106 protein-coding genes (2 of these 106 running past the window's edge) are annotated in these 114,195 nt (G+C 60.3%); 61 read left to right on the top strand and 45 right to left on the bottom strand.

What is annotated here, in order from left to right:
• A protein-coding gene (locus ACFQJC_RS06875; protein ID WP_390222573.1) for a PhlB family protein crosses the window boundary here: on the top strand, positions 1-188 show its 3' portion. It extends 181 nt beyond the left edge of the window; only the last 188 of its 369 coding nucleotides appear in the window; the start codon falls outside the window, past its left edge; the stop codon is at positions 186-188.
• Positions 189-286: 98 nt separating this feature from the next.
• Here the strand turns inward: ACFQJC_RS06875 and ACFQJC_RS06870 are convergent, their stop codons facing one another.
• Positions 287-901, bottom strand: coding sequence for a TetR/AcrR family transcriptional regulator (locus ACFQJC_RS06870; RefSeq protein WP_390222572.1), 615 nt, complete (start codon positions 899-901; stop codon positions 287-289).
• 105 nt (positions 902-1,006) lie between these two features.
• On the opposite strand from ACFQJC_RS06870, the gene ACFQJC_RS06865 reads away from it, so the two are divergent.
• Both ACFQJC_RS06865 and ACFQJC_RS06860 read left to right on the top strand, forming a co-directional pair.
• On the top strand, positions 1,007-2,362 hold the full coding sequence (locus tag ACFQJC_RS06865) for an amidohydrolase family protein (RefSeq protein ID WP_390222571.1): 1,356 nt from the start codon (positions 1,007-1,009) through the stop codon (positions 2,360-2,362).
• Positions 2,363-2,410: 48 nt separating this feature from the next.
• Complete coding sequence (locus ACFQJC_RS06860; protein WP_390222570.1) at positions 2,411-3,298, top strand: fumarylacetoacetate hydrolase family protein; 888 nt, start codon at positions 2,411-2,413, stop codon at positions 3,296-3,298.
• A gap of 80 nt (positions 3,299-3,378) precedes the next feature.
• Here ACFQJC_RS06860 and ACFQJC_RS06855 read toward each other — a convergent pair whose 3' ends face one another.
• On the bottom strand, positions 3,379-4,386 hold the full coding sequence (locus tag ACFQJC_RS06855; protein ID WP_390222569.1) for a TatD family hydrolase: 1,008 nt from the start codon (positions 4,384-4,386) through the stop codon (positions 3,379-3,381).
• Positions 4,387-4,873: 487 nt separating this feature from the next.
• Between ACFQJC_RS06855 and ACFQJC_RS06850 the strand changes: the two genes are divergently transcribed.
• From ACFQJC_RS06850 to ACFQJC_RS06840, 3 genes are all read left to right on the top strand, one after another.
• Positions 4,874-5,755, top strand: a complete 882-nt coding sequence (locus ACFQJC_RS06850; protein ID WP_390222568.1) for a rhomboid family intramembrane serine protease — start codon at positions 4,874-4,876, stop codon at positions 5,753-5,755.
• Between the two features lie 162 nt (positions 5,756-5,917).
• Positions 5,918-7,084, top strand: a complete 1,167-nt coding sequence (locus ACFQJC_RS06845) for a UbiA family prenyltransferase (RefSeq protein ID WP_390222567.1) — start codon at positions 5,918-5,920, stop codon at positions 7,082-7,084.
• 316 nt (positions 7,085-7,400) lie between these two features.
• Positions 7,401-8,660, top strand: coding sequence for a tyrosine-type recombinase/integrase (locus ACFQJC_RS06840; protein ID WP_390222566.1), 1,260 nt, complete (start codon positions 7,401-7,403; stop codon positions 8,658-8,660).
• An 11-nt stretch (positions 8,661-8,671) separates the two neighbouring features.
• On the opposite strand, the gene ACFQJC_RS06835 is transcribed toward ACFQJC_RS06840, so the two are convergent.
• The 3 genes from ACFQJC_RS06835 to ACFQJC_RS06825 form a co-directional block, all read right to left on the bottom strand.
• Entirely contained in the window at positions 8,672-10,471 is a 1,800-nt protein-coding gene (locus ACFQJC_RS06835; protein ID WP_390222565.1) for a PAS domain S-box protein, read from the bottom strand.
• Between the two features lie 240 nt (positions 10,472-10,711).
• Positions 10,712-11,035 (bottom strand): ASCH domain-containing protein, encoded by a 324-nt coding sequence (locus ACFQJC_RS06830; protein WP_390222564.1) that lies wholly within the window; start codon positions 11,033-11,035, stop codon positions 10,712-10,714.
• 153 nt (positions 11,036-11,188) lie between these two features.
• The gene (locus ACFQJC_RS06825; RefSeq protein ID WP_390222563.1) at positions 11,189-11,845 is read right to left on the bottom strand and encodes a lactate utilization protein; all 657 of its coding nucleotides are present in this window, start codon (positions 11,843-11,845) and stop codon (positions 11,189-11,191) included.
• 305 nt (positions 11,846-12,150) lie between these two features.
• On the opposite strand from ACFQJC_RS06825, the gene ACFQJC_RS06820 reads away from it, so the two are divergent.
• A complete protein-coding gene (locus ACFQJC_RS06820; protein WP_390222562.1) occupies positions 12,151-12,609 on the top strand; it encodes a hypothetical protein in 459 nt (152 codons plus the stop codon).
• A gap of 120 nt (positions 12,610-12,729) precedes the next feature.
• On the opposite strand, the gene ACFQJC_RS06815 is transcribed toward ACFQJC_RS06820, so the two are convergent.
• Complete coding sequence (locus tag ACFQJC_RS06815) at positions 12,730-13,158, bottom strand: DoxX family protein (RefSeq protein WP_390222561.1); 429 nt, start codon at positions 13,156-13,158, stop codon at positions 12,730-12,732.
• Between the two features lie 84 nt (positions 13,159-13,242).
• Here ACFQJC_RS06815 and ACFQJC_RS06810 point away from each other — a divergent pair, with 84 nt between their 5' ends.
• From ACFQJC_RS06810 to ACFQJC_RS06795, 4 genes are all read left to right on the top strand, one after another.
• Positions 13,243-14,826 (top strand): CARDB domain-containing protein, encoded by a 1,584-nt coding sequence (locus ACFQJC_RS06810; protein ID WP_390222560.1) that lies wholly within the window; start codon positions 13,243-13,245, stop codon positions 14,824-14,826.
• Positions 14,823-15,593, top strand: a complete 771-nt coding sequence (locus ACFQJC_RS06805; protein WP_390222559.1) for an ABC transporter ATP-binding protein — start codon at positions 14,823-14,825, stop codon at positions 15,591-15,593. Before ACFQJC_RS06810 ends, ACFQJC_RS06805 begins: the two co-directional genes overlap by 4 nt.
• Positions 15,586-16,731, top strand: a complete 1,146-nt coding sequence (locus tag ACFQJC_RS06800) for an ABC transporter permease (RefSeq protein WP_390222558.1) — start codon at positions 15,586-15,588, stop codon at positions 16,729-16,731. Before ACFQJC_RS06805 ends, ACFQJC_RS06800 begins: the two co-directional genes overlap by 8 nt.
• Positions 16,732-16,921: 190 nt before the next feature.
• Positions 16,922-18,154: an MFS transporter gene (locus ACFQJC_RS06795; RefSeq protein WP_390222691.1), complete on the top strand. Its 1,233-nt coding sequence runs from the start codon at positions 16,922-16,924 to the stop codon at positions 18,152-18,154.
• 840 nt (positions 18,155-18,994) lie between these two features.
• On the opposite strand, the gene ACFQJC_RS06790 is transcribed toward ACFQJC_RS06795, so the two are convergent.
• The 5 genes from ACFQJC_RS06790 to ACFQJC_RS06770 all read right to left on the bottom strand — a co-directional run bounded on the left by ACFQJC_RS06790 (position 18,995) and on the right by ACFQJC_RS06770 (position 22,158).
• Positions 18,995-19,366: a hypothetical protein gene (locus tag ACFQJC_RS06790; protein ID WP_390222557.1), complete on the bottom strand. Its 372-nt coding sequence runs from the start codon at positions 19,364-19,366 to the stop codon at positions 18,995-18,997.
• A 97-nt stretch (positions 19,367-19,463) separates the two neighbouring features.
• Entirely contained in the window at positions 19,464-19,688 is a 225-nt protein-coding gene (locus tag ACFQJC_RS06785) for a hypothetical protein (protein WP_390222556.1), read from the bottom strand.
• 122 nt (positions 19,689-19,810) lie between these two features.
• Positions 19,811-20,557 (bottom strand): helix-turn-helix domain-containing protein, encoded by a 747-nt coding sequence (locus tag ACFQJC_RS06780; RefSeq protein ID WP_390222555.1) that lies wholly within the window; start codon positions 20,555-20,557, stop codon positions 19,811-19,813.
• 442 nt (positions 20,558-20,999) lie between these two features.
• The gene (locus ACFQJC_RS06775) at positions 21,000-21,215 is read right to left on the bottom strand and encodes a hypothetical protein (RefSeq protein WP_390222554.1); all 216 of its coding nucleotides are present in this window, start codon (positions 21,213-21,215) and stop codon (positions 21,000-21,002) included.
• Positions 21,216-21,339: 124 nt separating this feature from the next.
• Complete coding sequence (locus ACFQJC_RS06770) at positions 21,340-22,158, bottom strand: manganese catalase family protein (protein ID WP_390222553.1); 819 nt, start codon at positions 22,156-22,158, stop codon at positions 21,340-21,342.
• A gap of 226 nt (positions 22,159-22,384) precedes the next feature.
• Between ACFQJC_RS06770 and ACFQJC_RS06765 the strand changes: the two genes are divergently transcribed.
• The 4 genes from ACFQJC_RS06765 (at position 22,385) to ACFQJC_RS06750 (ending at position 26,282) form a co-directional block, all read left to right on the top strand.
• Positions 22,385-23,932: an alpha,alpha-trehalose-phosphate synthase (UDP-forming) gene (locus ACFQJC_RS06765; RefSeq protein ID WP_390222552.1), complete on the top strand. Its 1,548-nt coding sequence runs from the start codon at positions 22,385-22,387 to the stop codon at positions 23,930-23,932.
• A complete protein-coding gene (gene otsB, locus ACFQJC_RS06760; RefSeq protein ID WP_390222551.1) occupies positions 23,925-24,752 on the top strand; it encodes a trehalose-phosphatase in 828 nt (275 codons plus the stop codon). Before ACFQJC_RS06765 ends, otsB begins: the two co-directional genes overlap by 8 nt.
• 127 nt (positions 24,753-24,879) lie before the next feature.
• Positions 24,880-25,695: a YihY/virulence factor BrkB family protein gene (locus tag ACFQJC_RS06755; protein ID WP_390222550.1), complete on the top strand. Its 816-nt coding sequence runs from the start codon at positions 24,880-24,882 to the stop codon at positions 25,693-25,695.
• Positions 25,696-25,937: 242 nt separating this feature from the next.
• The gene (locus tag ACFQJC_RS06750) at positions 25,938-26,282 is read left to right on the top strand and encodes a HalOD1 output domain-containing protein (protein ID WP_390222549.1); all 345 of its coding nucleotides are present in this window, start codon (positions 25,938-25,940) and stop codon (positions 26,280-26,282) included.
• Between the two features lie 146 nt (positions 26,283-26,428).
• Here the strand turns inward: ACFQJC_RS06750 and ACFQJC_RS06745 are convergent, their stop codons facing one another.
• From ACFQJC_RS06745 to ACFQJC_RS06735, 3 genes are all read right to left on the bottom strand, one after another.
• The gene (locus ACFQJC_RS06745; RefSeq protein WP_390222548.1) at positions 26,429-27,064 is read right to left on the bottom strand and encodes an FxLYD domain-containing protein; all 636 of its coding nucleotides are present in this window, start codon (positions 27,062-27,064) and stop codon (positions 26,429-26,431) included.
• A 246-nt stretch (positions 27,065-27,310) separates the two neighbouring features.
• Positions 27,311-27,670 carry a hypothetical protein gene (locus ACFQJC_RS06740; protein ID WP_390222547.1) on the bottom strand — a complete coding sequence of 120 codons (360 nt, stop codon included), beginning with the start codon at positions 27,668-27,670 and terminating at the stop codon, positions 27,311-27,313.
• A 550-nt stretch (positions 27,671-28,220) separates the two neighbouring features.
• Complete coding sequence (locus ACFQJC_RS06735; protein WP_390222546.1) at positions 28,221-28,769, bottom strand: metal-dependent hydrolase; 549 nt, start codon at positions 28,767-28,769, stop codon at positions 28,221-28,223.
• 456 nt (positions 28,770-29,225) lie between these two features.
• Here ACFQJC_RS06735 and ACFQJC_RS06730 point away from each other — a divergent pair, with 456 nt between their 5' ends.
• Together ACFQJC_RS06730 and ACFQJC_RS06725 are read left to right on the top strand one after the other, a co-directional pair.
• Positions 29,226-29,528, top strand: coding sequence for a DUF6684 family protein (locus tag ACFQJC_RS06730; RefSeq protein WP_390222545.1), 303 nt, complete (start codon positions 29,226-29,228; stop codon positions 29,526-29,528).
• Between the two features lie 225 nt (positions 29,529-29,753).
• On the top strand, positions 29,754-30,722 hold the full coding sequence (locus ACFQJC_RS06725) for a CBS domain-containing protein (RefSeq protein WP_390222544.1): 969 nt from the start codon (positions 29,754-29,756) through the stop codon (positions 30,720-30,722).
• Positions 30,723-31,058: 336 nt separating this feature from the next.
• On the opposite strand, the gene ACFQJC_RS06720 is transcribed toward ACFQJC_RS06725, so the two are convergent.
• Complete coding sequence (locus tag ACFQJC_RS06720; RefSeq protein ID WP_390222543.1) at positions 31,059-31,367, bottom strand: hypothetical protein; 309 nt, start codon at positions 31,365-31,367, stop codon at positions 31,059-31,061.
• A gap of 42 nt (positions 31,368-31,409) precedes the next feature.
• Between ACFQJC_RS06720 and dps the strand changes: the two genes are divergently transcribed.
• From dps to ACFQJC_RS06705, 3 genes are all read left to right on the top strand, one after another.
• Positions 31,410-31,949 (top strand): DNA starvation/stationary phase protection protein Dps, encoded by a 540-nt coding sequence (dps, locus tag ACFQJC_RS06715; protein WP_390222542.1) that lies wholly within the window; start codon positions 31,410-31,412, stop codon positions 31,947-31,949.
• A gap of 406 nt (positions 31,950-32,355) precedes the next feature.
• The gene (locus tag ACFQJC_RS06710) at positions 32,356-32,769 is read left to right on the top strand and encodes a formate/nitrite transporter family protein (protein ID WP_390222541.1); all 414 of its coding nucleotides are present in this window, start codon (positions 32,356-32,358) and stop codon (positions 32,767-32,769) included.
• Positions 32,770-32,842: 73 nt separating this feature from the next.
• Positions 32,843-33,064 (top strand): dodecin family protein, encoded by a 222-nt coding sequence (locus ACFQJC_RS06705; protein ID WP_390222540.1) that lies wholly within the window; start codon positions 32,843-32,845, stop codon positions 33,062-33,064.
• A gap of 329 nt (positions 33,065-33,393) precedes the next feature.
• Here the strand turns inward: ACFQJC_RS06705 and ACFQJC_RS06700 are convergent, their stop codons facing one another.
• Complete coding sequence (locus ACFQJC_RS06700; RefSeq protein WP_390222539.1) at positions 33,394-34,152, bottom strand: GNAT family N-acetyltransferase; 759 nt, start codon at positions 34,150-34,152, stop codon at positions 33,394-33,396.
• A gap of 1,305 nt (positions 34,153-35,457) precedes the next feature.
• Between ACFQJC_RS06700 and ACFQJC_RS06695 the strand changes: the two genes are divergently transcribed.
• Both ACFQJC_RS06695 and ACFQJC_RS06690 read left to right on the top strand, forming a co-directional pair.
• Positions 35,458-36,807, top strand: coding sequence for a hypothetical protein (locus ACFQJC_RS06695; protein WP_390222538.1), 1,350 nt, complete (start codon positions 35,458-35,460; stop codon positions 36,805-36,807).
• Between the two features lie 209 nt (positions 36,808-37,016).
• Positions 37,017-37,514 (top strand): AI-2E family transporter, encoded by a 498-nt coding sequence (locus ACFQJC_RS06690; protein ID WP_390222537.1) that lies wholly within the window; start codon positions 37,017-37,019, stop codon positions 37,512-37,514.
• 81 nt (positions 37,515-37,595) lie between these two features.
• Here ACFQJC_RS06690 and ACFQJC_RS06685 read toward each other — a convergent pair whose 3' ends face one another.
• Positions 37,596-37,970: a DUF5789 family protein gene (locus ACFQJC_RS06685; RefSeq protein WP_390222536.1), complete on the bottom strand. Its 375-nt coding sequence runs from the start codon at positions 37,968-37,970 to the stop codon at positions 37,596-37,598.
• A gap of 368 nt (positions 37,971-38,338) precedes the next feature.
• On the opposite strand from ACFQJC_RS06685, the gene ACFQJC_RS06680 reads away from it, so the two are divergent.
• The 5 genes from ACFQJC_RS06680 to ACFQJC_RS06660 all read left to right on the top strand — a co-directional run bounded on the left by ACFQJC_RS06680 (position 38,339) and on the right by ACFQJC_RS06660 (position 40,826).
• Entirely contained in the window at positions 38,339-39,082 is a 744-nt protein-coding gene (locus ACFQJC_RS06680; RefSeq protein ID WP_390222535.1) for a helix-turn-helix domain-containing protein, read from the top strand.
• Between the two features lie 132 nt (positions 39,083-39,214).
• Positions 39,215-39,598 (top strand): DUF5789 family protein, encoded by a 384-nt coding sequence (locus ACFQJC_RS06675; protein WP_390222534.1) that lies wholly within the window; start codon positions 39,215-39,217, stop codon positions 39,596-39,598.
• A gap of 62 nt (positions 39,599-39,660) precedes the next feature.
• The gene (locus ACFQJC_RS06670; RefSeq protein WP_390222533.1) at positions 39,661-39,870 is read left to right on the top strand and encodes a hypothetical protein; all 210 of its coding nucleotides are present in this window, start codon (positions 39,661-39,663) and stop codon (positions 39,868-39,870) included.
• Entirely contained in the window at positions 39,870-40,361 is a 492-nt protein-coding gene (locus tag ACFQJC_RS06665) for a YciE/YciF ferroxidase family protein (protein WP_390222532.1), read from the top strand. The genes ACFQJC_RS06670 and ACFQJC_RS06665 overlap by 1 nt, the downstream gene beginning before the upstream one ends.
• Before the next feature lie 195 nt (positions 40,362-40,556).
• Positions 40,557-40,826, top strand: coding sequence for a hypothetical protein (locus tag ACFQJC_RS06660; RefSeq protein WP_390222531.1), 270 nt, complete (start codon positions 40,557-40,559; stop codon positions 40,824-40,826).
• A 59-nt stretch (positions 40,827-40,885) separates the two neighbouring features.
• Here the strand turns inward: ACFQJC_RS06660 and ACFQJC_RS06655 are convergent, their stop codons facing one another.
• A complete protein-coding gene (locus tag ACFQJC_RS06655) occupies positions 40,886-41,212 on the bottom strand; it encodes a DUF7130 family rubredoxin-like protein (RefSeq protein WP_390222530.1) in 327 nt (108 codons plus the stop codon).
• A 257-nt stretch (positions 41,213-41,469) separates the two neighbouring features.
• Here ACFQJC_RS06655 and ACFQJC_RS06650 point away from each other — a divergent pair, with 257 nt between their 5' ends.
• The 3 genes from ACFQJC_RS06650 (at position 41,470) to ACFQJC_RS06640 (ending at position 42,913) form a co-directional block, all read left to right on the top strand.
• On the top strand, positions 41,470-42,177 hold the full coding sequence (locus tag ACFQJC_RS06650; protein WP_390222529.1) for a hypothetical protein: 708 nt from the start codon (positions 41,470-41,472) through the stop codon (positions 42,175-42,177).
• 66 nt (positions 42,178-42,243) lie between these two features.
• Positions 42,244-42,369, top strand: coding sequence for a hypothetical protein (locus ACFQJC_RS06645; protein WP_390222528.1), 126 nt, complete (start codon positions 42,244-42,246; stop codon positions 42,367-42,369).
• Between the two features lie 40 nt (positions 42,370-42,409).
• Positions 42,410-42,913, top strand: coding sequence for a DUF6789 family protein (locus tag ACFQJC_RS06640; RefSeq protein ID WP_390222527.1), 504 nt, complete (start codon positions 42,410-42,412; stop codon positions 42,911-42,913).
• A gap of 14 nt (positions 42,914-42,927) precedes the next feature.
• Here ACFQJC_RS06640 and ACFQJC_RS06635 read toward each other — a convergent pair whose 3' ends face one another.
• The 3 genes from ACFQJC_RS06635 to ACFQJC_RS06625 all read right to left on the bottom strand — a co-directional run bounded on the left by ACFQJC_RS06635 (position 42,928) and on the right by ACFQJC_RS06625 (position 47,159).
• Positions 42,928-44,499 (bottom strand): FAD-dependent oxidoreductase, encoded by a 1,572-nt coding sequence (locus ACFQJC_RS06635; RefSeq protein WP_390222526.1) that lies wholly within the window; start codon positions 44,497-44,499, stop codon positions 42,928-42,930.
• 93 nt (positions 44,500-44,592) lie between these two features.
• A complete protein-coding gene (locus ACFQJC_RS06630; protein WP_390222525.1) occupies positions 44,593-45,549 on the bottom strand; it encodes a TIGR03557 family F420-dependent LLM class oxidoreductase in 957 nt (318 codons plus the stop codon).
• A gap of 698 nt (positions 45,550-46,247) precedes the next feature.
• Complete coding sequence (locus tag ACFQJC_RS06625; RefSeq protein WP_390222524.1) at positions 46,248-47,159, bottom strand: ion channel; 912 nt, start codon at positions 47,157-47,159, stop codon at positions 46,248-46,250.
• Between the two features lie 964 nt (positions 47,160-48,123).
• Here ACFQJC_RS06625 and ACFQJC_RS06620 point away from each other — a divergent pair.
• The 3 genes from ACFQJC_RS06620 (at position 48,124) to ACFQJC_RS06610 (ending at position 53,225) form a co-directional block, all read left to right on the top strand.
• Positions 48,124-49,659 carry a glycoside hydrolase family 43 protein gene (locus ACFQJC_RS06620; protein ID WP_390222523.1) on the top strand — a complete coding sequence of 512 codons (1,536 nt, stop codon included), beginning with the start codon at positions 48,124-48,126 and terminating at the stop codon, positions 49,657-49,659.
• Positions 49,660-49,904: 245 nt separating this feature from the next.
• Positions 49,905-50,177 carry a hypothetical protein gene (locus ACFQJC_RS06615; RefSeq protein ID WP_390222522.1) on the top strand — a complete coding sequence of 91 codons (273 nt, stop codon included), beginning with the start codon at positions 49,905-49,907 and terminating at the stop codon, positions 50,175-50,177.
• 717 nt (positions 50,178-50,894) lie between these two features.
• A complete protein-coding gene (locus ACFQJC_RS06610) occupies positions 50,895-53,225 on the top strand; it encodes a glycoside hydrolase family 3 N-terminal domain-containing protein (RefSeq protein ID WP_390222521.1) in 2,331 nt (776 codons plus the stop codon).
• Between the two features lie 124 nt (positions 53,226-53,349).
• Here ACFQJC_RS06610 and ACFQJC_RS06605 read toward each other — a convergent pair whose 3' ends face one another.
• The 4 genes from ACFQJC_RS06605 to ACFQJC_RS06590 form a co-directional block, all read right to left on the bottom strand.
• Entirely contained in the window at positions 53,350-54,234 is an 885-nt protein-coding gene (locus ACFQJC_RS06605) for a fumarylacetoacetate hydrolase family protein (RefSeq protein ID WP_390222520.1), read from the bottom strand.
• 289 nt (positions 54,235-54,523) lie between these two features.
• Positions 54,524-55,762: a mandelate racemase/muconate lactonizing enzyme family protein gene (locus ACFQJC_RS06600; RefSeq protein WP_390222519.1), complete on the bottom strand. Its 1,239-nt coding sequence runs from the start codon at positions 55,760-55,762 to the stop codon at positions 54,524-54,526.
• Positions 55,763-55,889: 127 nt separating this feature from the next.
• The gene (locus tag ACFQJC_RS06595; RefSeq protein ID WP_390222518.1) at positions 55,890-57,533 is read right to left on the bottom strand and encodes a CRTAC1 family protein; all 1,644 of its coding nucleotides are present in this window, start codon (positions 57,531-57,533) and stop codon (positions 55,890-55,892) included.
• Positions 57,530-58,840, bottom strand: coding sequence for a DUF7405 family protein (locus tag ACFQJC_RS06590; RefSeq protein ID WP_390222517.1), 1,311 nt, complete (start codon positions 58,838-58,840; stop codon positions 57,530-57,532). Before ACFQJC_RS06590 ends, ACFQJC_RS06595 begins: the two co-directional genes overlap by 4 nt.
• A gap of 141 nt (positions 58,841-58,981) precedes the next feature.
• Between ACFQJC_RS06590 and ACFQJC_RS06585 the strand changes: the two genes are divergently transcribed.
• Positions 58,982-59,890, top strand: coding sequence for a HEAT repeat domain-containing protein (locus ACFQJC_RS06585; protein ID WP_390222515.1), 909 nt, complete (start codon positions 58,982-58,984; stop codon positions 59,888-59,890).
• Between the two features lie 5 nt (positions 59,891-59,895).
• Here the strand turns inward: ACFQJC_RS06585 and ACFQJC_RS06580 are convergent, their stop codons facing one another.
• Positions 59,896-60,129, bottom strand: a complete 234-nt coding sequence (locus tag ACFQJC_RS06580) for a hypothetical protein (protein ID WP_390222514.1) — start codon at positions 60,127-60,129, stop codon at positions 59,896-59,898.
• A gap of 178 nt (positions 60,130-60,307) precedes the next feature.
• Complete coding sequence (locus ACFQJC_RS06575) at positions 60,308-62,374, bottom strand: alpha-glucuronidase family glycosyl hydrolase (protein ID WP_390222513.1); 2,067 nt, start codon at positions 62,372-62,374, stop codon at positions 60,308-60,310.
• A gap of 241 nt (positions 62,375-62,615) precedes the next feature.
• Between ACFQJC_RS06575 and ACFQJC_RS06570 the strand changes: the two genes are divergently transcribed.
• The 5 genes from ACFQJC_RS06570 to ACFQJC_RS06550 all read left to right on the top strand — a co-directional run bounded on the left by ACFQJC_RS06570 (position 62,616) and on the right by ACFQJC_RS06550 (position 69,173).
• Positions 62,616-64,421 carry an ABC transporter substrate-binding protein gene (locus tag ACFQJC_RS06570; RefSeq protein ID WP_390222512.1) on the top strand — a complete coding sequence of 602 codons (1,806 nt, stop codon included), beginning with the start codon at positions 62,616-62,618 and terminating at the stop codon, positions 64,419-64,421.
• A gap of 33 nt (positions 64,422-64,454) precedes the next feature.
• Positions 64,455-65,453 (top strand): ABC transporter permease, encoded by a 999-nt coding sequence (locus tag ACFQJC_RS06565; protein WP_390222511.1) that lies wholly within the window; start codon positions 64,455-64,457, stop codon positions 65,451-65,453.
• The gene (locus tag ACFQJC_RS06560; RefSeq protein WP_390222510.1) at positions 65,443-66,462 is read left to right on the top strand and encodes an ABC transporter permease; all 1,020 of its coding nucleotides are present in this window, start codon (positions 65,443-65,445) and stop codon (positions 66,460-66,462) included. The genes ACFQJC_RS06565 and ACFQJC_RS06560 overlap by 11 nt, the downstream gene beginning before the upstream one ends.
• A 6-nt stretch (positions 66,463-66,468) precedes the next feature.
• Positions 66,469-68,694 carry an ABC transporter ATP-binding protein gene (locus ACFQJC_RS06555; RefSeq protein ID WP_390222509.1) on the top strand — a complete coding sequence of 742 codons (2,226 nt, stop codon included), beginning with the start codon at positions 66,469-66,471 and terminating at the stop codon, positions 68,692-68,694.
• Between the two features lie 128 nt (positions 68,695-68,822).
• On the top strand, positions 68,823-69,173 hold the full coding sequence (locus tag ACFQJC_RS06550) for a hypothetical protein (RefSeq protein WP_390222508.1): 351 nt from the start codon (positions 68,823-68,825) through the stop codon (positions 69,171-69,173).
• 41 nt (positions 69,174-69,214) lie between these two features.
• Here the strand turns inward: ACFQJC_RS06550 and gfo6 are convergent, their stop codons facing one another.
• Positions 69,215-70,312: a D-xylose 1-dehydrogenase Gfo6 gene (gene gfo6, locus ACFQJC_RS06545; protein ID WP_390222507.1), complete on the bottom strand. Its 1,098-nt coding sequence runs from the start codon at positions 70,310-70,312 to the stop codon at positions 69,215-69,217.
• 156 nt (positions 70,313-70,468) lie between these two features.
• Here gfo6 and xacF (ACFQJC_RS06540) point away from each other — a divergent pair, with 156 nt between their 5' ends.
• The gene (xacF, locus tag ACFQJC_RS06540) at positions 70,469-71,917 is read left to right on the top strand and encodes a 2,5-dioxovalerate dehydrogenase (RefSeq protein WP_390222506.1); all 1,449 of its coding nucleotides are present in this window, start codon (positions 70,469-70,471) and stop codon (positions 71,915-71,917) included.
• Positions 71,918-72,073: 156 nt separating this feature from the next.
• The gene (locus ACFQJC_RS06535; RefSeq protein ID WP_390222505.1) at positions 72,074-72,529 is read left to right on the top strand and encodes a universal stress protein; all 456 of its coding nucleotides are present in this window, start codon (positions 72,074-72,076) and stop codon (positions 72,527-72,529) included.
• 411 nt (positions 72,530-72,940) lie between these two features.
• On the opposite strand, the gene xacR is transcribed toward ACFQJC_RS06535, so the two are convergent.
• Complete coding sequence (xacR, locus tag ACFQJC_RS06530; RefSeq protein ID WP_390222504.1) at positions 72,941-73,696, bottom strand: HTH-type transcriptional regulator XacR; 756 nt, start codon at positions 73,694-73,696, stop codon at positions 72,941-72,943.
• 141 nt (positions 73,697-73,837) lie between these two features.
• On the opposite strand from xacR, the gene ACFQJC_RS06525 reads away from it, so the two are divergent.
• The 4 genes from ACFQJC_RS06525 to ACFQJC_RS06510 all read left to right on the top strand — a co-directional run bounded on the left by ACFQJC_RS06525 (position 73,838) and on the right by ACFQJC_RS06510 (position 79,217).
• A complete protein-coding gene (locus tag ACFQJC_RS06525) occupies positions 73,838-74,569 on the top strand; it encodes a sugar phosphate isomerase/epimerase family protein (protein ID WP_390222503.1) in 732 nt (243 codons plus the stop codon).
• 93 nt (positions 74,570-74,662) lie between these two features.
• On the top strand, positions 74,663-75,766 hold the full coding sequence (locus ACFQJC_RS06520; RefSeq protein ID WP_390222502.1) for a Gfo/Idh/MocA family protein: 1,104 nt from the start codon (positions 74,663-74,665) through the stop codon (positions 75,764-75,766).
• Between the two features lie 159 nt (positions 75,767-75,925).
• Positions 75,926-78,178: an NADP-dependent malic enzyme gene (locus tag ACFQJC_RS06515; protein WP_390222501.1), complete on the top strand. Its 2,253-nt coding sequence runs from the start codon at positions 75,926-75,928 to the stop codon at positions 78,176-78,178.
• Between the two features lie 100 nt (positions 78,179-78,278).
• Positions 78,279-79,217, top strand: coding sequence for a dihydrodipicolinate synthase family protein (locus ACFQJC_RS06510; protein ID WP_390222500.1), 939 nt, complete (start codon positions 78,279-78,281; stop codon positions 79,215-79,217).
• Positions 79,218-79,286: 69 nt separating this feature from the next.
• Here the strand turns inward: ACFQJC_RS06510 and ACFQJC_RS06505 are convergent, their stop codons facing one another.
• Positions 79,287-80,351 carry a mannonate dehydratase gene (locus tag ACFQJC_RS06505; protein WP_390222499.1) on the bottom strand — a complete coding sequence of 355 codons (1,065 nt, stop codon included), beginning with the start codon at positions 80,349-80,351 and terminating at the stop codon, positions 79,287-79,289.
• Between the two features lie 930 nt (positions 80,352-81,281).
• Here ACFQJC_RS06505 and ACFQJC_RS06500 point away from each other — a divergent pair.
• The 3 genes from ACFQJC_RS06500 to ACFQJC_RS06490 all read left to right on the top strand — a co-directional run bounded on the left by ACFQJC_RS06500 (position 81,282) and on the right by ACFQJC_RS06490 (position 83,828).
• A complete protein-coding gene (locus tag ACFQJC_RS06500) occupies positions 81,282-82,166 on the top strand; it encodes an aldo/keto reductase (protein ID WP_390222498.1) in 885 nt (294 codons plus the stop codon).
• The gene (locus ACFQJC_RS06495; RefSeq protein WP_390222497.1) at positions 82,166-82,885 is read left to right on the top strand and encodes a class I SAM-dependent methyltransferase; all 720 of its coding nucleotides are present in this window, start codon (positions 82,166-82,168) and stop codon (positions 82,883-82,885) included. Before ACFQJC_RS06500 ends, ACFQJC_RS06495 begins: the two co-directional genes overlap by 1 nt.
• A gap of 85 nt (positions 82,886-82,970) precedes the next feature.
• Positions 82,971-83,828, top strand: a complete 858-nt coding sequence (locus ACFQJC_RS06490) for an SMP-30/gluconolactonase/LRE family protein (protein WP_390222496.1) — start codon at positions 82,971-82,973, stop codon at positions 83,826-83,828.
• A gap of 59 nt (positions 83,829-83,887) precedes the next feature.
• On the opposite strand, the gene ACFQJC_RS06485 is transcribed toward ACFQJC_RS06490, so the two are convergent.
• Complete coding sequence (locus tag ACFQJC_RS06485) at positions 83,888-84,304, bottom strand: GlcG/HbpS family heme-binding protein (RefSeq protein WP_390222495.1); 417 nt, start codon at positions 84,302-84,304, stop codon at positions 83,888-83,890.
• A gap of 200 nt (positions 84,305-84,504) precedes the next feature.
• A complete protein-coding gene (locus tag ACFQJC_RS06480; protein ID WP_390222494.1) occupies positions 84,505-86,115 on the bottom strand; it encodes a glycoside hydrolase family 28 protein in 1,611 nt (536 codons plus the stop codon).
• 56 nt (positions 86,116-86,171) lie between these two features.
• Here ACFQJC_RS06480 and ACFQJC_RS06475 point away from each other — a divergent pair, with 56 nt between their 5' ends.
• Positions 86,172-87,599 carry a sulfatase family protein gene (locus ACFQJC_RS06475; protein ID WP_390222493.1) on the top strand — a complete coding sequence of 476 codons (1,428 nt, stop codon included), beginning with the start codon at positions 86,172-86,174 and terminating at the stop codon, positions 87,597-87,599.
• 59 nt (positions 87,600-87,658) lie between these two features.
• Positions 87,659-88,789: an enolase C-terminal domain-like protein gene (locus ACFQJC_RS06470; RefSeq protein WP_390222491.1), complete on the top strand. Its 1,131-nt coding sequence runs from the start codon at positions 87,659-87,661 to the stop codon at positions 88,787-88,789.
• Between the two features lie 82 nt (positions 88,790-88,871).
• Here ACFQJC_RS06470 and ACFQJC_RS06465 read toward each other — a convergent pair whose 3' ends face one another.
• The 7 genes from ACFQJC_RS06465 to ACFQJC_RS06435 all read right to left on the bottom strand — a co-directional run bounded on the left by ACFQJC_RS06465 (position 88,872) and on the right by ACFQJC_RS06435 (position 95,644).
• A complete protein-coding gene (locus ACFQJC_RS06465) occupies positions 88,872-89,090 on the bottom strand; it encodes a hypothetical protein (RefSeq protein WP_390222489.1) in 219 nt (72 codons plus the stop codon).
• Positions 89,091-89,203: 113 nt separating this feature from the next.
• A complete protein-coding gene (locus tag ACFQJC_RS06460; protein ID WP_390222487.1) occupies positions 89,204-90,262 on the bottom strand; it encodes an ABC transporter ATP-binding protein in 1,059 nt (352 codons plus the stop codon).
• Positions 90,259-91,308 (bottom strand): ABC transporter ATP-binding protein, encoded by a 1,050-nt coding sequence (locus ACFQJC_RS06455; RefSeq protein ID WP_390222485.1) that lies wholly within the window; start codon positions 91,306-91,308, stop codon positions 90,259-90,261. Before ACFQJC_RS06455 ends, ACFQJC_RS06460 begins: the two co-directional genes overlap by 4 nt.
• A 45-nt stretch (positions 91,309-91,353) precedes the next feature.
• Positions 91,354-92,376, bottom strand: a complete 1,023-nt coding sequence (locus ACFQJC_RS06450) for an ABC transporter permease (RefSeq protein WP_390222483.1) — start codon at positions 92,374-92,376, stop codon at positions 91,354-91,356.
• 1 nt (position 92,377) lies between these two features.
• Positions 92,378-93,379 (bottom strand): ABC transporter permease, encoded by a 1,002-nt coding sequence (locus tag ACFQJC_RS06445; protein WP_390222481.1) that lies wholly within the window; start codon positions 93,377-93,379, stop codon positions 92,378-92,380.
• Positions 93,380-93,446: 67 nt separating this feature from the next.
• The gene (locus tag ACFQJC_RS06440; protein WP_390222479.1) at positions 93,447-95,303 is read right to left on the bottom strand and encodes an ABC transporter substrate-binding protein; all 1,857 of its coding nucleotides are present in this window, start codon (positions 95,301-95,303) and stop codon (positions 93,447-93,449) included.
• A 119-nt stretch (positions 95,304-95,422) separates the two neighbouring features.
• Positions 95,423-95,644, bottom strand: a complete 222-nt coding sequence (locus ACFQJC_RS06435) for a hypothetical protein (RefSeq protein ID WP_390222477.1) — start codon at positions 95,642-95,644, stop codon at positions 95,423-95,425.
• A gap of 106 nt (positions 95,645-95,750) precedes the next feature.
• Between ACFQJC_RS06435 and ACFQJC_RS06430 the strand changes: the two genes are divergently transcribed.
• Positions 95,751-96,206: a universal stress protein gene (locus tag ACFQJC_RS06430; protein WP_390222475.1), complete on the top strand. Its 456-nt coding sequence runs from the start codon at positions 95,751-95,753 to the stop codon at positions 96,204-96,206.
• Positions 96,207-96,329: 123 nt separating this feature from the next.
• On the opposite strand, the gene ACFQJC_RS06425 is transcribed toward ACFQJC_RS06430, so the two are convergent.
• Both ACFQJC_RS06425 and ACFQJC_RS06420 read right to left on the bottom strand, forming a co-directional pair.
• Complete coding sequence (locus ACFQJC_RS06425; protein ID WP_390222473.1) at positions 96,330-97,169, bottom strand: NAD-dependent epimerase/dehydratase family protein; 840 nt, start codon at positions 97,167-97,169, stop codon at positions 96,330-96,332.
• 85 nt (positions 97,170-97,254) lie between these two features.
• Positions 97,255-98,388, bottom strand: a complete 1,134-nt coding sequence (locus ACFQJC_RS06420) for a mandelate racemase/muconate lactonizing enzyme family protein (protein WP_390222471.1) — start codon at positions 98,386-98,388, stop codon at positions 97,255-97,257.
• A gap of 123 nt (positions 98,389-98,511) precedes the next feature.
• Between ACFQJC_RS06420 and ACFQJC_RS06415 the strand changes: the two genes are divergently transcribed.
• The 4 genes from ACFQJC_RS06415 (at position 98,512) to xacF (ACFQJC_RS06400) (ending at position 103,530) form a co-directional block, all read left to right on the top strand.
• The gene (locus ACFQJC_RS06415; protein ID WP_390222469.1) at positions 98,512-99,450 is read left to right on the top strand and encodes a dihydrodipicolinate synthase family protein; all 939 of its coding nucleotides are present in this window, start codon (positions 98,512-98,514) and stop codon (positions 99,448-99,450) included.
• Positions 99,451-99,984: 534 nt separating this feature from the next.
• Positions 99,985-101,007, top strand: a complete 1,023-nt coding sequence (locus ACFQJC_RS06410) for an SGNH/GDSL hydrolase family protein (RefSeq protein ID WP_390222467.1) — start codon at positions 99,985-99,987, stop codon at positions 101,005-101,007.
• Positions 101,008-101,121: 114 nt separating this feature from the next.
• Entirely contained in the window at positions 101,122-102,030 is a 909-nt protein-coding gene (locus tag ACFQJC_RS06405) for an AEC family transporter (protein ID WP_390222465.1), read from the top strand.
• A gap of 51 nt (positions 102,031-102,081) precedes the next feature.
• The gene (gene xacF / locus ACFQJC_RS06400) at positions 102,082-103,530 is read left to right on the top strand and encodes a 2,5-dioxovalerate dehydrogenase (RefSeq protein WP_390222463.1); all 1,449 of its coding nucleotides are present in this window, start codon (positions 102,082-102,084) and stop codon (positions 103,528-103,530) included.
• A 20-nt stretch (positions 103,531-103,550) separates the two neighbouring features.
• Here xacF (ACFQJC_RS06400) and ACFQJC_RS06395 read toward each other — a convergent pair whose 3' ends face one another.
• Complete coding sequence (locus ACFQJC_RS06395) at positions 103,551-104,324, bottom strand: IclR family transcriptional regulator (protein ID WP_390222461.1); 774 nt, start codon at positions 104,322-104,324, stop codon at positions 103,551-103,553.
• 159 nt (positions 104,325-104,483) lie between these two features.
• Between ACFQJC_RS06395 and ACFQJC_RS06390 the strand changes: the two genes are divergently transcribed.
• Entirely contained in the window at positions 104,484-105,554 is a 1,071-nt protein-coding gene (locus tag ACFQJC_RS06390; protein WP_390222459.1) for a glycoside hydrolase family 88/105 protein, read from the top strand.
• A 69-nt stretch (positions 105,555-105,623) separates the two neighbouring features.
• Positions 105,624-106,721 (top strand): Gfo/Idh/MocA family protein, encoded by a 1,098-nt coding sequence (locus ACFQJC_RS06385; RefSeq protein ID WP_390222457.1) that lies wholly within the window; start codon positions 105,624-105,626, stop codon positions 106,719-106,721.
• 537 nt (positions 106,722-107,258) lie between these two features.
• On the opposite strand, the gene ACFQJC_RS06380 is transcribed toward ACFQJC_RS06385, so the two are convergent.
• Positions 107,259-107,561 (bottom strand): L-rhamnose mutarotase, encoded by a 303-nt coding sequence (locus ACFQJC_RS06380; protein WP_390222455.1) that lies wholly within the window; start codon positions 107,559-107,561, stop codon positions 107,259-107,261.
• A gap of 78 nt (positions 107,562-107,639) precedes the next feature.
• On the opposite strand from ACFQJC_RS06380, the gene rhcC reads away from it, so the two are divergent.
• Positions 107,640-108,509 (top strand): L-rhamnono-1,4-lactonase, encoded by an 870-nt coding sequence (gene rhcC / locus ACFQJC_RS06375; RefSeq protein ID WP_390222453.1) that lies wholly within the window; start codon positions 107,640-107,642, stop codon positions 108,507-108,509.
• Positions 108,510-108,530: 21 nt separating this feature from the next.
• Here the strand turns inward: rhcC and ACFQJC_RS06370 are convergent, their stop codons facing one another.
• Positions 108,531-110,720 (bottom strand): LUD domain-containing protein, encoded by a 2,190-nt coding sequence (locus ACFQJC_RS06370; protein ID WP_390222451.1) that lies wholly within the window; start codon positions 110,718-110,720, stop codon positions 108,531-108,533.
• Positions 110,721-111,248, bottom strand: a complete 528-nt coding sequence (locus ACFQJC_RS06365; protein WP_390222449.1) for an LUD domain-containing protein — start codon at positions 111,246-111,248, stop codon at positions 110,721-110,723.
• 254 nt (positions 111,249-111,502) lie between these two features.
• Between ACFQJC_RS06365 and ACFQJC_RS06360 the strand changes: the two genes are divergently transcribed.
• The 3 genes in view from ACFQJC_RS06360 to ACFQJC_RS06350 are tightly spaced (at most 50 nt apart) and all read left to right on the top strand, a layout consistent with a single transcriptional unit that may run on beyond the window.
• The gene (locus ACFQJC_RS06360) at positions 111,503-112,858 is read left to right on the top strand and encodes an ABC transporter substrate-binding protein (protein ID WP_390222690.1); all 1,356 of its coding nucleotides are present in this window, start codon (positions 111,503-111,505) and stop codon (positions 112,856-112,858) included.
• A 50-nt stretch (positions 112,859-112,908) separates the two neighbouring features.
• On the top strand, positions 112,909-113,835 hold the full coding sequence (locus tag ACFQJC_RS06355; RefSeq protein ID WP_390222447.1) for a carbohydrate ABC transporter permease: 927 nt from the start codon (positions 112,909-112,911) through the stop codon (positions 113,833-113,835).
• On the top strand, positions 113,835-114,195 hold the 5' portion of the coding sequence (locus ACFQJC_RS06350; protein ID WP_390222445.1) for a carbohydrate ABC transporter permease. It continues 605 nt past the right edge of the window; the window shows 361 of its 966 coding nt (coding positions 1-361); it begins with the start codon at positions 113,835-113,837; its stop codon lies off the right edge, out of view. Before ACFQJC_RS06355 ends, ACFQJC_RS06350 begins: the two co-directional genes overlap by 1 nt.

The following is a 114,195-nucleotide window of genomic DNA, read 5'->3' as shown; positions in this document are numbered from 1 at the left end:
TGACGCCACCCGACGTTCGAAGCCCGAATTGGCTCGCGCTCGCCCGATTCGACGACGTACGCGTACTCGCACAACTCGAAGCGCCCGCGTCGAAGGGTGACCGAGTGAGATTTTCTGGTGAGTACCGGTTGCGTTCCGGCGACGAGCATCGAGGTCCGCGCCTGACGGTCGTGACGGAGGAGGAATAGCACAGGAGTCGGTGAACCCAACACGTCGAAGCGGAGGCCAACGTCGAACGGTGAGTTGAAGTCGAACAGCCGGTCGGGGGTGCTCAGTCGAAATCCCGCTATTCGTCGAGATAGAGCGAGTCGAGGATGAACTCGTCGATAGCGGCCCGCGTCTCCTCGGGGGCGTCGTCGTGACCGAGTGAGAGTTTTCGGCCGCGTGCCGCGTGGATGACGTCGGTGATGAGTTGGCCCATTCGTGCGGCATCGACGTCGCGGAAGACCCCTCGTTCGATGCCGTCCTCGACGACTTCGGTGATGCTCGACCGAATCCGTCCGTAGTGGGTGTTGAAAATCTCGCGGTGTCGCTCGTCGTTCTGGGCGTAGGTGAACAACTCGTGGTACACTTTCATGCGGTCCCAGTGGCCGAAGTCGTCGAACTTCGGGCCAAAGAGACACTGGTCGATACGGGCATCGAGTTCTTCGCGGGGCGGCGCGTTAGAGTCCACTTCGACGCTTCCCTCGTACTGTTCGATGATGTACTCCAGAAAGTGCGACATGAGGTCGTACTTCCCGTCGTAGTGGTAGTGGATGACCTGTCGAGTCATCTCCATCTCTTCGCCGATGTCTCGCATCCGAAGGTCGTTGTAGCCGTGTTTACTGAGCGCTCGAAACGTCGCTTCCATGATGGCCTCCCGCGTGTCCGAGGAGGCGCGTTCGTCGGTTGGGGTGTTCATGTGGGACGATTTTCGTGGGGGAACATAGTGGTTGTTCTGCGGTCTCTCACGTTGTTTACCGCACGGTAAATTATTTAATGTCATGGTCCATCATTGCATACGACTATGTCACGCACAGTCATTCGGAGTGGAACAGTCGTCTCACTCGACTCGGATATCGGTGACCTCGAAGACGCCGACGTACTCGTCGAGGACGGCGAAATCGTGGAAATCGGGCACGGACTTTCGACGGACAACGCAGAGGTAATCGACGCGTCGGACCACATCGTCCTCCCCGGATTCGTCGATTCCCACATCCACCTCGCACAGACCCAAGTTAGGGGCATCGCCGGGGACTGGTCGCTCATGAACGAGTATTTCGACCACATGCTCGGCAACATCACCGGGCTATACCAACCCGAAGACGCGTACCTCGGCGGTCTCTTCGGTGGGCTAGAAAAACTCTACACGGGAACGACCACCGCCCTCGACTGGTCGTACCCCAACACGCTCGAACACGGCGAACGGGCCGTCGATGCGCTTCGGGATGCCGGACTGCGGGCGGTGTACACCTACGGCCCACCGGGTGACGACGCGGCGAAGTGGTGGTACAACAGCGATGTCGGTCTCCCGGAACAGAACATCCGCGACCTCTACGACGAAAAAATTCGTGACGACGACCTACTTAGTCTGGGTCTCGGTCTCCGCGGGCCGGACTTCTGTACCGACGAGACTGCTCGCCGCGACTTGGAACTGGCACGCGAATTGGGGGCCCTCTCCAGCATCCACATGGGTGCTGCGCAGTGGACTTCTTCGGAGTACAACGACGAGTACCAGGGCTTCGGTACGCTCTCGGACATGCTGGGGCCGGACGTGAACATCGCCCACGGAAACCACTTCACGCAGGAAGACATCCAGCACGCCGTCGATGCGGGCGTCTCGTTCTCTGCCACGCCCGAAGTCGAGATGCAAATGGGCCACGGCATCCCCGTCACCGGAAAGGTGTTGAAAGCCGGTGGCCGCCCGACGTGGGGGGTGGACGTTTCATCGGCCATCAGCGGCGATATGACCACCCAGATGCGCGTCGGCCTGCAAACCCACCGGATGCTGGCGAACCAACCCCAACTCGAAGACGGCGAGGAGGTCACGAAACTCGACCTCACTGCGCGTGACACACTCGAAATGGCGACTATCGAAGGAGCGAGAGCGCTCGGTATGGAGGACCAAATCGGGTCGCTCACACCCGGCAAGCGTGCGGATATCATCATGGTCGATGCGAACGACTTCATGACCGCCCCTGCGCACTCGCCGGTCCAGACGGTCGTCTTCGAAATCGAACCGTCACACATCGACACGGTGCTCGTTGACGGCGAAGTCGTCAAGCGAGACGGTACACTGCTCAACCCGGCGGTCACCGACGAGTTCGACCGCTTCAAGCAATCGGGTCGCAGACTCATCGAAGAGTCCGGTATTGACCTCTAAGGCTAGATTCAATACCCTTCAGAATACACAGAGTGATAACACACTACAATGCGCATTGGACAATATAGCACGGCCGATTCCGACGACCGATGGGTCGGCGTGCGTCTCGACGACTCGACGGTCGTGAACCTCGCTGAAGCGGGTTCAGCAGCAGGCATCTCTCTTCCCACGGCGAGCACCGACCTGCTCGCCAGTTGGGAGTGGGAGCAGAAGGTCGGACTCGCCCTCGAATATGCGACCGAGACCGGAACTGGCGTGTACGATGCCGCCGACCTCGACCGACACGCACCGATTACCGGCCCAGAGAAAATCGTCTGTGTGGGGCTGAACTATCGTGACCACGCAGAAGAGGGCGACAATCCGATTCCGGAGACACCGGTCCTGTTCTCGAAGTTCCCGACGACGATTACCGGACCAGACAGCACCATCTCGTGGGACCCCGAGCTCACACAGAAAGTCGATTACGAGGCAGAGTTCGTCATCGTCATCGGACGCGAAGCACGTCGCGTGAGCGAAGACGACGCACTCGACCACGTCGCGGGCTACCTCGTCGGGAACGACGTGTCCGCCCGCGACCTCCAGCACGGCGACGGCCAGTGGGTTCGGGGTAAGAGTCTCGACTCGTTCGCGCCGATTGGTCCCGAGATTGTGACGCCGGACGAGGTGTCCGACCCACACAATCTGTCGATTTGGACCGAAGTCAACGGCACGCGACTCCAAGACTCCTCGACGTCGAATCTCATCTTCGGCGTCAGCGAACTCGTCTCGTTCTGTAGTCAGGCGTTCACGCTCAAGCCCGGAGACCTCATCTTCACCGGGACGCCACCGGGTGTCGGTGTGTACCGAGAACCGCCCGTGTTGTTAGAAGACGGCGACGAGGTCACCGTGGGTATCGACGAACTCGGCGAGCTGTCGAACTCCTGCGCGTTCGACTAACCGAAGCAAACGACTTTCGAATCCCTGCCACTCCCAGTTCGGTGCGACTGGTCACGTCCTCACGTCGAAAACAGCACCACTCAGTCCGAGAAACCGTACACGTCTCGGGGGTTCTCTAACACGACTTTTCGAATCGCGTCAGTGTCGATGCCGTACCGGTAGAGTTCGAACATCGCCCGTTTGACCGCGTAGGGGTCCGTTCGGAGGATGTTCGCACAGTCGGTGTCGATCATGATTCGCTCGGGCCCGTACTCGTCGATTGCATCGGCAACGTCCGCTGGGCCGACGCCGATGAGCCACGAGTGTCCGATGGTGTAGCTCAGGTAGCACTTTGTCTCCTCCATCAGGTACTCGGTGTTGTTCTGGTCGGCGTGGGAGGCGACGACTCGGTCTTCGGGTAGCCCCGCATCGGTGGCCGTCTCGATATCGATTTTCACCGCTTCCAGTGCGGGGTTCTCGCCCGTGATGACCGGGTCGTCACTCAATCCGTAGTTCTTCTCGTAGCCCGGCACCCCGAACTCGGGTCGATACTGCCGTCCAGAGCTATTGGACGTGTTCGGCGTGTGCAGGATGACCGGGAGGTCGTGCTTCCGTGCGAGTTCCATCTGCGCTTGGACGATGGCCCGTTGTTCGTCGAGGTCCCACGCTTCGACGTGCTGTGACGGTGTAACTCCGGTTTCGCCGACGACGACGACTTCGTCGAGTTCGCAGTAGTCGTCCATCGCGTCGAGCAGTTCGTCCGGGTCTTCGATTCGAACGCCGGTGTGGATTCCTAATCCCAAGCGCGCCCGGAAGAAGTGGTTGCGCTCGATTGCGGCACGGCGGTTGATGGCGTCGTCCCAGAGAAACCGCACGTCAGACGCTCGAACTGGCTTGTAGGGTGTCCAGTGATAGCCAGACGAAACCATGACCATCCCCTCACACCCCGAAAGCGCGTATCGCTCTCTGTCGTCCCACGAGAGCGTGTGCGCGTGGTTGTGGCCGTCTATCCACGGCATGTTGAGTAGTTCGGTCGGGAGTCTTGGCTCCTCGTCGTCGTCGAGGTATGCATCGTCAGTTGGCCGATTTGTTGGGTAGTTGGAGTCCATGTGTGCGCGTGGTCGATAGCCACCGAGCAGGTGCTGCTGCTCCGACGGCGTGCGTGCTTACTACCATGGCGCGTCTGCACTTAGTCTTTCACCGTTCGTTACTGTCCGAATGCGCTCGGTTCTCCAGGATGCTGCCACGAAGATTTCGGAGGGAGATATCCGTTGCAACTAGCGCGAGATTGTGGAATTCCACGGGTCGAAATTCGTTCGTTGTATCTTTTCGGGCGTACAATATTCGACTGGCACTTTCTGCGCGTAAGTTGGGGGGTCGATTCTGATTTGTCACGTCTACAACGTCGATTAGTCGTTCGACTTCAGGGTTCACTAGGCTCACGGGCTGAACACCGGCGGTGTCGTAAACGGCGTCACAATCGTGAACGATAGTCACACTTCTCGGTCCGCTCAGTCGTCCAACTCGCCCGTTCGAATTCTCACAACTGGTAGGGAGACGGATAGACATATCACGGTTCGCACGTGAGAGCCGCGTATGCCCACGGAGAGTCGTGCTCGAACGGACGCTCGATATATCGAGAAACGGATTCTCGAATCTGCGGCGGGACACGATATCTTGCTTCTGCTCGGCGTTCCACTTCTCCTGGTCTCCGTCTTCGCGCTCCCGCTCTCGGTCCGCGAGCAGTTCGTCTTTTCGTACGCCGAACCGGACCTCTTCACGGCGTTCGTCTCGCATTTCGTCCATCTGCAACCGGCACATCTCCTCGCAAACGTGCTCGGGTATGCGCTCCTCGTCAGCGTCTGCTACGTGCTGTCGGTCGCGTCCGACGACCGGGAGGCGTTCCTCGTCGTGTTCGTCTCTCTCCTCGTCGTCCTTCCAGCGACGTTGTCGTTGTTGAATCTCGCTGTCTTTCGCCCGCGGGTGAGCTTCGGCTTTTCGGGCGTCGTCATGGGCTTTTTCGGTTACCTTCCCCTCGCGCTCTTTCGGTACCTGCGGTCGTTTACTGATTTGCCAGTCACGGACGCGGACGCACCGGCGTTCTTCTTCTTCGGAATCGTGTTGATCGCTGCTGCCGCACTCCCCGGAGTGAGTGTTGGAACTGCCATCGCAACGGGGGCGTTCGTCGTCGGAAGTGGGTACGTCTGGGGTGTCAGTCGGCGTACGAAACGGAGTTTGACCACACTCGCTCGTGAGTCACTCGCCCAACCCGGAATCGTTGAACTCGGACTCGTCGGTGGGATTCTCTTCGTCGGCTATCCCTTCGTTGCCTTCCCGGCCGACCCAGTGAGTGATGGCCAGATTTTCAATCTCTACTCGCACCTGCTCGGTTACTGCCTCTCGTTTATCGCCGCCTACGTCACCGGTGTGGTCGTCGGATTCGATTTCGCAGGGGCTCGCACGCGAGACGGTTCCTGAAGCGCCGCCCGCTGCAGCGAGTATTCGACTCTCCAACCCCCAGAGCGAGTCGTCTGTCCGTCCAGCGTAACTCTCTCGTCGCCACTGTCGGAATCGGTGAGAGTCTCCTTTCCTTGCACTCTCGGCGCGAATCGTTATTGTCGTGGACGAAGACACCACCACATGGCAATTGCTCGTCATGATGGCGGAGTGAGTGCAGCGATGGCGGCGTTGCTCTCGCAGGTCCATCCAGTGTTCATGCTTCCACCGGTTGCGACGGCCGCCTTCGGAGCGATTCTCGCCGTCGAGGTCAGTTCGGCCGTGCTCGCGTTCCACCTCACGGCGGTGTTCTTCGCCGTCTACACCGCACACGTGAAGGATGGCTACGTAGACTTCCACGTCCGAGGCGAAGACGACGACCACCCGCTGACTGCGAGTGGATGCCGAAAGGCACTCGTTGGTGCCGGACTCGGGTTCGCCTGCTGTCTCGCAGGGCTTTGGCTCCTCGCCGGCTGGACGGCCGTGCTCGTGGCCGCCCCGCTGTGGGTCATCGGGTTTCTGCACGCGCCCCAACTCGATACGAGACCCGTGACGACGACGCTCGGCTACCCGGTCGGTGTCGGCCTCGCCCTGTTCGGTGGCTACTACGTACAGACTCGGTCGATAGCTCCGATACCAGTCGCGTTCGCCACTATCTTCGTGACGCTGCTCGCCGGCGTGAAAATCATCGACGACGCCACGGACTACGACTACGACCGAGGCATCGACAAGCGAACGGTCGCCGTCGTTCTCGGGCGGTCACGCTCCCGAACCGTCGCCTACCTGCTGATAGGCGGGTCGCTCGTCGCCGTTCTCTGGGCGACCATCGGTGGGCTATTCCCGGCGTTTTCGCTCGTCGCCGTCGCCGTGCTCGCCGCTATCGTCGTCACGACGAGACGCCTGTCTCCCAAATACGCCACGATGGTTCTCGTCCGGGGGGTGTACGTGTTCTTGGCACTGCTCGTCGTCGCCGTGTGGTTCACCCCGCTTTCGAGCATCTCGCTTCCTGACATCGGAATCCTCGGTCCTTATACGTACCTCGCTACCGAAATCGTGTTTGGAGGGGCCGCGCTCGTACTCCTGCTTCGAGCGGGACGGGCGTCACTCTGGTCGGCGGCCCGTACCATTGCCGTTCTCTATCCGATTGCCTACCTCTGGGACTGGTATACGTTGGAAGTGGGCGTGTTCGAGGTGGTACTCCGAACGGGTATCTCGTTCGCCGGCATCCCGCTCGAAGAACACCTCTTCGCGGTGGTCGTCCCCGCACTCGTCCTCGGTATCCACGAGACGTTCAATACGGCGCGAGATTGAGACGACACCTCTCTCAGGATGAGAGACACAGCAGTGAGAGTGGTTCTCCAGTCCGAACGTCGTCAGTTAGGTCGCGTTCACTCGCTGTTTCTCCACGTGACTAATTTGATATAGCATCATATGATTTATCTCTCAAACTGTGGGTTCTGGCCAGCAAGTGTGTTGTGTTGTTGTCCAACCCAGACAACTACGCACCACAAATTATAGCATGAGTGACTGTATTGGTGAGACCACTGAAAACCATGGACTCAGAAACACCCGCTGACGGCGAATTCGGGTTACTCACGGCGATTTCGAAACAGAGGGTGAGCGAGTAGTGCCGAACTACGCTCGTTTCGACGACCTTACTGACTTCGCTTCGTTCTACTACACGGAAATCGAGCACGCGATGCGAGACGACCCCGACCTGAACATCGACCCCGACAGCGAAACTCCCACCTATCGATGGCTCAAATCCAACTACTCGGGGTTCGTCGAACGTCTCCGCCGCGACTACGACCTCTCACCCGGGGAGTTCTACGAAGCAGTCGGCATCCCACTCGACGGCGACGATGACGATGACCCGTGGGGATTAGACCACGACCCCACAGTTCGAGCACTCGAAGACTACCTCGAAGAACTCCGCCGCGACCGCGGACGGGCCGAAACAACTGTCGGACCCCGGCGGTCGCGCTTGAAGACCTACGTCACCACCTACGCCGAAGTCAACGAGACGAGTGACCTGCTCTCACCGCTCCTCGACGAACGAGCGAAACCCGACGAAATCGCCCGCGTCCGCGACACGTTCCGCGTGTTGAACGACGAACTGGGGAGCCTCGCGTCGAAGAAGAAGTACGTCTCTGCGGTGAAGAACTGGTACACCTTCCTCGAAGAGATGGGTCGCGGGTTGTACAACCCCGCAGAGAACTTGCTCAATCGCTTCGGGTGGGACGAAGACCCCTTATACGACCATCCCGCGCTCGCGCGCGACGACCTCGAAACACTCCTCTCGGTCGCCGATGCCGACGAGCGATTCTTGTTACTCGCACTCGCCGGGTGGGGACTCCGCCCCGTGGAGGCGTGCGAACTCCACGTCGATCAACTCGTCCTCGACCCGGACGAAGGCGACGTCCCGTACATCGAGTTCGAGGCGGGGACGCGAAAGAACGCTCGTCGGGTGCGGAACACGGTCGAAATCCTCGTCGGCGTCGAAGCTATCGAAGCACGAATCGACACACTCTCAGAAGACGACGCGTGGACCGGGTATCTGCTTCCGGGGCAAACGATATCGCGGCCGATGACGACCCAGACTGCTCGGCGCTGGTTCCGTGACCTCGGTGAACGAGCCGAGATCACGATTGCGGGTTCTCACCCGCTCCCGAAGATGGGGCGGCGAACGTGGTACAGGCTCTACAGACAGCAGCGACCGTCTATCGAAGCGGGAACCGCGGCGGTCGCTTCTGCACAGGGAAGCCGCGATGCGAGTGTCTCAGAACGGAACTATCTGGACGAACGGACGCGACGCCAAGCGCGTGCGGATGCGATGCGCGAACTCGTCCAACAGGAACTCTCGGCTATCTTCGAGACCTACCTCTGAGCGAGCATCCCTCACTTTTCGACATCGACGCCGGTAATCTCGAACCGGGCACCGCCGAGTGAGCCACTGGTCACCGAAACGTCCCAGTCGTGCTCGGCCGCGACCTCACTGACGATGGTCAACCCGAACCCAGTGCCGTCTGAAGCAGTCGTAAAGCCCATCTCGAACACGTTCTGCTGGTCTTCGGGGTCGATTCCATCGCCGTCATCTTCGACGTAGAACCCATTCGGGAGTTCGCCAACAGTAATCGTGACCTGCTCTCCCCCGTGGTCGATAGCGTTCCGAAGCAAGTTTTCGAGTAGTTGTTGGAGGCGACTTCGATTCGCGGTGATGGTTCCCTGTACGTCGGAACGAATCGTTGCGTCCGCGGTATCGACTGTCTCTGCGCAGGCCTGTACGAACCGCCCGAAATCGATGTGCTCCAACTCGCGTTCGTGCTCGTTGTTCCGCGCTAACGTCAGTAAGTCGTCGATGAGCGTCTCCATTCGTCGGTGCGCACGCTGCACCGATTCGACCTCGTCGCTGTCGTAGTCCGCTGCGATGATGTCCATCCATCCGGTGGCGACGCTCAGCGGGTTTCGCAGGTCGTGACTCACGACGCTGACGAACTCTTCGAGTCGCTTGTTCTGTGCTTCGAGTGCTCGCTCGCGTTCCTTTCGCTCGGTGATATCGCGCGAAATCGCAACGAATCGGTCCTCTCCGACGAGGTCGAGTCGCCGAACGTGGACTTCGACCGGCAAGGAGTGACCGCCTCGACATCGATACGAACTCTCGATTCGGCGTTGGTCTCCCACGTCCATCCCCTCCCAGAGCGTTGCGGCCTCCTCGGGACTGAGGGTTTCGTCTAAGTCCCAGACCACCAGGTCGCCGAGGTCGTCTTCGTCGTACCCGGTCTTCTCGAAGAACATCGGATTCGCATCGATGATTTGTCCGTTGCTGTCGTGAACGTTGACCATATCCGGAGAGTTGACGAACAGCGCTTCGAGACGCGCGGAACTCAGTTCGAGTTGTACCTGCCGGTCTCGTCGCTCGGTGATGTCCTGACACATGCTGAAATACGCGATAACCTCGCCCTCGGCATCGGTCACGACGCGGTTGTGCCACTCACAGACGATGACCGTTCCATCTTTCCGGATGTTCTCGTTGACGCTTCGAAAGCCGCCATCGTTCGCCGAAAGTGCGCCAAATACCTCTGCAACCGTCCTATTGCTGTCGGTGGCGACGATAGTCTCTAAATTCTCCCCGCAGAGTTCCTCGCTGGAGTAGCCGAGGATGTCTTCCGCCGTGTTGTTCACGCGGACGATTTCGTACTCCCGGTCGAATTCGAGGAACCCGAACGGTGCGTGGTCGATGATCAACGAGAGGCGATTTTCGCTGGCCTCCAACGCCGTTCGAGCGCGGTACTGTGAGGCGACGTTATTGATTCGATTCGCAAGAACCGAGTACTGACTCGTCCCGCTCTCCTTTTGCAGATAATCGGTCACGCCCGCCGAAATCGCGTCGCTCGCTATCTCCTCGCTTCCCTTTCCAGTAAACAGGATGAACGGAATGTCACGATACCGCTCGCGGACGAATTCGAGAAACTCGATGCCAGTCTCTCCCGGCATGTCGTAATCGCAAAGGATACAGTCGAACGCACGTGCTTCGAGTAGTTCTCTCGCCTCCGTCGTCGTATGGGCCGTCTCGATGCTGAATCGTTCGTCCTCTCGTTTGAGATACACCGACGCTAACTCCGTCAGCGAAGGTTGGTCATCGACGTGGAGGATACGAATCTCCGACGTATCTTGTGAGCGAGCGGAATCGGTAGTCATCTGTAATTGAATTGGTCTACGACCACTTCGTCGGCTACAGACAGGGGTTCCTCAATCGAGATATCGAAGCAGCGTGCGCTGTCTGTTGCGACGAACGGCTACTGGTCGCACCGTTCGAGTGGTGTATCGTCCGATGCAGCGCAGTAGATGGTGCGTATCTGGTAGTACTTCTTCCAGGGTTGGTCCTCTCGAACAAATAGTTGTCGGCGAAACCAGGGTCGAATACGATTACCCAACCGCTCAGCTGGTCGGTTCGAACCGATACGTCAACACCTCGTCGGTGTCGTCCCACTCGAAGTCCCCGGGATGCACACGCTCCATGCGTTCTTTGTACGCTGCCAACGACTCAGACCCCTCTCGGCGCGCGTCCTCGTCGGTGAAGTCACCGAGCGTTCGAGGAGTGACGCTCGTGATGGTGAACGATTTCCCATCGATGCTGAACTCGTCACCTTCGGTGGCGTACCGATTCGACGCACCGCGAGTGAGTTGTGTTATCTTCCCGTTCCGAACTGCTCGCTTCACACGGTTGTTGGGTAACAGGTCGTCGGCGTCGATGTTCGACATACGTACGATGATTGGTCTGAACGACCAAAGAGCCACTGCCGGCGGCGTTACTAGTATCTCTTCGTTGGCTCACTGTGCGAAAAGCGGAAAGGAAGGAAGGAGTGGAGGTGTGCCCAAGGTAACACGGGGACGGGACGGAGGTGACGGACGTATTTAGTAACCCAACTGGTCGCGGATGAGGACCACGGTGGTTCGTCCCTCCTCGACTTCCTGTCTGAAGATGAGTTGCTTCGCAATCATCGATTCGACGCCGTAGGCTTCCTTGGCGCGCTCGTTCTCCAGCGGATAGGCGACCGATTCGAGTCGGTCGAGCGCATCGTCCAGCGTCGGGACGATTTTGTTGATGCCGCTGACGATGACGACGTTACTGGCGGCGAAGGGGTATGCACCGATACGGCTTCCCGAGAGGTCCGCCGCGACGAGTTCACCCGTCTGGGAGATGGCGTTGATTCCACCGAGGAAGTAGTCTGCTGTCTGCGCCTCACGACGGGCGGCCTGTCGTTCCGCATCGTCGTCGATGCTCCAAATCTGGCCGGGAAGGCTCTCCCACTCGTGGTCGCCTTCGCTCAGGTACTCCGTGAAGCCGATCTCTTCGAGCGTCGTCGAGTGGCCGTTCATCACGGAGACGCCACCGGGGATGTGCGACTGAATCGTTTCCAGTGCCGCTTCGGCCGTCTCGACGACGACGACATCGAACCCGTTGGCTTCGAGGTTTTCGACCGCCGCCTCGACAGCTTCGTCGTCAGGAACTTGGTCGAGTTCGGCGTCGATTTCGGCGTCGTCTACGTAGTCGGATTTTTGCTGAGACATGTGTGGATTGGTGGATATTCTCCGGCAGAAGTCCGTAGTGGCTATTGGGAGTTAAGCGCTCGCTGACGGCCACGTCAGGAGGTTACGGTGGTGTCACCACCTCTCAGTGTCGCTTCGTACAGTCGGTTGTCGTCATTCATCCACTCGTCATTCCTCCACGTTGGTTTTGCGTGACTCGAGCGGCGGAATGCGGTGTAGAACTGTGCTGTGTATTCGTGAAGGCCGGCTTTATCAGCCGATTGTGACTATCACGAACACTTACTATATCTGACTGAGTCACCTATTCGATGAAAAACAAAAGGATTGTGGCAGTTACCGCTCTCGTGGTGTTCTTTCTTCTCACAGTTTTCGCTGGGACCGCGAGTGCGCAGGAGTGTAGTATCGACCTGGAAGCACAAGACGAACTCGTCGTCGCGTACAACGACAACGCCGACCAAATTCCTGGTGTGCTTCGCGGGCAACTATCGGGCCAAAGCGTGGACCTTCGGATAGACACGTCCAGTGGTGAACGGCAGTACGCTATCAGGACTGATTCAGAGGGTCGAATCGACAGTTTCCAAGAAGGGCAAGCGGCCGACCCCACGGTCCGTGTCGAAACGTCTGCTTCGACGCTCTGTTCTATCATCGACAGTAACGACCCAGTCACCGCTTCGAGTGCGGCCTACGAGAACGGCGAGATTACTATCTCCGGTGTCGGCGTGGTGAACTCGATAAAAATCGAAGTCGTGAAAGTCGCCACCCGACTGCTCTTTAGCTTCCTTTGAAACCGGGAGTAACAGCGGAGCTATCACCGAGTCTATCCCAGTCGCCGTATCGATGGCGGGGGTTCTCCTTGCAGGCCAGAGAGTGACTGTCTCCCCGAAATACCGGACTCCACGGATGATTCATCCTGTGTCGTCACTACTTGGCTCTGTGTACCACCACGCCCAGAGAATGAGAACTGCCTGAAGCGGAAGTCGAACCCAGAGCGCCACGTCGGCGTGGTCTCGCATGGATTCGGGCACTGCTTCCGGAACGATTCTCTCGGTCGCCATGTAGACGTTCGCAGGGAACACAGCGACGAGGAGACCGATGAGTCCCCACGCAGAGACACGTCGGGTGCGTGGAAACATCACGCCAACGCCGAGGAGGATTTCGGCGACGCCAGAGAGATAGACGAGGTCGAGTTTCCGGGGGAAGAGTGGCGGGACGACCTGTTCGTACAGTTTCGGCGCGAGGAAGTGAGAAATGCCCGCAACGACGTATATCGAACCCATCACGTAGCAGAGTGGTCGCTCGAATCGAGGGAGTCTACTACCGGTCTCTGTGGTCATACGGGTTCGTAAACGACGAGACGAATCAAGAGGGTTTGCCCCGGCGAACGATATATCCCTGCTGACGCCTAACCCCGGCAAAGAATGGTCAACAGCCGTCACGTCGCCACCTCGCTTCTCGTCGGAGTGGTGCTCCTCTCACTCGCCTCGCCACTCGGCGTCGGCCTCGCCGATGCGATTCCGGATGCGCGTGTCGCCGTGACGGATGCGACTGTCACGCCCGCGACACCGACTGCTGGTGCGCCGCTCACCGTCGATGCGACGGTTCGACTCTCTGCAGGAAGCGCATCCGCCGCGACGCTCGACACCGTCGAGATACGCACGACCGACGGCGACGTCGTCGGGTCGGCGACCGGTCTCGGTTCGCTTTCTCCCGGTGAGACGCTCACCGTTCCGGTGACGTTCACCCTCGACTCCGCAGGGGAGTACGAGTTGACTCTCGTCGCGGTCGCGTCTGATTCCAACGACGAGGAGGTGACGGCGACTCGCCCGCTGACGATCGCTGTCGAACAGGGTGTCCCCCAGCTCGAACTGAACGCGCCAACGCTCGTCGTGGACACTGACTCTGCGATTCAGGCAACCGTCTCGAACCCGACGACGGCTCCGATTCGAGACCTCACAGTGACGGTGACGAACCCGAGTGACGGCGAGCAAGTTCGCAGAACCGTCCCGCAGTTGGCGGCGGGTGCTTCGACGACGCTCAACTTCTCGGTCCTGCCCGCGAGCGAAGGGCCGACGAACGTTACGACCCGAATCGACTACACGACGGCGAGCGGAACCGTCTCGAACGCTACCTACGGCGAACAGATACGCGTCGAACCCCTCGCAAACGACGTTGGCGTTCGTATCGGTCCTGCGCAGGATGCTAGTGACAGCGCCAGTGGGAACGCCGGAATCGGCGGCATCGCCGGTCTCCTCAACGGCGGTGGGGGTGCATTACAACAATCCGACAGCGGTGCGGGTGACGGCGCTGGTGAGTCACAGGTCGGTGTGACAGTGACGAACTTCGGAAACGCCGCAATCGAAAACGTCGTCCTCGTCCCCCAGACCGAGAACGGAACTGTGGTGGGCGAAATCGGGCGTTTCGCCGTCGCTGACCGCCTCGGACCCGGTGAATCGGCGACTGTCACCGTGAATCTCGGTAACGCCGAGACGCTGCAATCGCTCCAGTTCGTCGCACAGTACGACCTCGGTGGAGAACGACGCTCGGTCGTAACGGAGTTCGACCGACTCGCCCGCGGTGCCGTCGAACTGACTGATATCAACATCAGCGTCTCCGACGGTGGTGCGGTCCGACTCGGTGGTAATCTCGCCAACGTCGGCAACGGCGAGATAACCGGCGTGGTCGTCAGCGTCCCCGAGAGCGAGCACGCCCAACCGGCCTACCCACAACGGAGTTACTTCGTGGGGACGGTCGCTTCGAGCGAGTTCGCCCCCTTCGAGTTGACCGCTCAGGTCGATAGGGAGAACACCTCGGTCGTCCCCGTCGAGGTCGCCTACACGGTCGGCGACGAACGAACCACCGAGACGACGATGGTCGAACTCCCGGCAGAGCGTCAGTCGTCGGGTAATCCGCTCGCGTCGTCGCTCACGTTCGCAGGCGCAGTCGTCCTCGTCGGTATCGGCGTCTCGCTCTCCATCGGATTCCTCGTCCGCCAGTATCGATGACGTCTGAGTACCCACACCCGAACGCACCAGCAGAGACACCTTCGACAGACGTCGCTGATTCGAGAGCGCTCCGTCCTGCCGACGACAGGAAAGTGCCATCTGATTCACAGCCGCTTCGACTGACTGGTGTCACCAAGCAGTACGCCACTGGCATCGGGACTGTTACTGCGCTCTCGAACGTCGATTTCGGTGTCAACGCGGGCGAAGTCGTCGCTATCGTCGGCCCGTCGGGCTCGGGGAAATCGACGATGCTCAACGTCCTCGGTCTCCTGGACGAACCGACGGCCGGGTCGGTGTTACTTCACGGCGACCCCGTCGCAGGGCTCACCGAACGCGAGCGGACCGACACGAGGCGCGAAACCATCGGATTCGTCTTTCAGGATTTCCACTTGATTCCGTCACTCACGGCTGTCGAAAACGTGCGCCTCCCGACGGCGTTCCTGCCCGGCGATGCGACGCCACGAGCGGTCGATTTACTGACCCGCGTCGGACTCGGCGACCGTCTCGACCACACGCCCAACGAGTTGTCTGGCGGGCAAAAACAGCGCGTCGCTATCGCTCGTTCGCTCATCAACCAGCCTGCCGTACTGCTCGCCGACGAACCGACCGGGAACCTCGACACCGAGACCGGCATCGAAGTTCTCGAAGAGATTCGACGAATCGCTGATACTGGCGTGGGTGTCGTCGCAGTCACACACGACGACCTCGTGACGGAGTTCGCCGACCGGACCGTCGAACTCGTCGATGGAGTGCTCACGGATGCCTAATCTGCCAGATAGCGTCGCACTGCGAGTCCCAGCGATATCGCTCGCGCTCCAGAACCTCTCTCGACAGCGTGCGAGAGCCCTTCTCGCCGCACTCGGAATTATGATCGGCGTCTTCGCTGTCGTCACGCTCGGGACGCTCGGAACCGCACTCCAAGTCGCTGCGACCGACGAATTAGGCGGACTCGGGAATCAGGTTATCGTCAGCCCGGCAGCAGGGTCTAGCGACCAGTTGAACAGTCGAGACCTGCAGTCTATCGAGCGCGCAGCGGCGGGCCGTGGGTCTGTTATTCCACTGGAATCGACCGGTGCAACGGTGCGTGCGACCGGCGGCCAAACCTTCGCGCAGGTGTACGGCACGACAGACCCGAAGGCGCTCTTCGGGAGTGCTCCCGGCGTCCCGAGTTACCATCGACAGGGCGCACTCGTCGGGCCAGATGTCGCTTCGGCACTCGACCTGCGGGTCGGCTCGCAAATCACCGTCGAGTCGAACACGTACCGCGTCGTTGCCGTCCTCCCCGACCAATCTTCGATTACGCCGCTGCAACCCGACTCCGCGGTCGTCTTACCTCCCGACGAGTTCGTCGTGAGCGGGTACTCACAAGTCGTCGTCCAAGCGGACTCGGGACCGGATGCAACGGCCATAGCCGAGAAGATTCGTGAGACGCTCAACACCCGACAAGACCGCGTTTCGGTCTTCTCGCTCACCGACGTGCTCACGCAAATCGAGGAGTTCTTCGGCCTGTTGAACGGCTTCTTGCTCGCAATTGCCGGCGTCTCGCTCGTCGTCGCCGGCGTCTCGATTTTCAACGTGATGCTCATGACTATCTCCGAGCGCCGTGGTGAAATCGGAGTCCTTCGAGCCGTGGGAATCCACCGTGACGAGGTGCTCTGGACGCTCTTGTTCGAATCGACGCTTCTCGGTGCTGGCGGTGGCGGGCTCGGAGCAGTGCTCGGTGTGGCGACCGTCGTCGGAATCGCACTCAGTACGGAGTTACCGCTGGATGCCGTCCTCGTGCCGACGAACGCGCTCATCGTCCTCGGTGGCTTTGTATTCGGTGCGCTCGTCGCGCTCGTCGGTGGGCTGTACCCGGCGTACCGGGCGGCGTGGGAGCCGCCCGTGGAGTCGCTGCGGGGGTGAGCGAAGTTGACTACTCGACGGACTTCCAGCTCACAACAATTTTTTCGGACTACCTATTGCCGTACTCGGCTGTGTGGCCTCACGAGGACCGCGTAAGGTCGAGTTCGCTTCTGTCTGCTCCTGCCATGGGAAACTCAATCTTCGAACAGTAAACGGTTTAGTATTCTTCAAGAAATCGGTGACAGATACCGTGAGCGACGGAACATACAACCAAACGTCTCGAACTGAGGCAGTGGGCCTGTTAACTGGGTTTTTCATACTCTCGGTAGCAGCCGCAGCGTACGAAATCGCACCGGCGAGCGTCTTCCCCGTCATTCAAGAGTCGCTTGGAATTGGTGGAAGCACCGCCGGATTGCTCGTGAGTATCATGTACGCGACTGCGGTCCTCACTAGCATCCCTGTCGGTATCGTCCTCGACCGTTTCTCCGTTCGCCGGGTAGTCTTCTTCGGCGCTGTCGCACTCTCCGTTGCAGGTGTCTGGGGTTGGTACGCGGCCAGTGCTGGGGCGTATCTGTCGCTGCTCGCCTCGCGTATACTTGGCGGTCTCGCGTACGTGATCTTCTGGAATGCAGGTGCGAACGCCGTCGGGAGTGCCGTTACGCCTCGATACCGGGCGACTGCAGTGGGTGTGTTCACTGCGAGTGCTCCAGTCGGATTCGCACTCGGTCAGTTTGGTAGTCCGCTCATCGAAGATGCAGCCGGGTGGCCGGCGGTCTTCCCCTTGTTTGCCGCTCTCTGCGTCGTCGGCATCGCTATCTTCTTGCTTGCGACCCGTAGACACGTTCCTGGTGTCGATGCCGCTGCCCCCGACAGGAGAGCACTGCGCGAACTGTTTACCAGTCAGGCGGTCTGGATCGTTTGTGTCCTCTGTTTTCTGGCCTACTCGCTGTATCTGTTCGTCAACACGTGGCTTCCGAGCTACCTCGTCGATACATTCGACATTTCGTTAGCGGCGAGCGGCTTATTGACCGCGCTTTTCCCAGCAATTGGCGCTGTTGCACGGTCCAGTAGTGGGTTTATCTCTGACAGAGTGTTTAGCGGAAAACGCCGCCCAGTCATCCTCTCGTCGTTTGCCATCACTACCCCGGGCATCGTCGCGTTCGTGTTCGTCTCGCAGCTCGGATTCGTGATCGGAACGGTGGTCGTCGTCGGCTTCGTCATCCAGCTCATCAATGGTCTCATCTTTTCTTATATCGCCGAGCTTGTAGCACCCCCCGTTCGGACCACAGCCGTCTCCCTGTTGACGAGTATTGGCCTGCTCGGCGCGTTTGTCTCTCCCATCGCAGCCGGCGCAATTATCGACTTGGCGGGGTATCAGCTTGCGTTCTTCGCCGCTGGAGGCGTCGCCCTCGTGGGTGTTCTCTTGGCGTTGCGTGCACCCGAACCAGGTGGAGAATTCCGAGGGTCCGATTCACATTCGTAGCTGTCCAACCTCTGAAAAGAGCGTCTCCTCAGGCTGTGCGGATGGTGCTCTTCAACGTATATCCCTCCGTTTCCCCCGAGGCCGTCGAACATCGAAGGGTAGCCCTTGAGGTTGGTTACGACGAAATACTCGACCTCTAGGCGAGCCAGACGACACCTCGTTTCACATCGAGATTGCTTCAAGCCAATCATAGGGGGGTTAACATACGAGCAGAGAGACTTCGCCACTGTTGGACGTCGAGACACACCGAGTGCTCGTGTCTGTCGGGCTTGTGTTTGTCAGGATACTCTCGCGTAGGTGGAAATACGAGAGTGAGTAAATGACATGACACAAAGTAATAAATCGAATTCTATCAAAGATATCGTAAAGGCTCTAACAGGTCTACGTCCTCGGATTTTTAGAATGCTGTGTCTTGCTCGAAGACGTGTAATCCTCCTATCTTGTAGCGTGGAACTATCCATTTGAGCAGGTGCAAATAATCCACTCGAAAGCTGGTGTGCGTCGCAATTGCTGAGTCTCTCTGAGGATCGATTGGAATTCATTACCCATGCTTCACTTTAAAAAATATTACTTCCAATCATCACCGAGTTATGACACTATGTTGCAGTATCCATATATCGAATATTGCTATACAAAAATTCTGCCTCTGAAGGCTCCAACCCGAGGGTTGAGTTAACACTCGAATAGACGGGCCGATTCTATCTCCTCGCCTCTCGGGTCGAATAAAGGACGCAACACTGCGTATTCGCCGAAGCGGTGAATTGACCGGTAGTCCGATGGACAAACGATGAAAGAATCGACGGACGAGCGGCCTCCCGGAACGAGGTTCGGGTACGTGAGCTACAATCCGCTCGTAGTATCCATCCCGCCTGTTTCGCTCATCGTCTCGGTTTGCTCTTCGGCTTTCGACTGGTTCGTCTTGCTGCGTCGTCGAATCAGGAAGACGAGGACGGCCCCCACGAACAGCAACCGCATCGGCGACATCCACCCACTCGACCGATTCGATTTCTGAGAGTCACCTCCCTGTATGGAGTGACGGTCACTGCGCTCTTCTGCCAGTGCCTCGCGGGCACCTTCCTTGGCGGCCGTTTTGATATCTTCTCGGGGCACGCGCATCGACGACGCCCGATTCTGACCAGTCGAGGATTCTCGCATTCCGTTCGAGATTTGGTCGCGCACGAGCTTCTTGACGATCGATGTGGTCGTGAGCATCGTGGAAAACGACACTGTCCGGTCAGGAAGAGATTGGCCCTGCAAGTGCAGGCCATGGCCACCGAGAGCTTCGACGACGAGGGGGGCACCCGAGGACTCAACACCGTGTCCCCGTCAGGGTTCGTCTCCAGACGGCCGTTCCCGTTTCGTCGCTCGTCCGCACTAACACGTCCATCCGCTCGAATCGTTCGAGGGCGGCCAGTGCGGCCCGCTCCGAGACGTTCAGTGCACTGACGATAGCGGGAAGCGTTCGCGGGTCGTGGTCGGTGAACTGGTCAGCCACCGTAATCAGCAGTGGGTGGTCCGCCGTTGAAGTTGTCATTGGTTACGGTGGTGCTTTCCCATCGTTGAGCATAGCTCGACTGCTTGCAAAAGAACCGCTTTATCCAGGGCGCGTTCGCCGAGGCAATTCGAGAACCCCTCGTTCGAGGAGCGATGAGGTGGCTACACGGGTTCTTCTACGGGTAACTGGTCAACCTGACGGTGCACGGTTGTCGGCGACTCGGTCGCATCGAGTCGTGGTCGGCCGTAGTGGAACCGTTCGCCCTGATCGGCGATGGTGTGTTCTAAGAGCGAACGGACGGCACGCCGCAATCGCTCTGAAACCGCTTGGTGGGAGACGTCGAGCGATTTGGCGAGTTCTTCCAGGTTCGTCTCTCGGGGAATCGAATAGTAGCCACACTCCAACGCGGTTCGGAGTGTCTCAGCCTGCACGCTCGACAGTCCTAACTGTCGCATGTCGTTGACGTGGCCTATCTCCATGAGCTGGGTTATGTCGAACTGTACGTCGTTCGATTCACAGCCTTCAGCGAACTGTCTGAGGGTGCACCGGTCCGGCAGGTACGCCTGTAGTACCCACCCACAGACCTCGCGCTCGGCCGAGAGAAACACTCCTTTCCCATCGACCCATCGGTCGAACTCGAAGGTCGAACTCGCTCGTTCGGTGAGTCGCACCCGATACAGTCTCCGCGGTCCGACCCCATCGATGGGAACCCACCGCGAGACTGTCTCGTCGGTATCGAGGTGGGCTTCGAACGCGTCCAACTCTCCCCCCAGACATCTGAGTGTGATGTCGAGTACGCCGTCGGCGGACGTGGTCTGTTGTTCCACGCTGAGCGTCACGTCCGGGGACCGGTCGATGCTCTGCTTCAACACCGGTGAGTCGATACAAATGCCGACGTAGAGCGTCATTGGTTTCCCACCCCTCGTCGAAGGGGACGATGTGAGCGTTCACGAGACGACTCGGACCGATCCGCGGGAGCATGGACAGTTCTCTGAACCTCGTTCGGGTCGAATTCCATGTGGTGGTTGTAACTACACTATCATATCATGGCTGCGCCTAAAGGATTAGCCTCGGCGGGACCGCAGAAGCGGTGCGTTTATCGTTGATATTGCTACGAACAGACGGTTTACAGCGCCGTGTGACCGTGGTGACGCGTTCGTCGAATTCCCTCAACGGAGTTCGAGAAGCGTTGGTTTAACGAAGGGAGTCGGTTCGCTTCGAAGTTGACAGTCGTCGATGGCACGGCGCACTGGAGACAGGTTTGTGCCGCAGGTCATGTACGAAATTCAGCACAGAGTGGTCGGGAAGCTACACGCCGCCGGACTGTTGGGCGACCCGAGTGCCGCCACCTCAGGTGGTGACATCCTCAGGCTCGCGGTCTGTCGGGTCGTTACCGTAGTAGAGAGCGAGCGCTCCAATGCCGGCGAGTAACGCCACTATCAACGTCCAGAACGCCGAGAACGCCCAGACGTTGACCGCGAAGAGGTCGATTACGAACAACAGTCCGAGGATGACGAATCCGGCCGCCGATAGCCAGCCGAACCATCCGAAGCTGTGCTTTGACATTGCACTTGTAGCGAGGGCCTGCGGGACCAAATGAAACCGCCTTGCTTTCGCAGGTAGTTTCGAGCCTCGGAGTGTGGACCACTTCGGTCGGTGTTACGCCTAGTGTCTCACCGGTTCGACGGTGTCATCGGTCGGTCGCCTCGTTGTGCATTTCTTCGATGGTCTTCTCGACGCTGGGCATCCCACCGCCCGGCTGATAGCCGAAGGAGAACTCACTCTTGCCGTCGAAGGACTCACCGCTCGTCCACGGCATCTCGGGGTCTTCGTGTCGTTCGCGGAAGGTGGACATGAAGGTGTAGTTGTACTCCTGGTTCTCTTTCTCTTGGGGGAAACTCGCAGGGACGGGCACGTGGTCTTCGAGGGCTTCGAGCACCGCGAGCCACTGATTTTGATGCATCGTGTCACGAGCGATGAGGTACGAGAGCATATCCTTCATCCCGGCGTCGTCGGTCATCTCGTATAGTCGCGTCGCCAACAGTCGCCCCGTCGATTCAGCCATGACGTTCGCGTACATATCGGCGGCGAGATTACCACTCGCAACGACGTAGTTTCCGCTAAAGGGAACGCCGTTGCTATCGACTGGCATCGCGTGCAGGCCGGCCGACAGTGCCTGTCTGGGTTGCCCCCCGCGCATCATCGCGTCGATGACCGCGTCGTTCTCGCGTGCCTCCTCGCGGAGGTGCTCGGGCGCACCTTCGAGATTTTTCGTCACCGCCGTCGCAAGCATCTCGATGTGCCCGAGTTCTTCGGCGGCCGTCTCCATGAGGAGGTGCCGATACTCGGGCTTGTCGGACGGGACGGCGAAGGACTGAAACATATACTGGAGAGCGACGCGCATCTCTCCTTCGACCCCACCGATGGCCTGCTGGAGCATCTTTGCGAAGTAGGGATTCGGTTCTTCGACTTCGACTTCGTACTGCAGTTCTGGCTCGTGGTAAAACATTCGTATCCCACCTTATCGACGGTAGATGCTCACAAAGCAGTGCGGCTTTCATGTGCAACTCGCCGTTGCGAACCGTGAGAGAACCCGCTTTCTGACCGGAGTGCGCTCGCCGACGGAACGACGCGCTTCACCAGCGCCGTGATTACCGCTGAGTCGGGCGATTCGTATCTTCGAGGTGGCACTTGCAAGGACCATCGGTATTTGACTGGTCTCGCAACCACAGACAATGTCAGGACGTAACTCTGACCCCGTCGATGTGAGTCCTCTGTCGGCACAATCCGACGCTCCGGCAGGTGACCAGCGAGACGAGGAACCCGCGGTAATCGTCGTCTCGAACAGACAGCCCTACCGCCACGAGTGGGACGGTGACGAGGTGACAGTCAGCCGGCCGACCGGTGGATTGAGTAGCGGGCTGGACGCAGCACTCAGAGAGGTTGGCGGAACGTGGATAGCATGGGGCGATGGCGACGCCGACAAGGTCGTCGTGGACGACGACTGCGTCACCGTCCCCCCCGACGCGCCCGAAGACGAACAGTACACACTCAACCGCGTCTGGCTCGACGAGGACGAAGTAGACAACTACTATTACGGGTTCAGCAATCGCGTGCTCTGGCCGCTCTGCCACAACGCGCTGACGACCGTTCGAAGTAACGTCCAGTACTGGGAGACCTACCGCGACGTGAACGAGCACTTCGCCGACGCGATTGCGACCCGCGCCTCCGCCGACGACGTCGTTTGGCTCCAGGATTATCATCTCGCACTCGCGCCCCAAATGCTCGGTTCACGGCTCTCAGAGGATGTCTCGGTGACGCAGTTCTGGCACATCCCGTGGCCGTCGTGGGACACCTTCCGTGCGTGCCCTCACGCGGAGGAACTGCTCAGAGGACTCCTCGGGAACGACCTCTTTTGCGTGCACGTCCCGCGCTACCGGAAACACTTCTTGGAGTGCGTCGATGCGGCGCTCCCCGAGGCAGTAATCGATTGGAGTACTGGGCAGGTCTTCCACCGCGACGGTACGACGACCGTAGAAGTCTTCCCGCTCGGCGTAGACCTCGACAGAATCGACAGACACGCTTCGACCGCCGAGGGGCGCGAGGGACTCGAATCGTTCGTGGCCGACCACGATATCGACGACGACACCGAACTCCTCCTCAGCGTCGATCGTCTCGACTACTCGAAGGGAATCCTGACTCGCCTGTTCGCGCTCGAACACTTCTTAGAGACTAACCCAGAGTGGCGAGGCGAACTCACGTTCGTACAGGTCGGAACCGAGTCGCGCTCTTCGATTCCGGCCTACAGCGAACTCCAGACCGATATCGGCGAAGCGGTCGCGCGAATCAACGAACGATTCGCCACGGCCGACTGGAAACCGATCGTCTACACGACCGACTACGTCGCAAACGAGACGCTGTACGCGCTGTTTCGGTCGGCCGACATCTGCTTGGTCACTCCCCTCCGCGACGGGATGAATCTCGTCGCCCAAGAGTTCGTCGCCGCACAGACCGACGCGGACCCGGGGGTGCTCGTCCTGAGTACCATGGCGGGCGTCCACGACCTCGTCGGAGACGCGGCGGTGTCGGTAGCGCCGTACGATACCACGCAGTTCGTCTCGGGAATCGAAGAGGCACTCTCGATGTCCGTAGACGAACGTCGGGAGCGCTTCCGCGAACTCCACGGGGAAATCCAACACTACGAAGTCTCAGTGTGGGTGAACGAGGTGCTCGACCGTATCACCAGTCTGGCGACCAGCGACCGGGAGCAGAACCGTGTCTGAGGAGGTGCCGCCGAACGCGCTGGACCACTTCGACGAACTCGCCCGGTGGCTGGCCGAGAGCGAGGGTCTCCTCCTCGGCGTCGATTTCGACGGAACGCTCGCCCCAATCGTCGATGACCCCGACGCGGCGTCGATTACGCCGACCACTGTGTTTTCGATGCGCAAACTCGCCGAAACGCCGAACGTCTCGCTCGCTGTGGTCAGCGGTCGTGGTCTCGATGACCTGTCCACCCGCGTCGGCTTCGACGACGTCGTCTATGCGGGCAACCACGGCCTCGAACTGAGCCGTGAGGGCCAGACGACGGTCCATCCCGAGGCCGCCCAGTGTCGCTCGACGATACGGAGACTCTGTGAAGAAATCGATTCGCGCCTCTCGGACGCCGGTATCCCCGGCTACGAAGTCGAGAACAAGGGCGTCTCGGCGACCGTTCACTTCAGACGCGTCCCCGCCGAAGCGGTCTCAGAAGTCGTCTCGTCGGTCGAGGAAGTCGTCGCGGACGTGGACGACGTACGACTCACGACGGGCAAGCAAATCCGGGAGTTGCGTCCAGCGGTCGAAGGCGACAAGGGTCGCGTGATGCGACAACTCGCAGACTCCGCTCCCGGAGGATGGCGGACGATGTACATCGGAGACGATACGACCGACGAGGATGCAATCAGAGAAATCGAACCCGACGGAATCGGCATTCGTGTCTTGGACGGCGACTCTCGGGAGGTGACGACGGCCGCGACGTACCGACTCGACGGACAGGAGGCAGTCCCGCGTTTTCTGGCGTGGGTGGGCATCTGCCTCGACACGGGAGCGTTCGCGGACGACTGATTCGGTTCGAGGGGTCTTTGCCAACGTCGCCCCCGTGTGACTCGACGTTCACTCGTAGACACTGATAGCGCACGCTGGCACCTGCAAGGTCCAGACCCATACCCATTCACCCCGTGAATTCGAGGGAATGGTATTCAGCAGACTTCGTTCTATCGTCGCAGCGCTCAGAGAGAACAACGCGACGCTCGTCGCGGGTAGTCTCGCTTACAGTGCGTTCGTGTCTATTCTCCCGCTTCTCACGCTCACAGCCGTGGTCGCAGTGGTCGTCGGTGGCGACCAATTCGTCCAGCAGGCACTCGGATTCACCGACCAGTATCTCACTCCCGGCGGTCGGGACATGTTCGCGCAGGCCTTACAGAACCGAACAGGTCGAACCGCCGCGTCACTCGTCAGCGTCGTGTTGTTGCTCTGGAGCGGGCTGCGCATCTTCAGGACGCTCGACACCTCGTTTTCGCTCTTCTACGGTACCTCCGGGTCGGTGTCGCTGTTCGGTCAAGTGTTCGACGCGTTGCTCGTTCTCGTCATGCTCGGCGTGGTGCTCGTCGCCTCTGTCGGCATCGGTCTCACCTCGTCGCTCCTCGAACTTCTCCCGGTCGGGTGGTTCGTCGGGCCGTTGTTACTCGTCGTTCCGCTCGCACTCGCACTGTTGCCGGTCTACTACGTCTTTCCAGATACGGAGACGTCGATTCGGGGAGTGCTCCCCGGCGTGCTCGTCGTCGCCGTCGGGTGGGCCGTCCTCCAGAGCCTGTTTCAATTCTACGCGAGCAACGCTAGTCAGTACGAGGTGTACGGGACGTTAGGCGCTGTACTGCTCGTGTTGACGTGGCTCTACCTCGCCTCACTCTTACTACTGGTCGGCGTTGCGGTGAACGCGGTGCTCGCCGGTCGAACGAGAGGTTCCTTTGCGGTTTCTCAGACGGAGCCGACCGCCACAGGCGAGTGAACTGGTCGAGAGACCAGCCACGAGTTCACAGAAACGAACACGTCCCGGAGACAGAGTAAAATTACACGTATACATTTGTAATCACCTGACTTTCGTCTTCGAGAAATCGGCCTACCAGACGGGATGGAGGGTGGATTGACCAGTCAGTGGATACATGGATACCGGGTGGTAGATAGCCCCTTACCGGATAATAACCAACATGGATGAACTTTTGACCGATGGGGTCTACGAGTCCACAACGAATGCAAAACAACACGAACCAACTCCACAACCAAGGTGGGCAAGCGAACACGTACCACGTGCAGCACGACCCGTCAGGTCCCGCCAAATTGAGTACCACAGTCATCCACGCACTCGCCGATGCGATGGGTATCGACGTGAGTGATAGCGGGTTTTCACTCTACGATTCGATCGACCCGGATGCGCTCGACAGTATATTCTCACCGACGGCCGACGGGACCCCGCGACCACCGGGCCACGTCGCTTTCTGCGTCGCTGGTTACCAGACGACGGTGTACAGCACGGGCGATATCGTGATTACTCCTCCCACTCCACCCGCGCACGGAAGCCAAAACCCTCCGCGATAGCGCCAGCGCTTTCTCTGCGAAACGCAGTACGGAACAACTGCGTAGTGTTACGCACTTCGGATGCCCTCAGGTGCGTTGTGAGTCGGGACTTCCGTCCCTGCGCGAAAAGAGAGGTGCAATTGTTGTTTCGACCACACGGGTAGCGTTTAGTTCCCGGTCGTCGCTTCTGTTGGGGTGGTCGTCTCCGTTTGGGTAGTCGTCTCCGTTTGCGTCGTCGTTCCGCCGTCTTCGGTCGTTCCGGAGTCCGTACCATCGCCGATATCGTCGCTGATTTCGGCCTCGACGTTGATGGTGTATCCGGTCTCCGGCGTGAGGGATTCGTCGTCGAAAGTGACCCAGAAGCGCCACTGTTTGTTCGGAGCGAGGTAGTCGAGTTCCTCCTCGCTCGTGTCGATGAACTCACCGATGAGGGTATCGCCGTCGTTCAGCGTCACCTCCACCTCGATGAACTCCAACGGCTCTCCCGAGGCGTTCTCTATAACGCCGGTCACACCGACGTCGTCCTCCGTTTCGAACGCTCGGTGCTCTGTCACCTCGACGTTTTCGCTCACCTCGTCACCGAGTGTGCCGTCCACCGACCCGATGTCTACGTCGCTGCCATCTCCTTCTTCGGTGGTCTCACCGGTCTGTTCGGTGGTTGGCTCACCGGTCTGTTCGGTGGTCGCTCCACCACCTGCGCCGCCGCCTTCGGTATCTATCACTCCATCGTCACCCGTACAACCAGCGAGTCCAACCGTCGCCAGCGTTGTGCTCGTCGTCGCTAAGAATGCTCTTCGGTGCATAGCATCGGCAAGTCGGTCCCTCGCCCAATGGAAGTTCGGCCCGCAAATTCAACGAGGAGGTGAGTTCGAGTGAGCCTCCTCTCGAACTGACTTCCCCCAGGTGATAAATACAAAATCCGACACGAAAAGTCCGTCCTCCTGGGTACCTGCGGCGTCGAATCCAATCGATACTCGGTTGTCGCCCCTCTCTCAGTCGTTCAGTTCGACCGGATTCGTTCGTCCCACTTGCGATGTCCGGTACGTCCGTTAGAACCGACGGCCGTTGTCGGTCAGTTCGTCGAGGGCCTCCTTGATGTTTTGTCCCTCTCTCGCCTTGTCGTTCTCGGGGTCTACGATGCGATTGACGGTTCGCATCGCCTGGAACAGTGTTCGAAGCAACTGTTCTCTGCTGTGGACGCAGCCGACGGTGTACGAAGAGCACAACTCGTGAATCCGTTTTTCGAACGATATCCTCCAACTGCTGGTACCACTTCCGAGCGGGTACTCCGCTTTGGCCTGCTCCGCACAGAGGCACACTTCGAAGTGCTCGACACTGTTATCGACCGTTCGTTTGTACGCGATTCCATCGCCACTGGCCGCCGTTTTTAGCCATGGCGACGGTGGCAAGGTTTCGTCGAGTATGTTCATCGACCTATCATTGCTGCTAGCTCACCGACACGTATCACCTGTGTCCTTGCGGGTGAAGGTGTCCACAGAAGGAGGCTACACAGTACTGATACCGACCGATAGGACCGGTGGTCGTAGAACTGTTACTGCTGGCGAGGTTGGTGTTCGTCACCGCAATCGCAAGGGGAACCGTGAATAAACCCCTCGTCGCAAAAGGCGCTACTGTTTCCGAGACCATCACGAACGACGACGTGGGAACGCGCGTCGTGAGCGCCAGCGGCGTGCCAGTCGGCCACGTTTCGGCCACGAGGAGTGAGTCGTGTTCGTCGAACCAGACCCGAAAACTACCTCAACACTGGTGGCAATGCTCGGGTGGCAAGACTGAATCGAGGAGATGTCCCTCCGCGTCGAGTCCGACGATATCGAACGAATCACCGACCACGGAGTCTATCTCGAAACGTGAATTCTCGACGAGCGTGACGAACGCGACGAGACGCTCACTCCACGAACGTTCCTCGCGTAGCGACTTCTCATCCTCCTCGTGACTCCGTCAACGCGTGATGAGTCGCTGTTTGGGGGAGGTAGTGAAGTACGATACGACGAGGTGGGTGACGACCATCACGGAGAAGAACCCGAGGTTGACCCACATCGCGTCGTACCAGACGAGGTCAACTGACCACGGCTTGTCGAAGAAGGGCCAAAACGGTTCGATAGGTGTCGAGATATCTGGTGCTGAGAGCATGTCGGCGACGAGGTGACTGAGTCCGCCGACCAGTAGCGCGCCGAAGAGGAATCCAAACAGACCCGCACTGTCGAACCGGTCGTTCCGTAGCAACGACTCGATTTGGTCGTCGAAGACGACCGCTAACACGCCGGCGAGTATCGCACTCGAAATGGTGATGAAGAGAACTGTGTGGACGACTCCGTGGTGATGTATCTCCGCCGGAAAGAGCTGGGCGAGGAACAGATCGACGTCCGGAACGACCGCCGCTATCGTCGCTAAACCGACGAAGGCGATGCTCGTGCGTGCCTCCCAAAGGAACCACGCCGGGAGTGCGAATAGAAGACCGAATGCTGCGTGACCTAAGTTATCGACCATGGGCGCTCTTCGGGAGACGAGCGCTCTGGGCAAATCGGTATTGCTTGCGTATGCATCGTCTTCGACCCGTGACTCCTGCCCCTCTCGGCTTCACGGACTGGGAGATACTGGTGTGCGATTCGAGTGACCGTCTCGTGTAGGTCGATGGGTAGATAATCGCCCCCGAGAAAGGGGCGACGCAGCGCGCGGAAGTCGTGGGACAAGTCCACTTTCAAGGCCTCGATAGACAGGAGATTCAGCACTTCGCCGACTCGATAGCCGGAGTAGTCGAGCCAGCGATACCCCAACGTTCGAAGCGGAGGTGGCTACACTAACGGGGGCGGCGAAGCAAGCCGCGGAGTGGAGTTCAGTGGTCGATGTCCGGTCGCACTTCCGAGTTGCAAATTTTTCGTACCGAGGGAGCTTCCTTGCATTGGCGCGCCAAACTCTCAAGTCGCCACCGCTTCGAGAACGCACGTGTCTCCGTTCAACCTCTCGGAAGATACGCTCAAGGACCTACTAGTCAACATCATCCCGCTCGGAATCATCGTGTTCTTCATGGTGACCTTCCTCGTGTTCCAGCCATTCGGAGGCGGGAGCCTTCGGACGACGCTCATGAGCCAGATGTTGCTCGTCGTTCCGCTGGTAACCTTGGGGGCGTTGACGTACGTCTCTGGCCGGCTGATTCAAAGTGAAGAACAGAGAGATTCGGAACACGAAGCCGAAGTGCGGGAAGGGCCGGAACCGGCGACCCAAGTAGAAGGCGAGCAGTCAGCCTAACCCGAGTGAGACGGTGACTGGAGAAACAGTTCGGCGAACGGGAGTCGGACAGGGGCGGCACGTAGTCGTCTATAACCCGTGGTTCCGGATGACAGCTATCCTCTGTCTTCGGGCGAGTACTGCACTGTACACCCCGGGTTCGAGCGTGCTCCCCCAGTTTTATGGTACAGTGAGTTCATTCTCTCGGTGTCGGAAACGTCCCGAGCGTGACCGACGGATATAGCCATGCATCACGACCAGCCTCACCGACAGAACCAGTGGCGTCAATCCGGCGAGTACCCTCAGCAGTCGAGTAGTAGCAGACCAACACCGACGAGTCGCTCTCCCTATCCGGAACAAGGGCAGTTTCAGGCAGAGTCCCCGCCGGGAGTGACTCCCCAGCAGGTCCAGCAAGGATACAACGCCTCGCAGGGACAGTACTGGAACACGCCGCAGCAACCTCAATACGGCCACCCCGAACAGTACGGCCAGCAACAGCAACAGGACCCCTATGGCCAACAGCGCCAGGTGAACCAACAGCAGCAACCGGCCGGACAGCCACCACAGGGGAGTCAGTACCCCCCACAGGGGTACCCACAACAGGGTCAACAGGCTCCGCCCGCGGGTGGCCCGCAATCACAGAGCGGTGGCCCGCCGCAGCAGTGGCATCAGCCGCCGAGTCACCAGGCAACCGACCCGCAGGCACAACAGCCGCAACATGGTCGCTACCAACAGCCCGGTATTGGCACCGAATCGACGAGGGCCGGCAGGTCGAGACCACAGCTTCAACCCGTGACCGTAGAGGAACTCATCGCAACGGACGTGGTCACCGCCGACCCCGATACGCCGATTGATTCGGTGGCAAAGATGATGCACGAAGCGGACGTTGGAAGCGTCGTCGTCGTCGAAGGCGAGAGACCGGTCGGTATCATCACAGACCGGACGCTCGGACTCATGCTTCGAGACCCGTCGAAACTCGAAGACATGACCGCGGGCGACTGCATCCAAGACGACCTCGTGACCGGGACGACCGAATTGAGCGTCTTCGACGCCCTTCGCCGACTCGAAGACGCCGGCGTCCGACGACTCCCAATCGTGGACGAAGACGGAGAGAAGCTAGAGGGAATCGTGACGCTAGACGATATCCTCGTGCTCTTCGAATCCGAACTCGCCACCGCGACGGGAATCATCAAGGCTCAGTCGCCTCGATTGTAAGCGTCCACACTGGAACTTGCTGGCCGCCTGCGAGCTACGTTCTCTTTTTCGACGAGTCCAACCCGACGAATCGACCGCCTCGACCCCTTCTACCGCATTTCTTGGACGCCACCGGAGAGCCGTCTGTCGGTTTCGTGTCGGCCGGGCAATATTTAATAGCGTGTCTACTGAATTGGTGAGGTGGGACCACCGGTGCGACGGGTCCCGAGGTCTAAGACTATGAGCCAGCAACAAGAGCCGACGCAGTACCAACAGGAACGACGTTCGAACGAACAACAGACACCCCAGATGGGAGAGCAATTCCAGCAACAGCGGAGCCAGCAACCGAGTCAGCAGTCATTCCAGCAGCCTAACCAGCAATCGTTCCAGCAGCCTAACCAGCAATCGTTCCAACAGCCGGGCTACCAACCGAGTCAACAGTCGTTCCAACAGCCAAGTCAGCAACCGATTGGCCAGCCGCACCAGCAGTCTGTCCAGCAGCCATATGGACAGCAGATGCAGCAGCCAACGCAGCAACCAGGTCAGCAACAGATGCAGCAACCGGTGGGACAGCAGCCCCAGCAACAGATGCAGCAGCCGGGCCAACAGCAAGTTCAGCAACCGGGTCAGCAGCAGATGCAGCAGCCGTATGGCCAGCAGAGCCAACAGTCGATGCAGCAATCAGGTCAGCAGCCACAGTCCAGCGTGATGAGCGAACAGCCAGTCGGGCAGTTCTACCCCACGCAGAACTACCTCCCTGAAGAGATCCGGCAATCGAGCGCGCAGATGCTCGGTCAGGTTCTCGCCGACGCGACCGACATCCTGAGCCAGCTCCGGACGGCTCACTGGAACGTCAAAGGCCCAGAATTCTACCAACTCCACGAACTGTTCGAAGAGATAGCCGAATCGGTCGAAGAGGACATCGACAAAATCGCCGAGCGCGCGGCGGCACTCGGTGCAACGGTCTCGGGGACCGTCCGAACGAGCGCGTCGGCCAGCCAGATTCCTGAACTGCCGTCGAGCGCCGTCGAAGGAGTGGAACTCGTCTCGATTCTGGCAGACCGTCTGGCGGTCTTCGACGCTATCCTCGGCGAGACGATTCGAGCGGCACAGGCGAACGGCGATATCGACACGGTCGATTTGCTGAACGACATCTCGAGACGAGTGAGCAAGGACCTCTGGTTCCTCGAAGCGCACCTGCAGACGTCCGGTCGCTCGTCGCAGAGCGGGTCGATTCAGCAGCGATAACGGTGACTCTCCGACCGACGGCGACGCACAGAGAGTAAATCGATGCAGACCGACGGCTACCGAGAGTGCCCACGACCAAACGCACGTGGAACGACGAGCAGTTGTGGCGGCCTCGCGCCTCGAAGAGTGAGACGCCCCGCTCTCTCCCCCCGTCGGTCGTCGCTTCGCTGTGGCACGCGATATTTTCGTACTGCAATGAGGAGTGACCCAGAGGAGATACTCGACCGCGCGGTCGAGGAGGGCCAGCGACGCCTCGACCAGTCGATACTCGAACTCACCGCGACGGGGTTCATCGCCGGATTCACGGTGGTCTTCGGCGTCGTCGCGCTCGGACAGTTGGCTCGCGCGCCCGCTCGTTCGCCTGTGGAGCGTCACCTTCGTCGTCAACCTCGCCGGCGGTGGACTGATGGCGGTGGTACTTTCGGTGAGTGGCGCACTCCCGCCGGGAACGGAGACGGCGCTGACGACGACGGCCGCAGAGATCGTCTCTCGAAGACCGCTGGCGGAGTTCGCCGACTCGATTGCGGGCGGCGTGCTGGTGACGCTGCTGTCGTTCCTCTTGCTGTCGGTCGATAGCGACGTGAGCCGTATCGTCCTCGCCTACGGCGTCGGGGTGTTGCTCGCACTCGGCCCGTTCGACCACGTCGTCGTGACGATGCTCCACATCTTCTTCGGCGTCCTCTTCGAGGGCGGGTTCACCCTCTCGGCGTTGGTGGAGACGACCGTCGTCGTCACGGCGGGCAACCTCGTCGGTGGAATCGGCGTCGGGACGACGACACACATCGCCCAGACACACGGTGCGAGACAGTCGGACGAGTGAACACGCGAGTCGTCGAGGCGGCCGACGGCTCCGGCCCAAACTTCTTACGACAGCCCGTAGATATGTAACCGCCGTGTCTACTGTGAAAGTTGTCAAACTCCTCGGCACGTCCGAGGAGTCGTGGCAACAGGCCGCCGAAGAGGCGGTCGAAGAGGCGAACGAAACGATAGACGACCTCACTGGCGTAGCGGTCGAGTCGTGGACCGCAGACATCGAAAACGGAGAGGTATCCCAGTACAAAGCGACCGTCGAAGTCGCGTTCCCGGTCCACTCCGATAGAGAACAGAACCACTAGTGGGTGTGCACCGACCGATAGTGTCGTCTCTCCGAGAGACGCCGCCGCGCGCTCCATCTAGACATTTTTGGTATCCGGGCCGCTCCCAACGTCCGAACGCGTTCACTGTCGGTGCCCGTCACCGCCACGTGGTGACGAACTACCGAAATACACCCAGCCAACGAGCGGTGAGGTGATGACGAGTGCGCCGAGAACTTGGTCTACGGGTAGTACAGCATCAACTGTTCGGGGGACGCGACCATACGTCTCGTATTCGTTTCAGTAGTAAGAACCTGTAGCCCCACGCGCGTGCGCCGGTCGCTGGTCGCAGTATCCCCATTCGGAGTCGTTCAGAGATAGGCGCGGTCCCACCGGTCGGCGCGATGGGTATTCCTGCACCGTTGACACTTGAGTCGGTCGAGACCGTCGGCGACGACGTCCGTGCTCCCGCAATGCGAACAGAAGTAGCCGTATCGTTGGAAAGACGAATCTGTCTCGAAGAGCACGAAGAACGGAGCCAACGTCCCCGGTACTGACTCGTCGTGGTCTAGTCGCACCGTTTCGTCGTCGTCTGTGACGGACGATGGCACTTCCACGTCGGGGTCGTTCGGGGCCACTCGCTCACCCGTCGTCGTGTACACGTGCTCTTCGAGGTGGTCTCCCCCAAGGTCGAGAGAGTCTGTCTCGGTCTGAAAGAGACCGAACCGTTCGAGGAATTGCCTGCCTTCGCTGGCGGTTTCGAGCACGCGTGCTCGCAGCGGGCAGTTCCGCGGGTTTGACTCCGATTGGACGCGTTCGAACAGAGCCGTCCCCACTCGTTGTCCACGGAACGCTGGGGAGACGTGGAGCCACCGAAGCATATCCGCCGTTTCGAGTTCCGCGAAGCCTGCGACAACCGACTCGCCCGCGTCGTCGTCAGCCTCTGCGACGAGTAACAGGCTGTCGTGGTCTTCGATTCGCTCAGTCAGCGCGGCGTCGGTGAAGGAATTATCGACGATAACATCTATTTCGAGGGGGCTGAGCGAGTAAGACGACCGAAATGAGGCGTCCACTACGGCGCGAATGTCGCCCGTGTCGTCGCTGGTCGCAGGTCTAATAGCTACGGTCATGCGTGCCATTAACTCGCATCGCCATGGATAAAAAATAGTCGCCAACCGTCGGGTCAGCGTCGCATCGAAGTGTATCCAGTCGCCTCGCAGTGGTTCGAGTCACAGTAGGGCGGTATCTCGAACGCCGATGACTTTTCACCGCATTCCCTTGAGATTGCAAGGGTAACAGTGACGTTCCCGTCTGAAGACGCGTACGTATGTACTATCGAGGAAAGCGCTTCTCCGCGGTTGAGGGTCTTTCGCGTTTGAACGCCGCGTTCCCGCCCCAGATACGGGAGAGCGGTCGAACGTGACCTCTGAACACGGGAGCTCCCATCGACAGAATCCGGAGGCTCAGATAAAGCACATCGGGCGGCGCGTTTGGTGGGGGACGGGAACGGCGACGTGTGCTGCTTGTCAAGCAGTCGTACCGTTGGACGAACGCCACTACTACGTCTCGATACGCACCGCCAAACCGAGAGCAGAGCAGCGTCAGTCGGACGAAGAAGCAGTCTTGTGCAACCGTCGATGTCTCGATCGCTGGCGCGACCTCGCGTCGCCGTAACGGACGACACATTCCGACTCCGTCGGTCACACGTACCGGGGTAGGGAGTTGCGCTCTTAATGACCGCCCAAGTGGAACGAGCGTGTCCGCCCCTTTACGAAGGTTCATCAGCCGCGTTCCCACTTCGATGACGCGGTCCCCGTGTCCTTCTCGTGTCGTACTTGCGTGAACTACCTCATCAATTCTTTCGCCGAGCGGCTACACCGAGAGACCTACTGGTTCGAGCACCCGTACCGTCTCTCGAAGTTGAGTGTTGACCTCTCATCTACAAGTCGGCCAGAATCGACTGCGAGACCCGCCGTTCGTCTCTTACGGGGAGCAAAACGCTTGCGACTGCAAGGAGATTACAAAAGTACGGGTGTAATGCTTAATGTTCGCTAACGAAAAAATCAGTGGTGATGGTGTCACGATAATGTAGAATAAATTCGGGTAGACCACTGAACCGAAGGTTCACGAACGAGTCAGTCTCACGCCCGGGTGTCTTTCGAACGAGTCCACCACGTTCGAATCGAACGAACGGCGAAGTGGCTGCGACCAACCGGTGCACGGGTGTCGAGACATATTCGGCGAACGAAAGCGAAGCCAGTGCCGACAGCGCCACGGCGGTGGACAGACACAGGGTCACCTGGAGACGTGTCTCGGAGACGCCGAGCGGACGGCCTATCACTGAACCGCCCTACATCGGGCGGTCTTCCTGTGTGGCAGGCCATTGCAAGCGTCCAGTCTTTACGAATACGGGCCCAACGGAAACCGGACGAACCATGTCGAACTCAGAATTCACAACTGACCCCCAGCGTATCGAACAGTGGGCAAACGAGCATGAACGCGTCCCCGTGAGACGCGGCGGTCACCCCGAACTCGTCACGAGGTCGGAGACGACAGATACGGACGAGTCGCTCGACTGGGAGACGTTCTACCGGGAGATAGAGAACGAAGATAAGGTAGTCATTCGACACAGAGATTCCGACGGCGTCCCGTACTTCGAGGTGGCCGACCGCAGAACGACCCTCGAACAGATGGAGACTGAGGCGGGCTACGAACACGAAGAAATCGAATCACGTTTCATCGAGGGTGAGACCATCGAGGGAACGATAACCGAGACGACCGTCGTCTCAACAACCGTCGTCGAGGAGGCGACACTCGAAAGTGAAGTCGTGGACCGGAACGTGATCGACCGACGCGTGGCCAACGTCGAACTCCGCCAACGGACGTGTAGCAACTGCGACGTCGTCGGCGCGACGGAAGACGTGGACCGCGTCTCCGACGACGACGTTCACTACCAGCACGACTACGGCGACGAGAATCGGTTCCTCGTCGGCGACGACGACGCGATGAGCGGTGAAGTCGAGGAGTACGACGGATATCCGTTCGACTTGACCGCCGAAGTCGAGGAGGAGTGGGGGGTGACGATAGAAGAGCGCGAGCGCTTCACCATCGAGACGCGCATCAAAGACGTCGATGTGTTCGAGACGGACACGGTGGACGCACACGACCTGGAAGCGAACATCGACGTCGAGTCAGTTCACGACCAGATCCTCCGAGAAGAGCGGTTCAACGACACCACGAGTGAACAGACTTCCATCAACACGGAGACGCACCACATCGAGAGCGAGTTCGTCGAAGACGACGTCATCGTCACGTACCTGACGATAGACCGTGTGATCGACCAGGATGTCTCTGAGCGCCGGCAACTCACTGCCAAAGTCGTCAGCGGCAAGATGCTCTCGCGGACGACGAGTGACGAGTCGGTTCGAGAGACTCGACTCACCGAGCGCGAAGCGACGGGCGGCGTCGAAGAGACGGCGACGGACGAGATGACCGACGAGACGATGGACGAACTCCGCGTCGTCCCCGAACGCAGAGACGAGGGAAAACCGGTCATCGTCGCGCCGGACAGGAAGATAGGTATCGTCGCTAGCGTTCGAGACCGAATCGCCTACGTGGAGTCGGACCCCGGCTTCACGGACCGAATCGCGGCCAAACTCGGGTTCGGTGGCGTTGACGAGGACGACCTTCAAATCGACGAGCACCGTATCGAGCGCATCACCGACGACGAGGTCTTTCTGACGGCCGACTACGACGAAGACGTGACGGACGAAGCGCGGGCCTGAACGACGCCGTCGGACCTGACGAACCCTCTCCATTCTCCTACTGTGATTCCCTCAGGCTCGTACTCTCGTCGGCCTCACGGTACCTCGGGTCGCTTTCTGTTGCAAGCAGAGCCTTGCCGACGAACGCGATCGCACCGCAGAGTATCCGTGTCCCGATGGTGCTCGTATTGGGCGTTCTAACGGGAATCTCGAGTCTCATTCCGATTTTGGTGGGAAAAGTCGTCTACCTTCCGCTGGTGGCGTACTTAGGGATTCAGGCGCTGAACGCCGAGACCAATCACCTCCCGTTCGTCGGTGGCGTGCTCCTCGGATACGTGCTGGTGTTGGACTTGCTTCCCCAGTCGGTCATCCAACCGTACGTCTCGGGTCGGCAGTTCGATACGATTACGCTCCTGTTCGCCTACGTTCTCGGACCCATGTTCTTCGGGTGGTACGGCTTCTTCCTTCTGCCGATCATTTTCATCGTCGTCTTCGAGGCGATTCGAATCGTCCTCCCCGGACTCCTTCACGGCGTCTCACTCGGCCAGCGCCCGGTGCTTGCGAAAGAGACCGGTAGCAGGCCACTCGAACGAAAAATAGCCGAAGAATCGGGAGACGAAGACGGTGAGTCGGATTCGTCGGGGGCAGGTCACAGGAAGAGTCCGGACGCCGATTCGGGGACGGAAGGAGAGGAGACCGACACCGAAGACAGCGATACGCCGACGTGACAGCGGCGACGTCCCTCCGGCGTCGGCGTGTGTTCCCTCGGCTGTCTGCCGAGTCCCTCGTCACCGTTTCGCATCCGACGCTCAACCTGCCGGGCCGCCCTCGGTGTCGAGTTTGGAGAGGTTTCGTTCGTCGTTGTACTCGTCGAGGCCGTCGGCTCGGCCCGTCAACTCGTTGATGATGGCCTCGCGTGCTTCGGTCTCGGACTCGAATCGCTCATCGACTAATCGGTCGAACACGTCGCCCAGCGTCTCCGTCTCGTTCGGCGCGTCGAGGATGGTATCTTCGTACTCGACGGCGAGTTCTTCGCCCGTCGTCGGGTACTTCTGTTCCCCCAGCAGGCCATCGATTTGGTCGTAGATACGTTCGGCGTGTTCGGCTCGCTCGTGCTGTCGGTCGAGCGCGTTGTCTTGGACGCGTTCCGGGTCGGGGTCACCGTTCGGTCGTTCGGAATCCATCTCGAACGAGGTTCGAGGGCCGTCGCGGGAAAACGCTCTCCCTGCAGTGGCAAGGGAAGGCGTCTCCCCGCGTGTTCGACCGAGCGAACTGCCCGTTCGTCGCGTGGGCCAAACTCTGAGGCAAACGAGTGTCACGAAACAAGAGCGGTTCAACTCTCTCGTCATTCACGTGAGCCTCGACGGTTCCAACAACACCCGGTGCAGTCTATCGATTTATCCATTTCGACGACCTCACTCACTAAGTGTTTAGGCAGAGGAATCAAAAGAGAAGGCAGTAATGAATAATGTATGCGAACTGACCATCGAGCCACCACAGACGCGAGTGCTCACCGGCGACAGACCGGCGGCCGCTCATGGGAGGGCCAGCGATGACGTTGTTCTCCAGCGTTCATCTCGAATCACCCATCCTCCAGACGAGCGTCGAACAGGCGGGGGAGGTGACTATCACGCTCAAGAAACAGACGAAGACCGCCGACGGCGAACTCGATATGACGTTGTGGGTGTCCGGTGACGCCGAGACCGTCGATGACTTCGAGGCGGGAATGGATGCGGATGAGACGGTGTCGAGATGGGTGCCCATCGGTGGCTCCGACACGCAACGCCTCTACCAGACGCGGACGACACGGCAGGCGGCCGAGTCACAGGACTACCACGGGTGGACGGACGGGCGGGCATCGCTCTTGGCGGCCCGCCACGAGATGGACGGGTGGACCGTCGAGATGTACCTGCAGGACCGGTCGGTGCTCCAGCGACTTGCCTCGAAATGCGAGTCTAACGACGTCAAATTCGAACTGCTGCAAGTCTCGGAAATCGACCGAATCGAGGAGACGAACCGGTTCGGTCTCTCCGAAGTGCAGACGAAGACGCTCCTCACCGCACTCGAACGAGGGTACTATTCCGTTCCTCGTGAGGAGAATCTCGAAGAACTCTCGAAGCCGCTCGACGTATCGCACCAGGCGGTCTCCGAGCGATTGCGACGGGGCGTCTGCTCTCTCATCGAGAACACCATCGCGGCCCAGTGGGACGGACACGACGCGACTCCCACCATCACGCATACTTCGCCATCGAAAGCCACGACCAACAAACACGCGCTCAAACCCCCTCTCTCCTGAACGACCAACCGTGTCGTCGTCGTCGCGTGCCAGAACGTGAGTGACACGACCGGATTATCCGACCTTCGTCTCGGGACTCCTCATTGCGGGTGCCGGCAGAATTCTTTTTTGACTTCACCGGGACTAGGGACCATGGCGTACGACGATAGCCCGCGCGGTCCAACGGGAACCGACGAAGAGAGTGAGCAGGATAGCCGCGAGCAAGGCGTCGATATCGGTCCACTCGCCGACGTTCTGGAGGACCACTCGTACCCGACGACGACCGAAGAAATCGTCGAACAGTACGGCGACTACGAAATCGACCTCGAAGACGGGACCCAAACGCTCCGAGAGGTGTTCGAGGGACTCGAAGACCAGCAGTTCGAGTCGAAAGAGGACGTTCGGCAGATGATATACAACATGGTCGGTGCGGAGGCCGTCGGCCGCGCCCGCTACAGTGACCGCGGCGGTATCGCCACCGACAGCAGTACCGCCACCGGCGAGACGGACGAAGACGAACAGTCTGACTCGGTGTGACCCGGTATGACCCGTGCAGTCGGTGTACGAACAGATACGCACCTGCAAGGTGAACCCTCAGGGTGACGGCGGGTGTTCGACAGCACGAAAAGTCGAGTGAGACAGTCTTCACCGGCGACGACGAAGGAAAGCGCGTACTCGATACGAACGGTGACACCATCGGCCGAGTCATCGACGTTCGACACGGATTCGCGTTCGTCTCTACTCGGGCTTACTTTCGCAGGCACATCGCTCTTGCACGTATCGACCAACTAGAGGACGAGGGTCGCTAATGACAACCGAATCCATGAAATCACTACTCGTCGAAGGCCTCCAAGAGCTATACTACGCCGAACAAGAACTCGACGAGGCGCTCCAGACGCTCGCCGAGGAGACGGAAGACAAGATGGTGAGCAACGCGTTCGCCGACCACCGTAAAGAGACGCAAGAACAAATCGACCGGCTCGAACGCGTGTTCGAGCACATCGACGAGGAACCGAAGACGAGGGAGGACCACGTCGTCGATGCGATGATTAGCGAACACCGCGAGTTCGCCAGAGAGAACAGCGGTGAGGTGCTCGACCGGTTCAACATGGCCACCGGACAGAAGACCGAGCACTACGAGATAGCCGCCTACGGCAACCTGACCTCACTGGCTGGAAAACTCGGATACGACGAGGCCGCGGACCTGCTCGAAGAGACGCTTCGGGAGGAAGAACAAGCACTCGAGACGGTCTCTCGAGGCAGCGAACAGTTCGACCAGCAAGAAGTCGCTGGGGACTAGTGACGGACGCGGAGTCAGCGCCACCCGACTGGCTCCCGTCTAACTCATCTCGACACACAAGTACGGAATTCACGGAAAGAAGTACGAACACTTCGATGACGCCGTGACGACGCCGAGTTCAACTGGAGCGACGGCCGTCGTCTGCTTGTAAACTCATGGTCTAAAGCGAAGGCTTCGCCCGTCGATGGTGTGACCATGACGGAACAGCCAGAACCGAAATCGGTCGAGGCCGGAGACGAATACTTCCACGTCGAGTACGCGGACCCGGACGAGTTCGACAGCATTCGGACGCCCGACTGGGCGGCACACGCCTCGGATTCGGTCTCTCAAGGGAGCGAGATTCGCATGGGCCACCACTCGGACAGCGACGAGTGGGAGATTCAATCAGTACTCATCAAGAAATCAGTGGGCGAAGACAAGGCCCGCGAGCAGGCGAACAAGATAGTGGAAAAGCTCTCCAGCTAATCGAACACCACTGCGTTGCTACGTGCCGGGAACGTACCTCGCCTGTCGAAACGGGCCAGTCAGTCCTCCGTCCAGTACATGAGTTCTTCTTTCGGTGCCTGACAGTCGGGACAGGAGTCGGGCAGGTCACCTTCGAGCTTCCTCATCGCGCCGCACGTCATACAGCGCCACATCAACTCGGCCCGGCCGAACGAGTGACCGGACCGGGCGTGCTCGATACTGAGCGCTTCGACGCCCTCCCGCGTCGTCACGAATACGCCGCCCTCCTCGAACCCGCGAACTCTTCCTATCGGCCGTCCGTCTTCGGTAAACACCTTCTCTCCGACGGCGACGCTGACTTCGTCCATGTCGCCCGCTTCAGGTGGAGTTTCACCTCGTCCACTCATACGCATCAATCATCGTGCTGACGTAAAGAGTTGTTCGTGGGTGTCGATTCGTGACTCTCGCTCGAAGAACACGTCTTCACAGCGGTCGTCCCAGCACTCGTCCTCGACATCCACGAGACGCTCGTCTCGCCAACTCGCTGGATAGGAATAGAAGTCGGCCGTTCGCGGGCGACGACGGCCGCAACACACGAGACCGCCGCAGCCGACCTTGCGAATGCAGTCACGAAATTTACCCACAAATATGGTGAATTCCGACTGTGACCACGCACGACAGTGAGAGTGGTTCGGAGCATCAAGAACTCCCCCGCCGGGAGTTCGTCAGCGGACTCGGCGGTATCGCCGCCGGTTCGCTCGCGCTGCGTGATTCCGACACACGGTCTCAGGCGAGCAAAATCACCATCGAGGGGGCCATCCCGCGACCAGTCGAGGGGTTGACGAGTGACAACCTCACCGGTCTCTTCGTCGATGTCGATGCAGAGGGAAGCGACGCGGATACGACCGCGCTCGAAGATTGTAACTCGTTGGACCAGACCGGGACGCCCGCTCGTTACGACATCTGGCTCGTCGAGCGGTCCCAAGACGACCGCCAACGTACCGAATCGACGCTCTTCACCGACGAAGAGACGGAGGTGTTCGAATCACGGCAGCGCGCCGACGGCCGACTTGCTCTGAATGTGGATTCGTTCGCGCAGAACGGGGGCCAATCGCAGACGGACGCGCGTTTCATCGTCAACAACCAGACCGCTTGTTCGGGACCGTTCTACTCGGTCGAACTCGAACGTGTTTCGGCGGCGGGCGCGGGGACGCCAGCACTGCCAGGGGGCGACGAGACGATAGAACCGGGGGTCCAAGACACCGATACGACGGGGAGCGCAACGCCCGGCTTCGGTATTTTCGCCACGGTGCTCGCGTTCTGTGGCGTCCTCTGTGTCGCTGTGGTTCGCAGGCTTCGAGATGGGGACTGATGGCCGCATGATGGCCGCACGCGTTCACCCCACTCTCGGCTGTCGTGATGGTTGCAAGAGAGAACCATGAGATTCCAATCGATTTACACACCCGAAGGAGTGTACAAGTTGTTCTTACTCGTGCTCGGAATGGCGCTGCTGCTGGCAGTCGCCTACCTGATACTGTACACCAACGCCTACATTCCGTTCTAGACGACCCAACATATAGGCACGTGGCTGGTGCATACCGTGTATGGTTCGTGAAAACGAGCGCCCGAGGAGCGCTGCACGGATAGTGTTCGACACGGCGGTTCGCGGCGCAATCGGCGGATTCGTGGGAACGGTCATGATGTCGCTATACCGGCTTCCCATCTTTCGTGCGCTTCCGCCAACGGCCGAGTTCTGGGCGCAGTACGTCGCCGGAGGACCCGCGGAGGTCCATTTCGGGACCGGTTACGTGTTGCACGCACTCTACGGAACCGTCGGCGGCGCGGTACTCGGCGCGGTTCTCCCCGCTCTCAACGAGCGCTCTCCACTCGACGGAGAGCGGACGGCCCTCCTCTCCGGTGTCGTCTACAGTCTCGTACTCTCGTGGGTCGGTGCCAAGATCATCTTCGAACGACTGTTGAACCGTGAGCTAGACGAGGAAGAGGCGCTCGTGTTCCACGTCGGCCATCTGGTGTACGGCCTGACGCTCGGTACGTGGCTTGGCCGGCACAACCCGATGGGGGCGGTCTACGACACGCCGGCCGAGTGAAACGGATTCAGGAGTCACTCCCCGTCCTTGCGGACGGCATCGGACTTGGGCGTCAAGTCGTCGAGGGCGGGTGTGTCCAAGACGGTGCCGTCGGCGTCGAAACGCGAACCGTGGCACGGGCAGTCCCACGAACGCTCGCCGTCGTTCCACTCGACGAGACAACCCATATGGGGACAGACCGCAGAGACGATGTGGTACTGACCGTCATCGTCACGAGAGGCGGCGACGGGGCCGTCGTCGGTGTCCACGATAGTCGCTCCGCCGGGGTCGAGGGACACCTCGGTGGCTCTCGGCGGCCCATGTACACGGTCATCGAGGAGGTGTTTCATCGATTCTGTGTTGTGCGAGACGAGTCGCTGCTTGGAGGCGCTGAACTCGAAGCGAGATGGCGTATAAACGTTCTGCCACGAGTTCCGACGCCCGTTTACGAGGTCCGAGAGGAGCAACCCGGCGACGGTTCCACCGGTCATTCCCCACCCGCCGAAACCGGTCGCCACGAAGACGTGTTCGGTTCGCGGCGAGTGCTTCCCGACGAAGGGAACGCGGTCGATAGAGAAGAAGTCCTGGGTGGACCACCGATAGTCGATCGATTCGATATCGAACCGGTCTCTGGCCGTCGCTTCGAGTTCTCTGTACCGTTCGGCGGTGCTCCCACCGTGACCGGTTCGATGACTCTGTCCCCCGATGAGCACCATGTCGGTGGCGGCGTTCGGATGGGGACGAACCGAAAAGTACGGGTCCGAAGGGTCGAAGTAGACGCCGTCGGGAACGTCGCCTTCGAGCCGTGCCGCGACGACGTACGAGCGCTGCGGTTCCATCCTGGCGAAGTACAGGGCGTGGTCGAACACCGGAAAGTGCGTCGCAACGACCACGTCGTCGGCAGTCAAGTTGCCTCGGTCGGTCGAGACGAGACACGGCTCTCCGTCGTCGATATCCGTCACCGTCGTCTCCTCGAAGACGTAGCTCCCATCACCGGGGATTCGGTCGGCGAGCGCGAGGAGGTACTTCCGTGGGTGGAACGTCGCCTGGTCGTCGAATTTGACTGCGCCAGCCACGTCGTACGGAAGGTCGGTCGAATCGACGAAACTCGCAGGGATACCGAAATGAGAGGCGACCTCGGCCTCCTCGCGGAACTTCTTCACTTCGTCCGTAGCTTCGGTGTAGGTGTAAGCCGGCGTTCGGGTGAACGCACAGTCGATATCGTGTTTCTCGACGGTGTGTTCCACGTCGGCGATGGCGGCCTCGTTCGCCTCCGCGTACAGTCGGGCGCGGTCGAAGTCGAACTGTTCGGCGAGTTCACGATAGATGAGACCGTGTTGCGAGGTGAGCTTTGCCGTCGTGTGGCCCGTTACTCCCTCGACGATACGGTCACGCTCGACGAGCGCGACCGACTGGCCCTCGCGCTGTAGCTTGAACGCCGTCGTGACGCCCGCGATACCACCGCCGACCACGACGGTATCGACAGCGAGGTTCCTATCCGCTCCCGAATAGAGGGCTTCGTAGTCGGTCTCTGGCGTCGTCTCCAACCAGAGCGATGCGTGCGTACCAGTGGCGGCTTGGCCGCCTGCTCGGCCGTGGTCGTCCATGAGAATCAGCCGGTTACATACCGTTCGGCGACCGGTTGAAAAATGGTATCGCTTGCTGTTGCAACTTCGGTTACCGACCTTCCACCGAATCGGTCACTCGAACGATGGAAGCACCTCCTCTTCGTAGAACGCCAGAAACTCTTGCTGGTGTGGGCCGACTTGATGGAGGTTGACGTGGTCGAAGCCGGCATCGACGTACGACTGAATCGTCTCGATGTGGGCGTCGGCGTCCGGCCCGCAGGGTAGGTGCTTCGTCGCTTGCTCTTCGGTCACCAGTCCGACCGCCTGTTCGAAGTGCGTCGGTGTAGCGAGTTCTTGTCCGAGTTCACCGGGGAGGCCGCCGTTGGGCCACTGTTCGTGAATCGTCCGGCGGCCCTCGGATTCGGATTCCGCCCAGCAGACCGTCGCCTGACCGTAGCGTCGTCTGTCGTCGTCGCGTCCGCGCGAGAATGCGTCAACTACGTCGGCATCAGGCGCGGTACTGACGAGCGAGTCACCCACGTTGCCCGCCCATCTGGCGGTATTGGTGCCACTCGCCGCGACTGCCACGTTCGGTCGCTCTTCCGGGACCGTGTGTAACTGCGCGTTTTCGACGCAAAAGTAGTCGCCGTCGTGACTCATCATCTCACCGCCCCACAGTTCGCGGATAACGTGAATCGCCTCTTGGAGCATCTCGACGCGAACGTGGTGGGGCGGCCACCGGTGGCCCGTGACGTGTTCGTTCAGCCGCTCGCCGGTTCCGACACCGAGGAAGAATCGGCCATCGGACATCACGGCCGTCGTCGCGGCGGCTTGTGCGACGAGTGCCGGGTGAATCCGCATCGTCGGGCACGTCACGCCCGTGCCGACGCGCAGTCTGTCGGTCGCCTGCGCGATTGCGCCGAGCGTGCTCCAGACGAAGGGCGATTCGCCCTGACGGTCGAGCCACGGATGGAAGTGGTCGGACACCATCGCGTACTCGAACCCCGCCACCTCGGCCCGAACGGCGTTCTCGACCAGTGTGTTCGGTCCGTGCTCCTCGCTGATGAGCGAGTAGCCGACGTTAACCATGGGTCTCACCTCTGACCGATTCTCGGCCTCTTCGCGGAGATTTCGCGTTGGTCGAACGATGCCGCACGCTCCTGTGTGAGGGACTCTTTCGTTTCATGTGTGTCCTGACCGTTCTCTGCTTCTCGCTCCGGAATGCCAACGTCACTACACTCCCTGCGCGAAGGTATCGAACGCAGTCGCCGACAGGAAGCGTAGAACGGTGAGTGATAAAACAGTTGTCAATAGTACGATGTCGTGTGTGTCTCTATCGACGTACACTGGTCTCGGTTGACGTGGTCCTACTGTTTGCTTTCATCTCTCTTTATTACCCCTCCTCCGCTCCGTACGTCGCAACTGCAAGCAACCCATTCATCTGGCTGGCAGAATGATGTACGACGATGTCACTCGCGGAAACAGTCTCGGAGATATCCACCGAAGTGAGAAAGAGCGTGAACGCACCGACTCCGCAACGAAATCGCCGAGGTGGGCGTGACGTGCCGACGTCCTGCGCGAATACGTCGAGAGCTATGGTAACCTGATGACGTCCTAGAGGAGGCGATTCGCCCCACCGGACGTTCCGGCGGTTCTCCCCACACCCCCTCTCATTTACCAATACGGAGAGACGACGACTTTCTCACGTACAGCAGGCGTGCAGAATAGGGGGGACATCCAACGGGCCGAAATCAGCTCTCCGCGTAACTGTTCGCGCACTATCGATATCATTCATCCGACGTGGTAGACGCACCATCATCGCTTTCGTTCGGCCACTCTCTGCAGTCCGATTCGATCAAACCAAGCAACTGTCGTCGGCGTTCCTCTACGGTTGCAAGAGAGTCAGCGAACTCCTCATCGGACACCGTGGTAACGCCAGCTTCCCGGAGTGACTGTAATCCGGGTGAAGGCGGAGAACAGTCTGCCGGTGTGACAAACGAACCGTGAAGTGTTTCGAGGTAGTTCTGGACACTCGACCGTGTACCCTCGATGATGGTATCGGCAGGACGGTGCTGTTTCGACGTCCCAAAGCGGAGAATCGTCAGGAGTTCGTCGAGGACAACAACGCTCACAGCAGGAGCGTACTTGGCTTTAGGACTGTGGAAGTAGTGGAGAACCGGGTAGGCCTTGTGGTTCGATGTGAGAGTGTTGAGTTCGGTTGTGATGGAGTTTAGAGGTAGTTCTAACCCGTGAAAACCCTCGGCATCCCTGCTCTGTTCTAGAATCGAACTACTCTGCTTCCCGAGTCCACTTACGCTACTAGCAAACGAACGCTTCTGGGTGACAGCATCGAGGACCGAGAGGATGTACGTGACACTTAACGTGACGAATAGCATTCCAGAACCTGCGGCGAGCGCAGTCGCTGTCTGCCAACGTGCACCTTGGGGAGTGAAATCTCCATTCCCCATAGTAAAGACTGTGTAGCCGATGAAGTAGAACCGCTCGCTCCACGAAATCGGGCCTCCGTTTCGGGTGTCTCTGAGGATATTTTCCGCGCTGGCGAATAGCAGCGTCCACCCACCCCACAGCAACGCAATCCAGAGAGCGAGACCGGTGACGAGAATTATCGGGCCGGAAAGCGACAGCAGTTGCTTCCGGTCGCCAAATACCCGTCGTAGTACCCGCCACTCGGCGTCCATCAATCGTGACGTGAGAGGGCCTGCACTCCCTTGGACCCACAAGGTCGTCCACAAGAGATCGACGCTGACGGTGGTGAGTGCAATCACCCCGGCAGCGAGAGGTAGAATATTCATCGAAGACACAGGCCGATACGGCCCTCAGTTGAATCGAAGCCATCCAACTGCCGTGTTGTATACAGACTATCCCCGTTGAGAGGGTAGTCGAGGGAGATACCCAACCAGTTTGAACGGAGGGTACTGTCCGTAGTCGAACAGCGTGTCACCATGCCATTCTAGGCGTTCTCTAGCCGGAAATAATCCCTTGTTCCCTCGTCTTCGGTCCGACTCTCATTTTAGAGAATCTGTGTTGATATCTTCTATCCAACTGGAGTAGCACTTACTTGTTCGATTAGCACATTCAGCGTAGCCGCTGGTGTTCGAACAGTCGGCGATACCCGATAGGGCGTTCGCCGAGAGTAGTCGCGGACGACGAAACTTCTGTCGAGAAATGGCGATTGATATTGCAAAAATAACACAATAATACGTGGCGCAAAAGTGATTCTTGAGGTCGCACCGGTCAGGTATCATGGGACTGGTTCGGCAACTGTGAATCTCCACTTTGCTCGTGAGAAACACAATTGTTCAGAGAGTTCGTCACTCGTGATAAGCACGCGTCAATGGTCACTGTCTTTCGTTCTTGAGTTGGAAACGAGGGTGGACGACAGTGAGTGAACCCGACCAGAGAATGGTTTCATACGATGGAGTTTTAGTTCGGCAGTTCCCAGACCCCACCGAGTGGGTAGTTGGTTACTCCTCCAATAGAATTGGGTTTTTTGTGCACTACTATTGTGTTCAACGATTGCATCAGTCGCTTGGAGGAGAGCGTCGGTGACGGGGTGGCCACTGAGTGAGCAACAGTGCTTCGACGGCCCGCTTCTCGCTCGACGACCCGAATACTTAGTAACGAACGGTGAAATACCATGACATGAGTTACATTAATCCTGTCCTTCCAGGAACTAATCCAGACCCGAGTGTCTGTCGAGTCGGCTCTACGTTCTACCTTGCGACGAGTTCGTTCGAATACTTCCCTGGCGTCCCGCTGTACCGAAGTGACGACCTCGTCTCGTGGGAGCAGATTGGACACTGTTTCAACCGCGAGAGCCAACTCGACCTCAGCGATACTGACACCTCGGGCGGCATCTACGCGCCGACGCTCCGGTACCACGACGGGACGTTCTACCTCGTGACGACGGACGTCGGCGGACAGGGAAACGTTCTCCTCACGGCAGCGGACCCTGCGGGCGAGTGGTCCGAACCGACCCAACTCGACGTGCCCGGCTTCGACCCGGACCTCTTTTTCGACGGTGACACAGCGTACCTCTCCTACGCGCACGGACCGACACTAGCCGAGACAACCATCAAGCAAGCGACTGTCAACCCCGATACGGGCGACGTCGGCGAGCCGTCCGAGCTGTGGCGAGGTATCGAAGGCACGTTCGCCGAGGCACCCCACCTCTACAGAGTTGACGGAACCTACTACCTCCTCACCGCCGAAGGGGGAACACACCTCAATCACATGGTCGTGGCTGCCCGGAGCGACGATCCGACAGGCCCGTTCGAGGCCTGCCCGACGAACCCAATCCTCTCGCATCGCGGTCACCCGATGCAATCGATTAAGGCGACCGGCCACGGCGACTTGGTCGATGCGCCTGATGGGACGTGGTGGCTCGTCTTCCTCGGTATCCGGCAGCAGGGTGGCCATCCCGGCTGGCATCAACTCGGTCGTGAGACGTTCCTCGCACCCGTCGAGTGGGTCGATGGCTGGCCCGTTGTCAACGGCGGTGAGCTGATTACGCCCCGGATGACGGTCGATTCGCTCCCCGGAGACGGGTCCGCCCCCGACCGCGCAGCGCCTGCGCGGGCGACCCTGGCCACCTTCGACGATGAGACGCTGGACGTTGCATTCGAACACCGTCGGAATCCCGACGAATCAGCCTACTCGCTAACCGAGCCACCGGGAAGCCTGACGCTCCGAGGTCGAACTGAGAGCCTCGGCGACTCTGGCGCGACGTTCGTCGGCCGCCGACAGGCACACTTCGACTGCCGAATCGACACTCGGTTCACGTTCGACCCGGCGGAGGGTGCGGAAGCCGGCCTGGCTCTCGTCGCCGACGAGCGTCACCACTACGAGATTGGTGTCACTCGAATCGACGGGACTACGGTCGCCATCGTCCGACTGCGTATCGGTGACGCAACCGAGACGGTCGTCGAGACGCCAGTTGACGGACCCGAGCACTCAGTACGTGTTGACGCGACGGCCGAAGAGTACCGGCTGAGCTACCTCCAGGGAGACAAAGATTACCCGGAAGCAGTGGGAACCGCCTCCTCGAAGTATCTCTCGACCGAGGTCACCGGAAACTTCACTGGTGTGTACATCGGACCGTACGCGACGACGGGCGAGGATGCAACGTCACCCGCTTCCTTCGATTACTTCACCTACGAGCCGACGGCAGACGAGTGAGGACGGACAGCCGTCATTTGGTGGGGGATCAGTTCACGACCGGTCGTGCTCCAGCTCGATTGTATCCGCTTTCCGAGTATCACGCCGTGTCGCCAACTCGTCGGGTTTTATTCGGCTCTCGGCGACGGAGCGTGTACCGTCATCGAGCAAGGGTTCGGACGCTGTCCCTTGAGTTTATGATTTTCGAGAGATAACATTCGGGCGATGAGACGCAGAGAACAGAATCGACGACAGCCACGGGACCGATGACGAAAAGCAACCGACAGGGTGCTGAGACGGTCGTTCTTTCGTACACCCCGACTGACGACCGAACATCGTCAGCCCTCAGCGCGGACTCGTACCGTGCTTACCTCCGTCGGACGCGAGACGGTCCCATCGCCGTCGGTGACGAATTCGAGGAGTTCGTCAACTGTGGCTGCGGAACGACACGCGACGTCACACTTCGAGTCGAGGCCGTCGTCGGAACGCCCGTCGTCACGCGTGAGACGCAGTTCGTCTTCGAGCCGTATACTGAGTAACTCACGGCCGACGCACCGCTCGTGAGTGACGGACCTCACCGGTAGAATGCGGCCACGAGAGGACTGTTCATGAGTCTTCGTTGGGGACAGACATGTTCCTCCCGTCGGCGCCGTGTAATGGTGCTATGACTGACGTACTAACACGTGACCTTCTTACTGAGGCCACGTGATTCTCTATGCCGTTCTCACATAAAAAATTGTGCTAGTGAAAATGTTGCCACCACCTCGTACACCGGCACTGGAGGTTCGTTTTCCCCCAATCCATCTGTTCTGAGATAGAGAATACAATTCCAGTTCGCAGAGAGGGCTCGGGAAACATTTTGACCACACGTACACAACAAAACTGGAGCAATCGTAGTGAGACGGCTGCACATCTTGCGGAGAGAGGTTTACGTTACAGTGGTAGTAGTGTAATGTGCACCCGCGCATAGTCCTCTCACTTGTTGACTGACGCCCACGTCTCTCGTGGCGTAACCGCGACGGCCACATTCTCTATTCCAGAACAGGTGTGTCTCCCATCGTGCGTTGCTCTCAGCCACGACGGGCGCGGTTTCAGCGTAAATAGGCGGCCGTTCCCCCGTCAGGCTGGCCGGTCTCGGCTACCGGTCGTCGTTCTCTCGTTGAGAACGCCCCTCCCGTCAGGAGTCGATAGCTTGGTAAAATGCAGCGGTCGGCCAGTCCGAACGATTAAGACACGGGATTGAGTGAACAATGATGATGCACACTGGTTCAGACGGTGGACTCCACACAACGGCCACCGAACGGCGCGTCGATGACCTCCTCGCGCAGATGACGCTCGCGGAGAAGGCGGCACAACTCGGCTCAGTCAACGCCGAGAAGCTCCTTAACGAGGATGGAACGCTCGACGAAGGCACAATCGACGAGTATCTTTCGGCCGGTATCGGCCACCTGACACGCATCGGCGGTGAGGGGAGTCTTTCCCCGCGCGAAGCGGCCGAGCGGACGAACGAACTCCAGACGTACCTCCGCGAGGAGACGCGACTCGGTATCCCCGCGATACCACACGAGGAGTGCCTGAGCGGTTACATGGGACCAGAGGGAACGACGTTCCCGCAGATGATTGGGATGGCGAGTACGTGGTCGCCCGAACTGCTCGAGAGGGTCACCGGAACGATTCGTGAGCAGTTAGAGGCCATTGGCACCGCACACGCGCTCTCGCCCGTCCTCGACGTCGCGCGCGACCTTCGCTGGGGTCGCGTCGAGGAGACGTTTGGCGAGGACCCCTACCTCGTCGCGGCGATGGCCTGCGGCTACGTTGGCGGTCTCCAGGGCGACGGCGACGGCATCTCGGCGACGCTCAAGCACTTCGTCGGCCACGGCGCGGGTGAAGGAGGAAAGAACCGCAGTTCGGTCAACGTCGGTCGCCGCGAACTCCGCGAGACGCACCTCTTCCCCTTCGAGGCGGCAGTCCGGACGGCCGACGCCGAGTCGGTGATGAACGCCTACCACGATATCGACGGCATCCCCTGTGCCAGCGACGAGTGGCTCCTGACCGGCGTACTCCGCGGCGAATGGGGCTTCGACGGCACCGTCGTCTCCGACTACTACAGCGTCGAGTTCCTCCGAAGCGAACACGGCGTCGCCGCCGACGAGCAAGAAGCCGGTGTCGCGGCCGTCGAGGCGGGTATCGACGTCGAACTCCCGTACACCGACTGCTACGGCGACCACCTCGTCGAAGCCGTCGAGAACGGTGTGCTCTCGGAGGCGACGCTGGACGAGTCGGTCCGCCGCGTCCTCCGCATGAAGGCTCAGAAGGGCCTACTCGACGATGCAACGGTTGACCCTGAGGCGGCCGCCGAACCGTTCGGGACCGACGAAGCACTCGCCCTCACCACGCGTGCGGCGCGCGAGTCGATGACGCTCCTGAAGAACGAGAGCGACCTCCTCCCGCTCGTCGGCGACGACACCGACTCGGTCGCCGTCGTCGGTCCGAAGGCTGACGACGCACAGGAACTCATGGGCGACTACGCCTACCCGGCCCACTACCCCGAAGAAGAGGTCGAGTTCGACGCGACCACGCCGCTCGACGCGCTCACCGCACGCGGCGACGAGCACGGCTTCGAGGTCCGCTACGAGCAGGGCTGTACGACGACGGGCCCGGCAATGGATGGCTTCGATGCCGCAACCGACGCCGCGAGCGACGCCGACGTCGCCGTCGCATTCGTCGGTGCGCGCTCGGCCGTCGATTTCTCGGACTCCGACAAAGAGCGCGTCAACATGCCGAGTGTCGCCACCAGCGGCGAGGGCTGTGACGTGGTCGATTTCGGTCTACCGGGCGTCCAAGAGGAACTCGTCGAACGGCTCTCCGAGACGGGCACGCCGCTCGTGGTCGTCGTCGTCAGCGGGAAACCCCACTCCATCGAGTCCATCGCGGAGTCCGTCCCCGCCGTCGTGCAGGCGTGGCTTCCTGGCGAGCGCGGTGGCGAGGGCATCGCGTCGGTCCTCTTCGGCGAGCACAACCCCGGCGGCCACCTGCCAGTCTCCATCCCCCGTCACGTCGGCCAGCTACCGGTCCACTACAACCGCAAGCCCAACACGGCCAACGAGGAGTACGTCTACACCGAGAGCGACCCGCTCTACCCGTTCGGTCACGGTCTCTCCTACACCGAGTTCGAGTACGGCGATATCACGCTCTCGACGGACGAACTCCCCCCGGCAGGCACGGTGACGGCGACGGTGACCGTCGAGAACACCGGCGACCGCGCCGGTCACGACGTGGTCCAACTCTACGCCCGCGCGGTCAACCCAGACCAGGCACGCCCTGTGCAGGAACTAGTCGGCTTCGAACGCGTTTACCTCGAGGCAGGTGAGACGAAACAGGTCGGTTTCACAGTCGCCGCCGATCAACTCGCCTACCACGACCGGGATATGAACCTCGCCGTCGAGCAAGGTCCCTACGAGTTCCGTGTCGGTCATTCGGCGGCCGACATCACCTCGACGGCGTCGCTCGTGGTGACAGAGACGAAAGAAGTACCGTCGAACGGTCGGACGTACTTCAGCGAGACGGATGTCGTGACCGTCGAATAGGGGACGACCGGAGTTCCGACCGATTCGGGTTTCTGAATTCTTCAGTGTTCGACAGCGAGGGGGTACAGAGTACGACTGGCTTGGCGTCGGTTTGCGTTCGCTTTCGTCGGTGTGATTGCGGCGCTCAGACGATGACGGTGTCGTTGACGAGTCGGCCGATGTTGTCGATGTCGATAGAGACGCGGTCGCCCTCTTCGAGCGTGAACGTCTCAGGCGGGACGAGCGCCGTCCCCGTCAGTAACACGAGCGTCTCGGGGAGGTTGTTGTGCCGACGGAGATAGTCAACCAATTTCTCACAGGAAGTGGCCATCTCGCTCGTCGAGGTCGAACCCTCGTAGACGACTTCTTCGTCGCGTTCGATAGTGAGCGTCATCGTGAGGTCGTGGGGGTCTTCCACAAGCTCGGGAGTGGAGACACAGGGACCGACAGAACAACACCGGTCGTAGACCTTCGCTTGTGGGAGATACAGCGGGTTTTCTCCCTCTATTTCGCGGCTTGACACGTCGTTGCCGACGGTGTAGCCGACGACTTCGCCACGGTGGAGGACGATGCCCAGTTCGGGTTCCGGCACGTCCCAGTTCGAGTCGCCGCGGACGCCGATGGCGTCGTGGGGACCGACCGTCCGCGACGGCGTCGCCTTCAGGAACAGTTCCGGACGCTCGCTCTCGTAGACGTCGATGTAGACCTCGGGCTTGCCGCTCTCTGCCTTCCGGGCCTCCTCGCTGATGCTGTACGTCACGCCCGCCGCCCACACCTCGTCGGGAACGACCGGTCGCAACGCGTTCGTCTCGACGTCGTCGAGGTCGCGCTGTTCCGCGTCGGGGATTCGGTCGCGGGCAATGTCGTCGATCGTCTGGTTGCTGGCGTTAGCCGCCCGCGCGAGTTCGGTGAACGAACCGAGGTCGTCGGACGCTGTCGTCAAATCGTAGGCGTCGCCCCCGTCGTCGATGACGACGAGTGAATCGGAAGATGACCGATGCTCTCCGCCGGGAAGTCGGTAATACCGCATACACGTCCATGATTACAGACTATTAAAAATGTATCGTCGGTCGCAGTCGAAATTGGGGAAACCGAACGTTCTCTCGTGAAACGGCTTACGCCTCGTCGAACAACGCAGCACTTCGTGCTGCTGGCTCGATTTCGCTCCACTCAATCGAACAATGCGGAGCACAGCTCCGCTGGCTTGATTTCGGCTTACGCCTCGTCGAACAACGCAGAGCGAAGCTCTGCTTGCCCGACGAGTCGTTTCACTCCTCGTCGAACTCCGTGAGACGAGCGTCTCACGTGCTCGACGAAACTTACGCCTCGTCGAACAACGTCTCGCCTTCGACCATGTGTTCGGCGACGGCATCGAGGTCGAGCGTCAGGCCGAGACCGGGTTCTTCGGGGATTTCCATCCGGCCGTTCTCGATGAGGTCGTTCTCTTCGACGAGGTCTTCCCACCAGCCGAGCTGGTAGGAGTGGTACTCGACGGCCAGCGAATTCGGGATGGCGGCGGCGACCTGTGCGGAGGCCATCGTCCCGATGGGCGAGGAGACGTTGTGCATCGCAACGGGGATGTAGTACATGTCTGCGAGGTCGGCGACCTTCCGGGTCTCGCGCATGCCGCCGACACGTGGCAGGTCGGGTGCGATGATATCGACCGCTTGCGGTTCGAGCAGCGTGCGTTGACCGTACTTTCGATAGACGTTCTCGCCGACGGCGATGGGTGTCGTGGTCGATTTCGTGACCGCCTCTTGGACTTCGTGATTCTCCGGCGGGACGGGGTCTTCGAGCCACCAGACGTCGTACTCCTCCAGCGCACGCGCGAGGCGCTTCGCCGAGCCACCGGTGAACGACCAGTGGCAGTCGAAGGCGACGTCGGCGCGGTCGCCGACGGCCTCGGTGACGGCCTCGACGATTTCGACCTTGTGGTCGATTTCGGGGCCGCGGAGGTGGCGATTCGCGCGGTCTTTCTCGTGTCCGGAGGGGACGTCGAGGTCGAATTTGATGGCGTCGTAGCCGAGTTCCTCGACGACGCGTTCGCCCTCGGCGGCGCAGGCCTGCGGGTTGGCCTCGTCCTCGGTGTGGAGGTCGCAGTAGATGCGCACCTCGTCGCGGTACTTTCCGCCGACGAGTTGGTAAGCGGGAACGTCGAGGAGCTTGCCAGCGACGTCGTGGAGCGCGATTTCGATACCCGAGATGGCAGAGATGACCTTCCCAGAGATGGAACCCTCACCGGACATCTTCTGGACGAGGTGCTCGTAGAGACGGTCGATGTCCAGTGGGTTCTCGCCAACGAGGAACGGTTTCATTCGCTCGATGATGGCGGTGTCACCGCCGCCCCAGTAGGACTCGCCGGTGCCGACGACGCCCGCGTCGGTGTAAACGCGTACGAGAATCCACGGATAGTTGCCATCGACCATCGTCGTCTGAACGTCGGTTATCTTCGCATCGCGGACGCCGCCGCGCTCGTTGGTAATGCCCATCGTCTCCGACGACAGGTCGCGCATGGTATACTCTGCATTCGGGTCGCTAAGCTTCGCGTGCTCGACCATTGCGTTCGTATATCCCCAAACCCGCTACTAAAGCTTGTGGGTTGGTTACAGCTGTCGAGCGGAGTGGTGGCGAATAGCGCCGAATCAGCGGACGGCAAGATGACGCTCAGAAAACGAGCGGACTGGCCTACTCGTCGTAGGCGGCGACGGTTTCCACGCCGTCTTTGGTGATTCGCACCCGTTGGTTGGCGGTGACGTCTTCGAAGGTGCGTTCGGTCCCGTCGGGCCAGGTGACGGTCAGGTCTACCCGATTTCGACTGGCGAGGCCGAGGTGAGTGACGCGGCTCTCTTGAGAGAGGAAGTCGGACTGTACCGTCTGCTGCACAGTCGTTGGTCCGCCGGGCGTCGAGGCGACCACCTCCGCCCCATAGACGGTAGAGCCGGCGTCGGTTACGACGCGGAACGCGATGCTGTTGGCGTCGGCTCCGACGTTCTCGTAGACGGTCACTCTCCCGTCGTAGGGGGCGACGACGACGTCGCGGTCACCGTCGCGGTCGTAGTCGAGCGTCACGAGCCCGCGGCCGTCGTGTTCGGTCAGGTTACGCGCTGAAGCGTCGAGGTTCCGAAATTCTTCGCCTTCGCGCTCGAACAGCATCGGGTAGGTGTAGTGCGGGTCGTCCGGGTCGATTCGCGTGACGTACTGCGTCGTATGGAGGAGGTCGCGGTCGCCGTCGTTGTCGAAATCGGTCAGACTCGCCGCCCAGCCCCAACCGCCCTGCCTGACGCCGTAGGCGACGGCGCGGTCGGTCAGGTTACCCGAACCGTCGTTGAGCATCAGCGTGTTGCCCTTCGTCCGCCCGGACTTGATGACGTTGCCGAAGAGCAGTCTGAGACGCTCGTGGCGCTCTTTGTCTGCAACCTCGTCCAATGGGAGATAGATGTTGGTCGTGAACACGTCCTGTCGGCCGTCGCGGTTCACGTCGGCAACCTCCGAGGACATGCCGTTGCGCGAGGTGTTACCGCGAAGAACGCGCTCCTCGAAACTGCCGTCACCGCGGTTCAGGTACACCACGTCGGTGTTGTAATCGTTGGCGACGTGAACGTCTGGGAGGCCGTCGTCGTTCAGGTCAACGAAACTCGCCGCGAGACTCCAGCGCGACGACTCGCTCAGCCCCGAACCCTCGACGCGTTCGAAGCCGGTACCCGTATTCTCGTAGAGAACGTTCCGGTTTCCGTTGTCCTCGTCAACGAATTTGTAGAGACTGAAGTAGCCCTCTGGCTTGCGGTCTGCCCAGTCGCCCGACTGGTAGACCAGGATGTCGGTGTCGCCGTCGCGGTCGTAGTCGGCCGCGGTCGCTCCCATCGGATAGGTCAGATTGCCGAGGTCGGTCTCCGTGCGCTCGAACACTCCCTCGTCGTTGTGTAAGAGGACCGCCGCTGCGTGCGAGCGTAAGACGAGCAGGTCTTCCCAACCGTCACCGTCGTAATCGACGAAGAGCGCTCCCTTGACCGCGCCGCCGAACTCCGGGAACTTTTCGACGCGCACGAACGAGCCACCGGTGTTGCGGAACAGCGTTGGCTGTTCTCCGCCGACGGCGAGGACGTCCTGCCAGCCGTCGTTGTCGTAGTCGGCGACGTAGACGCCGTCGTTGCCGTTACCCGCGCCACCGCCATCAGTCCGGTAGTCGAGTCCCGACGCCTCGGTCACCTCTCGGAACTGGATGTCGGTCTCGGCACTCGAACCGCCTATCGAACTGAGACAGCCCGCACTCACGACGAGGAGTGCGAGACCAACGAGTGCGAGAGTTCGTCGGTTGGGTCGCCCGGTCATCGCCTGCTTGGAAGTGCGCGCTCTGCGCGCGGTGGGACGAGGTAAGTACTCCGCGAGAGTGTCCCGAGGTAGTCAACGATGCCGTGTTTGTCGTCGGGGACGTCGGTATCGAGGTCGTACTCCTCGACGTTCATCGCTTTCCGGACCGCGACGAACTTGCGAGTATCCGTCTGAATCGACGAGAAGTTGAACGTCGAACCCTCGACGTCGTCCGTGGCGACGCCCTCCGACCGACGGAGGATTTGCGTCTGGAAGTTCTCGTCGCGTGCGGTGGCGACCTTCTGTGCGTGGCCGACGATGCCGTGTTCGGCCGCCAACTCCTCCATGTTCGAGACGTTCTCTTCCGTGATTCCGCTGTGGTTGCCCATCCGGTCGCCGATGTCACCCACGTTGTCGTAGTCGTGTGCGGGACAGTACATCTCCTTCGTCCGCTGCTCGTGAGACTGGTCGTACCAGTCGTCGAGAGACGTGCGAATGCGCGAGACCGAAAGTGTCGTCCCACCCGCGAAGGGACCCTCAGAGAACGTCGCGGTGTCCTCCGGCGGGAGACTGTTGTCGAATCCGGCACGGAAGCCCATCGACAGTGGTGCTTCTTCTGGGATGTCCTCGTGGCCGATCTCTTTGGTGGGCTGACCCTTGCCGAGGACGCCTGTCCGGCGTTCGACGACTTGGAACACGCCCGAGAGCCGACTATCGACCGCGACGCCGTTGAGTCGCTCCTTCCCGCCGAACAACGCCTCTTCGGCGGCCAGAAGGATGGAAGCGTAGTCGCTGTCGAGCAACAGCAGCGCGTCGAAGTCGGCGGCCAACGATGGGTCCTCACCGAGTTCTTCCAGCACCGTCTCGGGCGTCTGGAGTTCGGGAAGGTCGATACCGACCTGTTCGAGATACCGTGGGGCGTAGCCGACGAGGAACAGGAGACCGTTGTTGATGCTGCCACTCGTGTTGGGACCACTGCCCCACTGGAAGGCGCGTTCGAGGAGGCGGAGGGCGTCTTCGACCTGGCGGCGTTCCTCCTCGCTCGGCGGCATGGAACCCTCGTAAGAGAGCCCAAGCAGCAGCTGGTGTTGGCTCTGGGTCACCGTCCCGTGGACGCTGTTGACGAGGTAGTCGTCCCACGCGTGCTGGCGGTCGGGTAGCACCGACCGGTCCTCGGTACCTCGTGGGTATTCCGGCGGGTCGGGCGTCTCGGCGTCCGGTGACTGTTCGGCCTCCTGGCAGGCGGCGAGGGCGCTCATCCCACCGATGGCGAGCGCCGACCTGACCAGCGCTCTGCGTGAGAGTCCCCGCGAATTCTCTGCGGTCATCTTCTACCTGTTGCGATTTAACCAGTAAATGATTTTTTATCGGTTTTCGGATGTGTTCACCGACTCGTTCGAGTTCACTGTCGGCCCAGAAGCATCAGGCCACCCCCTACGTATTTATCTCCCGCTCTGTATCGTACGGCCATGACGACGGACTCGTCGAACCCACTCGACGGAATCACTCCCGAGTCGGTCGCTCCTCGAGACGTAGACGACGCGGAGGTCCGCGCCGCCCTCGCCTCATCGAGCCCGCTGGTTCGCCAGCGGGGCGTCGAGGTGCTCGACTCGATTGCCGCACAGAACCCCGACGCCATCGACCCGTTCCTCGATGCAGTGGCCGCGGCGACTGCCGACGACAACGCCCCTATCGCGCTGCGGGCCATCAGCGTCCTCGACACCGTGGCCGCCACCGACCCGGCGCGGCTCGACGGTCACCTCGACGACCTCGTCGGCGTGCTGGACTCCGAACTCGTTGACGTGCAACTCACCGGCGGCAAACTCCTCGCAACGCTCGTGGTCGAGCGGCCCGAACTCGTCAGTGCGTACGTGGGCGAACTCGTCGCGGCGATTCGCGCCACCGAACTCGACGAGCAACCGACGAACTTCGGCGAGGTCGTCTCCGACCCGGTGACTCGTCAGACGCTCGAAAAACACGAAGAGGGCGAGCGCGAGCGGCGACTGTCCAGCCGTCGCACCCTGGTCAACGTTGTCGTCGCCATCGCCGAGACGGACCCCGACGCGGCGGCCGACGCTGTCGAAGACCTTCTCACGCTCTTGGACGACATCGACCCGACGGTCACGGGTGGCGCAATCGACGCGCTCGGCGAAGTCGCGGCGAGCAACCCCGAGGCCGTCGTCCCCGTCGCCGACCGCCTCGTTGACTGTTTGGACCACGGCCGCAGTCTCGTCCGTGCGCGCACAATCAGAGCACTCGGATATCTCGGCGATGAATCGACCGTCCCGGCGCTCGAACGGGTTGCAGCGACTGACGACGACGAAGACGTTCGGGAACTCGCGGCCGCTACGGCCGAGTTCATTAGTGAGACGACCTGAAGGGACTACTCGTCCATCGCGCGCTTGGTACAGTACCAGTAGAGCACGCTGAAAAAGACGAACAGGACGACGACGAGCACCGCGTCGATGATGAGGATGGGGTACGCCTCGTCACCGGGTTCGACGAAGAGCGCCGAGAGGCCGAGGAAGAGCGCCGATGCGATGAGCAACGCGAGCAATATCTTGATCCGTTCGCGTTGCGAGCAGACGATATCGACCAGCATCGACGTGTTCACCATGATACGTGGTCCGAGGACCCACTAAAAAAAGCCAGCGGTCGTCGGGATAGCTGGCGTCTCCACGAAGCCGCGTGCGATGGGCGTGACTTCGCCGCCGAGGGCGTGGTGTCGATGCGTTGCTCGACCGCGGGGAAGTGAGGTGTTCGAAGCGCCTCTGGAACTCGTCGCGTGAGTCCCGTCAGTCGTTGCCGACGCGACCCTGTTCGTCCGGGACACCCGAGTGCTCGTAGAAGTAGTCGGTGAGGACGTCACGCCAGCGCTCGGCCTGTGCGACCTGCTCGTCGAACCGTTCGGCGACGTGCCGAAACCGCCGTTCGTCTATCTCACCGTCGAGCGACTGCCACTCGTCGCGGAGCTGTCGGGCCTGCTCGACACCGGCGAAGCAGTTGTCGTAGAGCCGCTGGACGACGGTCGTTCCGTCTTCGAGTTCGTGTGTCCACGGCAGATGGTGGAAGAAGAGCAGCAGTTCCTCCGGACAGTCCTCGACGGACTCGTAGCGCCCGGCGACCGGGCCACGATACTGGCCGGCGTACCCGCTGCCCGTGCTCGTTCGGTTGACGCCGATTCCTTCGTCGGTCGCGCCGTGGTAGCCCGGCCACTCGTCGGGCGACGGATAGAAGTGATTCTCCAGATGCTCCTCGCCGTTGTGCATCATGTGCATGAGACCGAGACCCCCCGTCTCGTAGTCGATGCAGGCTTCCCACGAGTCGTGGAGGATTCGAGTGACCGTGTCAACGACGTTTTCGTCGGTTCCGAACGTCTGTCGGACCCACTCCTCTGTGACTGTCTCAGCGGGCATCTCGGGGTCCCACGCGACTCGGCCGAATGCGTAGAGGTTCGCCTGTGCGAGGTAGGTCCCCGTCCAGCTGTGGTCCTCGCCGACGCTGCCGACGCCGACGATACCCTCGCCGTCGCCACGGAATAACGAGTGGACCGGTGACCCCGGCCCGTCGGCGTGCGTGTCGAACGCGAAGATTTCGTTCCACATCGGCAGGTGGTAGGTCGCGTGGACGCCTTGGCCGGTGTACTCCTGAGTGATTTGCAGTTCTAATCCGAGGTCCGTCTCGGGCATCGCACCGAAGAGCGTCGAGACCGGTTCGCGCGGCTGGAAGTCGATGGGACCGTTCTTTATCTGGACGGTGACGTTGTCTGCGAAGTCACCGTCGAGCGGTTGGAAGGTGTCGTAGGCCTGTACCGCGCGGTCCTCGTGGGTTCCGTAGACGAAGGCGCGCCACCAGACCCTGCCGTCGTGTGGTTCTAACGCGCGCGCGATGGCGTTCGCGCCGTCAACGTGGTCGCGGCCGTAGTCGTACGGGCCGGGTTGCCCCTCCGAGTCGGCCTTGACGAGGAAGCCCCCGAAGTCGGGGACGAGCTCGTAGATTTCGTCGGCCTTCGCGCGCCACCACGCGCGGACGTCCTCGTCCAGCGGGTCGGCCGTGTCGAGGTCTCCAACGAGCATGGGCGCGGCGAAGTTGACCGAGAGATACGGCCGGATGCCGTACCGTCTGAACACCGATGCGAGACTCGTAAAAGCCTCTAGTCGGTGGGATTCGAGCAACTGCCAGCCCTCGAAGGCGTCGAAGGCGGCGTTCGCGCTTGCTCGCTCCGGCTTCGTCGTGTTGACGTTGTTGAAGACGATGCCGTTGATGCCGATAGACGCGAGGAGTCGTGCGTAGTCTTCGTACCGCGGACGAAGGTCGGGGAGTCGCTCCCAGTCGAAAATCGACTCGCCCCCGTAGCCGCGCTCGACCGACCGATGAAACGGCGTGTCCCACTGATTGAGCAGTCGGTTCTCGTAAGTTGGCTCCTCGCACACGTCGAGGTCGTCAACGGGTTCGTGCGTGTTCAGGAGGCGTAACAGGTGAAACGTTCCGTACACCAACCCGCGGTCTGTGGGGGCGGTGACGACGAGACAGTCCTGACCGTTCCACGTGACCGATCGGAGCAGGTAGCCGCCGTCGGCGAGGTCGTCCACGACGTCGGTCCCGACCGACTCTGCGATCATCGCCATGTCGTCGGGTGTCCCGATAGCGAGAAAGCCGTCGGTCGTCGTCGGTGGGTGTTGCCAGAAGTGTGGGTCCCTTCCCAGTAGCTCGGGGAGAGCACGCCGGAGTTCGTCCCGAACCGCGCTCAGCTCCGGTGCTTTCTCCGCTACGTACGCGTGTAGACACCGGCGCCGGTACGAGTCGAGGCGACCCTTGGGGACGCGTTCGTACCGGAGCCAACAACTGTCGTACTGATTCATTGTATCCGGCTGAGCAGTCGGTACCGGGGACTAAAACAGTAGTGCTCGACCGAATCGTTATGCAGGAGGAGTGTGTCGGTTCGGGTGCCTACCGAAACCCTATCGCGGCCGGTATTGAAATCAGTAACAGCGGCGGTAGTTCGTCCGGCAGTGAAAGTTTCGTCTCCGGCATTTTTCAGAAGTCGTCAGTTCATTATAATGCACAATGTTTATAATAAACTATAGAATACTATGCCATGTTATGTCATCCGATAGCAGGCGGGAGGAGTACGACAGCTACATGAGTCGCCGGAGAGTGCTGGCAGCGGCCGGCGCGTCCGGCGTTGCGGCCCTCGCTGGCTGTTCCGGTGGGAGCAACGACACGACCGAATCGAGTTCCGAGACGGACTCCGACTCCGGGGATTCGACCGAGGAGTCAGGTGACTCGGGGATGTCGGTCAACGACGCGTCGTTCGCCAACGCCTACACCGGCAACCCAGTTGACCTGCACTTCAACTCATCGGCAAGCCAGAACTTCGCGTGGCCCGCCGGCCGAGCGGTGTTCGCTCCGTTCCTCAAGTATTCGTTCAACGAGTCGGAGTTCATGTACGGTGCCCTCTCCGACCTGCAAATCGAGGATCAGGAGGTTACGCTCACGTTCCGTGACGACCTGACGTGGAGCAACGGTGACGACTGGACGACAGAGGACCTCGACGTCCAGCTGCAACTCGCCAAGAAGACCGGTAGCTCGCTTTGGGGCTATCTCGAGGACTACGAAATCGTCGATGAGAAGACGGCGAAGTTGTTGCTCTCGGGACCGACGAACCCGCAGATCATCAAATTCGAACTGACTAACTTCTTCGTCGATACGAAAGCCGAGACGCACAGTCAGTGGCTCGACAAGGGAGAAGCCGAGTTCCTCCAGTGGGCGTGGGAGGACCCCGTCGCAAGCGGGATGTTCCAGTTCGAAAACAAGGACCAGCAGGCATTCGAGTTCTCGCGCAATCCCGAGTTCTACAAAGCCGACAACGTCAACTTCGAGACCTACCTCCTCGAGAGCTACGGTGGTAACACCGCCCAACACCAAGCGCTCATCTCCGGTAGCGAGGTGGACGCATCGACGAGTCTTTTCACACCGCCGGAGATCGCGGACCGCTTCCCGGACAACGTCGTCGAGGTCAACATCCCGGCGAAGTGGGGCTACGGTATCGTCTTCAACCACAACGACCCCCACTTCGGCAAGCGGGCCGTCCGGCAGGCGGTCGCTCACGTCATCAACCGCCAAGCGCTCGTCGATAACGCGGGGCCCCGAACGAAGTTCGTCGCGCCGACGCCGTGTGGCATCGCCCCACGTGATCAGGAGTACTGGCTCGGTGACTGGTTCGACGACTTCGAGACCTACGGTGCCGACGAGACGCAGGCGGAACAGGCGGCCCAATTGCTCGAAGACGCCGGCTACACGAAGCAGAACGGCACGTGGCAAGACAGTAGTGGCGAGACCCTCGGTGGCGAGTACTACTCGCCGTCGGGGTGGACCGACTGGACGACGATGACCCAGACGGTCGTCAGCCAACTCAACGAGTTTGGCTTCGACTTCTCGGTCACGACGAAGCCGACCAACGACTGGTTCGGCCAGTACTCGAACAGCAACTTCCAGATGGGGTCGTTCTACTGGCTCCCCGGTGGGTCGCGTTCGGCGTTCCCCTACTTCCCGCTGTACTACCAGTTGTGGGCAACCGACATTGGTGGCGGTCACGGGTACCGCGAAAAGGCGGACACCGAGCAGACGCTGCCCGGTCGTGACGGTGGCGAGACGACCATCAATCCGTTGGAAGTCACGCGAAACATCGCTCGCCAGGCGAACGATGACGAGTCGCGGCCGTACGTCCAACAGGCGGCGTGGCACAGCCACATCGAACTGCCGTTCCTCGGTCTCGTCTCGAAGTACGAGCAGTCGTGGGTGACCGACGACGATTGGACGGTCGCCAGCGAGGACAGTCCGAACCGCCGTGTCAAGTGGCCACCGTTCTGGTGGGTTCACGAGGGCGAACTGCAGTACCAGGGATAATTAGCCTCGTCGATCAAGCCACCAACGACAACAATGAACTACTACCTCAGACGAACGGTCAGAATCCCCCTGACCATCCTCGCGGTTGCGACTCTCACCTTCGGTTTGATTCGTCTCCTCCCGGGTGGGCCGTTCACACAACTGCGCATCCAGCTCATCCGTCAGGGTGTTCCGGCCGAGCAGGTCAACGCCCGTATCGAAGCACTCCAGAACATCAGGCCGGACGCACCGCTCTGGCAGCAGTATCTCGACTACCTCATCGGCGTGGTCCAGTTAGACCTCGGCCAGTCGATATCGCTGAACGCACCCGTGATAGAAGTACTCGCCCGTGCACTCCCGTGGACGGTCTTCCTCGTGGTGACGTCAACGGTCTTGATGTTCGTAGTCGGCGTCCTCATCGGAGCGGTCCAGGCGTACAAGGAAGGCTCCCGATTTGACAAGCTCGCGTCCGGGAGTTCCATCTTCCTGATGGCGGTTCCGTACTACATCTTCGCCGTCATCTTCCTGTTCTTCCTGGCGTTCCAGTTCAACCTGTTCCCGACCGGGAACGCGGTCGAACGCGGCGTCGAGGCCTCGCTCAGCGTAGAGTACATCCTGAGTGTACTCCACCACGCCGCACTGCCGATTCTCGCGTTCACTATCGGTGGCGTCGGGTCAACGGCGCTCAACATGCGCGGGAACGGTATCCAAGTGCTCGGTGAGGAGTACGTCGAGGTCGCCCGCCTCCGTGGGCTCTCAGACGGGCATATCGCAACGAAGTACGTCGCAAAGAACGCCATCCTCCCGATGTACACGGGACTGTTGTTGCTCATCGGCTTCCGCCTCGGCGGGACCGTCGTTCTGGAGCAGATATTCTCGTACCCGGGACTGGGCTACTACCTCATCTCCGCGGTCAACGCGAACGACTATCCGCTGATGATGGGCTGTTTCCTCGTCATCACGATTACGCTCGTCATCGCAGTGTACATCGCCGACTTGACCTACGGTCTCATCGACCCACGCATCAGCGCAGGTGATTCCGATGGTTACTGAAGTCGATTCCTCCTCGTCGGACGATATCGACTGGCGTTCGGAGTCGTCGTCGGCCGAGATGAGCCAACGCGACCGCCTCGAGGAGTTCTACGAGCAGAACATCTACGAACCCGCTGTCGTTGCGTGGTCCGACACCCGGACGCGACTCGGACTCATCATCCTGAGCGTCTACCTGCTGATGGCGCTCGTCGAAGTGCTCGGTCTCTGGCGCGAGCCGGTTCCAAACCAGGCACCGCGGTTGCTCGTGCCGTTCGCGGACATGCAGTACCCGCTCGGGACGACCCAGTCGGGTGTCGATCTCATGGCGCTCATCATCGACTCGACGCCGTTCATCCTGCTGATGGTGCTCGCGGGCGGCGTGTGGGCGACGAGTGTCGCTATCGTCGTCGGAACCGTCTCGGGATACAAGGGCGGCACCGTCGATACCGTAATCACGTCCATCTCGGACCTGTTCATGGCGATTCCGGGGCTGCCGCTCATCATCGTGCTGGCTATCACGCTGAGTCCAGAGAACCCACTCCTTCTCGGCGTGATACTGACCATCAACTACTGGGCTGGGCTCGGCCGGTCGATTCGGTCACAGGTCCTCTCGATTCGTGAGGCTAGCTACGTCGAAGCCTCGCGGACGATGGGGACGAGCACGCCCCGAATCATCCTGAAAGACGTGCTGCCAAACATCATGCCGTACATCATGGTCAACTTCGTGCTCGCCGCGCGCTACACCATCTTCGCATCGGTCGGGCTGTACTTCATCGGCGTTCTGCCGTACACCGGGCAGAACTGGGGTGTCACGCTGAACAACGCGTACAATCAGGGCGGTCTGTTCACCCTCGGTGCGCTCCACTGGTTGCTCGTGCCTATCGTGGCCATCGTCGGCCTCGCATTCGGGCTCATTCTGGTGAGCCAAGGGATGGACCGCATCTTCAACCCGCGGGTACGGACGCGTCTCACCGGCAAGTCCGAGTCCGTCGAAGAAGAACAGAGTTCATCGACTACGGGGATGATGTAAATGGCTATGAACACTTCACCGAACGACACGATAGTATCGGACAACCAGATTGACGACCCGATCCTCGAGATCGAGGACACGAACGTCACCTACAGCGAGGGCGACACCTACGTCCTCGAAGACGTCAACGTCACCATCGACCGTCACGAGGTCCTCGGCATCGTCGGCGAGTCCGGCTCGGGCAAGTCGATGTTCGCCTCCGCACTGCTCGATGCGGTCCCGGACCCCGGTCTCTTGACCGGGAAAATCCATTACAACCGTGAGGACGGTTCGACTGTCGATATTCTCCAGATGAGCGACGAGGAACTGCGGAAATTCCGCTGGGAGGAGATTTCGATGGTCTTCCAGGGGGCGATGAGCTCGTTCAACCCGACGATGAAAGTCGGGTCGCACTTCAAAGAGACGCTCCGAACCCACGACAAGAACGTCTCGGAGGGAATGGAGTTCGCCCGCGAACTGCTGGAGAACCTCTATCTCGAACCCGAGCGCGTGCTTGGGTCGTATCCCCACGAACTCTCCGGGGGGATGCAGCAGCGTGCGCTCATCGCGCTGAGTATGGTGCTCGACCCGGAGGTACTCGTCATGGACGAGCCGACGGCAGCACTGGACCTGTTGATGCAGCGGTCGATCCTCCAGTTGCTCGACAACCTTCAGAGCGAGTACGACCTGACGATTATCTTCATCACGCACGACCTCCCGCTCGTCGCGTCGTTGGCCGACCGGATGGCCATCATCTACGCGTTCCAGTTCGCCGAAATCGGGCCGCGTGACGAGATTATCAGTAACTCCGCGCACCCGTACACGCGTCAGCTGTTGAACGCGACACCGAATCTCGACGCACCGTTAGAAGATATGCAACCCATCGAGGGTGAAGGACCCGCCCCGGTCAACGTCCCTTCGGGCTGTCGCTACCATCCACGCTGTCAACTCGCAACCGAGGAGTGTCGGACCGACGACCCACCGTTCTCGCCGGTCGATAGTGAGACGACCAGCCATCGTTCGGCCTGTCACCACCGCGAGAAGGCTCGTGAGGAGATTCCGCTCAACTTCGGTAAGACCGCCGTGGAGTTCGACCAGTTGCTCGACTCGGACTCTACAGACGAGGTGGCGGACGCGACCACGGTGACGACTGAGACATCGGACGACACGCCGCTGCTGTCGCTCGACGACGTCGAAGTTCACTTCAAGGAGGAACAGAGCCTCGTCGAACGATTCACGCAGGACCCGACCGTCGTTCGTGCAGTCGATGGCATCTCCCTCGATATCGAGGAACAGGACCTCGTCTGTCTGCTCGGCGAGAGCGGTTGTGGGAAGACGACGCTCGGCAAGACGATGATCGGCCTCCAGAAGCCGACCGGTGGTTCCATCGAGTACCGCGGTCACGACATCTGGGAGGCGAAAGCGGGCGACGCCGACATCCCCTACGAGGAGGTCCGCTCGGCGCTCCAGATCATCCACCAGGACCCCGGCAGTGCGCTCAACCCCAACCGACGCATCGCCGACATCCTCTCGGAACCGCTGCGGCACACCCACCCGAACATCGGCCGCAACGAGCGTCGCAACCGGATGCACTCGCTGTTAGAACGGGTCGGCATGACGCCGGCAGCCGACTTCCTCGACCGCTATCCGCATCAGCTATCGGGCGGTGAGAAACAGCGCGTCGCCCTCGCGCGGGCGCTACTGATGGACCCCGACGCCATCCTCGCCGACGAGGCCATCAGCGCCGTTGACGTGAGCCTGCGTATCGGAATCATGGACCTGATGCTCGAACTCCAGTCGGAGTTCGACACCTCGTTCCTGTTTATCAGCCACGACCTCTCGAACGCACGCTACTTCGCCGAGCACGGTGACGGCCGCATCGCCGTCATGTACCTCGGCGAAATCGTCGAAATCGGGTCCGCCGAGCGGCTCATTCACGACCCTCGACACCCTTACACGGAGGTGTTACGGTGGGCGACGCCGAACCTCGATCTGGATGCGATGGACGCCGAGGACCCGCCGATTCGTGAAATCGACGTTCCAGATCCGGTCAACCCGCCGTCGGGCTGTCGGTTCCACACCCGCTGTCCGGTGGCGCGCGAGGCCTGTCGAGCGGAGCAGCCGAGTCTGACAGAACTGGACGACGGCGACGGAGCCGCGGCCTGCTTCCGTGAGGACCCGGACCACGCGTACTGGGACAGCGAACCCCTCGACGGCGCAGTCGCCGAACCCGAGGACCTCGCACAACACTGAGCGCTCAGTCCACCCCCCTTTCTCGTCCGGCGCTCGGTCTCGTTCGCGTATCTCACTTCTCCTTGCCGCCAGCTTTCGCACCGACACACCGACAAGCTATTACTACCTACACTGGCATAGACGACACTATGACACGGTACACCCCCCGGATTGTGGACGGCACACTCTATCTCGTCGGCGAGGACGGCGGCGACCGGCTCGAGGTTGGAACCATCGACGACGTCGTCGATGCCGTCGGTGGCGAAACGTACGTCATCGAGTACGATCATCATCAGCGGACCCAGCCGTGGCTCCAGACGGACGACGGCGTGCTCGAAATCGACGTACGCGAGGCAGTGACGACGCTGCCACACACCGAAAAGAAGGTCGCGGAACTCGCCGACTACGACATGTCAACCGAAAGATACGGTCTGCCCACCCGGACGGTCGAGTTCGCCAACCAGCTGGTCGATATCCTCGAACTACAGGGCAGTTCGTAGGGTGCGAACCGCAGCGGAACCGACGGCGTTTCTCGGAGCGGTCACAGCGAATCGAGTGAAATCTCACGGCCCGTCTCTGCCGCCTCGTAGATGGCGGCGAGCGCTCGCATGTCAACGAGCGCGTGGTCGCCGTCGGGGGTCAGCGGCTCCTCTCGGAGCACGTGGTCTGCGAAGTAGTCGAACTCCTCTGTCATCTCGTCGGTGAAGACTTCACGACGGCCGTCGTTCAGTTCGACCTCGCGCCCGTCGAGCGTGCGGTAGGTCAGTATCTGCGGCGACTCGCCGAGGAACGTCGGTTCGAGGACGAGTTCGCCTTCGGTACCGACCAGTCGGAGATGTCCCGAACGGTGGGAGTGTTGGCTCGACGTGCAGGCCGCGTAGGTGCCATCGTCGAACTGGACGGTGAAAGTGGCGTGTTGGTCGGGGACGTTTCGGAACGCCTCGTCTTCGGAGTGCATCTGGGCGGTCACGCTGACCGGGTCGGCTCCGAGGACGAACCGCGTGGTGTTGAGCGGATAGATACCGAGGTCCATCACGGTCGCCCCGTAGCCCGCGAGGTCGGGGTTCAGCCGCCACTGGTCGGGGTCGCCGGAGACGACATCGAGCATCTGCTGGCCGATGTGGCCATGGACGGCCACCGGCTCTCCGATAGCACCTTCGGCGACGAGGTCCCGCATCAGTCGGACCTGCGGGTCAGTGTGCATCCGGTATGCGACCATCAGCGGGATGTCTTCGGTTACGTCAACGAGTTCTTCGGCCCGTTCGAGCGTCGCCTCGACAGGCTTCTCGCAGAGGACAGCCTTGTCGTGCTCGGCGGCAGCGACCGCGTAGGGGAGATGCAGGGCGTTCGGCGTACAGATGTAGACGGCGTCGTACTCGTCGGTCGCCTCGCCCTCGATGAACTCGTCGTACGTGAGACCAGTCGTAATCGTCGGTGTCGCCGCGACTGTCTCGTCGGCCTTCTCGTGGCTACTGCTGACGGCGACGGTCGCTTCACAGAACTTCGAGGATTGGATGGCCGGAATCGCCTGTTTGCGGGTCCACCAGCCGAGACCGACGATGGCGAGTCTAAGCGTACCGGAGTCCAGTGCCTCCCAGTCACGGGTGCGAACACCCTGTAGTAGGTCGTCGAGTGACATACTACGAGGGTTCTCAGCGACCGGCAAAAGTGTAGTGGACAGGGCGGAAACCGACGATAAGATTTGTCTTGCGGTCCGCAGACAGCGCAAGCATCGCGGCGGCAGATAGTTAGGGAACCGTAAGAGTAGTATGCGAGAACTGTGAACACGTGGCTGATGACGGAGACAAGAGCCAACTACGTGAACGGAGAGTGGGTCTCCTCGGAATCGGGCGAGACCATCGACGTCGAGAACCCCGCGAACCCGAGTGAAATCGTCGCGCGCTACCAGCAATCAAACGCCGCTGACGCGGCTGATGCGGTCGATGCCGCTGTCGAAGCGCAGGACGATTGGGCGACGACACCCGGCCCGAAGCGCGGCCGTATCCTCCGGGAGGCGGGCACCATCCTCCAAGAACGGAAAGACGAACTGACAGACTCGCTGGTCGCCGAAGAAGGGAAGGCCCGTCCCGAGGCGGCCGGTGAAGTCCAGCGCGCCATCGACATCTTTCACTACTTCGCCGTCAAGGCCGCCGACCTCGGCGGGACGACGAAGTCGCCCAGTGGCCGGCAGAAGAACCTCTACATCCGCCAGGAACCGGTCGGTGTCGCCGCCCTGATTACGCCGTGGAACTACCCGGTCGCAATCCCGGTCTGGAAGCTCGCGCCGGCGCTGGCTGCCGGGAACACGGTCGTCCTGAAGCCCGCGTCACAGGCTCCCGGTGTCGTCCTCGACGTCGCCGAAGCACTGGACGAGGCAGGTCTCCCAGACGGCGTCTTCAACGTCGTGACCGGCCCCGGCAGCGAGGTCGGCTCTGAGTTCATCGAGAACGAGGGCACCGACGCGGTCTCTTTCACCGGTAGCAGCCACGTCGGCGAGATGGTCTACGAGCAGGCTACCGACGCGGGCAAACGCGTCCAGACCGAACTCGGCGGCAAGAATCCGACGCTCGTCACCGACTCGGCCGACCCCGCGGAGGCAGCCCAAATCGTCGCCAACGGCGGCTTCGGGACGACCGGCCAGTCGTGTACCGGCTGTTCTCGCGCGATCGTCCACGAGGACGTCTACGACGACTTCGTCGCAGCGCTCGTTGACCGCGCGGAATCCATCGACGTCGGCCCGGGCAACGACCACGAGATGGGTCCACAGGCGAGCGAGAGCGAACTCAAAGGGACCCTCGACTATATCGAGATTGCCCAAGACGAGGGAGCGACGCTCGTCGCGGGCGGCGGACAGCCCGAGGGAGAGGCGGTCGAAGAGGGCTACTTCGTCGAGCCGACCGTCTTCACCGACGTCGAAAGCGACATGCGCATCGCCCAGGAGGAGGTCTTCGGCCCCGTCGTCGGAGTTTTGAAGGTGAGCGACTTCGAGGAAGGACTCTCCGTTGCCAACGACGTCCCGTACGGTCTCTCGGCCAGCATCGTCACCGACGACCACACCGAGGCCAACCGCTTCATCGACGAGGCGGAAGCCGGTGTGGTGAAAGTCAACGAGAAGACGACCGGTCTCGAACTGCACGTTCCGTTCGGCGGCTTCAAGCGTTCGTCCTCGGAGACGTGGCGCGAACAGGGCGACGCCGGTCTCGACTTCTACACCATCGAGAAGACCGTCTACGACAACTACTGAGCCACGAGCGACTGCGCGACACAAGAGAGACACACCGACCCGTCGGCGACAATTATTCGCCGAGCACCGAGTACACCAGCCGTCACGATTTTTTCACGGCTTTGCTTCGTTCGAATCGGCCGAGTAGTTATATGGGGGGCTATCGAACGAGGGAGCATGGACGACGCACTCGTCGTATTAGAAGACAGAGACGCCTGTGCCGACCTGCTCCGTGAGGCAGCCATGTACGCGAAGGGCGCAGACAGCGAACTCGTGCTCTACTCGCCGATGACTACAGACCAGTACGAAGAGACCGCCGAGACGCTCGACGAAATCGGGCGCGTTGAAAACCGCCAGTACAACGACGACGAGGTACTCGGCGTCGCGCTCACGTTCGCCCGCGAACTTGCGAGCGACGTGCTGGCCGACATCGACGTGGAATGGTCCGTCGTCGCAGACGTGGTCGAAGAGCGCACGGCCGACCACATCGTCGATATCGCCGAAGAGCACGACTGTGATCACGTCTTCACACTCGGCAGCCCGCGGTCGCCCACGGGCAAGGCCGTCTTCGGCGATGCGACCCAGCGACTCATCCTCAACTTTCCGGGCTACGTGACGACGAAGATGAGCTAATCGGTCGAGCCAGCCCAACCGATTCGACATCCCTTCCTCGCAGGTGGGTGGCTGGCAGGCTTACGTCTGGAGGGAGGAGACCAGTAGAACTTCAGAGGTTGGACTGACGACATCCTCCGGTCCTTCCTCCTTCTCTCTTTCTCACCGTGCCGACCGTCCTCGACGGGTCACAACGGGCGACGGACACGCCCGCGGAGCGGCGGCCGTCTCCCTCTCGTCGCTCGATGATGGCACCTTTCGTCACATTGACAGACATTCTCTATTTCAGAACAGACGCCGAAAATACACCGCCCTAAAATTACACTGGTACGGTTGTAATGGAACCAGCATCGAGACACACAGCGGGCAGTGAGCGGGGCAGAGACTAGGGTTACGAGGATGTGGGCGGCGTTCTGGAATAGAGAACGAGATTCAGTAGTTGATGTTGAGTTCCACGACGTTGGCAGCGCTGAGGACGCGTTCGGGGAGCGTTCCGTAGAGGTCCTCGTCGCTGACGCGACTCGCAGGAGCCGAAACGCTAATCGCGCCCAACACCACGCCCGACGAGGCCTTGACTGGAGCGGCGAGACACCGGAGGCCTTCTAGGCGCTCACCGTCGTCGATGGCGTAGCCGCGTTCGCGGACGTCGTCGAGCACGTCGAACAGTTCCTCGCGGGTTCCGATACTCTTCGGTGTCTTCGTCTCCAGCCCACGCCGCTCGATGATTTCTTCGACACGTGACTTCGGGAGGTTAGCGAGGATAGCCTTGCCGAGTGCGGTCGTGTGGAGGTTCGTCCGAAGGCCGGCGTAGGTGTCGAGATCGACGGCGTCGTCACCCTTCGCCCGCATCAGATAGACGCCCATTCCCTGCTCCTCGACGAGCAGGTTGGCGAGTTCCCCCGTCTCGGCAGCCAGCGACTTGACCTCCGGTTCAGCGACCTCGTAGAACTCCATCGACTTCCGGATGTGGCCCCCGACTTCGAGGAATTTCAGGCCAAGACGGTACTGGCTGTCGGTCTTCAGGACGTACCCGTGACTCTGGAGGGTCGTCAGATGGTTGTGGACGGCGCTCTTTCCCATGTCGAGTTCGTTTGAGAGTTCGGTTACTCCACACGGGCCGTTCTGCCGCAACTGCTCTATCACCGCGAGCGTCTTCTCGGTGGTTCGCACCGGGTGCTTGGCATCCATGCTAGCACCTACCACTTTTTCATCATAAACGTTCTGGTCTAGAGAACAGAATGTCGATGTGGACTCCTCTCGACTCACCGCTTCCGGCAACGACTGTCCGTTCAGCGACGCTTTATCACGGTGTGCCGTGAATCCCAAGCGATGACATCCATCGGCTTTCAGCTCTACAGTCTACACGACGTTGACGACCCGCTCCCAGCGGTCATCGAGCGCGTCGGCGGGGCCGGCTTCGACGGCGTCGAACTCGCAGGGGTAGACGGCCACGACCCGGAAGCGGTCGCCGACGCACTGACGGCGGCGGACCTCGACGTTGCCGGCGCGCACGTCGGTCTCGATGAGATTGAGGAAGACCCCGAGAACGTCGTCGAAACTTACCGGACACTCGACTGTGAAGACGTCGTCGTCCCGTGGCTCGACCCCGAGCACTTCGAGACGCTCGACTCGGTCGAGGCAGTGGCAGAACGGCTGGACGCTGCCGCAATAGACCTCGGGGAGCACGATGTCGCCGTTCACTACCACAACCACGACCAAGAGTTCACGGACCTCGATGGTGAACCCGCGCTATCGACGCTCGTGGCTGCGACCGAAGGCGTCGGCTTCGAACTCGACCTCGGCTGGGTCGGGGCGGCCGGCTACGACCCCCTAACCGTCCTCGAAGAGAACGCCCATCGTGTGAGTATCGTTCACCTCAAGGACTACGACGCCGAGACGGGCGAGGTGGTCGAAGTAGGCGACGGTGACCTCGATATCGCAGCGGCCATCGACGCCGTCCGGGACCACGACTGCGACTGGCTGGTCTACGAGGCCGAGGAGCGCCCCGACTCCTACGGGACGCTCGACCACGCTGTTGACGTCGTCGAGACGTACTGGTGACGCTTCGTCGCCGGGTCGTCAACCCGTGCTCGCACGTCTCCTCTGCCGAGGCGAAACCACTATGCTACGCCCCCACACACTGACAGAAGACGGATGAGAACCTACACAGTCGCAGTTATCGGTACCGGACCGGACCCGTCGAACCCGAGCGTTCAGGGGTTCGCAATGGGCTACAGACACGCAGAAGCGTACGCCACCGACGACCGAGCAGAACTCGTCGGCGCGGCCGATATCGCCCCGGAGAACGTCGCCGCGTTCGCCGAGGAGTTCGACCTCCCCGAGAGGGCCACGTTCACCGACTACGAGGAACTGCTCACGACGCTCGAACCCGACGTGGTGAGCGTCTGCGTCCCGCCGTCGATCCACCGTCGCGTCGTCGTCGATTGCGCCCGAAGCGGCGTCGTGGACGCGATTCACTGCGAGAAACCGATGGCCGACACGTTCGCCGACGCTCGGACGATGGTCCAGGAGTGTTGGCGACAGGACGTCCAGTTGACGTTCAACCGGCAGCGGCGGTTCGGAAAACCGTTCACCGAGGCGAAACGGCTTCTCGACGAAGGTCGAATCGGCGACCTCCAGCGCGTGGAGATATCGTGGGGTGACTTCTACGACACCGGCGCACACACCGTCGATCTCGCGGGGATGTTCAACGAGGAGCACGCCGCCGAGTGGGTCATCGCCCAACTCGACTACAGCGAGAAGGACATCCGATTCGGGGCCCACCAGGAGAACCAGATGTGGGCGCAGTGGTGCTACGACAACGGCGTCTACGGCGTATTGTCAACCGGAGCCGGGTCAGGTATCCACGACGCAGCGCTCCTCCTCCGTGGGACCGAGGGCACAATCCGTATCGACGTTGACGACGGACCGATGCTCGAACTGGAGCGCGGCGGCGAGCGTGAAGTCATCGACGTGGGGAACGAGACGATGCATCACAGCGGTGAGGAGGTGGGTCGATTCGGCTCGCACTTCCAGGACCGCGCCGTCGCGGAAGTTCTCGACGCGCTCGACGAAGGGCGTGAACCCGTGTTGAGCGGCAAGCGGGGCCTCAACACCGCGGAGATACTGTTTGCAGGCTACGAGTCGGTGCGCTCGCGCGGTCGTGTTGACCTCCCGCTGGACATCGACGACAACCCACTCGAAGCGATGGTAGAATCGGGAGACCTCACACCCGAGTCCACAGACGGCGAGGAGTAGAGACCGAAGGAGAACTGAGGATTAGCGCCGAAACGGCCCGTGATTCACTCGTCTCCCCAAACGTGGTGGACTCTCGAAAGTGGACGAACCATCGATGCGAGACAGTTGACGCCAACCCACCCAATCAAGAGGGTTCCAGCCTCGACAGTAAGATAGAGCATGACGCTAGAAGACGACGCACGGGAGTACCACCGCGAAGAACCCGCCGGAAAGGTCGAGATTTCGACGACCAAACCGACGAACACCCAGCGAGACCTCTCGCTGGCTTACTCGCCCGGTGTGGCCGCACCATGTCTCGACATCGCCGACGACGAGACGCTGGCCTACGAGTACACTGCCAAGGGGAATCTCGTCGGCGTCGTCTCGAACGGCTCGGCCGTGCTCGGTCTCGGCGATATCGGCGCGCAGGCGTCGAAGCCAGTGATGGAGGGAAAGGGCGTGCTGTTCAAGCGCTTCGCCGATATCGACGTGTTCGACGTCGAACTCGACCTCGCGGACCCGGCGGCGTTCACGCAAGCCGTCGCCGCGATGGAGCCGACGTTCGGGGGGATAAACCTCGAAGACATCAAAGCCCCGGAGTGTTTCGAAATCGAGTCTCGTCTCCGCGACGAGATGTCGATTCCCGTCTTTCACGACGACCAGCACGGGACGGCCATTATCTCCGGGGCGGCCCTCCTGAACGCCGCTGACATCGCCAACAAAGAATTGGAGGACCTCCGCGTCACGTTCGGGGGGGCGGGCGCGGCGGCGACGGCGACAGCCCGCTTCTACGTCTCGCTCGGCATCCCCCGCGAGAACATCACGATGTGCGACATCGACGGGATTCTCTCCGAGTCGCGCGTCCAAGCCGGCGAGCTTAACGAGTTCACCGAACCGTTCGCTCGCGGGGTAGACGACGGCGAACTCGAGGACGCCATCGCGGGCGCGGATGTCTTCGTCGGTCTCTCGGTCGGCGGCATCGTCAGTCAGGAGATGGTCCGGTCGATGGCCAACGACCCCATCATCTTCGCAATGGCGAACCCCGACCCCGAAATCACCTACGAGGACGCCAAGGAAGCCCGCGAGGACACGGTCATCATGGCGACCGGGCGCTCGGACTACCCGAATCAGGTCAACAACGTCCTCGGCTTTCCGTTCATCTTCCGCGGCGCGCTCGACGTCCGCGCGGACGAGATTAACGAGGAGATGAAACGCGCCGCCGCCGAGGCGCTCGCCGACCTCGCCCGGCAGGACGTTCCGGACTCGGTGGTCAAGGCCTACGGCGACGACCCACTGCAGTTCGGACCAGACTACCTCATCCCCAAACCGCTCGACCAGCGGGTGCTCTACGAGGTGACACCTGCCGTTGCGAAGGCGGCGATGGAGAGCGGCGCAGCGCGGCGGGAAATCGACCTCGACGCGTACCGCGAGGAACTCGAAGCGCGACTCGGCAAGTCCCGCGAGATGATGCGTGTCGTCCTCAACAAGGCGAAGTCCGACCCCAAGCGTGTCGCGTTCGCCGAAGGCGAGGACGAGAAGATGATCCGAGCGGCGAACCGACTCGTCGAAGAGGGCATCGCCGAACCGATTCTCATCGGCCGGACGAAGCGCATCCTGCGTAAGGCCGAAGCGCTCGGCCTCAACTTCGACCCGGTCATCGCCAACCCCAACGACGGCGAGTGGAACCACTACGCTGACGCACTCTACGAACGCCGCCAGCGCAAGGGCCTCACGAAGTCAGAGGCGGCCGAACTCGTCCAGAACGACTCGAACTACTTCGCCAGCGTGATGGTCGAGACCGGCGACGCCGACGCGATGCTGACCGGGCTGACCCACCACTATCCGTCTGCGCTCCGCCCGCCACTACAGGTCATCGGTACGGCCGACGACGCCGACTACGCGGCCGGCGTCTACATGCTGACGTTCAAGAACCGCGTCGTCTTCTGCGCCGACGCGACGGTCAACCTCGACCCCGACGAGGACGTCCTCGCCGAAGTGACGAAACACACCGCCGAACTCGCTCGCCGTTTCAACGTCGAACCCCGTGCGGCACTGCTCTCGTACTCGGACTTCGGCAGCGTCGATAACGAGGGCGTCCGCAAACCACGGAATGCAGTGAAAGCACTCCACGACGACCCTGAAGTCGATTTCCCGGTCGATGGTGAGATGCAGGCCGACACGGCGCTCGTCGAGGAGATGCTCACCGGCACCTACGAGTTCGCGGACCTCGACGGTCCCGCCAACGTACTCGTCTTCCCGAACCTCGAAGCGAGCAACATCGGCTACAAACTGCTCCAGCGCCTCGGCGGCGCGGAGGCCATCGGCCCGATGCTCGTCGGCATGGACAAACCGGTCCACGTCCTCCAGCGCGGCGACGAGGTGAAAGACATCGTCAACCTCGCCGGTGTCGCCGTGGCCGACGCACAGAAGTAGAACGACTTCGAGAGTAACCATTCGGCCGAATGTGGGGACGAACACGCTGCCGCTGACGCCGGCGGAGGTTTTATCAAGCAACGCATGAGTCATGAGTCTAATGCCGCTAGCAGAAAGCAAGGTCAAAGAGCGGTTACGGGGCGTCGCCGCCGGGCTCCTCACACCGTTCGACCGAACTGGGGGTATCGACTATTGGAAGATTACAGAGAATGCGGAGTCACTCTACGAGAGTGGCATCCGAACGTTCCTCGCGGCTGCGAACATCAGTGAATACCACTCGCTATCGCAGGTCGAGCGGAGCGAGGTCACCGAAGCGGGCCTCGACGGATTGCCGTCCAACGCGTGTGTGTTAGCCGGTGTTGGCGGCAGTACCAGCGCCGCTCGGGAACTCGTACGGGCCTACGACCGCCTCGACGTCGATGGGCACATGATCATGCCACCGGACCACACCTACGTCCACGAACGTGGGCTGTTGGATTACTTCGCCACCCTCGCTGCCGAGACGGAGACGCCGTTCGTCCCGTACGTCCGTGGCTTCGACCCATCTGTCGAATTCCTCGCGGACCTCACACGACTGGAGAACGTCGTCGGGGTCAAGTACGCCATCAAGGACCCGGTGAAACTCGGTGCGGCGGTCGATGCCGGGGCTGACGACGTGGTCTGGATAGACGGGCTCGCCGAACCGTACGCGGTGAGCTACTGGGTCGAGGGAATCGAGGGGTTCTCTGCGGGCGTCAGTAACTTTCGGCCAGAAGTCGGTCTCGAACTGTTCGATGCCCTCACCGCTGGCGACTGGGAGCGTGCGCGACGGCTCCGGAACGCCTGTCTCCCGTATCAGAATTTCCGGGGACGAACCGGGCAGCACAACACGCTCGGCGGGGCGGTTAGCATCCCGGCAGTGAAGCTTGGACTCGAACTCTCTGGTCTCCACGGTGGAGACGTCAGAGAACCGCTTCGACCACTCACGACCGAAGAAGAAACTGAACTCGAAGAGATTTACCACCAACTGGACGACGACATCGAACGACTCGTCGGCTGAGTAGATGCGGACTGGCACCCGGAATGAGGACCATTAGCCGTACGTCTGGGAGATGATGGTGAGCTAACCTCAGCTACGCTGGACGCTATCGACGACACCGCGGAGGTATCCGATAGTGAACCCGCGCGCACGGTGACGCCAGTCGTCGTCACCTTCCATCTTCGGCACGTGGTCCGGGATGACCACACCATCGTACCCAACATCGTCGAGCGTTTCGACGGCTTCGGCAGTGCTGAAGTTCCCTTCGTCAACGAACGTCTCGTTGAATTTTGGGACGGTCCCGACGACATCGCGGAAGTGAATGAAGACGATATCGTCGTCTTCGGCGAACCGTCGAATGATCTCGTTCGCGTTTTCGCCCATCTGAGAGAAGCAACCGAGACAGAGTTTCAGCCCGTGGTTGTCGCTCGGGACGAGTTCCATCGCGTGTTCGAAGTTCTCAACATTGCGGAAGAGGCGGGGGATTCCACCCAACGACTCGATGACCGGTGGGTCTACCGGGTGAAGTGCCATCTGGACACCGGCCTCCTCAGCGACGGGGAGTACTTCCTGGAGGAACCGCTCGTAGTTGTCCCAGAACTCTTCTTCAGTGTACTCGCGGTCGATACCGGGAGCAAGGGCGTCGGGATTATCGATTTCCTCAAGGTCGAAGGCGGTCCCCTCCGCCTCGCCACGGAGTTTCACTGGCCGCGTCCGCATCGGGACGACACCACGGGGGTTCCACTGGTAACCCAGGATCGGGATTTCGGCTTCGCCGAGGTTACGAAGCAGTGTCTTAATCTGGTCGAGTGCCTCCTCTCTTCCATCGCGGCCGAACATGATATCGCCGTAGAGCGAGTAGGGGAGCGACTGGATACCGGTGAGCGTCAATCCGTGAGACTCGACGCGTTCTTTCGCCGCGTCCAGTTCCTCGACTGATGGGATTGCGTCCCGGCCAACGGCGACAGTCTCTGTTCCATCACGGTCATTGAACTCGTCGGGTTCCTCCGCTGTATCGGCATGGTCAACGAAGATGTCGGTTGCGCCCAGTTGACGGATGTACCGTAGTCGAGCGTTCGAGAGCGTCCGGGTCCGGACACCGACTCGGATCGGTTTTGTAGTCTCATCACTACAGCAAGCAGTGCGTTCGGCCATATCGATACTGTCTACGCAGACACGATATAAAAAACGTGGATGGAGAGTGCCGGCCGTGACTGAAAGTTGGGGGGTCAATATCTGGTGATTTGGTCCTCACGAGGCGAACGGTAGGAGGTGAATTAGAGATGGTTTACTGTGTGTCAGATGACGGCAATCGATCCCCGAGGGTTACAACTGGGTGAAACCGTACTACGAACAACAAAGTTCTATGAAACACCAGGGGGTGAGAGCACCGAAATAGCAATTTTCCAACAGGTCAATATTTCGTAATCGAAGTGAGAATAGAGCCAAGTGTCGATTACCTCGCCCTGATTTGCGGGACATTTTCCGCAAAACCGACTTGTGAGAGACGCCCACAAATAATGTTAGATTTTGAAGAATATACTTTAATTACAATACTATTGATATTCGAAGTGGCCCAGTGAAAATCCTATACGTACCTTGAGACAAATTAAAAATCCTGTGGTTTTGGGTAGTAATTGGAATTTTCCCCACCGCATCTAACATATTCTGCACAATTATACACATTAACAAAAGTCGAGTGGAGTGGACTTCGCCAAGCGCGATGCGATTTCTATCGGGTACTGGACTAAATATAATCAGACGAAGATATATCTGATTTTGACAATTACTTCGGTATTCTTCGCTCTACATTCATTTCGGTAGAGGTCGCGTGACTCCACTTGGTTGTAATCGACCGAATAGCCGTGGAATTTCGAGCTACACACTCCGTCGATTCCGAAGAAGCCGAGTCGGGCGCTGGTGAATTCGCACTATACTCACACTCGAAATGAGCGGTGGGGCGGCACGCAACACTTCCGCCATCCGAGGTTGTTCCAGAGTGTCGCTCATGCGAACGGAGAGAACTGTCTAGTCGCGGTCGAATTTCGACGTACACTTTTGCTCCTCTGGTCCGTCGTCTGTGATATGAAGACGAGACCACTCGGCGCGACGGGACACGACAGCAGTATTGCGACGTTCGGGGCGATAGCACTCAATTGGTTAGAACAGGAGGGCGCGAACCAACTCGTCGAACTGGTCCTCAAACACGGCGTCAACCATTTCGACGTTGCACCCACCTACGGTGACGCAGAACTGAAACTCGGCCCGAAGCTTCGGCAACACCGCGACGACATCTTCCTCGGCTGTAAAACCCAAGAACGGGACTACGAAGGAGCGAAACGAATGCTCGAACGCTCGTTCAACCGTCTCGGTGTCGATTACATCGACCTCTACCAGGTCCATGGACTCGAATACGCCGAAGAACTCGACACAATCACTGGAGAAGGTGGCGCGCTCGAAGCCTTCAGAGAAGCGAAAGAGGAGGGTCGAATCGGGCACATTGGGTTGACCAGCCACGGGAATCCTGACTTGATCAAAGACGCTATCGACCGAATCGACGACCTCGAATCGCTGATGTTCCCGATGAATCCAGTAGTCGTCGGAAAAGACGACGCTGAGCACGACTACGCCGGCGTACTCGAACGAGCAGAAGCGGAGAATATCGGAACACTCGGTATCAAAGCATTCGCCAAAGGACGGTGGCCATCCGTCGAAGAACTTCCAGCCGAGGACAGACCATACGCGAACTGGTACGAACCCGTAGACACACCACAAGAGATTCGTGAACGGTTCGACTTTTCGGCGACTCAGGGACTGACGAGCGTGGTCTCACCCGGTGACCCAAAGCTCGTTGCGATGGTACTCGATGCCGCTCGACGGTACGATGGCATGGACGAGGCCGCCCAACGGTCGCTCATCGAACGCCTCAGACACGACGAGAGTCCCGTCCCCGAGCAACTCCACCACTGATGGACGTCCCGACGACGGTTCGTGCAGCGCTGTCCGACCAACCGGTCGAGAACGCGAGATGTCTCGAAGCCGGTGCTGGAGTCGGAAATACGACCGCTGGTCTCCTTCAGGAAGGTGCGGACCGAGTCTACGCTGTGACGAACAATCCAGTCCACGCGGAATTGGTTCACGACCGAATCGGCCGTGCGTATCCAAATCGGACGGCCGTCGTCGAAGCAGACCTGCGCGCGATTCCGCTGTCAGACGACAGCGTCGAGATAATCACTGCACACGGGCTATTCAACGTGCTTCCACCCACGTCTCTCGGGGACGTAGTCTCGGAGTTTACACGAGTCGCGGCACCGGGCTGTCGGCTAATCGTAGACGATTACGAACCACCGCCGGAAGGCGCCGCAATCTGGAACCTTTTCAGTCTCGAAAACGCCGCGAGCCAACTCGCTGACGACACGCCGGCACTCACGTTCTATCCCGAACGTGTGCTTCGACAGCAGTTCGTCGGCTCGGGGTGGAGCGTCGGCCGACGGAAGACGCTTCTCGAACCGGTCCCATGGACGAAACAACACGTGAGGGCGCATGCTAACCGAACCAGTCGGTTACTGGAAGAGGTGGCAGACGAACTCGCATCGCCACTCGAAGACGAACTCGAGCGAATCGTAGCTTCGATTGGGTCAGAATCGACGGGACGAATGTACAGTGTCTCGTTTCGATCGAGCCAATGATGAGTTTCCCCTGACAGGTAATGACCAGCGGCGAGTTTGTCTGTTCCGCGGAGGTTTAAGAGACAGTCTGGACTACGTGTAGCTAATGTCGTGGGAATTTGAACGAGTCGCTGGTCCCAACGAGGCGACCGAAGGTCCAATCTGGACCGATGGAGTGATTCGATTCACCGAAATCAAGGCGAATCAGGTGCTCGAATACGACTACGAGACCGGAGCGACGAGCACCTACATCGAATCGACAGCGGGAGCCGTCGGGTTGCACGAAGGGATCGACGGAGAGTTGTTCGCGTGTGAAGCTGAGAGTCATCGAATAGCCGCGCTCGACCCATACGGGCCGACGACTGTCGTCGTCGATGAGTTCGAAGGAACGCCCCTCAACGGTCCGAACGACCTCGAAATCGACCGCAATGGCGACATCTGGTTCACCGACCCCGACGACAAGGACCGAGGCTTACTCGGACACACGTCGGTCTACCGCGCCGAACAGACCGACGATGGCTGGAATCTCGTTCACTTGACAGACGAGATGGACCGCCCGAATGGCATCCTCCTCTCACCGGACGAAGAGCGCCTCTACGTGGCTGAGTGCACCTATGGACCTGACCAAGAGACAGATTTGCGTGCGTACGAGGTTCGAGCAGACGGCTCACTCGGCCCCCGTGAAATCCTTCACGACTTCGGCGACCACCGCGGAATCGATGGCATGACGCTCACCTCGTCGGGTGAAATCGTCGCCTGTGCTGGGTGGGAAGAGAGCGGTCCCGGCCCATCGCTCTACGTCTTCTCACCGACTGGTGAAGTGCTCGCCCGTCATCCGTTTCCAGAGAACCGACCGACGAACTGTACCTTTGGCGGTCCGGACGGCTCGACGCTCTACGTCGCAGACCTGACTGGAAGCCTCTACGCGGCAGAGACAGACCTGATGGGGTACACTCGGTTTTGAAAAATGGCGACGGGGTCCGTCCCGTCTGGGAACCGTGAGTGACGTGACCGATGTCGAACCTACCGAAGCGATTCGAACGCGTCGAGTCCTGCTCGTGAGGCGGCCATGTCCTCTTCTACCGCGCCGCCGCTCGCGCCGACGGCACCGACCACGACGCCGTCGTGGACGGCGGGGAATCCGCCACCGAAGACGACGACACGGCCACCGTCGGTCGATTGCAGGCCGTACACGTCACCGCCGGGTTCGGCGGCTTCTTTGAGTTCGTGCGTGGGCTTTTTGACTGCGGCGGCAGTGTAGGCTTTGTCCTGTGCGATACTGCTTGCGACGAGTTTTGCACCGTCCATTCGTCGAAAGCCGAGGAGGTTCCCCTCGCTGTTCGTCACCGCGAGGTTCAGTGGCACGTCGAGTTCGAGCGCCTTCTCTTCTGCTGCGTCGAGAATCGTCTTGGTTTCTGAAAGCGTTAGCTCTTCGACCATCGAACGATGATTGTCGTTTCGGGGCATAAAACCTCCGCTCACGGGGAGAACTGCCGTTCTCAACGCAGGCGAGAGACGTGTCTATCCCGGCCTTTTTTCGACAACACCGAGGTCGCGGAGCGCCAGCAAGCGGATGACGCTCCCGGGCCGGTCCGTTCGACTGCCCTTCGAGTAGCTTGACTACCGTGTTCGAAACATCATCACCGCGGGAGCGCGTTCCCCGACCGCTCGAACGATTCGATGTCACCAGCGTCGTCCGCGTCGAGGAGGTCGTTGTTCACGAACAGCCGCTCGTCGGTGGTATCTTCGAGTGAGAGGAAGGTCCCGGTTCCAGCTGTCGCCTTCGAATTTCGAATCGATACGTCGGTGGTCGAAGTCAACGAGAGCGCGGCGGCGTCGCCCTTTGTGTGGGCCTGGCGGCCGACGAATCCATCGACGACCAGACCGTCGATGGTGTCGAACGCCATCCCGCTCTGGTAGTAGGCGGGGAGTCGGTCGCCCCATTCGACGGTCACGTCTCGCATCGTCACGTCCCGAACGTTCTCGACGTGGACGCCAGCGATGTCGTTCTCGAATATCGGAAGGACGACCGAGGTCGGTTGGAGGTCGAAGTTCCCGCCGACTTCGTCTTCGTACTCGCTTCCGGTGAGTTCGATGCGGACGTTGTCGAATTCGAGCGTTTCGATGTCCGACTCTTCGGACCCGTAGACGAGCGCACCGTTCTCGCTGCGCGCGACGATGTTGGAGAAGCGAACGTTTCGTATCCCACCGAGGTCGGTGTCTTCGTCTCGCGGCACCGAGGTGACGTAAATCGGTTCGCCTTTCCCCCACCACGGTCCCGGTTGCAAGTTGGAGTTTACGGCGATATCCGTGAACAGCACGTTCTCGACGACGCCCGAGTCACGGTGTTGGATTCCGAGTCCACGATTCGATTGCTGGACGACGATGTTCTGAAACAGACAGTCTCGAATCGTATCGTCCGTCCCCGAGCCGAACTTGATGGCACAGGCGCTCGACCTGAGCGTGCAGTTCGTCACGACGATTCCCTCACAGGTCGTCGGTTCGTCGGGTCGCGCACCGAAGGTGATGCTGTCGTCGCAGGATTGGATGGTGCAATCTGAGATGTGGACGTTGCGCGTGTCGCCGAGCGAGATACCGTCGCAGTTCGGGATGAGAAGGTGGTTGAGGATGTCCACGCCTCGGATATCGACTTCTTCGGTGCCGTGGAACGACAGCGTCCACGCGGGCATATCTCGAAGTGTCACGTCCCGGATTGAGACGTTCGTACAGTGGTTGAACCGGAACATCGGACCGGGTCTGAAGTCGGGTTTGGCGACGGGCCATCCCTCGGTTCCGTGGAGTTTCGAGAGGTACGCATCTCCCTGTCTGGCTTCGTGCGGGCCGTTCGAGATGAGTGGATGCGAGTTACTCTCGTTGGAGTGTCCTTGAATCGGGGTGTCCATCCGCATGAACTCGGTTCCGAGACCGTCGAACTCGCCGTCGCCGGCGATGGTCACGTTCGAAACGTCTTCGGCCAAGAGGAAGATGCGTTCGTTGTCGGGACCGATGTACTTCGACGAGTACTCGGCTTCGTCCTTCGCGGGCGTGACGACCGCGCCGGCCTCCAGATAGAGCGTCACGTCGCTTCGGAGGTGGATGGTTCCGGTGGTGTACGTTCCACTTGGGATACGCACGGTTCCACCACCAGAGTCCGAACAGTCGTCGATGGCTGCTTGGAACGCCTCGGTGTGTAAGTCGTCGGTCGGGTCACCGTACGCTGTCACGTCGAAGTCACTCGGTGTCGGCGGCATGTACGAGTACCCTCGCGGTGACCTATCTTTATACTACTGGTGGTCGGTAATCGACTGTGAGTGCTGCTCGCCCAAACGTCCTCTTCGTGATGACTGACCAGCAACGGTCGGACACGATTCGGGCACTCGGAAACAGTCGAATCTACACACCGAACATCGACCGACTGGTCGAACGTGGCGTCTCGTTCACGAACGCCTACTCCCCCGACCCGATTTGCATCCCCGCACGCCACACGATTCGAACCGGATGTGAGGCAATCTCGACGGGGTACCTCGGAAACGAGAAACGAGACGCCCGCCACCTCGAAGAGACGTGTGGGCCGTTCCTCGCCCGGGCAATGCGAGAACGAGGCTATCGTACCTTCCTCGTCGGGAAGTATCACGCTCACCCGCGGGAAATCGACCTCGGCTACGACACGCGACTGAGTTTCGAGGCGTTCTTCGACGACACCGGCCACGAGGTCAAGACGACCGCCCGGCAGGGAGCGATGGTTCATCTCCCACAACAGAACAACCTCCCACCCGAATCGAACTACGAGGCGTGGATGACCGATCGCGCGGTCGAACTCATCGAAGACGACACCGACGAACCGTTCTTCGGACTCGTCTCCTACGAACCGCCCCACCCGCCGTTCGGCGCTACACCGCCGTTCGACCGCATGTACGACCCAGAGCGACTCCAGAACCCGGTCGAAGGCGCTATCGAAACCGACCACATGGACGAGAAGATTCCAGCGCAGAATCACCACTTCTGGACGACACGTGAGGGAGGTATCGACGACACCACCGTCCGCGTCATCAAAGCACACTACTACGGCATGATATCAGAGGTAGACCAGCACATCGGTCGCCTCCTCGACGCGGTAGAGTCTCGCCCCGATGGAGACAACACGCTGATCTGTTTCTTCTCCGACCACGGCGAACTGCTCGGCGACCACCGCGGGTGGGAGAAATCGTCGTTCTTCGAACAGTCGTGTCGAGTCCCGTTCCTCGTGAGTTGGCCGAGCGAACTGCCGAAAGACGAGCGACGCGACGACCTCGTGGCTCTGACCGACCTGTTCGGTATCGCCACGACCGCCGCTGGCGACCCGGAACTGCGCGACGGAACCGACGTTCTCGGAACGATTCGCGGCGACGCCGAGCCACGAGCGCGTCTCTTCGGGTATCACCGCACGCCGCGACTCCCGCCGAACTTCACCGCGATGGTCCGCGAAGGGTCGTGGAAGTACGTCTTCATGCGCAACGGCGGCCGCGAGCAACTGTTCGACCTCGATACCGACCCGAACGAACTCGACGAGTGCAGCGAAGACTATCCCGAGCGAGTTGCGGATTTACGGACGAAGTTGGCGACGAAGTTAACCGACGCCGGGGCGACCGAATTCGTCGAAAACGAGAGGCTCTGCCGCGCACCCTACCAAGAGATCGACATGGGTCGCCTCGTGAGAGAACCGTATCCGGACCACCCCGCGGACGTGCTCGACTAACTTCGAGACGCCTCCCTCTCCGTAATTTTATTATCGTTCCTCGTGACCGACTACCACTGATGGAGATTAGCGACATCCGTACCATTCGGTTCACCTGTGAGTCCCACATCGACTCCGACGAGAAGGGCCACGGGCATCCCGGCGAACCGACGGAAACGACGCGGACGATTACCCACGTCGTCGTCGATGGCGGCCCGGACGGCTACTGTCGTGGCGGCCACGAAGCGGCGAACGAGTTCGCAAAGCGCCACTTGGTCGGCGAGAACCCGTTGTATCGAGAGAAGCTCTGGCAACGACTGTGCCGCGCCGAGCGATTGAACAAGGGAACGCTCACCGACAAGCGGGTCGCTCCAATCGATTGTGCGCTATGGGATATCGCCGGCAAGCACGCCGACCTCCCGGTGTATCAGCTCATCGGTGCCGCACGCGATTCAGTTCCGGCCTACGGGAGTACGATGGTCGGCGACGACGACCCAACGGGGTTGGGAACGCCCGAAGCGTACGCCGATTTCGCCGAGGAGCTGGTCGAGGAAGGCTATCAGGCGATTAAACTGCACACGTGGATGCCGCCGTTCGGTGACGACCCCGACCAAGATATCGCCGCCTGTCGCGCCGTGCGCGAACGAGTAGGCGACGACATCGACCTCATGCTCGATGCACACCACTTCTACAGTCGTAGTGAGGCGAAGAAAATCGGCCGAGCGCTCGAAGAACTGGACTTCCGCTGGATAGAAGAACCGATGGACGAACACTCGATGTCCTCCTACGAGTGGTTGTCCAGCGAACTCGACATCGCCGTCGTCGGACCCGAGACGGCCGAAGGACGCATGCACACTCGTGCCGAGTGGATAAAGCGCGACATCGCCGACATCATCCGCGTTGGCGTCTACGACGTGGGTGGAATCACGCCCGCGCTGAAGGCGGTCGGCCTGTGCGAATCGTTCAACATCGAGTGCGAGATTCACGGTCGAGACGCACCAAACCTCCAACTCTTGGGGACGATGGCGTTCCCCGGTCGGTACTACGAACGCGGGCTATTGCACCCAAAACACGACTACGAGACGTACTTCCCGGGTCTCGAACACCCACCGGACGAAATCGACGAGAACGGTACGGTCGAACTGCCGCAGTCGCCGGGTCTCGGTTACGAGTTCGACTGGGAGTACATCGACGCGAACACCGTCGAGTGACGAGGCGTCACACCTGACAGACACTATTTTTTGACGATTCGACGGCCACGACGTGCTCTTGGGAACCGACTGGAGACCGAGTTCAGTTGTACGCCGACCACAGGTAGAGGAGGAGGTATCCACCGACGCCTGCGGCGACGAGAGAGATACCCCAGACGCCGAACATTCCAGCGAGCGTCCCGTCCAAGACGAAACGGGCGAGGACGATCATGAACACACCTGCGAGGAGTGTGAGAACGAAGTTCCGGTTCGACGACACGGCCTTACGTGCCATTTCTGTACGCGAAGTACTGATAGACATGGGTAGTTCAACGGTAGCAGTCCACACACAAATAGATACTGTTCGATTGCTGACCGTCCCGCGAATCGTTCGAGTGTAGAGGGATTCGAACCGGTTCTGGAGGGGATGCGGAGTTAGTCGTCCACGATACTCGGGCTATCCCAGTACTCGTGCGTGTCGTCCACGCGGAAGCACCGTGCACCGTGTCCGTCACCGGCATCGAACTGACCGGGGTCTTCGCGCTGACACACCTCGCGGGCCTTCGGGCACCGCGGGTGGAAGTGACAGCCACTCGGTCGGTTCGTCGGGTCAGGGATGTCGATTTTCCGTATCGGAAGGTCGTCGTCTTCCTCGCCGTATAGGTTCGGTGTCGCCCACTTGAGCGCCTGCGTGTAGGGGTGCTGTGGGTCTCCGATGACCTGTTCTATCGGGCCGACCTCGACGATTCGTCCGAGGTACATCACGGCGATTCGACCGCCGGACTTCTCGGCGATGTACCGCGCGTTCGAGAGGTCGTGGCTGATGAAGATGTAGGAGGTATCGAAGAGGTCCTGCAGTTCGAGCATCAGGTCCATCATCTCGACACGAAGGCTCACGTCGAGCGCGCTGATTGCTTCGTCGGCGAGGATGACGTCGGGGTTCAACAAGAGCGACCGAACCAGCACGACACGCTGTTTTTCGCCGCCCGACAGTTGGTGTGGGAAGCGCTGGACGAAGTCTTCGGCGGGCGTCAAGCCGACGCGTTCGAGGAGCGCGTAAATCCGCTTTTTCCGCTCTTCGTTCCCGAGGTTGGGGTTCCACTTCTTCAGCGGGAGCATCAGTGACGTGAGGATTCGCTGGTTCGGGTTGAGCGCGCTACCGGGGTCCTGGTGGATAATCTGGAGCGAGCGTCGAATCTCGGAGAACGAGATGGCTGGGTTCTTCCCGTTTTTCGCCTCCCAGATGTCCTGTCCGCGGTACGTAATCGAACCGCTCGTCGGCTTTTGCGCGCCGATGAGCGTCTTTCCGAGCGTCGATTTTCCGCACCCGCTCTCACCGATGAGCGTCAACACGTCGTTCTCGCCGATGTCGAGCGAGATGCCATCGACGGCGCGAACCGTCTCTTTCTCGCCGAACATGTCGAGGAGCCCGCCGCTGTTCGTGAACTTCACGGAGACATCGTCCACCGAGAGGACACTGTCGTCGGAACTCATTGCAGCTCACCCTCCATGGGTTTCGCTGGAATCGGAATCTCGTCGCTCACGTCTTCGTGGTGAATGCACGCCGTTCGGTGGCTCGCACTCCGGTCTTCCATCGGCGGCTCTTGGGCTTTGCACGCCTCGGTCGCCATCGGGCACCGCGGGTGGTACGAACACCCCGGAACGTTGGTCACGGGGTCCGGTTTCGCTCCGGATATCGACTGCATCTCCTCGATTGGGGCCTTCAAATCCGGCGTGGCGTTGAGGAGTGAACGGGTGTACGGATGTGCGGCGTCGTAGAGGATGTCGTCTGTCGAACCCACCTCGACGATATCGAACGCGTACATCACGATGAGTCGGTCGGCGAGTTTCGTCAACAGCGGCAGGTCGTGGGTGATAAAGATAATCGTCAGGTCGTACTCCGTTTTGAGTTCCTTGAGGAGCGCGACGATAGACCGCTGCATCAAGAGGTCGAGCGCGGCGGTCGGTTCGTCCATCACGAGCACTTCCGGTTCGAGGATGAGCGCGAGACCGATGAGCGCGCGCTGTTTCATCCCACCCGAAAGCTCGTACGGGTACGAATCGAGGACGCGGTCGGGGTCGAGATAGAGGTCACCGAGAATTTTGTGGGCGCGTTCCAGTCCCGCCTCGACGTCGCGGTTGTGGTCTTCTAAGGTCTCCACGAAGTGACCGCGGACCTTCTTGACGGGGTTGAACGAACTCATCGCACCTTGGAACACCATGGCGACTTCGCCCCACCGGAACCTTCGAAGTTCGTCTTCGTCGAGGTCGAGAACGGATATCGGTTCGCCACCGTCAGGCGGGTAGTAAGTCACCTCGCCGCTGGTCTCGCCCGGGCTGACGACTGCGTTCATCAGCGCGGACGAGGTCATCGACTTTCCGCTACCGCTCTCACCGACCATCCCAAGCGTCTCGTTGCGGTGGATATCGAAATCGACGTTTCTGACGACTCTCGATTCGCCCCGCTTGGTGCCGAATGTGACTTCGAGGTCCCGGACTTCGAACACCACGTCCGAGTCGTTCTGATTCGACGTTCGCATTGTTGAGTGTGTAGTCATTGTCTGGTAATAGGTGTTCGCTCGGAGTTAGTCTCCCTGCGATGCATTTGCGGTGTTGCTCTTCGAGGTGCGCTTCTTCGAGGAGTTCACGTGGCGCGCACGGAGGCGGACGTTGAACAGGCTGTCGAGTCCCTGCGACAGGAGGACGAGCCCGAACGATAGCAGGAAGATGCAGACCATCGGCGCGACCATCCACGGGAGCATGTCTGGGCGGGTGAGTGCGTTCCCCTCGTAGGCGAGGTTCATCATCACACCCCAGTTGAAGGTGGTAAAGGGCAAGATGCCGAGGAAGTACAGCCCCACCGATTCGAAGATGATGCGCCGAGAGGTGAGCGCGCCGTTGATCATCACGTACGGCATCAATTGCGAGAGGATGTCGCGTCGGAGAATCGAGGTCATCGGAATGCCCATGATTTCAGATGCTTCCACGTAGGACTCTTCGCGGATACTGAGTACCTGTGAACGGACCGTTCTCGCCAGCCCCGGCCAGTTGTCGATACCGAGGAAGACCCCCACGATGTAGGGGTTCTCAGGCTGGAAGATGGCGGTGATGACGATGATGAGCGGCAGACCGGGTATCGTAATCACCACGTCGGTGATAGTCATCAAGAACGAGTCGATACGCGACCCGTGTTCGAAGCCCGCGACGACGCCGACGATTGCGGCGAACCCGACGCTCACGACTGCGCCCGCGAAGATCATCTTGAACATGCCGGGCGTAGCGTGGATGAGCTGGGCGTGAATCGGCTGTCCGAACACGTCGGTCCCGAGTGGGTACGCCAGCGACTCGAACGGTGCTGCGAGTACGGGTGCATCACCGCTCGTCGGTCGTTTGACGAGCCAGACGCCGACGGTCCCCATGAGGAGGAAGAACGCGAGAATCGCGCCGCCGACGAGTGCACGCCAGTCGGCGATGGCGATACGCGCCGGGGCGAGGACGTTCATCTCGATAGCCCGTTTGAGGCGCTCGCTGCTCGATTCGGTGTCCGGTTCGATTCCCTCGTCGTAGAGGTCCTCCAGGTCGAAATCGTCAGAGTGTGCGTCGCTCATCTTATTCACCTACCGAGATGCGTGGGTCGATGAAGGTGTACGTGAGGTCTGCGATGAAAATCGCAGTCAGCGAGATGGCCGTGAACACCAGCAGCGTCCCCATCAACAGCGGGTAGTCCTGTGTCTTGACCGCCTCGAACATCAGCAGTCCCATCCCGGGGTACGCGAACACCTCTTCGACGATGACGGCACTACTGAAGACACCGGCGATACCGATCATGAACTGCGTGTACATCGGGAGGATGGAGTTGTGACCCAGGTACTGTGTGGCGATTCGAGTTTCGCGGAGACCGCGAAGTTGTGCGACGCGGATGTAGTCCTCTCCGAGGACGCGAATCGCGTTGCCGCGCATGGCGAGCGCACCAGAGGTTGCGAGCGCACCCATCGAAATCGCCGGGAGTGCGGCGTGTTTGACGAGGCTAATCATGAACTCCGGATTGTATCCTGGGGCGATACCAGACCCGATTCGACCGCCGGTCGGGAAGTAGGAGTTCTGAATTGCGAGGAAGTAGATGAGGACGACGCCCACGATGTAGTACGGAATCGAGTTGAGACCGATGATGAGCGACGACACCGTCGAGTCGAAGCGCGATTTCTCACGGTACGCGGTCATCACGCCGAGGAAGATGCTCAGCGAGTACCCGAGTGCGAGGGCGTAGACGCTGATGAACATCGACCACGGGATGCGTTGCATGATGAGCGTCGTGACCTCTTCGTTCTTGAAGAACGACGTTCCGAGGTCCTGACGGAGTATCACGTCGGACGCGTAATTGAAGTACTGTACGTGCATTGGCTGGTCCGGGTTGACGTTCGTGTAGAGTTGTATCATCCGGTTCAGCCGGTCGATATCGACGCTGCCCCCGCTCTGGGAGAGAATCACGCTTCGCATCGCTTCTGTCGGGCCACCCGGCATGGCCTGGTACAGCAGAAACGAGACTGTCATCGTGACGAAGAACGTCAATAACGCTTGTCCGAGTCGCTTCAACAAATACTGTGGCGTCATTATTAATAATCTGAAATCTATCGTGGGGTAGCTTAATTGTAGTGGTCAGTCCAGGGAGTGTGATTCTTCACTGCGAGTTCGAGCTAATCCATCCGTTCTTGAAGGCGAACTCTCCCGGTCGGTTGGTGTTGAGTTCGTGCTCATCGCCCGTCGGCATCGAGAAGTCCGACGTGTCGCCCCAGTACCCGGAGTCCTCCTCGACGAAGACGAAGTCGGGAAGCGCGTAGTTGAACCACTGCACGAGGTCGCGGGTCTTCTCTTGTACCTCTTCGGCCGAGGTCGAATTCGGAAGGGTAGTCATCAGCTCAGCAGGCTGAATTTCCTTTCCGCTGCCCTGAATCTCGGTCGCGCCGACCTCGTTCGGGATGGTCGTCGTGAAGGGCTTGCCGGTCGGGCCAGTTTCGCCGCCGCTGGAGGGGTCGCCAACTTCGATGCCGTAGAAGTTGTTCGAGAAGTACGCCGTCGGGTGCCACAGCGCCTTCGCAACGTGCCAGATCCAGAAGATATCTGCTTCGTACGTCTGGAGACGCTGGTAGTAGTCGGTCGAACTGACCGTACTGATCTTCGTCTGGATGCCGAACGCGTTGAGTTGGTCGTTGAAGACCTTCGTCGCCTGCACCTGCGTGTTGTTGTTCTGCGTCAGCACGGTGAAGGTGAACGACTCGCCGTTCGGGTCCACCCACGTGCCGTTCTCTTTGGAGTAGCCGGCTTGTTCCATGTACGCCGTCGCAGCGTCGAGGTCTTTCCCGACCGGGTAGTCGATGAGCTGATCGACGAAGTCCGAACCGAGGTACTCTTCGTGAATCGTCGAGCGGAGAGCCGTTTGATTCTCAGCGGGTGCGCCAACCGTGCCGGCCTGCCGCATCGCGGCGACCATCGATTCGAAGTCCACGGCGTTGACGATTGCACGCCGAATCGGAAGACGCGCGATGTGTTCGTTCTTGAAGTTGAACGTGAACTTCTGCGTCCGGAACCAGTTGAGACGGTAGACGTTCTCGATGTTGTCCGGGTAGGTCGATTTCTGTGAATCGGACATGATGACGTCGGGGTTCATGTCGAGTTTGTCGTTCACAGCGAGCGACTCCACGTCGGAAGTCGTCTCGGGGAGGATTCGAACCTTCGGGATGTCCGTACGCTCGGCGTACGGGTGGTCTTCGAAGAGTTCGCAAATCGTCTCCGAGGAGTTGAATCCGGTCACGCGGTAGAGCGCGTTGCCGAGACCCTCGTCGATGAGCTGTTGGGTCGTGATGCTCATGTCGAGGAGGTCGCTCGTGACTGCCTCACGTTCGCTGTCACTGGACGCTTCTTCGTATCGCGTGAGGTACTCGCCGTACACCGAGCGCGGGGTGTTGACGAACGTTTCGGCCACGTTCGCCTTCATCAGGTTCGGCGAGACGGCGGTTTTGAACGTCCGTTCGATGGTGTAGTCATCGACGAGGACGTTACTCTCGATCGGGGACTCCTCGGGCGCTTGGAGACGGTCGATTTCGAGACCGATGTAGTAGTCTTCTGCCGTCAGGTCGTCACCGTTCCACCACTTGAACCCTTCAGGGAACGTCAGTGTGAGTGTTCGCCCATCGACGGTCATGTCTTCGAGCAGGTCGGGTCGAACGGACCCGTCCGCGTACCCGCGTGCCACTTCCTCGAACAGTTGGTCTTGCAACGTGTGCGCGTAGTTGCCGAGACTGTAGCGGTTGAACTGCACGTCCGTCGCCGGGCGTCCAGCAGGGAAATCGAGCGTGTCGTCTGCAAGCCCACTACCACCGCCACCGTTGGATGAACTATCTGTGTTGCTGTCTGTGCTTTCTTCGTCAGTCGTCTGCCCCGAGCTATCGAAACACCCTGCCAGTCCGGCGGTCCCCGCAACGGCGCCGTATTTGATAAGGTCTCGTCTACTCAGGTTGGTTGGACTCTTTCCAGCCATGCGGTATCATCTATCATGATACTACTTATTTAAATATGTATTGGATTGGTCCATACTCACCACTGTTGTGAAAATTACTACGGGAGTTGTAATATGTGGAGAACGTACTGAGAAAATTATCACGACTGCCGCGAAGTCCACACTAACAGGACGATCATGACGACGGCCAATACGGCGAACGTCGTTAGCTGTAGATACACGAGCGCGTGTGTCGTCGTTCCGGGTTCGATTGCGGGGAGCGTGGCGACCAACAGCACGATAGATGCGAACGAGATGACGAGAACGAACTTCATCTTCGTCTCGAAATCGCGGAGAACGTCTGCGAGCCTCGATTCAGCCATATCTAACCACACACTCGCGGCGTATTTGATTGTACTGCCCGGTTCGTGGCAGTGTTCGTCGATTGCTGCGGTAGACTTAGATAACGGCGGGTGAATAGCCAGTAACATGGACAAAGGAGTAGTCCTCATCGAGAACACCGAATCACATGCAGACTTGCTTCGAGAAGCGAGCGAACACGCGGTCGGGGCCGACGCCGAGTTGGTCCTCCTCGTCACGCTCACCGAAGACGAATTCGAAGAGGCGCAGGAAGTGATAGATACGATTGCGGACGTCGAACACACGTCCTACACCGACGACACTGCACTGAATGCTGCGGTCTCCGACATCGAGGACCTCGCTCGGTCTGCCGTCGATTCCTCGGTCAGTTACGAAATCGTCCCACGAGTCGCGGCCGATAAAGAACGCGCGAACACCGTTATCGAAGTCGCAGAAGCGAACGAAGCGGACCACGTGTACATCCTCGGGCAGAACCGCTCGCCGACCGGAAAGGCGCTCTTCGGCGATTTGGCACAGTACGTGATTCTCAACTTCGACGGCTACGTCACGCTCCAAACCGAGTAAGCCGAAACGACACGGGTCGCATCGTCGGCCACACTTTCTCACTTATCTGACTCACCGAGAGCGTGCACGCTCGGGAAGTGGGCAGCGGTTCGAACGAAAAGGGGACAGTGTGCTCCGTCGGCGTTACTCGGGTGGGCTATCCCACTCGTCGCCGTCGTCTTTCGGGTGGTACCCGATTTGGGAGCGGGCGTGTTCGAGGTCGTACCACCGACGTCGGTTGTTGCTCACACCGCTGAAGATGCCGAAATCGACGCTCTCGTCTTGGAGACAGCAGTCGATTTGGTGCGCGAAGTCTCGGCGGGACTGCCACATCGCCTTCATGCGTGCGACCGTCTCTTCGTATTCAGGGCTTCCGCGCTCGATTTCGCCTTCGTCCACGGCACGTTCAGCGTCGCCGTACGGATGGTCGTACTCGGGCATTCGAACGCTGCAGACGCGGAGTGCGTAGAACCGCTTCGGGTATTCGTAGTTCTCGACGTAGTAGCGGCCCATGTCCTCGCCGTAGGCCTTCGACATCCCGTAGAACGAATCGGGGCGGGCAGGGTCGCGGTGGCCGACGACCAGTCCGTGGCCGGGTTGGTAAATCTCCGGGGCGAACTCGTCTTCGTATCCACCCATCACGTGGTTCGTCGAGAGGAAGACGAACGACTCCACTTCGGCCTCGCGGGCGGCTTCCAGCGCGTTGTACATCCCGATGATGTTCGGTTCGAAGATGTCCTCCCACGTCCCGTCCGTGTAGGGGTACGCCGCCATGTGGACGATGGCATCTTGGCCTTCGGCGGCCTCGCGGAGTAGGTCGTAGTCCGACACGTCGCCGACGACGGTGTCGTACCCACCGTACGGGTGGTCGTCGGGTCTGTCAGAGCGGTTGAAGTACGTGAAATCGTACGCCGGGTCGTCGTGAAGGTGGTCTATGACGGCGGTACCGCACCGACCATAGACGCCGGTCATCAGAACGTCCATACGAGTTCAGTCTGACCTGATGGTAATAAATCGATGGGTGAACGCAGCATTCCACCCCGAGGAACCGCAGAGAACTCGGTCGCCCTCAGTCTGTTCTGTAGCGGTCGAGTGCGGCTTCGTCGATGTCGATTCCCAGACCGGGCCGTTGGGGAACTGCGAGAGACCCACCAGTCGGGTCGAACGGGGTATCGAGAATCTCGTCTCGAAGTGGATTCTCGCTTCGGTCGAACTCGACCATCGTGGGTTCGGGGACGTTCCGCGTGTGCGGGTAGTCGGGAAGACTCGCCGCGAACTGAATTGCCGCCGCGAGTCCGACCCCGCTGTTCCAGACGTGGGGACAGACGCCGACGTTCTCTGTCGATGCGAGTTTTGCGATGGTTCGGGCTTCCGAGAGCCCGCCACACCGTGCGAGGTTCGGTTGAACGACATCGACGAGCCGGTGGTCGATGAGGCGCTTGAACTCGAAGCGGCCGTAAAACGCCTCGCCCGCCGCGAGCGGAACGTCGGTTCGGGCCCGTAGTTCACGGTAGCCAGCGATGTTCTCCGGTGGGACCGGCTCTTCGACCCACGCTATATCGTAGTCGGCGATGTTTCGTATCGACTTCGCGGCCTGGTCCGGGCGGTAGTTCCCGTTCATATCGACCATCAACCGTCCCTCGTCACCGAGCACCTCGCGGGCGGTTCGAACGCGACGGCGGTCTGCTTCGACGCCGGTTCCGATTTTTATCTTCACGGCATCGAACCCGGCATCGACGGCGCGTTCGATTGGGTCTGCAATCGGTCTGTCCGTCTCTGTGAAGTACATCGTCGAGGCGTACGGAACGAGCGTCTCTCGGGTCCGCCCGCCGAGTAGCTGGTGAATCGGTCGCCCGACTTCCTTGCCGATGACGTCCCAACAGGCGATATCGAGTGCGCTGACGACGCTTTGGACGAACACGCTTCCGCCGAAGTGATACGGGTCTGTGTAGGACCGCTCGGCGAGTGACTCCACTTCGAACGGGTCCATGCCGATGACCGAGTCGGCGAACAATGACTCGAAAGTGGCCTTCGAGATGTCGCCCGGAATGAACGCTTCACCCCATCCAACGTGGCCCGCGTCTGTCTCGATTCGGAGCAGTGACGTCGAACGGTCGTGGCCGAACCCCCGGGCGTCGCCCAGTCCGTGACCGTCGGGGAGCCTGTGAGAGAGTGGGATGACTTCGGCTGTCGTGATTTCCATATTCTACCACGAAGGCCCAAGAAAATAAGTTCTACCGGTGGTCAGTCCAGTCGCCAGTAGCTGAGTCGATGAATATCAGTCCCGACGATGGGTTTATCAAGGTGGACACAGTCTGACTGAATCATGCCACTCGCAGACGACCGTATACGTAATCGTCTTCGGGGCGTTGCCGTTGGACTGCTGACGCCGTTCGACGACGACCTCGAAATCGAACACGACAAACTCGAAGCGAACGCGAAGTCGCTCGCCGGTTCTGGTATCTCGACGTTTCTCGCAAGCGCGAACATCAGTGAATATCACTCGCTCTCGCAGCAAGAACGCGTTGCCGTCACGGAGACGAGCGTCGAAGCGGTCCCGGATAGCGCGTGTGTACTCGCCGGTGTCGGTGGATCGACGCGCTCTGCGACAGAACTCATCGAGGCGTACGACCGAATCGGTGTGGACGCGATGATGGTGATGCCTCCCGACCACACGTACGTTCACGAACGCGGACTCCTCCGATATTTCGAGAAGTTGGACGACGCAACCGAGACCCCGCTCGTTCCGTACATCAAAGGGTTCGACCCCTCGGTCGGTTTCCTCCGGGACCTCACGCACATCGACGGCATCATCGGTGTCAAGTACGCGCTCGAAGACCCGGTCAAACTCGGGTCCGCAATCACCGCTGGCGACGACGACGTCGTCTGGGTCGATGGACTCGCCGAACCGTACGCGGTCGGCTTTTGGAACGAGGGAATCGAGGGCTTCTCGGCGGGTGTGAGTAACTTCAGGCCCGAGGTTGGACTGGCACTCTTCGATGCGCTCTCCAACGAGAACTGGGAATTGGCCCGCAAAATTCGTGATTTGACGCTCCCCTACCAGAACTTCCGTGGCGAGACCGGCGAGGACAACGATATCCCCGGCGCGATAAGCGTCTCCGCGGTGAAGAAAGGGCTCGAACTCGCCGGACTGCACGGCGGGTCGGTCCGTGAACCGATTCGCGCACTCTCTCCGAACGAAGAACGGCGTGCCGAGGAACTGTACGACGAATTATCCGACGGAATCGCCCGCGTTATCGACTGAACAGACGTCGTCGCGTATTCGTCCCACCGGAGCGTTACCGTCCCAAGCGCACTGGTCGCCTTTTCTGTCACCCACTCTCGTCAGGGGTTCCGACAGACCGTTTCTCGCACTCTTGCGTCGGCATCCGTTACTGGTCACGCTATCACTCTCGTTCTACTTCCCGTTCTACCGACGGGGTCGTCAAAGTCATCCTCCTAACAACTCGTTCGGGAGGGGGGAACGGCCGACCACCAGATTGTACCTAATTGTTCCCTTCGAATGCAAGCACTGTTCCCCTCTTGCGAACCGGCGCATTTGGGGCATCTATCCGGCGTATTCACGACCGTAGCGTTCTCCTCGAGTGTACTGATAGGTCTGACACGTTCCTCAAACAGACGAATTCACGCATATTTAGGGGTCAATTTCCCCACCTATTACAGCAGTACAATTGTAATTTTCCCGTCTGGCGAACCCGGTGCGTTTCGGAGCGAACTCGTCGGCACGCCACTCGCAGGTAAGAATAAGTATCCCAAGTGTGAGATACTCTCATACAGTATGCTGCACGACGAGATTAAATTTCACAACGTGAGAGCACTCCAACGGGTACGGCCGCGTGAAGGACTTCGATTGCTCCGCGTTCCGGAGGGGGTCCGAAGTGACCTGAACACCGGTGCGCAGACGCGCATGTGCCATCCAGCGGGGACAGAGATTCGGTTCGTCCCGGAGGAGACGGTTCGAATCACCCTTTCTTCGAAGGAACGAGACAGTCTCGTTCGGGTGTTCTGGGGGGATTTTCAGGCGACCGGTGCGGAGTTCACGCTCGGGCCGGACCCGAAGACGGTCGAACTGACGTTCCCCGACCGCCTCACGAACCTCGACCCAGAATCGACTGGGTCGATGCGCTATGCTCCCGAAGTGTGCCGATTGGTGTTCCCCGGAGACCATCGCGGCGGCCACATCTACTACCACGGTGTCGAGGGCAAACGGAGACCACCGACCGACGGCGAGGTGCCACGACTTCGATATCTCGCGTACGGAACGTCTATCACCGAAGGGGAAGCGCCGAGCGCGGAGATGTTGACCTACGTCAATCAGGCAGCACGACGACTCGGCGCGGACCCGATTAATCTAGGCTCCTGCGGGACCGCATTCTGCGACCCAGCGATGGCGACTCACATCGCCAACCGCGGTGATTGGGACGTCGCCACACTCTCGCTGTCTGTGAATATGGTAAATCGGTTCTCTCCAGCGGAGTTCCGCGAACGGGCGGCGTCGATGGTCGAGACGGTCGCCGACGCGAATCCCGACACGCCAATCGCCTGTATCACGCTCTTCCCGCACGTGCGCGAGTACAAACGGAACCACGAGGAAGCGGCGCTCTCCGAGACGTTCAGAGAAGTTCTTCGTGAGGTCGTCGCCGAGTGTGGCTACGACAACGTCCACCTCGTCGAAGGACCTGACCTCCTGCCCACCGCGAGCGGATTGACGACGGACCTCGTCCACCCGGGCGACGACGCGATGATACGGATGGGCGAACACCTCGCCCGCGAACTCGAACCGCTGCTTCGTACCGACTGATTCGAATCGAGTGATTCGACACGGGCGACCCGGGCGACGTACCGACACGGCGACGCGCCGACGAAATCGACCGCGAGCGTAACACCGAAGCACCCCCCGACGCGACTGTTCAGTATGACCGTTGCGACAAACTTGGGATATATGCTCGGGATGCTCCTCGTTGGGGCGCTGGCGAAGCGTCTGGGCGTCCTCAGTCGCAGTCGGCGCGATAAACTGACGTACTTCGCGTTCGCGTTCGCACTTCCGGCGCTGGTCTTCACCTCGACCTACGACCAACCGATTCGAGAAGTCATCGAACCGACGCTCGTCGTCGGGTTTTGGGTCGTCGTCTTCTCGGTCCTCGGCATCAGTTGGCTCGTCCACCGAGCGGTTTCGCCGCCGTCGGTCAGGAGCGTCGCAATCGTCCAATCGTATCACTCGAACCTCGGATTCCTCGGACTTCCGCTCGTCGCCTCGACGTTCGGAGCGCTCACGACGGCGAAAGCGAGCGTCATCCTCGGCGTCGGCGCGCTCACCCAAGTGCCGCTCACGATATTTATTCTCGTGTTGGTGAACGGTGCAGACGTATCGCTCAGAGAGGAAGCTTTTGGCGTGGTCAAGACGCCGGTCATTCCCGCCCTGGTGACTGGCCTGATGTTCTCCGGTCTCGGACTGGGCGTGCCCGGTGTGCTCGAATCGGGTCTCGGGTTGCTCTCGTCGCTGGCGCTCCCGGTCGCACTCGTCTCTATCGGGGCGTCGCTCTCCGCCGAAATCGAGTCGTTCGACATCAAAACCGTGAGTACCGTCGTCGCCAGTAAGGTGATACTCATGCCGTTGGTCGCGTTCGCGGTGTTCACGACCATCTCGTCGAGTTGGACGACGATTCAGGCTGGCGTGACGATGCTCGCTACGCCGACTGCGGTCTCGTCGTTCATCTACGCGAACGAACTCGGTGGCGACCCCGACCTCGCTTCCTTGAACGTGTTTGCGACGACTGCGGTTTCGGTCGCCACGCTGTTCGTCGCGCTCCACTTCCTCCTCTGACGGAGTCCGAGGAGAAGCTTATTTAGTGATGCGTGTGAACCGTTGACTCGAATGCCGAGAACCTACGGTAACTTTATCGACGGTGAATGGACAGAATCTCGCTCCGGTGAGACGTTCGACGTGACGAGCCCCGCATCGGCCGGCGAAACCGTCAGCTCTCACCCAGCATCTTCGCGTGAAGATGTCGAAGCGGCGGTAGACGCCGCCGTGGCCGCTCAGGGGGAGTGGGAATCGACTCCCGGCCCGTCGCGTGGGGCGATTCTCACGAAAGCGGGAAGCCTACTGGCCGACAGAAAGGACGAGGCCACCGAGTTACTCGTCCGTGAGGAGGGAAAGACGCGCTCGGAGGCGGCGGGTGAAGTCCAACGCGCAATCGACATCTTCCACTACTACGGCGCGAAAGCGAGAGACCTGGGTGGCGTCACCAAGTCCGCCAGTGGACCCGATAAGGACCTCTACACGAAACGCGAACCGCTCGGAACGGTCGCGCTCATCACCCCGTGGAACTATCCGATTGCGATTCCCGTCTGGAAGCTCGCCCCCGCACTCGCCGCGGGGAATACAGTCGTCCTGAAACCGGCGTCCGAAGCCCCGAGCGTCGTCTCTCTCGTGTTCGAATGTCTCGAAGCGGCAGGTCTCCCAGCAGGTGTCGCAAACGTCGTCACCGGGTCGGGAAGCGACGTCGGTGGGCCACTCGTATCGAGTGACCGCGTGGACGGCGTGTCGTTCACCGGGAGTACGGAAGTCGGGACGATGGTCGCCGAGACCGCCGCCGAGGACCTCAAGCGCGTGCAGTGTGAGATGGGTGGGAAGAACCCGACTGTCGTGATGCCGAGTGCAGATATCGAGGAGGCAGCGAAAACCATCGGCGTCGGCGCGTTCGGAACGACCGGTCAGTCGTGTACGGCGACCTCGCGGGCAATCGTCCACGAAGCGGTCTACGACGAGTTCGTCGCAGCCATCACCGAATACGCTAACTCACTCGTCGTCGGTGACGGACTGGACGACCCAGACATGGGACCGCACGTCTCGGAGAGCGAACTCTCCTCGACGCTCGAATACATCGATATCGGCAGGTCCGAAGGAACCCTCGAATGTGGCGGGAGCCGACTTTCGAACGACGATTACGACGACGGCTACTTCGTCGAGCCGACCGTGTTCTCCGGCGTCGAGAACGACGCGCGAATCGCACAGGAGGAGATTTTCGGTCCCGTCCTCGCCGTCGTCGAAGCCGAGTCGTTCGACGATGCGCTCTCGCTCGCCAACGACGTTGACTATGGACTCTCGGCGAGTATCATCACGCAGGACTTGACCGAAGGCAAGCGGTTCGTCAACGACGTAGAGGCGGGTGTTGCGAAGATTAACGAGAAGACGACCGGGCTCGAACTCCACGTTCCGTTCGGCGGATACAAGGACTCCTCGACGAACACCTACCGCGAGCAGGGTGACGCCGGTCTCGACTTCTTCTCGTCCGTGAAGACCATCTACGAGAACTACTGAACACGACTCCCCGAGTCGGTTCAGGAGAACTTCGTGTTGAGTTCGATGACGTTCGCAGCACTCTGGACGTAGTCCACGAGTTCGCCGTGCAGACGGTCTTCGGTGAATCGACTCGACGGTCCCGTGATGCTCACTGCGCCGAGAATCGTCTCGTCGTTCTTGACGGGGGCGGAGACGCACCGCAGTCCGTTGATGTTCTCTTCGTCGTCGATGCCGTAGCCACGCTCGCGGATCACATCGAGGTCTTCGAATAGCTCTTCGGCGCTCGTAATCGTGTTCTCCGTACGCGGCGTGTAGTCCATCGCCGCGGCAATCTCCTCGACGCGCTCCGTTGGCATGAACGCGAGAATCGTCTTCCCCAGAGACGTGGAGTACATCGGCTGTTGGGTACCCACACGCGAGCGAGTCTCGACCGCGTTCGCACCCCTCGCCTTGTGGAGATAGGAGACCTGCCCGTGCTCCTCGATGCCGAATTGGACGATTTCGCCCGTCTGTTCGGCCAAGGAATCGACTTCTTTGCGAACGACGTCGTAGTTCCCCACCTGCTCTCGGACGTGGTTCGCGGTGTCGAGGAACCGAAGACTGAGTCGGTAGCCGTCGCCCGTCCGGACGATGACTCGTCGTTCTTCGAGCGTCCGGAGGTGGCTGTGAACCGTACTCTTCGAGTGACCGAGTTCGTTCGCAATCCTCGTGACGCCGATACCCGATTCGTCTTGGATGAGGTCGAGGATATTGAACGCTATCTGCACCGAACGGATGGTCCGGCCCGAGCGTTCGTTTGGGTGGGGAGTCATACGTTGCCATTAGGAATCCCCCCATATATCTGTTCCCCACTGGGGAACGATTGCGGCAGGTAATCGGTCGGAATCTCGAACGGAGTCGGCTCTCACGTCGTCGTGAGGCCATGGGATACCTTTTTCATCCCCGGCCGTATCCGTGTGAGTAGTATACGCATGAATTCAGATGAACGAGCACCAGTTCAGTCTCGCGTCGCGGGATATCTTCGTTCGTTGGACATCGACGGCCAGTCGTGGATAACGGGCGTCGCCATCAACGGACTGCTCGCGGAAGGAGGCGACGACTCCGTCGCCCACGCGAAGCACCTCGTCGATACTGCGGTTGCAACGCAGGACGACGCCGGTCAGTTGGGCTACGGCCCGAGCTACCCCATCGAAGTGTTCAGCCACGGAAGAGAGTACGAGGCCAGTTGGGAGCTGACCGTCAAGAAGTGTATGAACACGAACAACAGCACTGCCATCGGCCACGGCGTACTCGACTTCTACGAGCGCACCGACGAAGACCGATATCTCGACGCAGCATCTCGCGCGTACGACTCACTCCTCTCGTTCGAACGAACCGAAGACGGCGGGATTCCCCACCACGACCCCGCCCTCGCGGGCATCAAATCACTCTGGATAGACTCCGTCTACATGATGTGCCCGTTCTTTGCCCGCTACGCGGCGGCGTCCGGAAACGAGGACGCGTACGACGAAGCAGTCGGTCAAGTTCTCGTTCACGCGAAACACCTCAGAGACGACTTGACAGGTCTCTTCCGACACATCTGGGTCGAACAGCCGAACTACTACCCACAGGGCGCGTTCTGGGCACGTGGCAATGGCTGGGTCGCGGCCGCCGCCGCGGACGTACTCGAACTTCTCCCAGAGACGCACCCGAAACGCGACGAACTGCTCGAGATGTTCCAAGACCACTGTAGCGCACTCCTCCCACTGCAGGAGGAGAACGGCTTCTGGCACAACCTCGTGGACGACCCGCACACGCCGCTGGAGTCCTCGGGGACGCTGATGTTCGCCTACGCGTTCGCTCGCGGCGTCGAACTTGGCTTGCTCGACGAAGCAACCTATCGCCAACCGGCCGAAGACGCGGTCGCTGCGGTCTCTCGAATCGTCGGCGACGACGGCGCAGTCAACCGCGTCGCCGGGCCGCCGGGCGGACCCGAAGCGCCGCTGACGGTGACCCCCTACGGACAAGGCTGGTATCTCATGGCGGCGGCCGCCCTGGAGTGAACGAGACCGGTCACGCACGAATTCGAACAGCGGCGAAGTGACTGACGAATACGAACGACAACGACGACCATGACTTACAACGCGGGCATCATCGGCACGGGTGGAATCGCGGGGATGGGAATCCTCGGAATGCACGACGAAGAAGCCATCGGCACGGAGAGAATCGACGCGAGTCACGCCGGTGGCTACGCGGCGACGGACGATATCGAACTCGTCGCAGTCGCCGACGTAGAGGAGTCGAAACTGGCGACGTTCGGCGAGGCGTGGGACATCCCAGCGGACCGACGGTACGTCGGCCACGAAGCGATGCTCGAACACGAGGACCTCGACGTCGTCTCGGTCTGTACGCCCTCGTTTCTCCACCACGAACACGTCGTCGATGCCGCGTACGCTGCCGCCGAACCGAGTGTTATCTGGTGCGAAAAGCCCATCGCGTCGGCAGTGAGCGACGCCGAGCGCATGGTCGATGCGTGCGAAGAGACCGACACCGAACTCGTCGTCAACCACTCGTTTCGGTTCACGGACAAACTGCGCCAACTCCGCTCGCTGATTCACGAGGAGGGACTGCTCGGTGACGTGTCTTCGGTGAGCACACAGTACCGAATGGAGTTGATGCGAAACTCGACGCACGTGTTGGACACCCTCGTTTACCTCCTCGACGCGAGAGCATCGCAGGTGAGCGGGTACATCACCGGCGAAAACGAAGCCATCGACGCGTTGGGTGCGACCGAGTCGGTCGTTGACGCCGGCGGCGGCGGGCACGTCGTGATGGACGACGGGACGTTCGTCACCGTAGACTGCACGATTCCGCGCGAAATCTCGTCGATGACGTTGAGTTTCATCGGGACGGAAGGCAAACTCTACATGAACAACGACGACGGCGAGTGGCGGTACTGGGCACTCGAAGACGGCGACCACGTCGAGCGGCCGCTCCCGGGAATCGATGGTGCGTGGACGTGGGAGTCCGATTATCAGGAGTCGTTTGCGAACGCGGCCGAACACATCGAGAGATTGCTCGCTGGAACCGTCGAGAACTGCTCGCCGGGCGTCGAGGCAGCGCGGTCCTTAGAAATCATCGTCGGGTTCTACCTCTCGCACTACACGGAGGCGACCGTCGATATCCCACTCGACGAACCCCTCCGCGAAATCCCCATCTCGTCGTGGTAAGGTTCGATGAGAGAGATGCGTGGCAAAGTTATCCGGTATTACCGGACGCATATTGATTCGTTCGAACGACGCCCTCTATCACGCAAATTGCAGGAGTGCGCTCGATTACCGAGTGGTGGTCACGAGAAACGAACCGAACCGCAGTCGCACGAGAACGGTGGGGCGTGTGGTACGCAGGCCACTCCGAGTCAGCTGGAAACGTCTCTGATAGGTGATTTCATTACAATCGTACGGAAGTAATGCTTTTTCAGTGTTCGACAATAGGTCGTCTCGTCGGTTTCGCAGAAATCTCGTCTGAACACCTTCGAAGTGGTACGGGGGGTGAGAGATGGGCGCTCGAATATTTCCGCCATCGCCGGATGACCATCCGTCAATGCCGTATCCCACAGGAGAGAAGAGAGAACGACGTATTTCGATGCTCTCATTCGAATGAGGGAGAGAATCTGAGGTTCGTCGATATCTCTCGCAGGCCAGTTCGTTGTCGCATATTCCAAATTTTTCCGGCATGGCCGGAAGTGGGATTGGTGTGCCTTCCGATTAGACCATCCGATACACTTCGTCCATCCACGTGTCGTCTTCGTCGATGACGATTGGACCCATCTCTTCTGCCCACGCTGACTGTGCGTCGCTCGTCTCCATCACCTCGCGGATTACGTCGGGGTCTTCGACCTCCATAAAGCCGAACACGTGACCGTCTTTCTCGAACACGCTGTAAGTCTCCAGCCCGGCATCGGAGTCGAGATACGCCGATTCGAGCGCTTCGGGGACGTTCTCGTGTTTCGTTCGATACGCCTCGCGCTGTCCGTCCTTGATTTGCAAATGGAACGCAATTCGCGCCATACGACCGTCTTTCGGTGGGACCAACCTTAGAGCTTCGGCAAGCAAGATTTAGTATCCGAGCGCACAACTTCGCTGGTAATGATAGATACGCATACCCACGCGTGGGGGGCAGCGAATCGAGACCATCCGTGGGTCAACGGGCCAATTTTAGACCTCGTCGAATCGTTCGACGTTCACACCGTCTACACGGCCGAACGACTGCTGCGAGACATGGACAAAAACGGCGTCGATGAGGCCGTCGTCGTCGGCTATCCAATCACCGAGTGGACCGATAACTGGTACACGCGGCACGTCGCATCCGAGTACGACAGACTCCACGGTATCGTGATGCTCGACCCATTCGCCGACGACGCTCTCGAACGCCTCGAAGCCTGCATGGAGACGGATGGCGTCCTCGGATTTCGGCTCGGAGCGGCCTGTCCGTACGACCAGATGTGGGAGACGTTCGACCCGAGTGTTGCGTGGCTTCGTGAGAGCATCGAACAGACCGAGTTCTGGGAGGCGGCGCTCGAACACGACGCCGCCGTACAGATTCTGTGTGACCACTCGCAACTCGACCAGGCACTCGAACTCGTGGACGCGTATCCCGAACTCACGTATCTATTCGACCACTTCGCTCACGCAAGCCCCAAGACGCCGACCAGTGAGGGGACGTTCGCACAGTTCGAAGACCTCGCCGCGTACGAGAACGTCGCGGTGAAAGTCTCTGAAATCGTCCACATGTCCGATACGTCGTTCCCCTACGAAGACATGCACGACCACGTTCGCTGGTTCCTCGATACGTTCGGCCGAGAGCGCGTCATCTGGGGGTCAGACTACCCGAACGTGAGCGACGTTGCGAGCTACGCGGAGGCGATACACTGGCTCAAGCAGGTGGACTCGGTCTCCGAAAAGGACCGTTCGTGGTTAACAGAAAAGGCGTTTCGACGGCACCTCGGGCTGTACTAACCGACGCTCGAAATCGACCCGCTAGTCGCCGTTCATCAGAAGTTCGACCGGGTGCGTGGGTTGCCGGTCGAGCAACGAATCGATCTGTTCGAGACAGGAGGTCCCGCTTGCGACGACCGTTCTGTTCCGGGTGTCGTCGGTTTCGAGTTGCCCGCGGAGTCGGTCGCCGACATCCATGCTCAGTTCGTAGTAATCCGTCTTGTACCCGAAGCTCCCGGCCATCCCGCAGCACTCGACGTCAGAAGTCACCACGTCGTAGCCGCACGCTTCGAGCACGGCGACGGTGTAGGACTCTAGTCCGAGAGTTCGCTGTTGGCAGTGACTGTGATAGGCGACGTCGGTGTCGGCCGGTGAAAGCGAGAGTTGGTCTGGGGAAGCCCCGTTTTCGAAGAGACCGTACACGTATTCGAGTATCTCGTAGCTGTTGTCCGACAAGGAGGCGAACGCGTCCGTATCGACGAGGCGCTCGTACTCTCTGGTGAACATGGCGTGGTCGCTCGGTTCGACGACGACGATATCGCGGCCGTCTTCGATGTACGGCGCGAGCGTCTCGGTGACTCGTTCGGCGTGGTCCGTCGCGGTCGCAACCATCCCTTGTGAGAAGGGCGCCCGACCGCTGGACGGAACGCTCGGAACCACGACATCGACGCCGAGGGCTTCGAGCGTGCGGACGGCGGCTTTCCCGCGTTCGACCTGCACGTGATTGGTGTACAGGTCGGGGTAGAGGACCGCCCTCCGAATCGGGTCCGAGACGGTCGAATCCCTGCGTTCGAACCAATCGACCAGCTTCTCCCATTTGAACGAGGGGAGCGCCCGACGCTTGTCGATACCGAGAACACGCTCCATCACCTCACGAGAGAGCGTCGTCCCGGCGACCCAGTTCGAGAGCGGAGCGGTCGCACTCCCGAGTTTTGCGACCGTCTCGAAGTTACCGAAGAACCGCTTCTGGAGTGGGGGACCCTCGTCTTCTGCGTCCGGCGTGAGACCATCGACGAACCAGTCGGCGGGGTGTTTTCCGGTCCGGTTGACTCGGTCTCGGACGACCGTATTTATCCACGGGATGTCGATTTTGACCGGACAGGCGTTCACACACCGGGTACAGCCGGTACAGAAATCGTTGAACTCGCCCGCGACGTCGAGCCCCTCGATGCCCGCTTCCCACCCGGTTGCGATACCACCGGAGTACGTTTCACCGCCGAAGGCGTGGCCGCCGACGTGCTGGAAATTCGCACACGAGTTCGAACACGCCGAGCAGCGAATACAGTACAGTGTCTCGCGTAACTGGTCGTCGTCTCGCATCGCCAAGCGACCGTTATCGACGAGAACGAGGTGGAAATCGCGGTCGGTATCGAACTCGGAGATGGGAGTCGTCTCGTCTTCGAAATCGACCACTGGCGTCTCGACTGGCGGGGTGAGAAGCGAGACGTACGAGGTGATGTCCTGTCCGGTCCCGGAGCGACCGATGAGTTCGACGAACGGGTCGAGGTCGGACACGGACGGGATGATTTTCTCCACGCCGGCGACAGAAATCTGCGTGTCCGTCGCAGCGACGGTCTTCCGCGCGTTCCCCTCGCTCGTCACCAGCGCAATCGACCCCGTGTCTGCGGTGATGAAGTTCGCACCGGTCATGCCGACCTGCGCGTCGAGAATCTGTTCGCCGAGTTTCTCGCTGGCGAACTGCGTGAGTTCTTCGGCCGTCTCCAGTGGCTCGTCGGGGTCGAACCGCTCGTTGAACAACTCGGCTATCGCTTCCCGGGACTTGTGAATCGCCGGCGCGACGATGTGTGAAGGGGCCTCTTCGGCGAGTTGGAGCACCCACTCCCCGAGGTCCGTCTCGACGACATCGACGCCATCACCTTCGAGGACGTGGTTCACTTCGAGTTCCTCGGTGGTCATCGACTTCGATTTGACGACCCGGTCGGCATCGCGCTCGGCGACGACGGTTCGAATGTACTCGTTGGCGTCGTCGGCGTCGTCGGCGACGTAGACGGTCCCGCCGTTCGCCTCGACCGACTCGCGCAACTGGTCGATGAGTTCCGGAAGGCGCTCGATGGCGTCTTCCTTGATTGCGCGCGCCTCGTCTTTCAACTCCTCGTAGGCTTCGAGGTCGGCGACAGAGTCGTACCGTCCTTGGTTGAATCCACGCGTGTTCTCACCGACCGCCGTGCCTTCGGTTCGCATCAGGGTGCGAATCTTGTCGGCTTTCGACATCTACTCTTCCCCCTCCGTCACGACGACGACGTGCACGTCACGCGGGCCGTGTGCGCCCTTCACGAGCGCGCCCATGTCGGCGGTCGCACTCGGGCCGGTGGCGATGATTGCGCTCTGTGGCGAACGAGTGAACGCCGTCGCAATCGAATCGATGGCCGACTCCATCGATTCGTGGATGTCGGATTCACGAATCACCGCGATGTGGCGTTCGACGAACAGGCTCACGAGTTCGCTGCCGGAGTCAGTGGGAGTCAGAACGAGAGAACCGTAATCTGCGACGCCGAGACTCGACGCGGTGATGCCGATAGTGGCGTTCGTGAGTGCCGCGGGCGTGGGGTCGATAGTGACGCTCGTCTCGGAGAGCGAGAGCGCCGGGTCGTCGAACTCGTCGTCTAACGCGACTCCCACTGCGGGGGCATCGACGAGTTCCTCGATGTGTCGTTGGAAAGACGAGGCATCGACTCGGGAGGACGAAACGCCTCCCTCAGAGAGGGACGCCTCGAACTGCGATAGCGCTGCTGTAGGCATGTTACCGAGTCTGACGAACTACTCCAGTATTTAGTTTGGGATAGCGGGAACGACTACGCACGCGCGTGGGGCTACTCGCACGAGACACTCTGAGTCCACTCCAGACTCCCCTGCAACCTACCGATATATTTATTACATACAATCATATTGGTTTGTAATGTCACACCATGACAGATAGTCAATCGAACCGGCTCAGTAGGCGTCGCTATGTGACTGGACTTGGCGCAGGTGTCACTGCGGCGCTGGCTGGCTGTATGGGAGGCGGTGGAAACGGTAGCGGGACAGATGGTGGTGGCGGTGGCTCCGGTTCCGGTGGCTCACAATCGCTCGACTTCTGGCTGTTCGGTGGCATTCCAGCAGAGCGAGAGTACATCAGCAACCACTACAGTAGTTACGAGGACCACGATGTCTCCTACCAACACCAAGAGTGGGGCCAGAAGTACCAAATCATTGCGTCGGCGGCGGCGAACAACAACCTCCCTGACGTGATGGCGGGGCAAACCCAACAGATTCCAGATTACGTCGGAGCGAACGCGATTCAACCGCTCGACCAAGAGCAGTTCGCCGACCAACTCGAAGAGATAAACAGTCGCTTCATCCAGGCGAACGTGGACACCCAGATTTACGAGGGACTGGGCGATACCGAGGGCGAGCGCCAGTGGGGACTTCCCGGCGGCTACGCCGACCTCGGCCCGTTCGTGGACATTCGAACCGACTACCTCGAACAGACGAGCTTCGACAGTCCACCGCGGAACTGGGAAGAGCTTATCCAACTCGGCGAGGAGATGCAGGAGTTAGACGAGGTTTCGGCCGCCATCACTGCACCGGGGACCGACTTCGGGCTGACCGCTGGTTACTTCATCGGCTTCGTCTACGCGAACGGTGGTCGGTACTACGACCCCGAGACGTTGGAGGCCACTGTTGACCAGCCCGGCTTCGTCGATGCCGTCAAGCTCTACCAAGATATCGCAGAAGCGGGACTGTTCCCCGATTCGATGGCCGAGAACGACCACATCGGCGCGGGGCGACTCCTGCGGGAGGGCGAGTCTGGTATCTTCATCACGTACTCGCACGCGAACGCGGTGTACCAGACGACCGGCGCACCACAACCGTGGCTCGACGGCGAAGGACACACCGTCACTCGCGCGCCGCTGCCGGACAGCCCGTCTGGTAATTTCGAACCCCGAGACCTGCTCTTGCAGAACGCACAGGGATTCATGCTCGGCAACGGGACCGGTTCGGAGAGCGAACTGCAGGCCGCGTTCGACTTCACCGAGTGGTGGAACACCGAAGAACAACTCGCGGCCTGGACGTACAACGAGGATTCAGACGTTGGTATCCGCGGCCGCGTCCCGACGTTGAAAAGCGCGTTCGAAGACCCGAGCGACCTGTTCCGAAGTCAGTTCGGCGACCTCGTGACCCTGTACGAGAACGACGACCTGTTCACCCGGACCTCTCGATTCCCGTCGTTCTCGGGAATCGCATCGGTCCAAAGTATCATCAACACGGAGGTCATCCAACCAGTCGTGCTGGGTAACAAGACCGCAGAGGAAGCGTGTAGTGACGCGAACAGTTCGGTGCAAGAAGTCATCGACGAGGAACTGGCGTGACGATGCACCGAGTATCGAACGCGAGAGCGAGATAGGAACGACGGAGTATCATGAGCTATTCGAAACAAGCGAAAACGTCGTACGAGAACATCACGGAACAGATTCCGGAGGGGGTCAAAGTCTACCTCCCCATCCTCCCAGTGATGACGCTGGTTGGGGTGTTCATCCTGTACCCCATCGCGCAGGCAATCTATTCCAGCTTCTTCAACAAAGACCTGCTCGCACCGAGCGAGGCAGAGTTCATCGGACTTGCGAACTACGCCGAGATTTGGACGAGTGCCACGATTCACCAGGTCCTCTGGAACACACTCGTTTGGGTCGTCGTTGGAAGCTTCGCAGCGATCGTCCTCGGGTTCTTGATGGGGTGGCTACTCCACGAGAAACTGCCGTATACGAGCGTTGCGAGTGCAATCGTCCTCATCCCGTGGGTCCTTCCCCGGGTCGTCGGCGCGTCCATCTGGCAGTTCATGTTCGGTGGGTCCCAGGGCATCATCAACGAACTACTCGTGCAGATGGGCGTCATCGACGAGTACATCGTCATGCTCGGATCGACCGAACTCTCGTTGTGGCCGCCGATTATCGGAATGATTTGGCGACTCGCACCGTTGTTCGCCCTGTTGACGCTCACGTCGTTGCAGGGAATCGACGAACACCTCTACGAGGCGGCGCGCATGGATGGCGCGACGCCGTGGGAACAGTTCCGTTACATCACCATTCCGATGATGCGATACAACCTCGCTATCGGGTTCCTGTTGATGCTCATCTACAACATCCGGAACTTCTCGATGATCTGGGTGATGACCAAGGGCGGTCCCGGCGTCTCCAGCAGTACGCTCCCGGTGATGATTTACCGGACGGCGTTCGTCGATTTCGACGTCGGATTGGCGTCGGCACTGTCGATGTTACTCTTCGTCGTCCTGCTGGTGTTCTCGTACTACTACATCCAGGTGTACGAACAAGTGCAAGGTGAAATCTGATGGCAACACAAGATACCGACCCGAAAGCAGAGTTCAGAAAGAACGAATCGTGGCTGTTCGATACGACGGCCGGTTCGTACGTTCGGAAGACCGCGGTCGGTCTCCTGACGCTCGTCGTCTTCGCGTTCATCCTGTTCCCGCTGTACTGGATGATCGTAACGGCGTTCAAGACGACCGCAGAGATTCAGCAGATTCCGCCGACTATCTTCCCGAACGACTTCTCACTCGAAGGGTTCCGACTCGTCATCGAGTCGTCCATCCAGTCGGGCGGATACGCGGCACTGTTCAACAGTTTGTTCGGCTGGCAGGCGTCGTCGGCCATCGACATCGACATCCTGTCGCTCGTGTTGAACAGTCTGA

It is taken from the genome of Haloferax namakaokahaiae, from assembly GCF_042663225.1.
Classification (GTDB): Archaea; Halobacteriota; Halobacteria; order Halobacteriales; family Haloferacaceae; genus Haloferax; species Haloferax namakaokahaiae.
Note: the sequence above shows the minus strand (reverse complement) of the source record. Positions and strands in the feature narration are given on the sequence as shown.

What these genes read in the sequence shown, in the direction of transcription:
- ACFQJC_RS06870 (WP_390222572.1), bottom strand. Translation starts at nt 901, where the DNA reads ATGAACACCCCAACCGACGAACGCGCCTCCTCGGACACGCGGGAGGCC.
- ACFQJC_RS06865 (WP_390222571.1), top strand. Translation starts at nt 1,007, where the DNA reads ATGTCACGCACAGTCATTCGGAGTGGAACAGTCGTCTCACTCGACTCG.
- ACFQJC_RS06860 (WP_390222570.1), top strand. Translation starts at nt 2,411, where the DNA reads ATGCGCATTGGACAATATAGCACGGCCGATTCCGACGACCGATGGGTC.
- ACFQJC_RS06855 (WP_390222569.1), bottom strand. Translation starts at nt 4,386, where the DNA reads ATGGACTCCAACTACCCAACAAATCGGCCAACTGACGATGCATACCTC.
- ACFQJC_RS06850 (WP_390222568.1), top strand. Translation starts at nt 4,874, where the DNA reads ATGCCCACGGAGAGTCGTGCTCGAACGGACGCTCGATATATCGAGAAA.
- ACFQJC_RS06845 (WP_390222567.1), top strand. Translation starts at nt 5,918, where the DNA reads ATGGCAATTGCTCGTCATGATGGCGGAGTGAGTGCAGCGATGGCGGCG.
- ACFQJC_RS06835 (WP_390222565.1), bottom strand. Translation starts at nt 10,471, where the DNA reads ATGACTACCGATTCCGCTCGCTCACAAGATACGTCGGAGATTCGTATC.
- ACFQJC_RS06830 (WP_390222564.1), bottom strand. Translation starts at nt 11,035, where the DNA reads ATGTCGAACATCGACGCCGACGACCTGTTACCCAACAACCGTGTGAAG.
- ACFQJC_RS06825 (WP_390222563.1), bottom strand. Translation starts at nt 11,845, where the DNA reads ATGTCTCAGCAAAAATCCGACTACGTAGACGACGCCGAAATCGACGCC.
- ACFQJC_RS06815 (WP_390222561.1), bottom strand. Translation starts at nt 13,158, where the DNA reads ATGACCACAGAGACCGGTAGTAGACTCCCTCGATTCGAGCGACCACTC.
- ACFQJC_RS06810 (WP_390222560.1), top strand. Translation starts at nt 13,243, where the DNA reads ATGGTCAACAGCCGTCACGTCGCCACCTCGCTTCTCGTCGGAGTGGTG.
- ACFQJC_RS06805 (WP_390222559.1), top strand. Translation starts at nt 14,823, where the DNA reads ATGACGTCTGAGTACCCACACCCGAACGCACCAGCAGAGACACCTTCG.
- ACFQJC_RS06800 (WP_390222558.1), top strand. Translation starts at nt 15,586, where the DNA reads ATGCCTAATCTGCCAGATAGCGTCGCACTGCGAGTCCCAGCGATATCG.
- ACFQJC_RS06790 (WP_390222557.1), bottom strand. Translation starts at nt 19,366, where the DNA reads ATGCTCACGACCACATCGATCGTCAAGAAGCTCGTGCGCGACCAAATC.
- ACFQJC_RS06785 (WP_390222556.1), bottom strand. Translation starts at nt 19,688, where the DNA reads ATGACAACTTCAACGGCGGACCACCCACTGCTGATTACGGTGGCTGAC.
- ACFQJC_RS06780 (WP_390222555.1), bottom strand. Translation starts at nt 20,557, where the DNA reads ATGACGCTCTACGTCGGCATTTGTATCGACTCACCGGTGTTGAAGCAG.
- ACFQJC_RS06775 (WP_390222554.1), bottom strand. Translation starts at nt 21,215, where the DNA reads ATGTCAAAGCACAGCTTCGGATGGTTCGGCTGGCTATCGGCGGCCGGA.
- ACFQJC_RS06770 (WP_390222553.1), bottom strand. Translation starts at nt 22,158, where the DNA reads ATGTTTTACCACGAGCCAGAACTGCAGTACGAAGTCGAAGTCGAAGAA.
- ACFQJC_RS06765 (WP_390222552.1), top strand. Translation starts at nt 22,385, where the DNA reads ATGTCAGGACGTAACTCTGACCCCGTCGATGTGAGTCCTCTGTCGGCA.
- ACFQJC_RS06755 (WP_390222550.1), top strand. Translation starts at nt 24,880, where the DNA reads ATGGTATTCAGCAGACTTCGTTCTATCGTCGCAGCGCTCAGAGAGAAC.
- ACFQJC_RS06750 (WP_390222549.1), top strand. Translation starts at nt 25,938, where the DNA reads ATGCAAAACAACACGAACCAACTCCACAACCAAGGTGGGCAAGCGAAC.
- ACFQJC_RS06745 (WP_390222548.1), bottom strand. Translation starts at nt 27,064, where the DNA reads ATGCACCGAAGAGCATTCTTAGCGACGACGAGCACAACGCTGGCGACG.
- ACFQJC_RS06735 (WP_390222546.1), bottom strand. Translation starts at nt 28,769, where the DNA reads ATGGTCGATAACTTAGGTCACGCAGCATTCGGTCTTCTATTCGCACTC.
- ACFQJC_RS06725 (WP_390222544.1), top strand. Translation starts at nt 29,754, where the DNA reads ATGCATCACGACCAGCCTCACCGACAGAACCAGTGGCGTCAATCCGGC.
- dps (WP_390222542.1), top strand. Translation starts at nt 31,410, where the DNA reads ATGAGCGAACAGCCAGTCGGGCAGTTCTACCCCACGCAGAACTACCTC.
- ACFQJC_RS06710 (WP_390222541.1), top strand. Translation starts at nt 32,356, where the DNA reads ATGGCGGTGGTACTTTCGGTGAGTGGCGCACTCCCGCCGGGAACGGAG.
- ACFQJC_RS06700 (WP_390222539.1), bottom strand. Translation starts at nt 34,152, where the DNA reads ATGACCGTAGCTATTAGACCTGCGACCAGCGACGACACGGGCGACATT.
- ACFQJC_RS06695 (WP_390222538.1), top strand. Translation starts at nt 35,458, where the DNA reads ATGTCGAACTCAGAATTCACAACTGACCCCCAGCGTATCGAACAGTGG.
- ACFQJC_RS06685 (WP_390222536.1), bottom strand. Translation starts at nt 37,970, where the DNA reads ATGGATTCCGAACGACCGAACGGTGACCCCGACCCGGAACGCGTCCAA.
- ACFQJC_RS06680 (WP_390222535.1), top strand. Translation starts at nt 38,339, where the DNA reads ATGACGTTGTTCTCCAGCGTTCATCTCGAATCACCCATCCTCCAGACG.
- ACFQJC_RS06675 (WP_390222534.1), top strand. Translation starts at nt 39,215, where the DNA reads ATGGCGTACGACGATAGCCCGCGCGGTCCAACGGGAACCGACGAAGAG.
- ACFQJC_RS06665 (WP_390222532.1), top strand. Translation starts at nt 39,870, where the DNA reads ATGACAACCGAATCCATGAAATCACTACTCGTCGAAGGCCTCCAAGAG.
- ACFQJC_RS06660 (WP_390222531.1), top strand. Translation starts at nt 40,557, where the DNA reads ATGACGGAACAGCCAGAACCGAAATCGGTCGAGGCCGGAGACGAATAC.
- ACFQJC_RS06655 (WP_390222530.1), bottom strand. Translation starts at nt 41,212, where the DNA reads ATGAGTGGACGAGGTGAAACTCCACCTGAAGCGGGCGACATGGACGAA.
- ACFQJC_RS06645 (WP_390222528.1), top strand. Translation starts at nt 42,244, where the DNA reads ATGAGATTCCAATCGATTTACACACCCGAAGGAGTGTACAAGTTGTTC.
- ACFQJC_RS06640 (WP_390222527.1), top strand. Translation starts at nt 42,410, where the DNA reads ATGGTTCGTGAAAACGAGCGCCCGAGGAGCGCTGCACGGATAGTGTTC.
- ACFQJC_RS06635 (WP_390222526.1), bottom strand. Translation starts at nt 44,499, where the DNA reads ATGGACGACCACGGCCGAGCAGGCGGCCAAGCCGCCACTGGTACGCAC.
- ACFQJC_RS06630 (WP_390222525.1), bottom strand. Translation starts at nt 45,549, where the DNA reads ATGGTTAACGTCGGCTACTCGCTCATCAGCGAGGAGCACGGACCGAAC.
- ACFQJC_RS06625 (WP_390222524.1), bottom strand. Translation starts at nt 47,159, where the DNA reads ATGGACGCCGAGTGGCGGGTACTACGACGGGTATTTGGCGACCGGAAG.
- ACFQJC_RS06620 (WP_390222523.1), top strand. Translation starts at nt 48,124, where the DNA reads ATGAGTTACATTAATCCTGTCCTTCCAGGAACTAATCCAGACCCGAGT.
- ACFQJC_RS06615 (WP_390222522.1), top strand. Translation starts at nt 49,905, where the DNA reads ATGACGAAAAGCAACCGACAGGGTGCTGAGACGGTCGTTCTTTCGTAC.
- ACFQJC_RS06610 (WP_390222521.1), top strand. Translation starts at nt 50,895, where the DNA reads ATGCACACTGGTTCAGACGGTGGACTCCACACAACGGCCACCGAACGG.
- ACFQJC_RS06605 (WP_390222520.1), bottom strand. Translation starts at nt 54,234, where the DNA reads ATGCGGTATTACCGACTTCCCGGCGGAGAGCATCGGTCATCTTCCGAT.
- ACFQJC_RS06600 (WP_390222519.1), bottom strand. Translation starts at nt 55,762, where the DNA reads ATGGTCGAGCACGCGAAGCTTAGCGACCCGAATGCAGAGTATACCATG.
- ACFQJC_RS06595 (WP_390222518.1), bottom strand. Translation starts at nt 57,533, where the DNA reads ATGACCGGGCGACCCAACCGACGAACTCTCGCACTCGTTGGTCTCGCA.
- ACFQJC_RS06590 (WP_390222517.1), bottom strand. Translation starts at nt 58,840, where the DNA reads ATGACCGCAGAGAATTCGCGGGGACTCTCACGCAGAGCGCTGGTCAGG.
- ACFQJC_RS06585 (WP_390222515.1), top strand. Translation starts at nt 58,982, where the DNA reads ATGACGACGGACTCGTCGAACCCACTCGACGGAATCACTCCCGAGTCG.
- ACFQJC_RS06580 (WP_390222514.1), bottom strand. Translation starts at nt 60,129, where the DNA reads ATGGTGAACACGTCGATGCTGGTCGATATCGTCTGCTCGCAACGCGAA.
- ACFQJC_RS06575 (WP_390222513.1), bottom strand. Translation starts at nt 62,374, where the DNA reads ATGAATCAGTACGACAGTTGTTGGCTCCGGTACGAACGCGTCCCCAAG.
- ACFQJC_RS06570 (WP_390222512.1), top strand. Translation starts at nt 62,616, where the DNA reads ATGTCATCCGATAGCAGGCGGGAGGAGTACGACAGCTACATGAGTCGC.
- ACFQJC_RS06565 (WP_390222511.1), top strand. Translation starts at nt 64,455, where the DNA reads ATGAACTACTACCTCAGACGAACGGTCAGAATCCCCCTGACCATCCTC.
- ACFQJC_RS06560 (WP_390222510.1), top strand. Translation starts at nt 65,443, where the DNA reads ATGGTTACTGAAGTCGATTCCTCCTCGTCGGACGATATCGACTGGCGT.
- ACFQJC_RS06555 (WP_390222509.1), top strand. Translation starts at nt 66,469, where the DNA reads ATGAACACTTCACCGAACGACACGATAGTATCGGACAACCAGATTGAC.
- ACFQJC_RS06550 (WP_390222508.1), top strand. Translation starts at nt 68,823, where the DNA reads ATGACACGGTACACCCCCCGGATTGTGGACGGCACACTCTATCTCGTC.
- gfo6 (WP_390222507.1), bottom strand. Translation starts at nt 70,312, where the DNA reads ATGTCACTCGACGACCTACTACAGGGTGTTCGCACCCGTGACTGGGAG.
- xacF (WP_390222506.1), top strand. Translation starts at nt 70,469, where the DNA reads ATGACGGAGACAAGAGCCAACTACGTGAACGGAGAGTGGGTCTCCTCG.
- ACFQJC_RS06535 (WP_390222505.1), top strand. Translation starts at nt 72,074, where the DNA reads ATGGACGACGCACTCGTCGTATTAGAAGACAGAGACGCCTGTGCCGAC.
- xacR (WP_390222504.1), bottom strand. Translation starts at nt 73,696, where the DNA reads ATGGATGCCAAGCACCCGGTGCGAACCACCGAGAAGACGCTCGCGGTG.
- ACFQJC_RS06525 (WP_390222503.1), top strand. Translation starts at nt 73,838, where the DNA reads ATGACATCCATCGGCTTTCAGCTCTACAGTCTACACGACGTTGACGAC.
- ACFQJC_RS06520 (WP_390222502.1), top strand. Translation starts at nt 74,663, where the DNA reads ATGAGAACCTACACAGTCGCAGTTATCGGTACCGGACCGGACCCGTCG.
- ACFQJC_RS06515 (WP_390222501.1), top strand. Translation starts at nt 75,926, where the DNA reads ATGACGCTAGAAGACGACGCACGGGAGTACCACCGCGAAGAACCCGCC.
- ACFQJC_RS06510 (WP_390222500.1), top strand. Translation starts at nt 78,279, where the DNA reads ATGCCGCTAGCAGAAAGCAAGGTCAAAGAGCGGTTACGGGGCGTCGCC.
- ACFQJC_RS06505 (WP_390222499.1), bottom strand. Translation starts at nt 80,351, where the DNA reads ATGGCCGAACGCACTGCTTGCTGTAGTGATGAGACTACAAAACCGATC.
- ACFQJC_RS06500 (WP_390222498.1), top strand. Translation starts at nt 81,282, where the DNA reads ATGAAGACGAGACCACTCGGCGCGACGGGACACGACAGCAGTATTGCG.
- ACFQJC_RS06495 (WP_390222497.1), top strand. Translation starts at nt 82,166, where the DNA reads ATGGACGTCCCGACGACGGTTCGTGCAGCGCTGTCCGACCAACCGGTC.
- ACFQJC_RS06490 (WP_390222496.1), top strand. Translation starts at nt 82,971, where the DNA reads ATGTCGTGGGAATTTGAACGAGTCGCTGGTCCCAACGAGGCGACCGAA.
- ACFQJC_RS06485 (WP_390222495.1), bottom strand. Translation starts at nt 84,304, where the DNA reads ATGGTCGAAGAGCTAACGCTTTCAGAAACCAAGACGATTCTCGACGCA.
- ACFQJC_RS06480 (WP_390222494.1), bottom strand. Translation starts at nt 86,115, where the DNA reads ATGCCGCCGACACCGAGTGACTTCGACGTGACAGCGTACGGTGACCCG.
- ACFQJC_RS06470 (WP_390222491.1), top strand. Translation starts at nt 87,659, where the DNA reads ATGGAGATTAGCGACATCCGTACCATTCGGTTCACCTGTGAGTCCCAC.
- ACFQJC_RS06465 (WP_390222489.1), bottom strand. Translation starts at nt 89,090, where the DNA reads ATGTCTATCAGTACTTCGCGTACAGAAATGGCACGTAAGGCCGTGTCG.
- ACFQJC_RS06460 (WP_390222487.1), bottom strand. Translation starts at nt 90,262, where the DNA reads ATGAGTTCCGACGACAGTGTCCTCTCGGTGGACGATGTCTCCGTGAAG.
- ACFQJC_RS06455 (WP_390222485.1), bottom strand. Translation starts at nt 91,308, where the DNA reads ATGCGAACGTCGAATCAGAACGACTCGGACGTGGTGTTCGAAGTCCGG.
- ACFQJC_RS06450 (WP_390222483.1), bottom strand. Translation starts at nt 92,376, where the DNA reads ATGAGCGACGCACACTCTGACGATTTCGACCTGGAGGACCTCTACGAC.
- ACFQJC_RS06445 (WP_390222481.1), bottom strand. Translation starts at nt 93,379, where the DNA reads ATGACGCCACAGTATTTGTTGAAGCGACTCGGACAAGCGTTATTGACG.
- ACFQJC_RS06440 (WP_390222479.1), bottom strand. Translation starts at nt 95,303, where the DNA reads ATGGCTGGAAAGAGTCCAACCAACCTGAGTAGACGAGACCTTATCAAA.
- ACFQJC_RS06435 (WP_390222477.1), bottom strand. Translation starts at nt 95,644, where the DNA reads ATGGCTGAATCGAGGCTCGCAGACGTTCTCCGCGATTTCGAGACGAAG.
- ACFQJC_RS06430 (WP_390222475.1), top strand. Translation starts at nt 95,751, where the DNA reads ATGGACAAAGGAGTAGTCCTCATCGAGAACACCGAATCACATGCAGAC.
- ACFQJC_RS06425 (WP_390222473.1), bottom strand. Translation starts at nt 97,169, where the DNA reads ATGGACGTTCTGATGACCGGCGTCTATGGTCGGTGCGGTACCGCCGTC.
- ACFQJC_RS06420 (WP_390222471.1), bottom strand. Translation starts at nt 98,388, where the DNA reads ATGGAAATCACGACAGCCGAAGTCATCCCACTCTCTCACAGGCTCCCC.
- ACFQJC_RS06415 (WP_390222469.1), top strand. Translation starts at nt 98,512, where the DNA reads ATGCCACTCGCAGACGACCGTATACGTAATCGTCTTCGGGGCGTTGCC.
- ACFQJC_RS06410 (WP_390222467.1), top strand. Translation starts at nt 99,985, where the DNA reads ATGCTGCACGACGAGATTAAATTTCACAACGTGAGAGCACTCCAACGG.
- ACFQJC_RS06405 (WP_390222465.1), top strand. Translation starts at nt 101,122, where the DNA reads ATGACCGTTGCGACAAACTTGGGATATATGCTCGGGATGCTCCTCGTT.
- xacF (WP_390222463.1), top strand. Translation starts at nt 102,082, where the DNA reads ATGCCGAGAACCTACGGTAACTTTATCGACGGTGAATGGACAGAATCT.
- ACFQJC_RS06395 (WP_390222461.1), bottom strand. Translation starts at nt 104,324, where the DNA reads ATGACTCCCCACCCAAACGAACGCTCGGGCCGGACCATCCGTTCGGTG.
- ACFQJC_RS06390 (WP_390222459.1), top strand. Translation starts at nt 104,484, where the DNA reads ATGAATTCAGATGAACGAGCACCAGTTCAGTCTCGCGTCGCGGGATAT.
- ACFQJC_RS06385 (WP_390222457.1), top strand. Translation starts at nt 105,624, where the DNA reads ATGACTTACAACGCGGGCATCATCGGCACGGGTGGAATCGCGGGGATG.
- ACFQJC_RS06380 (WP_390222455.1), bottom strand. Translation starts at nt 107,561, where the DNA reads ATGGCGCGAATTGCGTTCCATTTGCAAATCAAGGACGGACAGCGCGAG.
- rhcC (WP_390222453.1), top strand. Translation starts at nt 107,640, where the DNA reads ATGATAGATACGCATACCCACGCGTGGGGGGCAGCGAATCGAGACCAT.
- ACFQJC_RS06370 (WP_390222451.1), bottom strand. Translation starts at nt 110,720, where the DNA reads ATGTCGAAAGCCGACAAGATTCGCACCCTGATGCGAACCGAAGGCACG.
- ACFQJC_RS06365 (WP_390222449.1), bottom strand. Translation starts at nt 111,248, where the DNA reads ATGCCTACAGCAGCGCTATCGCAGTTCGAGGCGTCCCTCTCTGAGGGA.
- ACFQJC_RS06360 (WP_390222690.1), top strand. Translation starts at nt 111,503, where the DNA reads ATGGGAGGCGGTGGAAACGGTAGCGGGACAGATGGTGGTGGCGGTGGC.
- ACFQJC_RS06355 (WP_390222447.1), top strand. Translation starts at nt 112,909, where the DNA reads ATGAGCTATTCGAAACAAGCGAAAACGTCGTACGAGAACATCACGGAA.